This is a genomic window from Bacillus sp. TH19 (genome assembly GCF_016651075.1).
GTDB classification, from domain to species: domain Bacteria; phylum Bacillota; class Bacilli; order Bacillales; family Bacillaceae_G; genus Bacillus_A; species Bacillus_A mycoides.
Genome location: NZ_JAEKEO010000001.1, coordinates 1 through 115343 on the forward strand (window position 1 = coordinate 1; position 115343 = coordinate 115343).

A 115343-nucleotide genomic window follows, 5' to 3' on the forward strand; every position below is an offset into this window, starting at 1 on the left:
TTTCATTCACATAATTCGTATTATTTGAAGTTAATAAAGTATGTTACACTCTCTTCTTTAAGAACGTTTCCATAATATCCTTCTTAAATCTTTCATAATCAAACTGAAAAGCTACATTATGCGTTTTATAGCCTGGATTAGTAGCAAAACGAAAGTCTGCAATGCTTTGACCAAATCCCTCTCCTTGATCAGGAATAACTTTAATGGGTACTCTTAAAAGGCTAACAGCCTCTTGATTCAGCAAATACCACACTGTTACAAAATCATGCATAGGGCTTCCGCTTATACCAGGATTAGACTTGGAGTAGAAATTATAATAATAGTCTAACATAGGTTTGATGATGAGTCCTGCAAGATCCTGTGTATTCCGATGAAATGCATCGATTTGCTGAACCATTTCGGGTGTAACAATCGCATGTTGAGTTACATTTAACGGAATAATTGTTAAGTTCTTCGCATGCTGCAGAATTAAGTTTGCTGCATAAGGGTCAGCGTAAAAGTTAGCTTCAGCAACGGCAGTCACGTTACCTGGATAGAAAAAAGCTCCGCCCATGCAAATGCATTCTCTTACGTTTCGCATTGTTTCTAAATTCAATACAAAGGTCGTAGCTAGCGAAGAGAGTCTTCCCAAATTGATAATTGTAAGGTCGTCTAAATTTGAATGTATAATTTGATAAATATCATTTAAAGGATAAACTGGATAAGAAATTTCAGGGGGAATGATAGGTCCTAATCCGACTTTTCCATGTACCTCAGGGAAATACTGAAGCAATATACCCGTCAACGGTACAGAAGCACCAAGGAATACAGGTATCTCTTTTTTTCCCGCAATGTACTTCAAATAGTTAATATTTCTTATTACATTTTCTCTTGATACATTTCCATAATCGGCTACAATCCCTACAAGTTGAATATCTTTACGAAAAAAGGTGTACAGCATAGCAAACGCATCATCAATTCCCAAATCTGTAAACAGGAGAACCTTTTTTTCATATGTCTTCCTCCAAAAATTATAGAATCCTACTTTCACTAAGGATGTAGTGATTAGACTACGCATGTACATATATATTTTATGTATTCCTAAAGAGTAGATTCTATTCATATGTAGTTAAACTAAAGGGGGTACCATACATTTCCATCAACCTAAAGAATAAAAATCCCTCCATAATAAAATGTTTATTTCGAAAATAAGACGTTTTGAAAAAATATATTTTTGTAATGAATCTGTAGTAAAATATTTACATTCCAGATTTATAATAGGGGTAGGTGATACATTTCATTTTAACAACTGTTACATTCGAATAAATAAAATTAAGCATCTCAAGCAATGAATCGTGTAGAACACAAACATGACGACGATGCATACTAGACCTTATAGAAATCTTGATGCACTTCACAATCAAACAGAACAAAATACAATAATAAAGGAGAGAAACAATGACTTCCATTACATTTGATTCAAAAAAACGGATTATTACGGAAGAAGATGTTGAGATTTTAAAAATAATGGCACATCCCATTCGGCTTCAGATTGTGCAAGAATTAAGCAGCCAAAAGTCTTTCAACGTTTCTCAATTAACTGAGATTTTGGACATACCACAGTCCTCTGTTTCGCAGCACTTATCCAAAATGAAAGGGAAAATATTAAGATCTGAGCGAAAAGGACTAGAAATGGAATAATACATCTTAAGTTTATACAATTAGTTAAACGGTTACCTGAAAAATCAATTGTATGAGATACGTTCATTACAATTACCCTATTCACATATGCTCTACCTTACATTCGCGGCAAATAATAAAGATTCCTGTTGCATACTGTATACCCGTGAGGTTTATTTACAGAATTTGAATGTAATCTGCTATTCACCTTAAATAAAAAAGGAGAATTGGCTATACAGCTGCTTCTCCATTTTTACATTATCTTTAATTCATCATATGTTTTTTTCTACCCAGTCTTTATAATCCTTAGACTTTTCCCATACACCCTTCGAAATAGTCACTAAAAAGTGTCTAGCTCGAAGGGTATTTTTTGTGGGAGAACTATAAAAGAGAGTTTATAGTGACTTTTAGGTACTATATTTTGTGATTTCTTGATGAGTATAAAAAATTATCATTATCTTTTGGGGCAACAACAGTTTTAATGAAAAACAATGGATAGATAAGTAAATATCCGTTAAATACCCACCAAGTAATATCGAAATCATTGCTATAAGCCCAAAATGCAATGGCTTGTAAACCAGAACAAAATGTTAAAATCAGTGATATTAAAGCAAGGGAACTCCAAGAAGAACGTTTTTTGTTATATAGGTATATGCTGGTAAGTCCGGTAATGGAGATTAATATATCCAGCGGGAAAAACGACCAATTCCATGCCACGATGATTGGATTATCATAATCCTTAAATGCCCAACTTTCCGGTATAAGGTGGAAAATAGTAACTAGCCAATAAAGAATAAACCCAATATCAGTTACGAAAAAAATGGTTTTAAATATTTCATTTTTTCCTCCTATACAAATTTAGTATATAGTATGTCATGTCTAGGATGTACTTTATATTATTTTGTTTACCCTAGGAATACGGAGCAATAGAATACTTATCCCTAGTGATAAAACTAAGGTCAAACTTGTAACTGTAATCGTTTTTAAAATAACATTTAAATCAAACGAACTAAACATAAGTTGTAAGCCAACAATAATTGGTCCCTGAATTATATATATAGAATAACTAGAACGGCTAATTATACTAAGTAGGGGAGTAGTATAGTTTAATTTCTTCTTGAATAGGACTAATAGTTTTAAAATTATGCCTACAAATGTAAATGGCTCCCAAAAAGAATAGTATAGCGATTCAAGTGTAAACCCACCGAAAAAGTAATTTATGCGATCCTCGTCTAAAAGGAATACAATAGGCATCGTTATTATAGAAACTATTGAAATTCTAAAATAAATGGATGCAACTCTATCGTTTATTTGATTTAGCCAGTTATTTCTGTATGCAATGATTCCGATTATAAATAATGCAATGTACTGAGGGAAATATCCAAGTGTGAAGTCATGTATGTATAGTCGATCAGTTGGAAACAGTAATCGAACAATAAAGTTACAGATACCCATAAATATAATAAAGACGAATATTTTCATAATGCCTGGGAAACTAATCTGCGGTATTTTTATTGCCTTAGTTTTTCTGATTATGGCATACATTACAGTAAAGTAGAATAACGCCATAACAAACCATAAATTATAAAAGCCTAATGACGAGAGATAACTTTGTTTCTTTACAAGGTTGATACTCAAGGGGTTTAAAACAAAGAAATAAACAAAAGCAGGGATAAGAAGTTTAGGAACTCTATCTCTCAAAAAATTAGAAAAGCCTTTGTTGTCAAAAGACCTAGGTGAAAAATATGCTGCGATAAAAAAGAAAAGGCCCATAAAAAAGCTTTGGCATAGAGCGTTTATTAGAGTAAGGACAGATGTGGAAATGGTATCATCCGACGGTTCTATATAATACCATCCTCCAGCTCCCCCGTAGGCACTACTCGTATGAAATAAGACAACTAAAACAGCAAGAAATGCTTTTAAGTTGTTTATATAATGGAGTTTCTCATTGCCCATTTACTCGTCTTCCGCCTTTCATATACTACTACCTTTAGATGCCACCCCAGCAACAAATGTATGGCTTAATTTAAATTCATTGCCCTGTTGAATAAATAGATTTATTTGTTCTTTAATTTTATGTAATATTTCTTCTTCTCTATCTCTATCGAGTACATCTAAGAAGCCAGCTGCGGCACCAGAACGAAAAACCCATTCCATCGCATCTTCTGCATCTTTACAAGGCAGGATTTGTTCCCCTTCCCAGCGATCAATTGTATTTAAATTCCCTTTATTAAACCATTTTTGTAGGGTAAGAGAATTCGGTGGCAAGTTAATACTGATGTAACGTTTTAAATATGTAGGGTCATTACTAAGAACCCGTTCAAATGCTTTCATAAGAATTTCTTCTGAATCACATCTTGTTTCTATTATTCCAACTTGGCCATTAGATTTTAGAACACGATGGACCTCTTTGAGAAAAATAGCTGGATTTGTATAGCAAATAGCCCAACCGCACACCACCGTATCAATGCTTGAGCTAGGGATTTGTTTTAAAAATTCCACCATATCTCCTTGGTGCATATTGAATTTCAATCCAGAATATTTAGATATTTTATTCCGTGCAACGTCTAGCATACCAGCAGATTGATCGACAGTTGAAATAGTGCCTTCACCATTTAGACGATTGGCCACCTCCGCAGTAATAAAACCAGTTCCACAAGCTAGTTCTAATACGTGTTGTCCAGGTTGTATATTCATTTTATTTAGTAAACCTAGTGAATGTATTCCCATTGTACTAGAAAAGAAAGAATCATAATCATCACTAGCTTTATCGTAATCTTTGGAGCTATCTGCATATTGATTCGAAACTTTAAACCATGCAACTCGTGCTGCTAATTTGACTTTGTTTAACATGAATTTCCCTCCGTAAATAGTTAATTAGTGATTAAAACGGCTACCTACCAACAATACTAGAGTGACCTAATGAGATGTCATTTGTAAAAAAACGGAATTTGCAAACCCAGAATTCATGCTATCACTGAGAAAAAATTTCGTCAAGTTATATTTTATGTACATGATATACAAATTATATAAATAAAATTAAGCTTAGTTTCTCAGAATAAGATTGCAAAATTTACTAAGATGTTAATAGAAAGGGGCAATTAATTAGAATTAATCAGAATTATTTAGCACAAAATGACATAGAGTCATATCCTAACTTTTAGATAAAATAATTAGAAGTATTTGACAGACGATGCCATATTGTCATATCATAATTTTCAGACGAGTTAAAATCGTCAATTATTTCCAGAATCTCAACAGAAAGGAGGATAATACTGAGTGACAAGATTTCAAAGTCTGAAAAAAAATCCGCTAACTGGATTACTTGTAATTTCTATGGCCGTATTTATCGATATGTTGCTATATAGTTTAGTGGTTCCTATCGTCCCTTTATATGTTACGAAATTTGGAGCTTCTCAGACTACTGTTGGGATTTTAATAAGTTGCTATGCTTTTACTTTTATAGTTTTTACCCCGATTTTAGGTGTAGTATCTGACAAGTTCGGAAGACGTGGCTCAATGCTTTGGGGAATGGTAGTACTAATAGCAAGCACTTTAATGTTTGCTTTCGCAAGTAATATGTACATATTACTTCTAGCAAGGCTATTACAGGGGATTGCCGCCGCTGCCACATGGACCGCTGGCTTAGCCCTTATTACCGACCTATACCCAGCAAATAAAAGAGGTAAGGCTTTAGGGACCGTTATTACTTTCATGTCAGCTGGAACACTTCTAGGGGCACCTGTTGGTGGATTGTTATATGAATGGGGAGGATATCAACTACCTTTTCTACTGGCAGCCGGTATTGCGTTATTAGATGGTTTAGCAAGGATGTTTTTATTAGAAGATCCACCGAAAGATAAAGAAGCAAGTAGTGTAGACATCCTGAAAATATTTAAGGACTTTGAAGTGTTAAAAATCTTTGGAGTTGTTTTACTTGGGTCATCCGCAATAAGCATTCTAGAACCAACATTGCCTATTTATCTTATGGAACATCTAGGCGCAAATACTGTACATATAGGTTTTCTGTTCGGGATTACAACTCTTGCATATGGATTGGCAAGTCCAATTGCCGGTTGGTTATCAGATAAAAGTGGGACTTTTTCTATTATGATGATTGGTTTAATCATTCTGGCTGTATTCTTACCTTTAGTAACGATTCCAAATTCATTGGTATTAGAAGGAGTTATATTGTTCTTTTTAGGGGCAGCGGCTGGTTTGGTTTTGACACCTACACTTCCAGAACTAGCGAATTCTGTTGATCGCTTAGGAGGGGGAGCATATGCTACTGCATTTGCCGTTTTCAATGTTGCGTACTCTGTCGGAATGATGATTGGTCCAATATTCGGTGGCTTTTTTGCAGATATGTTTAATGTATCAACAGCTCTTTATATTCTAAGTGCCATTTTGGTATGTTACAGCATTGCATTAAGATTTTTGAAGGGCGAAACAAAAAAGACCGAACATAAAAATTATTTATAGAATAATAGCCTTATAACTTAGTTTTTATTGTGCTTAAGGAAATTGGAATTAGCAATTATAAAATAAATGATATCAGGGATATTTGGAGGAAAACAATGGACATATTTAAAAAGTGTTATGATTGGGATTTTGTTAAGGGATTACGAGAAAATAATATGTATCCTTATTTCAAAAAGATACAAAATAAATTCGGAACAGAGATAGTTGTGGATTCCAATAAAATGTTGATGGTCGGTTCTAATGATTATTTAGGTCTATCTAACGATGTACGTTTAATAGAAGCTTCTGCGGAAGCAGCCGCAAAGTTTGGAACTTCTTCATCTGGTTCAAGGTTTTTAAACGGAACTTTATCCATTCATGAAGAACTAGAGGAACGGTTAGCAAGGTTTTTACATAAAGATAGAGCATTGGTATTTTCAACAGGATTTCAGACAAATTTAGGTGCGATTTCCCCTCTATTAGGACGACATGATATCGCAATTATTGACCGAACAGTTCACGCTTCTATTGTAGATGGTATACGTCTAGGATACGGAAAAATGAAACGTTTCCGCCATAATGATATGGAAGACCTTGAAAAACAACTTAAAAGTTGCCCAGAAAACGTAGGGAAACTAATTATCGTTGACGGTGTTTTCAGTATGGAAGGCGATTTAGCAAAACTCAAGGAAATAGTAGAATTGAAAAAGAAATATGGTGCACGAGTGTTAGTTGATGATGCACATGGAATTGGGGTTCTTGGAAAAAATGGCCGTGGTACATGTGAGCATTTTGATGTCGAGTCTGATATTGACCTGATTACTGGTACGTTTAGTAAATCATTTGGTAGTTTAGGAGGATTTGTTGCTGGTGATGCCGATGTTATTGATTACATTCAGCACCAGGGAAGAAGCATGATTTTTAGCGCGAGTATGACTCCTTCAAGTGTAGCTGCCACAATAAAAGCATTGGATATCATAGAAAGTGAGCCAGAAAGACGCGATAGATTGTCTCAAACTACCCAAAAAGTGTGTGGTGAATTAACAACATTAGGTTTCAACATAGGTGAAACAGAAACACCAATTATACCGATCATTATAGGTGATACTACAAAAGCATTTTCATTTTGGCAGGGCTTAATGCAAAACGGTTTATTTACAAATCCAGTTATTTCTCCAGCAGTACCGGAAGGAAGCGAATTACTTCGCACATCATTTATGGCTACGCACACAGATGAGCAAATTGATGAAATACTAAATATTTTCGAGAAGGTTGGCCATGAGTTTAACATAATTAAAAATGAAGTAGGTGTATTATCTACTAACTAAGTTAATGTTAATCGTTCTGTTATTTATTGAGTTTATATTGCATTGAAAAATAGAGTGAGTTTACTGCCTCTATTTTTCTTTTTAAAAAAGCATTGCATAATATGTAAAATCTTGGTGATATATATATTAACTTGTCCTACTACTTACACAGTAGTAGAAAAAAACTAGAGAACTTTTCTCTAGTTTTTTTTGTGAAGATATTCTATATTTACTATTCATGAGTTGTGATAATGCAGAAATGACGCTACTTATGTAAAATCACATACTGGAAGTTATCCAGATGGAAACCCTTATAACAACATAAACCCTTATAAGGGGTAATGTCACACATCCATCAACTTAAGGATAGAAATTAAATATGTTTTTGTTCAAATAAACTAAATAAAGGAGTGTTCTTTATGTGTACTAGTTTGACATTACAGACAAAAAGCGGTCAGCATCTTTTTGCAAGAACGATGGATTTTACATTAGAATTCAATCAAGAAGTAATAATAGTTCCTCGAAGTTATCAATGGAACAATATAACTGGTGAAACCAGCGAGGCGAAGCAAGCTGTTGTCGGGATGGGGATTAACCATCAAGGAAGGATACTACTGGCGGACTGAGTAAATGAATCAGGTATGACATGTGCAAAACTCTATTTTCCAGGATTCGCTACTTATAGTAACAGTATATATGACAATAAAACGAATCTGGCTCCATTTGATTTTGTGGCATGGAGTCTCACACAATTCAATTCTGTCGAAGAGTTAAAGAAATCTGTAGATAGTATTTCCTTTTTGGATGTACCATTACCTGTTTTAGGAGTTACTCCACCGCTACATTGGATTTTAGCGGATAGATGGGGAGATTGTATTGTACTAGAGCCGACAACTGAAGGACTAAAAATATATGATAATCCTCTTGGGGTAATGACCAATAGTCCTGAGTTTAACTGGCATTTACAAAATTTAAGACAATTTATTGGTCTTAAATCGCAGCCATATGCGCCAACACAATGGAGTGATTTGCCATTAAGTGCTTTTGGACAAGGATCGGGTTCGATGGGACTACCTGGGGATTTCACCCCACCATCAAGGTTTGTGCGGGCAGCATTTGGGAAACAAAATATTCAAGGTATAGATAACGAAGAAGAGGGGGTATCGGCCATATTTCATATCTTATCAACTTGTGAGGTTCCAAAAGGTGGAGTGATAACGGACGAAGGTACATTAGACAATACCATATATACAAGTGCAATGTGTATGGAATCCGGTACATATTATTACCATACCTATGATTGTAGACAAATTATAGCTATTCATTTATTTCATGAAAATTTAGATACAGAAGAAATAAAAACATATCCGTTCCACAGGAAGCAGAAGATATTTTATGAAAACTAATTAGATTTGGAAGAACATTTAAAAAAGCAAACTTAATTAAGTTTGCTTTTTTATAATAGATGATACGACTCATACTATGACTTTAAACACTTACATTCATACTGATATTTTTTTATATGTAGTATTTTTTATGGTAGGGGGTAGAAATACAAAAGTGGTCCAATTGAATTCGATATGAGAAAGATAATAGTTCAATATATTTCTGATCATTTTAAGCGAAGGGTAAGTGATTGAGATGAATAATATATATAATGAAAGGACACATACATCGATTAAACAATTATTTAACAAATTTCCACCAAAAGCTCCTGGCTTTGCATATATCGCTGGTTTCGATAGCGGAGTAACTTATAAAGGTGCAGTTGGCTTAGCTTCTATAGAGAAAAATCTACCCATAACTACCAAAAACGTTTTTAATATTGCCTCAGTTTCTAAACAATTTACAGCGTTTTCTATATTACTCTTAGAACAAGAGGGGAAATTGAATTTAGATGATTCAATTGTAAAGTTTGTCCCTTCTATAGGAGCATATGCTGAACCTGTAACATTGAGACATCTAATTCATCACACGGGTGGACTAGTTGATTATATGGAATTGGCTGAAGCAGTAAATATTAAATATACGGATACATTAACAGTGGAAGAATCGCTAGAACACCTTAGAAATCATCAAATTGCAAGATTCCCGGTTGGAACAAAATTTGAGTATAGCAATACAGGATATTTTTTATTATCACAAGTGGTAGAGAAGGTAAGTGGCAAGTCTCTACGTCAGTTTACAAAGGAGCGTATTTTTGACCCTTTAAATATGAGAGACACAACAATTGTAGATTACTACCCAGCTACTATATCAATTACTAGTGGATATTCGAAGAATGAGCAAGGAACATATAAAATCTATGAAAGCCCTTGGGAACATACAGGGGATGGGGCAGTTCATGCAACAGTTGAAGACCTGGTAAAATGGGGAGAGAATTTAACTACAGGTACCGTTGGTGGAAATGACCTTGTTAAAAGGATGAGCGAAATAGGTCCAAAAATTTCTCCAACTGGAGAGACGATTATTGACAATGAAGATTATGCTTTTGGGCTAAGGCTTGCGGAAGGTTTTAACTGTAAATACTTGGAGCATTCAGGAAGCTGGGCAGGTTATCGTTCACACTTCATGCGGTTTCCAGAAGAATCTTTGTCTGTTGTGGTACTAGGTAACTATGATGAATATGACTCTAAAAAATATGCTAATGAAATAGCAGAAATTGTTTTAGAAAAGTAAAAAAAAATAGAGCGTAGAAGACAGTTTTTGGATTTGGTTTACCCCACTTTATTTTAGGTATAATTGATTTTGAAAACGGAAGGCAAGCATATATTAATGCCTGCCTTTTTTGGAAATAAAATTAATATTCATACAGTTAAAAACTTAATTAGACATTATTTGAACATAGATTGCTCAATGGAGTTAAATTTTATTATTTCCAAAAAGCAATTATGAAAAATAGAATAATATATAAAAAAATTTATATTTAAATATTATGATTGTCGAACTTAATTTTATTGAAAATTGAAATATTAAGTAATATTCCTATTGCTATTAAATTAACCATTAAAGAACTTCCACCAAAACTTACAAACGGAAATGGGGTACCCGTAAGAGGAAATATTCCCGTAATCCCCCCTAAATTAACAACCGATTGCATACCAATCATACACCCTATACCAATCGCTATAAAACTTCCGAATGGATCTACACATAGTTGTGCAATTTTTAAGGAGCGAAGTACTATAGTCAAAACTCCAGCCAATATAATAAATACACCAATAAATCCAAGTTCTTCAGAAATTATAGCCATTATAAAATCAGTATGTGGTTCTGGAAGATAACCTGTTTTTTGAATACTATTTCCGAATCCACGTCCAGTAATTCCTCCAGAGCCAATGGCAATAAAAGAATTTACAAGCTGATATCCTTTTCCTTGCGCATCAACAAAGGGATTGAGAATTGTAGTAATACGTGTCTTTTGAACTTCTGACAAGCTAAATTGAATTAAAAAGTATAAAAAAGGTAACCAAAAAATAGAACCAATTATAATTCTTTTAATTAATAGATTTACATTTATTCCAGAGCAAAGAAATATGCTAAAACCTATACCTAATATTAAAAGTGCAGATCCTAAGTTTGGCTGTTTATAGATTAGGAAAAAAATTGCAGCTAAAAAAAATAAAAGTTTTCCGCTACCACTCCAAATATTTTTAGCTTGTTCTTGTCGTAATGCAAAAAACGGGCTGTTACAAGTATTGTTCCTAATTTAAGAAATTCAGCTGGCTGTATTCCAAAGATCCATGATTGAGCATTATTTACCACTTTTCCTTTCCACAAAACCATAATTAATAAAAAAATTCCCCCAACCATAATACAGATAGAGACTATTCGTTTTTTCCATATTTCATAAGGGAGAATAGCACAAACTATTAACCCTATTGTTCCTAAAAATAGCTTTGTTAATTGAGAATCAACAAAATGCCTACTGTTATAACCGTAATGTTGAACAGCAACAATGGAGCTCGCGCTATACATCATGATAATACCTAAAGTACATGTTATGAATAGAGGGAGGAGCAATAGATAATCGAGTTTTAATATTTTTTTCATTTTAATATCCTCCTGATTTACATTAACACTTAATATCACATTTGCTAATGAGTAGAATCTTGTTCTCATCAACTACTAAATAGTATTTTTGTTTTGAAAGATTCTATAGCTTACACCCTGTTTTCTTACGCAAAAATCCCCCCTAGTTACATACTAGGGGGATTTAAATTGGCATGACTAAATAAAGCTTTCCTCCCCCTAGTAGAGCTTTGGCACTATACAACGTAAAGTAATGGAAATTGATTACTTAGCTATCTTAAGAAGAGCCTTAATCCGACAATTCCTGTTCTACCCATTGGCGTCTTTCGACATTTTTGGGCAATAGCCTGTGTTTGTATAGGAGCCTCACCTAACAGGTTTAGCAATATAAATTTTATGTATTTGTTTCGTGTAGCCAGCATAATTACTTTTTTTTTGCTTGTCAAGTATACGTATCGCTAATTTTATATTCTTTATTGCTTTATAATTCTTTGAGAAATGATGTGAGAAATTGTATTTAATCGTCTCATATAGATACATATTTTCGACTTGGGGTGTATATGATTAAGTAGTTTAACCATATAAATTTGATAAACAGTAAAGAAGATTTTAGTCATATAATAAGATTTTTTGAAGAATGTTCTTTTGAAGTACGGTATGACTAATGATTCCACTTCTGTTATAAAGTTAAAAATTCATCATAAACAATAAGCTTCATATACGAGATTTCATATGTTTTATAACGTTTCTTTTAATTAAATCTATTTGAATTCTATGTTTTTTAAGTGGAATTTTAAATTTGTAATAGAATATAATTTCATTTTTCTATAAAATAATTTTTTTATGAATCGAATTGAACGTTAGTTGACAAATATTAAAATCTGGTTTAAATTTTGAAGTAATTCAATAATCTTTGTTAGGTGAGGCTCCTGTATAGAGAAACGCTGCTGCCCAAAAATGTCGAGAGACGCCAATGGGTCAACAGGAACGGTCGGATTAAGGCCCTTTTTAATGTAGCTGGTTATAAAAACCTATGCTATACAGTGCTAAAACTCAACGAGGGAGTGGTATACGATTTGATAGAAAGACAACTCTGGGACTTTAACAGAGCTGTCTTAATAATCATTTATTTGTATTGTAAAAAACCTTTACTCCTTTTTGAGTAAAGGTTTTTTTGTTTAATGTTATTTATTTTTATCTTGTCTATATTCAAAAAGGAGGTAGTTCTAAATAATAAATTGATAGCAATGTAACTATTAATGCTCTAATAAAAATTTTAGACAGATAAAATAACACAAAACCACTCATGAAACTCTAGAGTCTCCCTTAGCAATATAAGGAGGAGTTAACATGAAGAAATTATTAAATGAATTACTTGTAACCCAAAATAATTTGGATGCAGAGAAAGTTTTACGTCATCCGTCGTATGATGTTGCGCAAGAAGTAAAACGGTTTTCAATTGAAGATCAAGTCATATTACTAGATAAGATTCCTGTATTAAAAAGCTCAAAAATTCTTCAACATTTGAGTACAGAAGAAAAATATAATATCTTAATTCACTTATCTGAAAACAAAGCTAAAAAGTTACTAGATTTACAACCGATTGATGAAACAGTAGATCTACTTCTAGCGGTTCATCCGGAAAAACAAGCTAAATTAATGGCGTATTTAAATAAAATTACAAAACATAATGTAAAAAAATTAATGGCTTTCAAACCTGAAACGGCAGGAAGTCTTGTCACAAGTGATTTTGTTGCAGTTAGAGGGAATTGGTCAGTAAAAATGACATTGAAGTACATTAGGGAGCATTCTGAAAATGTAGAATCAATATCTTATATCTATGTTCTTGATAGTCATGGTTATCTTAAGGGAATCGTTTCCATACATGAGTTATTACTAGCAGCAGATGAAGAAATATTATCTACTATCATGATTCAAGAGGTAATTTCAGTACACGCTGAAGTTGATCAGCAAGAAGTTGTAAAAAAGCTACTGAATTATAATTTAGCAGCATTACCCGTAACAACAGTAAATAATGAAATGATTGGTATTATAACATTTGATGACGTAATGAATGTTATGGAAGCAGAAGCTACAGAAGATATCCAAAAGTTAGGCGGAAGTGAACCGTTAAATCAATCTTACTTTGAATCTAGTATTTGGAGCATTTTCTTCAAACGTCTACCATGGTTATTGCTTCTTTTTGTTGCTGAAGCATATACAGGTACAGTACTAAAGTATTTTGAAGACGAAATTGAAACAGTAGTTGCCTTAGCTTTCTTTGTACCGTTATTAGTAGGTACTGGAGGAAATACAGGAACACAGGTTGTAGCAACAATTACTCGTGCAATCGGTATTGGAGAGGTGAAATTTAAAGACATTTTCCGTGTAATGAAAAAGGAATTTGCAATTGGTATGCTTCTCGGACTTGCACTTGGGGTAGCTGGGCTCACTCGTGCTTATATGTTAGGAGTTGGAACAGAAGTTGCACAAGTTGTAGCAATCACTTTATTATTTATTGTTATTTGGGCCTCTCTTGTTGCAGCTGTTTTACCTTTGATTCTGAGAAAATTAAAATTAGATCCTGCAGTCGTTTCTGGTCCATTTATTACAACATTTGTTGACGGAACAGGATTAGTAATTTATTTCATGGTTGCAAAAACGTTATTAAATTTGTAAATATACACTGAAATAAATACGAAATGTAGAATAAGTATTTTGCTTTGCTTGCCAAGACATAGTGGGGAACTCGGGAATGAGGGAAACAAACACTTTTGTCTTTAGGCAAATAATATCTTAAAGGATTCATTGAATGTAATTAATGCCGGAGGAGAAACCTATGAAACATCTAAGAAAAATCTTCAAACGAATTTTGCTTCTTTTTTCTATTTTCATGCTTATTGGCATAGGAATATTATTTGGTACTAACTATGGCCGAGATCTTCGTGTAACAATTGCTGGAAGTATACTAACTTCTCAGCATCCACAATATGCGAAATATACATTCCTATCCCAAAAGGAACTAGATAAACTGCAAGATAGAATTAATCATCCAAAATGGTCAAATAGTGATGAGGCTATTTATAAAAAAATAGCAGGAAAAAGATTAGAAGAATTAAAAAATCAGCCATTAGAAATTGATGTAGAAACAATTAAAAGTAATAAAGATAGTCGTTTTCTTTTCGAAGGAAAGTTAATTACCATTAGCAATCCCTTCAATGTTAAACTTGTTAGCCATCAAGGAACACAAGGAGCTAACAGGGGAGAAAAAATTAGTGTAATGGCAAAACGTAATCATGCACTTGTTGCTGTGAATGCAAGTGGATTTGCTGATGAGACAGGAAGAGGTGGAGGAAATGTTGCAACTGGAATAGTAATAGAAAATGGAAAAGCTATTGATACAAATATAGATAAAAATACCCCTACAATTATTACCGGTTTAACAAAGTTTGGACAAATGATAACAGGAAATTATTCTACCCAACAACTTTTGGATAAACAAGTCGTTTCAGCAGCAGGATTTATGCCACAGTTAATTGTAAATGGAGAAAAAATGATCACAGAAGGAGACGGTGGTTGGGGTTCTGCTCCACGAAGTATTATGGCTCAAAAAGAAGATGGCACAATAATGTTTCTAGTGATAGATGGTAGACAAACACATAGCATAGGAGCCACGTTAAAAGAGTGTCAAGATATTCTATATGAAAAAGGAGCAATAAATGCAATGGCAATGGATGGAGGTTCTTCTGCTACGCTATATTTAGGAGGAAAGGTTATAAATTCACCTTCTACATTATCACATGAAGATCGTTATTTACCAAATACTTGGGTGGTAACAGCAAACCAAAAACAAAAAATAAAGATGACAATAGATGGGAAAAAAATAGATACTAAAAAATCAGATGAATTTGATGCAAATATTTCAACTGATTTATGAATTCTTAAATAAATGAAGGATTAATTAAAGTTTAAAAACTAACATACAAAGAGTGTAATTAAAGAAAAGCGTAAAGAGATACTCAATCATATGGAAAATCTCCAAGAAGTTAAAAGAAGGATAAATAATGTATACAGTTTACACTCATATTCAATTATATGCTTTTAATCTTATAGTATTTGCTACAGCTATGTGAAATGGACAACCTGTAAAAATAATTGTTGTGATCAGATGAGTAAAGATTAATGCGCAGAATGAATTAGTAATCATACCTGAAAACATTTCATCAAACATCAAAGCAACACATTAGTCGCTTTGATGTTTGTAATGATAAAAGGGTGATAAAAAACATAAACAATAGGTGTATCAAGCAAAGGGATAATACACCCTAAAACTACATTGTTAAACAACATGCGTCGTCGTGTAGTATATCTTATTTATCTTTAATTATTTTAGGTTCAGTATTACATCTTATAGATCGTTTTTTCTATGATTTCCTAATTTCCAACTCTCGTCTTTTTATTCAATCATAATTACTATTTTAAGGATGTTAAAGTAACTCCAATACTAAACGTAAAAGGAATAATAAAAGCATGGCATTTTGTGTCACTCTTTTTACACTTCATAACAAATAAGGATAAAAGAACAAAGTAAGTTATGCTTTAAACCTTTACTGATGGGAGAAAATGTTTGTATAGACCCACACACTTATTATTGGGTAATGTATGAAAGAAATTAAAATGATGAGACATAGACTTATAACTACACAATTGAATTAAACAATAATATTTTGAAACAAGAGTAAAGTTAAGGTGGGGATAACTATGAATGCTAACCAAAAAACGTCCTTATTGGCAGCATGGATTAGTGTAATTAGCAATATATTTCTGACTCTCATCAAAATTATAGTCGGTTTACTTTTCAAAAGTCAGGTATTATTAGCCGACGGGATTCATAATGCTGCCGATGTTGTAGCATCCGTAGCCTCATTGGGATCAATGAAAATTTCAAACCAGCCAGCTGATGAAGATCATCCTTATGGACATGGTAAAGCAGAAGTTATATCATCAGGAATTGTAGCTGTGATTTTAATTTTAGCGGCTTTATTTATGGCTTATGAATCAATAAAGTCATTATTTGAACCAGCGACAGAACCCCATATAATTGCTTTTATAGCAGCGATTATTTCATTAATATGGAAGCAAATTTTATATGTATACACAATACGAATTGGTCGAAAAACAAGCAGCAAAGGGCTTATAGCAACTGCTTATGATCATCTTGCTGATGTTTATGCCTCAATTGCAGCTGTAATTGGAATTGGTATTGCTTTGATAAACAATATCTATTCCATTCCATATGCAGCATATGGGGATCCTTTAGCTGGTATTATCGTTTCCTTTTTCGTATTAAAGTTAGCAATTAGTATGGGGAAAGAATCAATATATATATTAATGGAAGGTGGTATTCATACCGAGAAATGTAGTGAATATAAGAGGATAATTCAGGCCCATCCTTTTGTAAAAAGAATTGATAGAATGCGCGCACGTGATCATGGTCACTATGTATTAATTGATATTAGAATTAGTGTTCCGGCACATTTAAGCATCCAGCAAGGACATGATATTTGTAGGGATATAAAAACTACTATTATAAATCAGAACCCAGAAATATATGAAGTACTAATTCATTTAAACCCATGGTATGAGGAGAAGTAGGTTTATTGAATTATAGATAGATATAAGTAAGTAGTTAAACCGTCCTTTTTAGATATTGGAGAATTGGTCGACTTGTATAATGTCCATAATTAAAAAACATTTATAGTTATGAGTACAATACATCTCAAATACATTATTTATAGAAGAAAAAACGTCCTATTAAAATATAGGACGTTTTTATCTATGATTTACTAATTTCCCAACCTTCGCGTATTTTCTCTAATTCAATTACAATTACCTTTGAATTTTTTTATACAAAGCATCAACATTGAGGGGAATGAATTAATATATGAGGGTTCATTTTCAATAATATTGCTGAACAAACAAACCTTCTTGCCTTAAACGCCTCAATTGAAGCTGCACGTGCTGGAGAAAATGGAAAAGGATTTGCGGTGGTGGCAGCAGAAGTGGGGGATTTAGCTGAGAAGTCTAAAAAATCCGCAAATGAAATCAATAATTTAATACAATTAATTCAAAGAGATACAAAAGATACAGTTGATGCAATGCAAAAAGGCCAACAAAAAGCTTCGGAAGGAAAAGAAACTGCTAATAAAGCAGATCAAGCATTCTCATCTATTATGGTGGCTATTAATAAAATCACTAGCCAAATTCAAGAAGTATCTGCAGCGACAGAAGAAGTAAATGCCTCTATGTCGAGTGTTTCTGAAACAGCAACACAAGTAGCTAAGGAAACAACTCAAACTGTACATTCAATCCAATCACAAGCAGCATCAATTGAGGAGATATCGAATCAATCTAACAAAATAAAAGAAAAAGTAGAAGCATTGTCAGCATTAGTTTCAAAATTTATTATTGAAGAGCAAAAAAACGAGAAATAAAATATATCAAATATGACAAAAAAGTACAGGTCCTTAATCAATTAAAGGCCTGTACTTTTTTATCATTTTAGCCAAGAAGACTCCTTCCTCAAGGAACGTGAAATTTGTTTTTGGATAAATTTTCATATAATAAATAGCTTTATGCTATGTCTTATATAAAAACATACCATAAAGAACTTGATTTTATTTTATTACACTTGATTATATATTTATTTAGTGTATCATTATGTTCAATGGTTAAATTTTCTATAAATGGGAGGTTATATACAATGTTGACTGATTTACAAAAAAATTTTTTCTCACGGCTACAGATAACTCCGAAAAAAGATGTAAGCTTTGAAAATTTACATGAAATTCTTCAGCAAATGGCATATGTAATACCTTATGAAAATTTAGACGTTATGGACAAAAATACCCGAAAAATTACTAGAAAAAATGTTCAAGAAAAATTACTCATAACTCAACGCGGAGGACTATGTTACGAGCTTAATACACTATTATATTATTTTTTACTTGATTGTGGATTTGATGTCTATCGCATATCTGGTACAGTCTACGATTTAGGTGGTGGTAAATGGAAACCTGACGATGGACATGTAATTATTATTTTAAATTATAATAATCAAAAATACATTGTAGATGGGGGACTTGCCTCACATCTTCCATTGCACCCAGTTCCATTTAGCGGTGAAGTGATCTCATCTCAAACGGGAAAATATCGTATTCGTAAACAGAATACTGAAAAAGGAACTTACCTACTTGAAATGAAAAAAGGAGAAAATGGGGAGAGTGCCCAATTCCTTAATTCTGAGCCTACTAATACATGGTGTACTGGGTTTGCGTTTTCATTAAATGAAATTGATTCCAACAAAGTAAATGCTATACAAAATATTATTGTAGAGCACCCCGAATCACCTTTTAACAAAGGATACATTGTCTGCAAATTAGTAGAAGATGGACATATTTCGCTTACTAAAAAAAGTATTACAGAAACAAGAAAAGGCCAAAAAAGTAAACGAACTATAAATGAAGAAGAATATCAGCAGATTCTTAAAGAAGTATTTAATATTTCTCTAGATAAATACCTCGATAAAATTTTAGAAAGAGGCTAGCTTAAACTAACTCATATAAAATTTCTTTGTCGTTTAAAAATAGATTTGTTTAAATAAAATTACATTTTTATACCTTTATATAATTTCAATTGAGATAGTTAGTATACTTTATTTACAATATGTTTTAAGAGTGGAAAAGCATAATTTTTTATGCAGTATTAGAAAAAGCACTCGAAAGAGTGCTTTTTCGTTCATAAAATTATAAATCAATATAGCTATAAAAGTAACTGATTTGTATTTTACTTTTAATAGAATAATATTGTATTTTAAGGAGTGTTAATCTTGAGAAGAACAACAGAATACAGATTAGGGCTTACTGGTGGAATTATGGGTATCTTATTTTCCATTTATGCTATATTTATTGATAATCTAAGTAAGACTCTTAAAGTAGAAGGTATAAATGTAATAATAGGCTTAAGTATCAATTGAGGAGATATCGAATCAATCTAACAAAATAAAAAGTAGAAGCTTTATCGAAATTAGTTTCAAAATTTATTATTGAGGAAAAAGGAAAAGAGAAATAATAAATATCAAATATGATGATATAAGATTTTAAAAAAAGACTATTGTAACTTTTATAAAATACAATGGTCTTTTTTATTTTCATTGAGCAGATGTGTCAAAAAATCCCACACTATTGTCTACAAAGATTTTGTTTTCATCAATTTATGCCTTATTTGATTCGCTAATAGAATAGCAGCTTTTTTCAATTAATTACTGTTAAATTGAAAAGAAACGAAATTGATTAATAGTAGTCAAATCGTTTTTAATATAGTGTATTTTTATGAAAATAAGGAGTTTGTACATGTAATTTTGCATATATAAGCACAAATTCTTAAAATCCTTATATCATGATAGATGGTTTAATTTAAAATAATTTAGGTAATTGGTTAATTATTTATCTAAAATTAATAAAGGATTGATATAAAATGTCAATAATTAGCATAACAAAGTCCCAAGATAGTATAATGATTGCATGGCAATCAGCAGAGATTACCATCCCTTTAAAAGATATAATTACTATATCTACGAATGACGTTCCTTATAATAAGCTCGATCATGTTGTTTATATTGGAACTCCATCTTCCTCGAAGAATAGAATACTAGTACATACTACAAACTTAAACTTCATTATATTTGTTGTTAATCCATCTATAATCTTAGAAGAAATTAATATTGAGTAATACAGTTCTAATAAGAAGTGTAGAACGGCATGTAAGTCTAAACTAAAATCTCATTAACAAACGTTGATAAATAGACAGTAAATAAATTTTGTACTTTCTTCTCGAAATAGCTTAGAGATTCATGTCGTTTGTAAAAAGTCATGAAAGTAGGAACTGATTTTAAAGTGTAAAATGCTGAATTATCTACAGATACATTTCATTTAGTACCCATTTTCTTGTCCATATATCGAGACAAGAAAATGGGTACTTTTTTAAACTAAGACACCAAAGTGGGTACTTTGTAAAAATAGCAAATACTAATTAAATGTGAAGTTAAAATTCAATTCTTCATAAATAACAAAAGATATAAATTAATCCTGAATATAAATACTTTATCTTTCTTGTCCATCTGTTTGATTGGCTTGGAATTCCATTTTTAGAGCAATACTATCTCCTTGGAACACGTTTTGATCTGTTCCGTTGTCTTCAAATATAAACTTAATCCAAAACCAATCCATTTTCCCAGGTTTTAATCCTCCTGTTTCAGTCCACTTAGAATGAAATACTTTTTTGGAGGCAATCTCTGGGCTTTGTGATTTTAGTTCTGCAAGGGTTGTCTCGTATGCAGGGCTTTTTGCAGGATCCCAATCCCAAAGAAATTGTACTTTAATATGTTTACCGAAATCTTCTGTAGTGTTATTTTGTTTTAAATCGTTTACAGTATAGTCTATTTTCATCATGATATCTTTAATATCTAATGTACCACCATTTTTTAAATTGAATTTCTTTAATATTTTGTCCCCTGGTTTTAAATTTTCTAAGTTAAGTGAAGTAGTTGGTTGCATAGCTAAATCCAATGTACCTGCAGCAAATGAATTATTTGTCACCACTTGATCGCTAAAATATGCATATGTTCCCCCACCAATTAAAGATAAACCAAGAGCGGCTGAAACCACTCCAACACCTAATTTCTTTTTCAATGACATTTTTTGTTCCTCCCATATCATTTTTATAATCTTTCTCCCTAATCAACCGAAAAGGTCCCCTTAATACAGATATACCATGAATTGCGAAAAAATTATATTTAAAGCAGAAAATTCCTTATTGAGAAAATTATGTTATTATCTATCTTCTGTAAATGAAACGTGCCAAAAATAGAAAAGTTGGATTTATAATTATCAAAACCTCTGCCAAAAACAAATTAATATTAACTGCCCTTTATGATTAGAATTATTTATTTCTTCAGGAGTATTCTAATACTTCAAAAGGTACGCCTTTTGAAGTGGTGGAATTTCTATAAAAATCAATGTGTCGAAAGGTTCGAGATAACATTTTGAAGGACTTCAAAAATACATAGACCTTTTGAATCATATATGAATTGTCGGGAAAAAAGCTTTCCCTCAAACTAATGTAACTCCCATAATCCACTTAAAATCATTATCTTTATATGAATAAATTAGTAAGCATGATGGTATAGGTTATTAGGTAAGAATGGGAGTTTTTCACTCAAGATTAAATGGGTATAGTTCTTTAAATCTATAAAAATTTAGTTTAGATTTTCTTGTCTAAATGGTATGGAGTTTCATGTACTTGTACAACCGCATTTTGTTGATAAGACCCCAATTAGTTTCACTCAAACTACCCACCATAAAAGCAACATAATATATACATAAAATAAAAAAAGATTTATGAAAGACTTTTGTAACATTTGTGAAAGAGAAATGAAAGATTTTTAAACTAAGATGAACTTACTGATATTGATGTTATATCAGTGGTTAATAAAAAGTACAAGTAGAGAGTGAGGAACAGCATTGTGTTAAAGCAATCTGAACTAAATTCTACTAAGAGAGGAAAACAAAAATGAAAAAAAACTTTAAAACAATTAGAATTGGTAAGAAATTAATTCCTGCCACAGCTGCATTAGGTATTCTTTTTTCTTTAGCCCCTGTTGCAGAGAACAAAGCTAGCGCAGGTTTAGCCACGGTGTTGGATGTGACTATTACTTCATTAGGTATTGTAGCTGATATTTATGAAAAGCTTGGGATATCTGTAGGGGAGCCTGACTTATCTAATTACACTGGCCCCTATGCAGAGAATGTGTCTTACAGAGCTCCTAACTTTAAATCTGGGGAATTTAATATTTCTATGCATCATACGAAAGGAGATTCCAATTTCACTAGAACGATTAAAGTACTTTATCCAGATGGAAAAAGTGAGATGAAAGACTTAAAATCGGGGCAACAGCTTAAGATTACAGAACCCGGTACAATTGTAGATTTGAAACCCTTTGCAGAATCTGTATCAGAGCACGATCTTCTTTACATTACAAAGGCGCAATTGGATGAAGGAAAAACCGGGGTTGCGCTTAATCAAGGTATCACCATATACGTAGAAAAAACATCCGGTGAAAATAAAGTACTTGTTGACGAATTTTATAAGAAGAAATTTGGAGCAGATTCTCTTGACGGTTTTAAAGGATTAGGGGTGGACCGCTTTTCTTACTTAACAGATGAACAAAAGAAGGTAGCAACATTGACTTCACATCCAGTAGGTAGAGAAGTTCTTTCTAATTATGTTACGAATAACCCTACAGCTCAAGCAGATTTTAATAACCGGTCAAGTAATGTATTCGCAGAGATCACCAATACCCTAGAGACACCTATTAAAGCAGCATATGGCTCACTAAATCACGGTGAATCCTATCAAATTATCCCCTATAAAAAAGGAAGCAATAAAGTATTGGTAAAAGCAGGTTCAAAATATCTTTCAGGGAAAGAAGGAAATGTTCTTCAATATTCCGATTCGATTGGTGACGATGAATTGTTTGAACTTGTCTCAGCCCCCGCTTTTCTTAATAAATGGCAGTTTGATTTGGTAAACAAGAATGGAGTACGTCTGACTAGTAATCCATACATTCAAGGCTTCCTGAAGGAAAACGATGGTGCTAATTCTTTCAGATCTGGAATTAGTTTCACTGCAAAAACGAATGATGAAGTTCACAACTGGTTAATAGACTGGTACCCTGGTAAAGAACATGATAGACAGAAGTATGATGGAAGAGTAGAGTTCAAAGCTAATGATAAAAGTGATGGCTCTATATGGACTGCATACGATTCTTCTGGAAAATTAATAACGAATAGTTGGATAGAACGAGATGGATCATATCATTATGCAGATGCTTCTGGAGTTCTTTTGAAGGGTTGGCAGGAAATTAAGGCTAATACGTATTATTTTGCTCCGCATTCTAACTCCCTGGTAATGTCGTCAAACTCATCTGATGCACAGATTGAGGGTAAGGTCTATCATTTCAAGGATTCTGGTGTTCTGCAGCGATCAGCCTGGAAAGATGAGCAATATTCTGATGCTTCTGGAGCGTTTGTTAAAGAGGGTCTGAAAGAAATAGAAGGTAAAATTTACTATTTTAAAGATTTCGCAGTTACAAAGAATGAAATGCGTCTAGAAGACCAACATGTCATTCTTCACTTTTCCAACAAAGGCGTGCTTGAGAGGGCTTCAGATCTGAATGGGAAAGCATTAGCTAGTACTACTACTGTTACTCTTAACGGGAAACACGTAGTCTTTGAGAAAGACGGTTCTGTTAGAAAGCCAGGACTCACTGGAAAGAGACCTTTCCTCCAATCAGATGGAACTGAAAAAGTCACAATGCACTATTATAGCTTAGAGGATGGAGCTTCCTATTCGGGTTGGAAGATAATTGATGGAAAGAATTATTATTTTAAAGATGGTAAGCACTACACTTTTGATGGTTATGAAAATATTGACGGAAAAAAATATTATTTTAATAATGACGGACAAGCTATGTTGACAGGGTTTAAAAAAGAAAATAGTAAAATATACCACTTCGATAATAAAGGCGTAATGCAAAAAGGGTGGCAAGAAATCGATGGTAAATGGTATTACTTCGATGATTCTGGAGCAGCTAAGATAGGATGGTTCTCTGTTGGTGGTGGATACCATTTCCCTTATTACGGGTACTTTACTTATTATGCCAAAGAAGATGGTTCAATTTATCAAAACACCACTGTTGAACTTGATAATGGGAAAGGTGTTTGGAAGACTTATAAATTTGACAGTCATGGACACAAAGGTTATTAATAATCCAAAAAGAGTCTGTTTTTTATAAATATGACTCTCTAAATGAGATCCCTCAACCTAACTGGATCATATAACTCTGAAAAACTAAAAACAAGGCTTCCAATCAGTGAATGAGAAAATGGGTTAAAGAGTGGGCGTTGATATTCTTTTAAGAATTTAATCATGTGAAGAAGTACATTTCTAATGTCCATGAAACAACAAGTCGAGAATGGCCGTAGGACCTTCGTCTTTGATAGTAATGGATATTACAAGGTGAAAAGTTAGTTAATAATGGGCTAGTACTGTTGCAAATAATGGTAGCGCCCCAGTTGTAGCTTCTAGTGAGTTTATTTTAAAACCTGAGAATACAACCTCACAGGTGATAACCACAAATGGGAGTTAGAAAGTATTAAGTAAAGAATGATGCTATATATGGTACCCCCTGTCCGTATGGAGAGGGGGTACCTATATAGATTTCTAATGTAGCAAGTCTTTCTATAAATTTGTTACCTCTATTCTATACGCCACAAACTAAATACTCCCCAGTATGTATTCTTTTCAGAATGGTACATAAACAGAACTTATCTAGTCATACAAGTAATCAAGTGTTAAAATTACCATCTGGATTATAGAATCACTTTTAATAATTTTTAGTGAATATAAGATCAAATTGTTGGATTCTAACCTAGCAATACTATCAGTTATAGCACCTGCATCTCCAAGTTCCATAGATTTATTAGATTAAAGCAGATAATAGAAACATTTCAATTGTGATTTATGCACAAGAAGCGAGGATTATATATGAAAAAAAGGATTTTAATCGTAGAAGATGAAGAAAACATTCGAGAAGTATGCAAACGGTATTTAGAAAGAGAAGGATACGAAGTATATACAGCTATGAATGGAATGGAAGGCTGGGATGTATTTCATCAATATCAACCAGATTTGATTATTTTAGATTTGATGATGCCCAAAAAAGATGGATGGGAATTATGCGAGGAAATTCGTCAACAATCAAATGTTCCTATTATTATGTTAACTGCTAAGGGAGAGGAAAGAAATCGAATTTTAGGCTTAACAATGGGCGCAGATGATTATGTAACAAAACCATTTTCACCTCGTGAATTAGTATTAAGGGTTCAAATTATATTAAGAAGAGGCAGCCAGGTAACGATACAAGCAAAAGAATATCTATCAGAAGTGATAGAATTTCCAGATTTAAAAATTTATCCAAAGACAAGGTGTGTACTCGTTTGTGAAAATAACGTGGAATTAACTGTGAAAGAATTCGAGGTACTTTATGTCATGGCACAGCATCCAAAACAAGTGTTTTCCCGTTCGCAACTTCTTGAACTTATTTGGGATTTTGAACATGAAGGGGGTACAAACACAGTAACCGTGTTAGTGAGTCGTTTACGTGACAAGCTGGAAAAGCATACGACAAAGAATCGTTGGATTCATACGGTTTGGGGAATAGGATATCGCTTTGAGCCAAATGGAGGAAATGAAACATGAGTTTACGTATTCAATTGTTATTGATGAATTTATTAAGTACCAGTATCTTGGTAATTGCTATATGGTATAGTGAAACGCAAATGTTACTTGAACCAGAACAAACACGGCTATTAACAGTAATTGCGGTTGTCGGACTGATTATTTCAACGTTTATTTACTGGTTAATGACACGCCCTATCATGAGGTCCATTCAAAATTTAATTGAACTAACGAAACAATTTAGCGATAGACAATTTGAAACGATGTACATAATTGGAAAAGAACCACGGGAGTTTAAAGAATTAACAACAGCCTTTCAACGGATGGCTAAAAATTTAGAAGAAGGGTTTACTAAGTTAGAAGAAGGGGAAAAGGCACGTAAGGAGCTGATTACGAATATTTCACACGACTTACGAACGCCTATGGCTAGCATACAATTGATGATAGAAGCATTACAAGATAACTTAATTGAAGATCCTGAAACGAGAAAGCAGTACTTAGAGACGACCTTAAAAGAAATAAATCGATTAAGTGGATTAATTAATGACTTATTTGACCTTTCAAAGTTAGAAATTGGACAAGTAGATTTTCATCCAAGTTTTACACATATGGACAAAATTCTTTTAGATGTACTAGAGTCACATTCTTTCTTATTAGCAAACAAACAGATCGATTTACAATTGCAGGTTCCTGATACATTACCTCGACTTTTAATTATGCCGTGTAAAATAGCACGGGTCATCAGTAATTTGTTAGATAATGCGATTCGGTATTCCCCTGTTTCTGGAACAATCGAATTGATTGTAGAGGAAAATAAAAAAAAGCAACAAGTCCAATTCATTTTGCGCGATGAAGGAGAAGGAATTACTCCAAATGACCAATTACGCATATTTGAGCGTTTTTTTAGAACGGATAAATCAAGAAGTTCACAATCTGGTGGATCCGGACTCGGATTAGCCATTGCAAAATCATTGATTGAAATGCATAAAGGAGAAATTGGTGTGAGAAATCGCTTAGATGGCAAACAGGGAAGTGAATTTTGGTTTACTCTTCCCATCACATCAGAAAAAAATAAGACCGCTGAAAGACTTTTGTAATACTTATATTATAGAAATGAAAGACTTCCTTGTTAACATACTACTATACAGTATGTTACAGGAGGTTTTTTATTTTATGAAAAGAAAACATGTATTGATTATAGGAGGTTTTATAATTGTCGGAGGAATTTTATGGTCTTTGTTCCGCCCCGAGAAATTATTTATTGATAAGCAAGTGAATGAAGCATTGCCACAAACAGAAATACAATCAAACGAAACAAAACAACAACAAGAACGAGTAATAAGTGAAGGGCAGTTTCAAAATGGTGTCCATGAAACAACTGGAAGAGCAACAATCCATCAATTAGCGGATGGAAAACGCGTTTTACGACTTTCCAATTTTTCAACATCTAACGGGCCAGATGTTCGAGTTGTATTAGTTCCTACAAACCATTTGAAAAATAATGAAGACGTGAAAAATCATCAGTATATTGAATTAGGAAAATTAAAGGGAAACAAAGGAGACCAAAACTATGGAATTCCTGAAGGAATAGATGTAGGTACATACGGTTCGGTTTCTATATGGTGTAAAAGGTTTAATGAAAACTTTGGTGCGGCTTATTTTGAAAAATAAGAAAGAGGGTTCTGTTGCAAAGTTTTTAAAGTAAGTTAAACTCTGTAACAAGCAAACGAGAAGTATAACGGATGAGATATTTTAAAGGAAAACAGTTCAAGAAAAATATTATCGTGGTAGCCGTTGTTTTTCTTTAAGCTATTGTGATGTGTCTGAAATTCTATAGGAACGTGGTATTTCTATAAAAATCAATGTGTCGAAAGGTTTGAGATAACATTTTGAAGGACTTCAAAAATACATAGACCTTTTGAATCATATATGAATTGTTGGGAAAAATCTTTCCTTCAAACTAATGTAGCTCCCATAATCGACTTAAACTCATTATCATTATATGAATAAATTAATTAATAAGACTGATGGTATAGGTTATTAGGTAAGAATGGGAGATTTTCACACACGATTAAATGGGTATAGTTCTGTAAATCTATAAAAATTTAGTTTAGAGTTTCTTGTCCCAACCAATATCTAAAAGTGAAAGTTTAGATATTCTTTTCTAAATAGTTTGGAGTTTCATGTCCTTGTACACCTGATGTAGAAAGACATGAAAGTAGGAACTAATTTTCTAGCGTAAAATGTTGAATTACCAACAAATGCAATTCATTTAGTACCCACTTTCTTGTCCGCATATCGTGACAAGAAAGTGGGTACTTCTTAATATGAAGACACCAAGGTGGAGATTTCCTGAATGGAAATGAACTATCCTTATGCTAAGCAATAGTTCAAAAAACATTAAGCATGATGTTGTGGCTATATTTTGTATTATAAAAAAGAAAAAAGGTTATCTTTCTTTATATCGCAAGAAAGATAATCCTCTTCTGTTTAAAGAATGAAATTGGGGTACAGCCGAGATACGTGTAAAAATAGGTTACAGACTTACTGTTATTTCTAATATAATTTAAAATCGGCTTTTTGTTTTTTGATAAAACTCCTTCATTCGTCTAAGAAGTACGGCGACGATTCGTATATTGACCCGCCATATCTATAAAAAATAGAATTTCGTAATCTTTTTTACTTTTATGAATTCAAAATACTCTATTTAAACTATTTTTTAACATCATATATATATTAAATTTATCTCCATATAACACATTATTTTTCAGTAAATGTTAAAAATATTACGTGCATGTAAATTTTTAACATTTTTTATTTTTCTCAATTGTATAACTTTATTTTTGAATTATACTTAATGCGTAATCCCAAAATTAGGAAAGGATCTTTGAGATAGGACATTTATCTTAAATTCTTACTTAGAGGAGTGATTTAAGAAATCAATGAAGGTAATGTGTTTCTAGATTAATTAGGAAAAGAATTTGAAGTGTTACTATGCTTTTTTTGTACTCATCCAAAAATATAATCAACATTGTTTAAAATAAGTGTGCATTTAATAAATCCACTTTTGGCATTAGTGAGAAAACTTATATTTCGTATGTAAGTAATAACGAATTTGAACGAAAGGACTGATTTATATGAACAGAAGAAAGAATGGTAGATTACAAAAAACAATAAAGGTGTTTGCGACATCCGCTATTTTAGCAACCACGTTATTTGCACCTATTATGACAAACAATTTAGATGTACATGCTGAAACTGCACAAACTGTAACTCAATTTGAACAAAGAGAGTTCGACCTTCCAGGTACAGGCAGTTTTTGGGATGAAGCAAAAAGGGAAAAAAGAGGTGAGCAAAAAAATTATATGCCAACAGGAATTTATGTAAAACCTAATGAACAGGTTACTATTACAGTATCAGGAACGCAAAAGATTAGAGCCATTATTGGGACACATCAATATGATAAAGAATGGGGAAAAGAAATTGATCTTTCTCCTGGCTCTAATGCCATCTCTTCTCCAAACGGCGGCGTATTAGGGTTTGATAATTATCAAGGCACAGGAACAGTTAAGGTGCAGGTAACACAAGGCGGTAGTCCTATTCCATTCTTTGAATTAGGGAAACACACGAAAGAAGACTGGATTGCCATGATGAACAAATATCCAGAGGCACATGCGGTACAATTGAAATCAGAACGAGCAGTACTAACTGTAACTCGTGATAGTGCCAATAAATATATTGTAAATCAAGATCCTGTTCCTCTATTAAATAAATATGATGAAATGATTCGGGCACAAGATAGGATATCGGGGTTATCTGAAACAGATCCTAATCCTTTACATCGTTCAACTCGTCGTATTTGGGCCTTTGTAGAAAACCCTAACGCACAAAGTTGGGGCATGTATGCAAGTTGGGATGGAGCCGTCTTTACGACTGCTGGTGAAGCAATCAAAAGTACTTTAAATGTCAATGAGTTTGGATGGGGACAAATGCATGAAGCGGGACATGCACGACAACAATATCCATGGACGTGGAATGATTTAAGAAGTATGGGTGAAGTAACTGTTAATCTATATTCTATAGCTGCAGTCAAGAAATTATATCCAAATAAACCAACACGTTTAGAATCAGAGGGAGATTATAATAGAGCTTTTGCGTATTTAAAACAAACGAATAAAGAATATAAAAATATTGACGACCTGTTTGTAAAACTTGTTATGCTTTGGCAGCTTCATTTGGCATATGGCGATGATTTTTATCCAAATCTTCACAAATTATATCGAGAGCTACCAGAGGATCAACTTCCAAAAACAGATGAAGATAAAATACAGGAATTTATTTACAATACATCAAAAATAGCAAAACAAAATTTACTTCCGTTTTTTGATCAGTGGGGATTGAAGGCAACTCAAGAAACGAGACAAAAAGTAGAAGCTTTAAATAATCCAACATTAATTGCACCTATATGGGAAGCGACGGATGCTAAACCTGTTAAACCACTTGCTGTATTGTCTAAAAAAATAATGAAGGCAAGTGCAAATAGTGAGGAATCAACGGGTTCAGCTGGTAAGGCGATAGATGGAAAAACAGATACATTTTGGCATAGTAGTTGGACACCAAATCAATATCCTTACAATTTGACACTAGAATTTGGTGATACACGCACCATTTCACAATTGGCATATCTTCCAAGGCAAGATGGGTCAGAAAATGGACGTATTTTAGCTTACAATATTTATACGAGTGTAGATGGCGTTAAGTATGACAAAATATCATCAGGAACATGGGAAAATAATAGTGATAAGAAAAACGCAACATTTGACCCTATTACTGCAAGATATGTAAAAGTAGAAGTAACGAATGGACAGAATGGATTTGCCTCTGCAGCTGAAGTAGATATTCTAACTGATTCTCCATCTGTTAAACCATACGTATTGCCTAAAAATACGATGAAAGCAAGTGCAAATAGTGAGGAATCCAGTGGTTCAGCGAGTAAGGCAATCGATGGAAAACCTGATACACTTTGGCATAGCAGTTGGACACCAAATCAATATCCATACAATTTAACATTGGAACTTGATAAAAATCAAACAATTTCAAAAGTGGACTATCTCCCAAGACAAGACGGGTCAGAGAACGGCCGCATTTTAGGCTACAATATTTATACGAGTGTAGATGGCGTTAAATATGACAAAGTATCATCAGGAACATGGGGAAATAATAGTGATAAGAAAACGGCAACATTTACCCCAGTTACTGCAAAGTATGTGAAAATGGAAGTAACGAATGGACAGAATGGATTTGCTTCAGTAGCTGAAGTAGACATTTGGGGATATTAATCGTTTACACAAATGGCTGGGGGATCTTCTAATGATTGAGAAGTATAGCACGTCGCTATCAAGCTAAAAAAGTGTATTCATAAAACAAAAAACGCTATTCTTTTTGTAGGGGTACCGCCACATGCCCATCAACTTAACATTTTGAAGTATCCCCAAAATGAAAAAATTGTACTGTTAAAGGTAAATATAGAATTAGAATGTAAATTATCAAGAATTAATAATTAGTAAAGTAGAAGATTTCAATAAAAATTGGTAAAATAATAACCAAGTATTGAAATTAGAAACAGGACTGTATTAAAAAAGGAGATTCTATACTATGGAACAAATTATTTCAAACAATAAGAACGGATCTACAGAGATATATTATAAATTATTCTCTATGTTATCTTTGCTAACTTTTCATAAAATCACATCCATTGAAAAGAAAAAGAAAAGTCTTAAGATTTCCCATGAAAACGAATTGGAAAATTTAACAAAAAATAATCCTTATAAATTATAATACGGCTCCCAAAGATTATACTCTACAAGAGAATTGATTTATAGGATTTTATTAAACCAATATAATCTCATATTAATTTGACCTTAAAAACGCTATTCTTTTTGTAGAAATATACAGAAAGGATGGCGTTTTGTATGAATCTATCGATTCGGGATGAGTTTCATTTGTTCGCTAAAGAACTACAGCGATTCTATTACTTGATTATGTAGTCAGCTTTATGCAAATACAGCTACACTTATGAGTTCAGAAGGACTTAATCAACATTTTAATCGATGTGCTGTTTTATTTCTACAGCGTGTATTACGTAGATATATAACTGAAGCAATTTCTTTATAAAAAAGTATCCACTTTCTTGTCTAAAAAATATCCATTTTCATGTCTTTCTACATTTAGTGGGGGAAGGGGGTTACTCCCATAACAACCCAACTGTTCGTTAAATTCCCATTTAACGTAAACAACAATTGTAGAAATCTAAAATTTTTATTTATATCTACTAAGAGAGAGTTTTTATATTCCAATTAATTTAGATTTCAAACTATATATTTTTTACATAATAAAATCAAATGCGAAACGAATAATACATATCATTTTAACCCTAGTATAGGGAAAATAATAAAAGTTCAGCAATGTAAAATTGCTGAACTTTTATTATTTATTCTTTCCTATTCTGCCTAAGCTATCTTTAATAGTTGTTTCTCCAAGCTGTGTGTATAATAAGGCCGTATCTTGGCTAGTATGCCCAAGTTGCTGCATCACTTGTAACGAGTCTTTTTCTTCCATATATAACTTATTTGCCAATGTATGTCTTAATTTATGAGGAGACATTCTTTTACCAAAGGCCTTAGTATATTTTTCTACTATATCTTGGATAGCCCTAACTGAAAGAGGCTGTGCAGTATGTTTATACTTCGATAAGAATACATTTTTTAATTCTTTCCCTGGAGCATATTTTTTATCTCTAATTTCCATATAATTTTCAAGATCATTCAATGCAATTGGGGTAATCCATACAGAATCTTCTTTGTTTCCTTTTCGTATTACATCAATTAGCCTTTCTTTTAAGTTTATATCTTCCATACGAAGATCGGCCAATTCACTTACACGAATACCACTACCAAGAAAGAGAGAAAGAATAGCTACATCACGATCTTTATCTCTTAGGAAATAGAACAACTGATGTTTTGTTAAAGATTTTTCATGTTCGTACTTAATGTAATTCAAAAACTCTTGATCGTCATCATTATGAAATATTTTAGATCTCATACGTTTTGCACGGGCATTTAATGTTTCCTTATCTTTATGTATTTCAATTTTAGCCATTACATTTCTATAAAAATAACATTCTCCATCATCATTCTCTGATAGGGAGGTAAGGTACTTAAATAAAGACTTTAAGGCTGAAATTTTTCTGTTAACAGAGGAATTCTGCATTTTTTGTTGTAGTTTTAAAAACCTCATAAAGTTCTCAACATCTTTTTTCTTTAAATTCTCCAAATCAGAGAAGGATATGTCTTTAATGGGCTTAAATTCAATAATTTGTTCAGATAATAGCCAATTAAAGAAAACTCTAAAATCATATACATAATTCAGTAGGGTGGAAGGAGAGGCATCATGCAATTCTTTGTACTCCACAAATTCTTCTATGTAAAAGGGCATTTCATTTAAATTCTCGTATAATTTCTTACGATGTACTGATTTTTGACGTTGCTTGCTGTAATCCATAAAAATCACCTCATATATACTATAACAGAAAAAATACACGAACACAAGTTCGCGTTAAATTCAATTTTTACACATACTTATTTACATAATTAAATTATGGATTACTAAAATGCGTGCAAAAATAAATAGGTGATATTGTAATTGTTCTAGTATTAATTATAGAGAACCACACTATAAATTTGTATTACGCTATAAAAACAGGTGAAAAATCTACATATAACTGTATATACAATGAAATTGATTATATATATACAGAGCACATTAAAAATTGTTTACAGAGCGTTATAAAATGTGAATTGCTTAAATTAATTATAGTTAATCAGGTCAACGTAAGATAAACTTGTGTAAATTAATATGTAATTGTTTATATAGATTCTTTATGTGTAGATCGGCATTTGATTATTATTATATAACTTCAAAGCAATACACTAAAATTCATGGATATAGGCTCGAAATCCCTAGATGCTATATTATATTTTTAAAAGACTCTCTTATTGTTCGTAAAATTGGTATTTCGTGCGAAGTTATAAAGTCTTTGTTTTTTTCCTTTTTTATAATACTCTTATGTTAATCCAATAAAATGCATCATTCCCTTTCATCAGTATTAATATCTTTTAGTTTCAGATACATTCACCTATACATATTATATTGATTACATGGTTGCTTATAGACTATAGCTAGCATGTAAATATACATTAAGAACACTTTAATAAAAACAGTTAACTTTAACCCCTTAAGACTAAATAGCTTGTGTTGTGCTCAAAACTTAATAGTGCGTGATGTCGATAGAGAGTATTTCCTTAAGTTCTTTTACATCCAAGGTTTTTTTTATTGTACTTGCTTTAGGTAAACATACAGTTTAGTTTGATTCAAGTGCAGATTTTAAAATATAGCTGCAAAATTTCCCTACCATCTCAATAAGATAAGTATTCTTTTCATTTTGAGATGAGTTTCTTAATTACAGAAATTCTACATTTTCAATCAATTATATCGGTACACGGTATGTTTGGTGCATGTTTTCCACGGATGGTCCGTGGGCATTATGTTGGATTCAAAAGCGCTGGTCACATCCTAAATAAAACATTTGGATCCATTAAAGGTTCCATTAATAATACAGCAATTCAGGATATTCAAATAAAAACTGGAGAAGTCGAACCTTATTTCATTAAACCAAAAGTTGGAAAATAAAAAAGCATGCATTTCAACCTTATTTTCTATACTTTTGGCTGGAGCGATTATTACCGTAAAATTCAATAAAGGATTTATAGGAGGGTATGAATTTGAGTTGCTATTAGCTGTATCTTTATTTTTTGTGGTAACTAACACCCAATCTATTTCCTTAGATAAATTACTACTGAATCGTAAAACTAAGCAACAGCAAAAACAAAAATAAAGCTTCTCCCCAACACTTCATTATTTGTGTTAAGGAGAAGCTTATTTATGCGAAACTTGTAATTAAATTAAAAACAAGCCAATTCGAAAAAGGGTATGATAACATATGCGAGACGTAAGTCAGGACACTCTATTTCCTAAATTAAAAGAACTTGAAGTACTTTTTTATTTGTATTTTAACCTAAGGCGACCTCTCCCTACTACAAAAGCTATAATTACATAAATACTTTCTTATTTTTTTAAACCTATCTGTATGCATTTTCTCAGTTGTTAGGACCACTTTCTGTGGAATCTTATATACTGGTAGTTTATCTTTACAGAACTCTCTCAATCGCTTTCTAAATCCACTTACAGTTTCATTCGTATTCAATTTAACAACAGCCTTAACCATTTGCCCCGTGATTACATTTTTTTCACCAACTACGGCGACCTCTTCTACTCCACTCATTAGCTGTATTACATTTTCAACTTCAGCTGGAAATACTTTTTCTCCGCCAATATTTATAAGCTCTGATTTTCTTCCTAAGATTTTAATATAATCTCCATCTACTTCCACCATATCTCCTGTCATAAGCCAGCCATCTATGGTAAATGGGCTTGGAGCATTAATATAACCAATCATTGTAGACATTGATTTAACCTGCAACATTCCATCCACAACTCTTGACTCAATATTCCCATCGCTTAGCTTAATCCACAAAGAATCATTCGATTTAGATTGTGAATATAAAACTCCCAATTCTGACAAGCCATACATTTGTATAATTTTAATGTGAGGGAATATTTCGTTTATTTTATTTAATGTAGTCTCAGGCATAACTTCTGATCCATAAGAAATAGTCTGCAAACTATTTAATTTATACTTTTTATAAACCTCACTCAGTATAAGTAAATTTATAAAAGTTGGTGATGCGGGTAAAGCTTGCACTTGATGTTTCTCAATCATATTACATACTCGATTAGGGGTACGATCATCAATAATTACCAAACACCCTAGGCTAGAAAGAATTTGGAAAAGCGTATTAACTCCCCCTATATGATCAAATAACATAAATGGTATAACCCGCTTTGCACTTCTTGCAACGCTGTACTTCTTTTGAAGTAATGTAAAATCATGTACAATTGCTTTACTGTGTCCTGTTGTGCCAGATGAAAACAATACTAATCCGGGATGTTTTAACTTTTTCAGTTGTAATAACAATTCATTTTGAATGTAATCTCTTTGCATATTGATTATTTCAAAATTTCCACTTTCAACTTTAATTACATTTTCTAATTCAACAATTTCATAGTATTCTTTCTTCTTGCTGTCAACCAAAGAATTTAAGATTGGTACTACTGTACACCCTAACTCAATAAGTGCTAAAAACATTGCTATGGAATATGGAGAATAGTCCGCTTCTAAAGAGACTATTTTATACTCCATCTTTCTATGTTCATTTAACTCCCCTGTATAAATCTTTGTTTGATTTAGTAACCACTCATACGTGTAAATTTTATCCTCCCAAATAATAGCTTCGTATTCTTTGTTCAGTTCAAACCTTTCTAATAGAAAATCAATATGCATACCCAACCTCCTTTTAATTTTTATCCTTTAATATTTTGCTATGTTAGTGATTTTAACGTTTCCTGGCACTCTATAATATACGCAACTAATGTTTCTATTGTTTTAAATGGACTATTATGTTGTGACATTGTATCTAAATTAACCAAATCAACGGATATACCCAATTCATCTTCTAAGCCTTGTTCAATACTTACCAGTAAAGATACCAGTCCCAACGAATCTAAATACCCTTCCCAATCATAAAGATGTGCTTTCAAGCCTTTTTTAAGATCAATTTTATTTTCAAGACTTTCATTCACTTCTTCAACACAGCACCATACGATTTGAATAATTTTTTCTTTATTAGTATTTTCCAAGTAAATGCACTCCTTTTTATGAATCATTTTTTACTATGAATATTTCCTTCCAACACCTGTAGAAGTGTTTAACATGAATACTAAATAGTAGTTCCCTTACTTTACTTCTCAATTATCGCTTCTCTATCAAGATTGGAGACTATAATTATGTTGCAGAAGAAATAAAATATTCTCATGTAATACACTCTCTCTAGTAATAACATCCATCATTATCAAATTAAAAGATTCAAGATCACTTAAGTTACTATCTTTTTTTAATAATTTAATATGTGCAATCTTATACAGTCTTTCCCATGATTGCTTTATATCCATTAAATCACTAGCAAGATGCATAAATTTATCTTTAAATAAATCATTCATATCTATAAGTAAGTCATATAAAAAATATCTACTCCATCTCATATCAAATAAACATTTTAAATACAAAGGAAACATGTTTATTTGCTTATGAAAAATCGGTATTTATATTTTCTTTAAGTTCAAGTGCTGCAATCTTGCCAAAATAATATATCTTATTGTTTTTTCTCATAACTAAACCTTTAATATACTCACTTGATATCTTTTGTAATGTTTTCAAAAAAATATCTCTAATATTTTCTAGGTTTATTTTTTCCTCTATAATCACATTCATTGAGGAGTAAGATGAGATTCTTTCTATTCCTTTTGCCTGAACCAATTCAGGTATACCTCTTCCGCCTTTCCAAAAAGAATGAAACTCCTCAAGTGATATCTCTCCCATATATTTATTAGGGACAGGATCTTGAACAAATACACTATCTTCTGTAATTTTGTTAATTGCTAAGTAGTGGTCGGTAACATACTTATCCGTATGGATATCTATATGACTCTTTATAAATTTTGGATTCAAATAATCATTACTATAAGGTAGAAAAAATGTACTTCCTAAGGCAATAAAAACTTCTTGACGATTCAGACATTCCTTTATAAATTGAAGACCATTTCCAAAATTAGAATACACATTTTTCTCCATGCGAAATGTTTGATTATATTCCAACAACTGTGTATATCTAGCTACAGAAGGTAAAGATGTGGTAGTATCCACACGGTAAGATGGTATACTATATAATTCTTCATTTGCTATTAAGCTCATATAACTAATACTACCCATACTTTTTAATTTATCGTGAAGAATTGGTATATAACATGAATAATAATAAGGAACATCAAAGGTTGGTTTTAATTCCTTTATTTTCACTACAGCACTCACCCCACACTTTTAATTTTTATAGTCCTATCCAGTTCTCGACAGTATAATTTAACTGTAAGTCCTTAGTAGCTTTAAATTTCCTATTTTGAATAGGTTGTCCAAATTTATCCACTTCAAAGAGCCTAAAGCCTCTTGAAAACTTAAACTTGCATGCAAGATCCCTTGGCACTGTAAAATTCCCAGCAAAACGATTTTTTTCTATTCTATCTAGTATCATACCTACACTCATATAAATTCGTTCACCAGCTGGTGTATTTTCAGGTACTTCGACTGTTACGGAAACATCTACAAATTCTGATAATGTTTCTATTACCTTATATTTTTTTGGTATTCCCTTTACACCTTGTGTTACAAAGGTGACTTCGGCTTCTCCTATTTTTTTTGGTATAATCGTTCCATCATTCATAACCTCTAATACATCTGGGTTATTGACTAAAAACACACCATCTAAATCACTCATTTTAAAGCCACTATCGTACGTCACAATTGGATTAATTTTTACCTTCATTCCAGTTAATCCAACTTCATCTCGCCCATCCAAGGTAACATTAACTATATTCCCTATATCTCCAAAGAAATATATTAATGGCAGATGCATACGATCTCCCCAGTCTTTTTCAAAATGAGCACCATATGGATCCTGATAAAAAATTAAATTATCTCTATATTTGTAACCATTTTTTAATAAAGTTTCTGCAATATCTCTTACATGTTTCACCAAGAAAAAGCCTTCTGCACTACCTATATCCATCCAAACTTTCAAGTCTTTTTTCCCTTTATACATCTCATATAATTTTAATTCCGAATGGTCATCTTCGACTTTCACAAAGAATGGAGATATCATCCCTATTTTCCCAAACACTTTAGGGTTACGGAAACCGATATTATAAGTTGATAAACCTCCTGCTGAAGATCCTATTAAAGCGGTATTTTCAGCGTCAGACATTGTTCTAAAATTATCATCGATATAAGGTTTCACCTCATTGATTATAAATTTTTCATATAATAAACCTGAGCATTTTATATGTTTATCTGGTGAAATAAAATGACAAAACTCATTGTTCTCTATAATTCTTTTATGTGCTATACCTACAATTATTATTTTTTGAATTTTCCCTTCAAAAATTAGCTCATCAGCTGTCTTATGGACATTCCATGATTCATCATTTTTTATTAAAGGCTCAAATAGACGTTGCCCGGCATGCATATATAATACAGGATACCTTTGCTGTGAATGCTTTTCGTAACCAGGTGGTAAATATACAAATAATTTCCTACTATTCTCTAGTGTTTCAGAGTAAAAATTTTCAATAGTAACCACTTTAGAAGCTTGTACCATAGCAACCTCCAATATTGTATTTTTCACTTCTCTTTATACAGTTTCAACACGAATTCTTTTAACTCCAAAGCTATACTCTAGAAATCTTTAATATAAAATTTTTTATTTAACCCTCAAAACGAAATAGCTCAGGATTTAAATTAATATTTTTAATAGCAAGTAGATTCATATCATTAAATCTCAACCAAAATTGATTTTTCTGCGGTTTGCCATTTTACAACAACCTCACCCGTTCCAAACCTCGGTGTCTGGTATCTATGATTCTCTCCCCCTTCAATAAGTAGTGTTTTATTTACCCTTCTAATAAATTTAAATTCCAGCAAGGTATCAGCTGGAACACTTATATCAAAATAACCAGTGGGAAATTGATACATGATTTGGTTAAAAAATGGCCCCACTGCTTTGCAAGGGTTCATATCCCCTAATGAATAAGTATTCCCCATTATAAAAACTTCACTCTCGGGTATTTCATATCCGTCTTCAATCACAAATCGAATACATACTTGTTTTTTATTTAAGACCTCCACATGTTTATAGATATTACTTTTCGTTCCTTTATCTGTTACAACAGTAATTCCATATTTACCGTCCTTCACCACTGGAACTTTTACTTTAATACTAGTATGTGACCATGAAATCACTTCCGCCTCTTCTTCCTCAAAAAATACAGATCCTTTTTTAGAAGTAAAACCACACCCATCAATACAAATAATTTGACCAACTGTAGTCATTTTATGTCCCACAGTTCCTATTAAAGGTAAACTATTTACTCCTTTATGGTGCCAAACATGTACGGAACCTGGTCCGATCCATAATGAATCTATACTATTATTCTCAACCGTAATTACCTCACCATCTAAAAGGCCCTCTAATATATCTTTATACTTTCTAGAAGGAAGTGCTGTTTTAACATCTTTTATTTCATAACCTTCTGTTAAATTTCGATTCAAAGCTATTAATACCACATCACTGCCAAAGCATCTTTCATATACATAGATATCATCTGTTATATACCTTTCTTTGGTAGTTCCATATGGAAGTGCATTATTTAATCTACGTAGCGAGGATAAAGCTTGTATTATCTTAAAATTGTCTGTATTTACATTAAAAGATTCCATTTGACCACGATTATTCGGATCTCCATTCCCGACCATATACTGTTCTGTACCGTAGTATATAGAAGGGATTCCCCTTGAAGTTAATAAAAATACTAATGATTGTTCTACTCCACGTTTACTTTTTCCCTTCATGTGAAAACGATCCATATCATGATTGTCAATAAAAGTAATAAGATTGTTCGCGTCATTATAAGTTTGATATGTTTCTTCAATCATTTTGTGTAAACCATAAATGGAATCAATTCCATCTCGAAAAACTTCACGTACTTTATGAGCAAAACTAAAATCTAACAAACTCATACCACTATTATTTGCAAAATGAAAATTTCTTTGATCATACTCATTCGGATTGATATACCATTCACCAAATATAAATACTGGCCTATGATTATAGATTGAATTTAGCCAACTTTTTTGCCAACCGTATGACATGTGTTTCACTGCATCAACCCGTATGCCATCTATTCCTTGATCTAACCATAGTTTAATAGCTTCTTTAAAATACAAATCAATAACGATATTTTGATGATTTAGATCTGCAAGATCAAATAAATTACGATAAACTCCATCTTCATATTCTTCAAAATCCGTCCCGCCATTATGATGAAAATAATGATTGTAATCATTATCGTATCCACCAAGTAATAATCCATCATCATATAATCTACCATTTTCAGCATAGGTCGCATCATCATGTAATGCAGGTGAGGTATGATTTGGTGCAAAATCCATGATAACTTTTATGTCTTTTGCATGAGCAGTTTTGATTAATGTTTGAAAGTCTTCAAATGTCCCAAAAAAAGGATTTGTTCTTTTAAAATCACGAGCCCAATACCCATGATATGAAGTACTTCCTACCAAATCATTTATTGGTGTAAAGATATTTTCTACCGGTTGAGATATCCATAGAGACGTCACACCTAGTTCAGTAAAATAATTTGCATTTAATTTTTCAATAATCCCTATCCAATCCCCACCAAAGTATTTCTTTTTATTTCTCCTAGATTCATCGTATAACTCTCCTTTTGGGTTATATGATGGACATCCATTAAGAAATCTGTCAGTTACAATTTGATATATTATATCTTTAGAAAAATTCACACTACTCCTACTAAATTTAAGCCTATCTTTTTCTTTCAAATGACAACCTCCATCCTACAGAAGTATTAATCAGCTATTTTCAAACATTCAGCACTCTACCCTTAAGTACCATTTGAAAAATAGTTAGAATATATTTTCCCTCCTAACTAGTAACTAATGTTTTTTTAATTTTTATACAAAATAACGTCTACAAGTAGGTTCTATATTTGTCCTGTAAACTGTACCATTTGATTTATGTCGAAGTAAGGGAAAAATTGTCATTATATAGGGAGGATAAATATAGAAAATATTTTCATTTAATCAGCTTACAAAATAGAGAACTAATAAAATATATAGACAAAGCATTTTTAATTTGGTAATATTCACCTGAAAATATTTGGTAAAATTTTCTGAAGAGAGGAGTATTTATAATAAATGCTAGATTTTTAATAAAATCACCATTTATACTACTAATTTCAATCTTATATGACTAAATTAACCATAAAATACAAATATAGTTTCTGTCCTTACAAATATTAAAAAACTAGGAAAAAGTTGTAAGGAAATTTCAGAATAATCTGGAGAAATATTTTATTTTTAAAAATCTTATATAAAAGTTTAAACATTATTGTACAGTTAAAATGTTCTCCCTTAAATATTCATTAACAATTTCTCTATAAATTATAGACTTGCTTCTACCAATGTAATAATGCTCTTAGTTGCTATTTTCATGTAATTTGATTTCATAATAATTTTAAAAATAATATATCCTAAAATTTTTACGATTTAAAAATAATGTATAGGGATTATTTTTGTTATTTATGTACTCAAATCTATCTCATCCCTACCTTTATTACCTCAGAATAACAATATTTTATATTAATATAACTCTAATGCAGCAAGATTCTATTTCATTAGCCTTCTAATTAACTTGATTACTGAAATTCACCACTTTTAGTTTGTAAGCAAATTTTCAAAATTAAATACTTAAATTTGTGAGGTGGCCATACTATGCAACAACAAGTCGAATTAGATCCTTCTCTTGCTGTTTCTTCTAAAAAGACAATATGGAAAAATCGTACATTTACATTTGTATTTACAGGTTATACTTTGTCAATGTTTGGGAATTCATTTCACAGTATTGCTTTAAATCTCTGGGTACTGCAAGCAACCGGGAGTGCTAAATTAATGTCTACCATTGCCATAACTCATATGGTTATGAGCATGCTGTTTTCTTCCATCGCAGGTACTGTTGCTGATAGGGTCGATCGCAGGAAATTAATGTGGATAACAGATATGATACGAAGTCTCTTGATACTAGGTATTGCGCTTTGTATTGCACTTCCTGGCACACCATTTATTCTCATTATTATCTTAACTGCCCTCACTTCTTGCGCAGGGCTATTTCAATCTCCCGCCTTCCATGCTTCCTTAATCGATATTGTAGGAAAAGAAAAAGTTCAACAAGCAACTGGTGTATTAAATGTCGCAGATAACGTTTCCCGAATATCAGGGCTAGCTATAGGAGGAATTGTCGTTGCAGCCTTTGGTGGCAGCATCGCTATTTCAGTCGATGCATTTACTTTTATGCTATCTGCCATTCTAGTGTTGTTAAGTGGAAAATTTCCTAATTCTATTAAAAAATCCGATGTGAAAAACTCATTTCATGAAGACCTTATTGCAGGCTTTAAGTATATATGGAAGAATCCATTTGCTAAGTCTGTTATTATTCTCTCACCAACTTTAATTACATTTTTCACCGCTTCTTTAATGCTTATCCAGGTAATGTCTGTAAAAGTATGGAAAGCAAATCCTATTGAATTTGGAATAATAGAATCCAGTATTCCAATAGGTTACATGTTAGGTGCAGGGATTATCATCTTTTTTGATAAAAAATTACATCGTCGTGGTTGGTGGATAATTCTTAGTATGGTTTTATTAGCTCCAATCTTTGTAGGAATATCCTTTGCACCATCAGTACTGTATGCAGTGCCTTTAATTCTACTCTTGGGAATACTTTTTTCGTTCTGCACACTGTTAGTCAATGTCATTATTAAGGTTGAAGTATCACCAGAATTGCAAGGTAGAACCTTTGGAACACTTGGTTCCCTTACGAGTATAGCATCACCAGTCGCTCTAGCTATTTCCTCATTTTTTGCTGACATATATGGTCCGCCATTAATCTTATTAATAAATGGAGTCTTATTATTTATTTCAGGGCTAATTGTGCTGTTCTTTCTTAAATCAATTAGATCATATAAATAATATTCTTTCGATATACCAAAAACACAGTAAGTATCTAAACATGAAAAATGCAGAAAGTGTTAGGGATACCCACTCTTTCTGCATTTTTTCTATACTACTTAAGGAGAGATTCATATGACAAAAAAAATACTTCTACTAGGAACCTTTCTGTTAGCAGCTAGCCTATTAGGTTGCAAAGATACAGAACACAAGGATACTCTAAATAAAATGGAAACATCTCAAAAAAAGCCTGAAGGTGCAAAAGAAAAAATTTCATTTAATAATATGACAACAGAAGAATATTTGAAGAACTATAATAATATAAAGAGTACATTATCTACTCAGGGTATCAAAATTCTCCCATTTAATCTTGAGCTAGAAAAAAAATCTAATACATATAGATTTTATTATCCAAAAACAGGAGATTATTCAGATAGAAATGCGAAATGGGTAAGTGTCATGTTAGGGGAAAGTGGAAAAATGATTGATGGAATTATGTATAATGGCCATGTAGATAAACCTACGATTAAAGCGATGATACAAGCTACTAACGTTACATGGACTAATGAATTAGATCAATTAATTGAGTCAATTGGAAATGAAGATTTTTCAAAAACAGTACAACTTGAAAAGATAAAACTATCAGTTAAAGGTAATTCGAAAAATATTACAGTTATGATAGATTCAATTAAGTTAAACCCACCTGAATCTCTTTAAAATAAATTATGTTCCGAATTTCTATTAAATATTTGACGCTCCTTTGATTTTACACTCAAAAGAAATTTATACAACTTTAAACACTTAAGTATAACTATGAGACTATACAAAAAAATCGTCAGTGCTTTTAAACAGCAACTGACGATTTTTTATTCTCCTACACCTTTGTGACAAAAAAGATATCTGCAATATGCTCCACCTTCTTATTTAATCTTAACCCCAAATCCAAATCATTATTCAATGATTTCAAAAAGGTTATTACCATTATTACCACTTGGTAAAATGAATTTTACATGTTGATCTGCTGGAATAGTTATATAATGATATTGATCGGGTTTTGTTAATTTAGTAGTACTTTTCCAAGTTCCTGAAGTCCAATAAGTTACTTGTGAAAAAAATGCTAGTGGCGGGAATTTCTCTGGATCAGATGGCTTATCATTTTCTGAAATAATTTCAGGTTTAATTCTAATTTTCTTTCCTGCCGCATTTTTAAATTGAAAGTCGTAAACAATTCCATAATTCCCTTCAAGAGTTGGGTTAGAATTTTCTAGATACCATATAGGTGCTTCGTATTCATTAATACCAACACGGGATTGAGGATAGGCTTTACTTGTTTTTGAACCTACATAAAAGCTACTTGTTGTTGCATTATCAATAACAGCATACCTTTCATCGTAATTATAATTAGCAGTTGAAGTATTTTTACTATAATTTTTAACCTGTGGTGTTTTTATAGAATCAAAGATCTCTGAAGGGCTAGGGAACTGTCCATCTGGTTTTTTCTTTGAAACAAATTGACGTAGGGTTAATTTTGTATTCGGAATGAATTTAATTTTTCCATTAACTGCAAAAGTGTCTTCTACATCTTTCTCTAATATAAATACATGTCCACCTGCTGGAATAGTAATAGCTTGATCATTGCTACTATTTCCATATTTAACTATAGTACTAGATGTAATCCCCATTATATCCCAAGAACCGTCAGGATTAACCGGATATGCGGCATTTACAGCACTATTTTTAATTCTTATAGTTTGTGGTAGACGATCTTCATTGTGTACAGCATATCCAAATTTCAACTTAGCCCCTGTATAATTTCGATTAAAAAATTCAGCACTATATTCTTGATTTGCTTCTAATTTTCTTTCGTTTGTGTAGTAAGCATACTTACCAGCGTCAAAGTTCGATCTCATATTTGGATTATCGTATACAACTTCAGGTGCATTTGTATATATGTACTTTGCCCCGCCTTGGTTATATTTTACTTGTGTAATAGTAGAAGCATCTACCCCTCCTGAATCATTTACTCCTAAAAACAAAAGTGACGATAGCAAAACTGATGAAAAAACTTTTCTTTTCAAAAATACAGCTCCCTTCCATTTATTACAACTAAATCTAGCATACGCCTCACATACAATAAATGTAAATAAAATATACAGCCGTTGCTATTGAGAAATACTGATTCATTTAAAGATATCCCCCCTTGTTCATTATGTATGTATCAATAACAATTTATAATGGTTCTATAGTTTTTCTACTCTAAGTTCACAAATTCACTAGTTTATCCAAATGAAAATCTAATGTTATTAATTCATTCTAAAATATTTCTTTAAATAAAATAAGCATCTCCCACTTTTAGTTCAATACCTAGAAATGGGAGATGCAATTTCTAGTTCTTCTTAACTAGATTGCTTTTTTACAGCCTAACTGTATACTATCTGCATTATAAGACTTAATAATTTCATAATATCTTGTTTCTTTAGTTGCAGGATTGAAAAATGAGTCTCCTACATCACGTGTAAGCGGTTCTGGTGCAAAAATAAAGTAAAAGAGAATAAAGCATATATATGCCTAACGGAATCGTATCTTATGCTACAAGTCCAAACAATTGATGGACGAATTCTTTCTGATTTTGGATAGACTGGTTCCATAAATTAATCTGTTCTTTTTTAATCATATGCATGGCTTCTACTCCAGAAAGAATGGATATAGCTGTGTCAAAAGATTTGAGCCCTAGCATAGAACGGATACGCTTCTTTATAAAGCGATGATCTTGTTCTACTATATTATTCAAGTACTTTTGTTGTCTAAGTTGCATACCATCAGGTATGCTTTTTTCTTTTTTTGAAGCGAACCTACACGCAATAAAAAAAAGAAATCTTTTATAGATTCCTTTTTTGTCTTACACTCTTTTTCAAATAGTGCATCTTTGCACCTATATTTATCATACCTTATAATTCTTATAAGGTAAATAAGATTAATCAACTTTGGTAACATCTTTTTATAAAAGGAACATTTACTACTAGGATTAATCCAGCATTTTATAAAATCGATAGCTTCACTATCAATACTACACTTTAAATTCCTGCCAAATACATTATTATTGTGCTAATAATGTATTTGGCGCAGTGTAAACTGTGTCAGTTTTCCCATCAGCATGTGTTACTTCAATTTTCATGCGATATGTTCCTGCCTCATTCAAATTACCTGCGCTGTTACCGTCAAAAGTCCAAACATTGAAATCTTCATTTGTTCCAGCTGGCAACATTGATTGATAATTAAAGTCAGTTTCAACATAACCCCAGCCAGTAGCATATTGTTTTTCTACAGTTGCTTTGTATGTTACATCATATACGTTATCATTTGTTGCGCGTAGGATAATATTTTGTCCCATTCTGTATTCCGTATCTGAAAGTTGAATTGTAAAATTGTTCAATGTTTCTTTAGGACCACAAATATATCGGCAAAATTCGCTCGCTCCCTCTGCTTGAGCTTTAGGTGTTTCCACGTTCATTACTGTTAATCCACCAAAAGCTAAAGTCCCTGTTAACAATATTTTTCCAAATGTTTTCATTTAAAATTCCTCCTATTAATCATTAAATATTCGCCGTTAATTTTTAAAACATTTTCATAATTTTTTTTGTGTAATTAGTGGTAAATATTCACTTCCACATACTACTTTGGTTTGTAGTGTTTTGTATCGTGATAATAAAACTTGAATTACTCTCGACTTAACGTTCTGTCGGAGAAAGATAAAAAATCTTTACTTGTGTTACTTTCAGATTTAAGTAATTTATCGAGCAGTTTACTGACATGTTCAGGTCATAGATCTTTTTTTATGTATATAAAGATTGTCATACAGGGTTGAATTCTACTTATTCTTAAGGTAGTAGTAAGAAGTCAAATAGACATTAGTGTGCTTGCCCCTTTAGGGATGGGATTATCAACATGCGCTTGACAAACAATACTTTTTTCAAAACTAAGAAAAAGGTCCCTTACACCTTCAGTAATGATACAACTTTAGACTTCTTAAAAATTAATAAGTGGGATCTATTCACTTGCCCTTTTATTATCAAGCCCTGTATCAAATGAATCTTCTTCCAAATCTATAAAATTTCTGTTTCTAGCAATATTAAAAATCCTAACTAACATACTGGCTGAAAATTAATTTTCTACACAGTTTAAAAATAAAAATGTATCTTTATTTTTAGAATAATTCCTTTGCTCTCATGTAATAACATTTAATTTATTCCATTTTATCACATTTTATGGAATATCCAGTTTGTTATTGTAAAATCCTAAATATTAATACTATAATGTAAGTTTTTTGCCAAAATATGATATTTTGGCAAAAAACTTACATTATAAATGTTGATATTGATACTATTTAGCATTTTAAAATACCTTCCACTCAATATCTTAAAGAGCTACTTAAAACAAGAAATTTCACTATTAAAGGATAATATAGTTCATAAGAAAAAGGCACCTAAAAGGCGCCTTCTTCTTATGAGATAAAAATTATTTAGCTAGTTATGAAATAATTATTCTCTCAAATAGACGATATCATCAACTTATTGAAATTGGTTTCCATAAGGATAACGAGAATATCCAATTCGAATCTCCATTTCCCTGGTAACTTTGAACAGCTTCATAGATTTTCCCTTGATACTCTACTCTATCCCCTTTTGTATATGCTTTCCTCGGATCCCATTTTTCATAAGAGGTATTTTTCTCTTTTGTTTTTATACTAAGAACACTACTTTGAATAGACTGATTTCCAGCTGCATCTATAGCCTTCACAGTATATTTGTATTCCATGTTAGCAGTCAGTTTACTATCAGTAAATGTGGTTCCCTGTACTGTTTGAATGAATCTTCCGTCACGTAATACTTGATATTCTTTCACACCTACGTTATCTGTTGATGAATTCCATTTTAACTCTACGCTATTTGTAGTAATGTTGGCTGCTTGTAATCCTTCAGGCCGTGTAGGAGCTTCCGTATCTGGGCTAGGGTTAATAATTTGATCAACTTTCTTAAGACCATTAACTGTAACTTGATACACTATCTTCTTACCAAAGCTCTCCTGTATATTTTTATCCACATTTATAAGAGTCGCCCGGTTTCCACCCTCTAAATGTGTAAACTCAATATAGTCTCCGACTTTCATCGAAATTTTTTGTGTTTCAGCATTTTGTTGCCTGTTTCCATAAATATCTTTATTATATACCACTTTTCCAGATGAATTTTGGACTTTCACACTCGCATATGTACTATCAAAGTAATGATGTGGTACACCTGCTTTTAATTGAATTTGCATTTCTTCTTTTGTCTTATTAAAATCCAATTTTGCAAACTCAAAATCTCCTATTCCTTTCATTGACCATACAAATTGGTTTCCCTCTAAAACATTATTTGATATATCTGGACTATATCCCAAATTTGACAGGATTGACTTTAAATCTGGCAAAACACCGATTTTATCTGTTAACGGATTTTGGGATTTGGTACCTGTATTTTGATTACTTAGTATATTTCTTAATTCAGCTGGTTTATATGGACGACCTAAATGTTCTTTAGCCACACCTTGTATTGAAGTCGCTGCTCCAGCAATAATTGGAGAAGCACTAGATGTACCACTAAAGCCTGTTGTATAGAGATTTTTAGTAATCCTATTAGGCTCAGCACGAGTTGTATCTACGTTTTCTCCCCAACCATAAACATCAATTCTACTACCATAATTTGAAAACCATAAACGTTTATGAGGAACAGTTGACGATGCGGCTCCAATCATTATAGCTCCTGAATCTTTAAAGTCCGGACTATTGCGATTTAATACCTGTTTTCCATTCCGATCTCTAAATTGATCAAGGTCATTAGAACCATTTGCCCCGGCTTCTATCACAATAATTCCTTTATCCGTTCCAGCTCGTATTGCATCAAAGATATCTGGCTGTACTTCAACAGGTAAATATTTATCTCCATATCCATCATATGAAGCTTGTGCCTCTAATAATAAAATATCCCCAGCTTGTAAATTATGTACAGCATTTATTATCGCATCAGCCGTATTATACGACCCATCACCTCTTATTTGGGATACTACTTTGACCTTAGCCTTTGGTGCAATTCCTATATTACCAACCTTATTATCTTCAGCAGAAACAATCCCGAGAACAGATGTTCCATGACCAACGTGTTGATCTATATTTCTACCAGATATAAGCTCAACTTTTTGATTTACTAAATCTTCATGGTCTAATAGCCACCCATACTCCATATCTACAAAAGTAGTTCCTTTTCCATCTCCACCTTTAATGCTCCATGCATAAGATGCATTAATCCCATATGGTGCTTCCTTAAGATATCCCTGGTTTAAAAATCTTGGATCGTCGTAAGGGTTAAGCGATACAGTAGGTAATTGTACTTCTGGTAAAAGAGTTGGTTTTTCTTGCATATATACTTCTTCAACAAGATAAGATTTCTTAAACTTGTCCATCAATGTTTCAGCTGTTACTTTATTAGGCACTTCTACAATATAATAATCTAGCAAATTAGAAGATGAATTATTTTCAGTTTCCCTCGTATGTTTATCGATGTTTTCAATCTCTTTCGGATTTACAGATGTAAATAAACGCTTTAATGTTAGTTGCGGAAATTCAGAGAAGATTTTTACTAATTCTGAATCGCTACCTTCATCTTTTATTTGATTTTCGAGCCCATCCTTATACGGGAAATTCACTTCACTTTTGAACTTTACAATAATTTGATCTTCTTCTTTAATATCTGCCTCAGATTGACTTATATTTTTTACAGGACCTTTCGAATCTGCATACACTACATTGGGATTTTCATGAAATTTAATTAGCTCTAATCCTGTAAAGGCCGTAAGTGCAATCGTAGAAACGAATATCCCTTTTATAAATTTCATAATGAATACCTCTATTCTTATTTCTTTATATAACAATTTATAGATTGTTAAAGGTTCTACTTTGAATAAATAACTCAACATCACTTGTGTGTATTCATAAATTATTTTAAAAAATCTTTTATTATACACTCAACAGGTTGTTTATTTTTTATATACAAATGAACTGTTAACACCTATACCCTTCCCTTCAAACAACACAACAATTGTCCTCATGATATGAAATATAAGTGAAAGCCCTTTGAAAAACGCCAAAAATATTAAAAATTCACTTATAAACAACCGGATAATTTTATTTTTATATTACTTTATAAATAATTCTTTCTAATTGCTAATATTTCCATAGTAGATGGCGGCACGTTTTTCTAACCATATTAATCTTATTGGACAAAAAAATGATGAATGTGATGTTAAAACTAAGACAAGCTACCTATAATGGTAGTTGTGCAGTTTGTGAGATAGAAGAATGTAATTTGTATGCTACGATCTGACATAATTCTAATGGTATGGAATGTATATTTCTCCGTAAAAGTAACTTGCTTTTATCTTTTTTAAACAATTTATTGTATTATTTTCATCTAATTAGGCACAGAAACAATTTAAAAATTCTTACTACTTTTTAGGAAAAACGTTTTTAGGGTACATTTTAAAATAGCTCTTTTCTTTAAAATGTTTCTGTGCTTAATATTTAAAATATCTTATGTCAAAATTTCCCGCAACTAATATGTTAAATGATTTATAATTATATATAATATGGAATATTATAGTTAAATATTCCATATTATACTCTATTAAATATAGCGTATTTAACTTATTATGAATTAATCTGTTAGTCTAAGTATGAATTATTAAGTATGTTTTGTTTATAATTGTCACAATATAATTTTATCTTCGACGTTTTAATTACTTATAGAACATTTACATATGTTATAACTGTTATTTATGAGATAAAGAATCTCTCTACATATAAGATTTACTTAATTTAGATTTTTTCTCTCTCAATCATTTTGTCGAAAAAAGTCGAATCTTCATATTTTTTCTTTATCTTTTTGTTGTAAACGTTTTATTTTCGTGTTACCATCTTAATCAAACAATAGATGGTAACAAACTTAAAATATTTCTTTCCATTAGACACATATAAACGTTCGGTAACAACATGAAATTATGGTCAAAGAAATATGAATTACCTGATAAAATATTCAACGGGATTTTTAACACCTAAATTTTCTGTTAATTCAGAATGTAGAACTTTAACATTTTGTCCCTAAGCAAAATTTACATTTTAGCGTGGTAAACCCAAAAAGCTAAATCACCCACCCAAATCAATACATGATATATCCTATTATATCTAGCGATCAGTCATGAGAAAAAGATTTCTTCCTAAGAAAACTTAGCCAATTAATAAAAAGTGTCTAAATTACTATCTTTATTACCATCTATTGTTGATAACATATTTACCAACTATAAAAAAGAACCTATTGAAGGTTCTTTTTTATTATAATCATTAGCATTTCAATTATTGATAATCATTGGTGTTGAATCTTTATTCCCTCAGCTGCAATTAAGCATATGCATCCTTTTATATAACAAGTTGTTTCATGCGATCCTATTTATTCTTAACATGCCTCTTTAACCTTTCAAAAGTTTCTTTACCCATTTGAATTTAGTTATCCATCTTACAAAAACGATATCTGTTCTTACTCTGGCTTCATTCCTCTTGAAAAATATTTTAACGTTTAACTAACATCTGATAGAGATAAGGAACTAATTTCTGGATTTTTGTTAACTCGGTTTATATAGGTTTCTTTTATTTACACTTGCGTACTTATATAGATACGGTGATAATTTTACTTTTTGTTTTTTTATTTTTATAAGACTATGTTCCGAATGATGGATCATCCACATTTTTATATCTAATATAGAAAGAATTATGTCTGTTTCAAGTGACATTTTGCTTACCTCCTTCTTTCTTAAGTGTTATGTATACATAATATCTCTTAAATCTAGAGCTGATTTGAAATATATATAGTTTTCCTGTGAAGTCTTTATATTGTTTTCTAGTAATTCTCCATACAAACTCCAGATAGTAAAGTTATAATGGCTACTAGAGGTGATATAATGATCAACCATCATATTCTTGTAATAGAAGACGACCAAGAAATTCAGGAATTAATTAAACAATTTTTATTGACACAACAGTATACAGTTGAAGTTGCATCAGATGGATTAGAAGGAATGATACAATTTAATAAGCAATCCTTTGATTTGATTCTTTTGGATGTGATGATGCCAAACCTTAACGGATTTGAAGTTGCGAAAATGATTCGAAGTCAATCAAATGTGCCAGTTATTATGCTGACTGCGTTAGAAGAAGAACAAGATCAAATGAAAGGATTTGATCTTGGAATCGATGATTATATTACAAAACCATTCTCTTTTCATGTTTTGATTAGACGAGTCGAAGCAGTACTAAGAAGAAGCAATGATAAAAGCTTAGATAATCATTTCGTATTTAAAGAATTGCGTGTCGATGTCGACGCCTATAAAGTATATGTAAATGAAGTTGAAATCTCCTTAACAACGAAAGAATTCGAAATTCTGCAACTACTACTTCAAAATGAGAAAAGAGTACTCCCAAGAGAAAGCATCGTAGAAAAAGTTTGGGGATACGATTATATTGGAGAATCACGAATAATTGATACACATATGAAAAACATACGAAAAAAATTAGATATCCCATACATTAAAACAATAAAAGGCATTGGTTATAAAATCGATGAATAGAATCGTAAAAATCATGAAAATGAAGCGAATTACTTATAAACTTTTTATGACTACATCCCTCATTTTGTTAGCCTTTGCAGTCATGATTTATTTAACTTTATACTTTTTTCTTCCTACATTTTATGAACAATATAAAACAGAGCAACTTGAAAACGGAATGGAAGAAATAATTGATAAATCTAAGAATCTTACTTTTCAAAATGCACAACCGCTTTTTGAGGAGTATATGCAAAAAAATAATGCAATACTCAGATTTCCAGATTACGAAAGAGTAAACGTTTATTCTACTCCTTATACATTTATTCAAGGAAGTGTTACTCAAGCAGCACGAATAGGGAGTTCAAATAGCCTGAACAAATCATATGATATTCCATTTCAGGATGGTAACCAAACCGTCATAGTATACGCAACATTTCAACCTATTGATGAAGCTTCCAAAGTTTTGGTACGTTTCCTTCCCTATATCAGTATTATTGTAGTTGTTATTGGGATAGGAAGTGCTTATTTATTTTCAAGGTTCATTACAAAGCCTCTCATTTATATTAATCGAGGGGCACAAAAAATGGCGGATTTAGACTTTTCTGAAAAAATCGAGATTCGTTCTATGGATGAATTAGGAGAACTATCTAATAGCTTGAATGATATGTCCATTAATTTACAACAAACTATGTTTGATTTACAAAAAGCAAATCAGCAATTAAAAAGTGATATTGAAAAAGAAAGAGAAATAGAAACCAAACGCAGAGAATTTTTTGCAACTGTATCACATGAATTAAAAACCCCTCTCACTATTATGAAAGGATACTTAGAGGGGATGATATATAATATTGGTCCTTATCAAGATCGTGACCAATACTTAAAGAAAAACCACCAAATTATCGAAAAGATGGAAGATCTAGTTCGTGAGATTTTAAGTATGTCTAAATTAGAACAACATACATTTAAACTACAATTAAAAGAAATAAATCTCTCCGAGTTAATGGATATAATCACAAAAGATCTCAGTTTTTTTGCTTCTCAAAAAGACATTCAAATCATAAAACAGATTGATTCTAACCTTTCTGTCTATACAGATCGGGCTCTTTTAGAAAAAGCCTGTAAAAATATTATTCATAATGCAATTATGTATTCTCCGAATAGCGAGAATGTATATATACAGCTAACTCAGGACTCAAAACAAAAATGTATCTTAATTCAAATTATCAATACAGGTGTACAAATTAAAGAAAATGATATACAACATGTCTTCGAACCATTTTATCGAATTGAAAAGTCAAGAAATCGAAATACTGGTGGGAGTGGCTTAGGATTATATATTGTAAAACAAATTTTTGAAGCACTAGGTATAGAGTACTGTATTAATAATGTAGAACAAGGTGTACAATTTGTTGTTAGTATTCCAATATCTGAACAATAAACAACCTCCCCTACCAATTGGGGAGGTTGTTTATTATTGCTTTTTAAAATACCCTTATACAATACTTACCCAGTATTAGATGTATTCAACCTACAAACCAAGCTAAGAGTTTTGACTTTACCAGTTCCAGATGAGCCTAAAATAGTTTGAACTAGAATTGAATTCGTATGTATATGATCAAAAAAAGTTAAATCAATTTACAGGAGTGATCTGTTCAAAATCAGACTACTTTTGCTCTGTTAATTTCACCATTTTTGTTATTTTTTCACCATTGCGATAAACTGTCACTTTAATTGTATCCCCCGATTTTTTCTTTTCATATAAATACTTGCGGAATTGAACAACGTTTTCTATTTTTTGTTCATCCAATGCAATCACAACATCATGCTGCTGTAATCCTCCTTTTTCTGCTGGTGATTGATTCGATATGCTCCCCAACACGACACCATTTATTATCTCTTTTGGCAGTTTTAATTGATCACGTGCAGAATTCGTAATTTCCTCCACATTAAATAACTGTACACCTATCATTGGACGTTTAACCACGCCATCTTTTTCCAATGATTCTAGAACTGTTTTAGCTATATTAATTGGAATTGCGAATCCGATTCCTTCAACTGCTTGTTGTGCAATTTTACTTGAATTAATTCCAATGACCTCACCTTGCTCATTAAATAAAGCCCCTCCGCTATTCCCAGGATTAATAGCTGCATCTGTTTGAATCACCTGTGCCTGCCAATCCACTTGTTGATTTCCAAGTGTGCTAACAGGTATTACTCGATCCTTACTACTAATAATCCCCTTTGTTACACTTCCTTCTAACCCTAATGGATTCCCAATAGCAATTACAGATTCTCCTGTACGAATTTTTTCCGAATCTCCTAGAGTTGCTACTTTTTTCACATCTGTTCCGTCAATTTCTAATATAGCTAGATCTAATAATGGGTCTGTCCCTACTACTTTAGCAGTAAGCTTTTTACCATTATTCAATTTTACTTCTATTTTATTTGCACCGTCTATCACATGATTATTTGTGACAATGAAAACCTTATTTCCTGTTTTTTTATATATGACACCTGATCCTGAACCGGCTTCTTCTGATTGTTCTTGTACTGCAAATGGATCTGCATTTTTTTGATAGTTAATGACACCTACTACAACTTCTTTTGCATCTTCAATCATATTTTGAAGACTATTCACACCTTCTGGTTTGTGCGAGACAGGAGTAACCTGATTCACCTCGTTATTTTTAGCGGATTGACCTGTACCTCCTTTGATCTCATCTATATATGGAGTGGTCAAGCCAATAGTAATTGACCCGATCATTGCACCAATTATTCCGATAAAAAAATAACCAGTTTTTTTACCGTCTCTACTTATGTTCTTTCCTGTTTGTTTTGTATCATAGTGTCCCATTATGAACACTCCTTTCTCCTTTTATGTCACCTGGATATTCCCAACTTAATATTTTCACTATAAGCCCTAAATCTGGAGTGTACATGGAGATAATCAGTAGTTTATCAAGAGTTGTAAATCTGGTTCTGGTGCAAAAGCTTCAAAATATCTAAAAAAAGTCTTTCAGACTTGGACATACTGATACTATTATTCTAAAAAAGGATCTGATTGGTATGGAAAAGCTAAATCTATTCTTTCAGGAATAGAAGCGATGCATATCATTAAAAAAGGCCAACTTATTTTACGGGGCAAGTCTGTCCAAAATGAAGTGAAGTTTATTCATCAACTATTCGGAATGGCTGCATAAGAATAGATTCCATTAGGAATCTATATACCTCTTCAAATAAATACAATCTTTGCACCAGAACCCTCTAATAAACATACAAAAAGTTCCCTGCTTTATAACAGGGAACTTTTTTGCATATTATTAACCTACAAATCTAAAATCCCTACAATCTGACGAGCTTTAGAATTATCAATATAATAATGCATCTCTAATCCTCTTCTTTCCGCACGGAGTACGGTTCCTCTCAATTTTGATAAATACTGTGAAACAGTGGATTGCGGAAGTCTTAATATTTCTGCTAACAGTGTAACATTACGCATTTTATGATGCATTAACTCATTTACAATTTGTAATCGTACTGGATGTGCCATTACCTTTAATAAATCTACATCCTCTTCTGGAATTCCTATTACATCTCGATCACTTTTTAATGCTATCATTTTATATTCTCCTTTATTATTTATTTCTATTATCCTTATAAATAGTACTCATATATAAATACCTTTTGTCCTGTTGAGAAAATAAATTCACTATCCGCTCTTTAGATTAAATAAAGGAAAAGAACTACATATTTATTAAGTTATACGTTCTTCCACCAAAGAAGTAATCTCTTCAATTTTTATATATAGGGATAGCACCACATCGCTATCAAGATAAGAAAAGCAAATACCCCCAAACGAGAAAATTGACATGTCCAGATGAAAATGTACAATTTTTTATTTTAGGGGCGTTATAAAGTTTTTTAGTTAATGTGGTGATACCCATCAACTTAAGAATGGAAACAAAGTGTACTTTCATTTTGTGGGGTAAAGCATTCCTAAAATAGAAGCATACTCTTAATAATACGCATACCAAATAAACCCTATCGTTTTATTAAAAGTCAAGGAAATAGTAATGAAATCCTATATTTATGCGATTGAATATAATGTCACACATTTTATAAGGTAAAAAGGAAAGGATAGATGAACAGGAGAGTATACCTGTTTACATCTATCCTTTTTTACAACAATATGACCACATTTACTACTACAACAAATTTTCATATAGTTACTGAACTATTTTTTGAATAACCAAATTAACCTCTTCGTTAACTTTAATTACGAATAAATGGTCCCCTTCACCTTCAATTGGATCAACTACATCTTCATTAAAAGATTCAGCGTGTTGTCTACCATATCTATTAAACTAGCGGTTTTTATTTTCCCTGATTCCTTTCCATACCTAAGGTACCCAAAAGTCCACTGGATTCCCGAGGCTACCATCCACATTTGTGTCTCTGAAAAGACATTTTGTGCCACTAGACGTAACTGTAGATTTCTGAACAAGCAAAATCACGAAAATACACACAAAGTTAGATTATCATCCATTACATTACTGTTTTGCTTCGTTCGAATAGAAAAACTCGGAAGAACGCCACTTGTTCGATATCTCCTCAATGTGATAAGGTGTCGTTCTGCAGCATCCACCTATTAAACGTGCACCTGCTTGGTACCATTCTTCAGATTGAATATCCAACGCGTTACATTGTTCATGACCATGCCATGTTTTTGTTTCTGGATTATAAGTTTCACCAGAGTTTGGATAAACAATAATCGGTTTTTTGGTGTTTGCCCTCAACTCTTGGATTGCACCAGTCACAACGGTTACTGGCGCACAATTGATGCCTATCGCTACAATTTGTTCACTTTTCTCAAAAACTCGTGCACACTCCACGAGTTTCATACCTTCACTAACCTCTTTCTCATTTTTTAGCGAAAAGGAAAGCCACGCATATGTTGCTGGAAATTCACGCAATAATGTATCTAATACTCTTGCTTCTTGCAGGGAAGGGATCGTTTCAAATGCCAATAGATCTGCACCTGCTTCGATTAACGCAGACATTCTCGAACGGTGAAAGTCTGCTAATGTTTTATCTGTCACACCATAGTTGCCTACATACTCTGAACCATCTGCAAGGTAAGCCCCGTACGGTCCAACTGATGCAACAACCAATGGTTTAGGCCTATTCGTTCGCGTATTTTCCTTCCAAAAATCATCTCTTGCCCTTCTTGCGAGTAACACCGTTTTCTTAATTAATTCCAAAGCTTCCTGTTCTTGTATTCCACGCGCGGAAAAACCACTAATAGTAGCTTGATAGCTTGCTGTTATGGCACAGTCCGCTCCAGCACGAAAATAGTCCGAATGAACCTGATAGATTAGTTCCGGATTTTCTAGTAACACACGTGCCGACCAAAGGGGATCGTCCAAATTACATCCATGCGCCTCCAATTCAGTAGCTAATGCTCCGTCAAGAAGCATAATGGAATGTTGGGATAAAATAGCATCAATTGGGTTGATTTTGTTCGACATAATCTACGCCCCTCTTTTTTAGATTTTTTGTTAGATAATAACTTCCATAGCAAAATAAAATAAACGGTATGCCGCAATATAAGGCAATTCTCTGTGTTGGATCGAATGCAATTCCAATACACGATGCCAGACAAAGGATAAAAGAAGCAATTGGTACTAATGGATATAGTGGTGTGCGATAAATCAAGTCCTTTTCAGAATTTCCTTCTTTCAAAAATTGTCTGCGAAATAGGAACTGGGAAGCACTAATACTCATCCAAACTATAACTACTGCTAGACCGGAAATGGAAACAAGTACGATATAGACAGTATCTGGTGCCACAATACTTGAGAGCAAAGCCAACGCTCCACCCACCATGCTGAAAATGACGGCGTTGATTGGAACACCTTGCTTCGTCATTTTCCCAAAAATCGGGGATATCGTTTTCTTATTAGCAAGCGACCAAAGCATTCTAGAAGAGGCATAAAGGCCTGAGTTTGCCGCAGATAAAATGGCTGTTAAGATAACGAAATTCATTATGTCAGCTGAATATGGCACCCCAATTCGTTCTAGAACTGCAACAAAAGGGCTCTCTAATACCCCTGCATCGGAAATAGGCAATAACGCAGATAAAACAACAATCGTTCCTACAAAAAAGATGATTAATCTCCACAGAGTAATTCGAATGGCCTTCGGTATCATTTTTTCCGGGTTCGCTGTTTCTCCAGCTGCAATGCCTATTAATTCTGTTCCCGAAAAAGCAAAATTAACCGCAAGCATGGTCATCATAATGGCCGTAGCACCATGAGGAAATAAACCTCCACTTGTAAAATTAGAAAAGAATGGTGCTGCTTTTGAATGAGTCATCGGAAGAAACCCTAGCATTGCCGCTACTCCTAAAACAATAAAAAACACAATAGCTATAACCTTTATCGATGAAAACCAAAATTCGGATTCGGCGAAAAATTTAACAGTCAGGACATTTAATACAAAGATCAAAATGGCAAAAAGAGCACTCCATACCCAAACATTAACCGATGGAAACCATCGCTTCATAAGTAATCCTGCGGCTGTAAATTCAGAACCTAAAGCAACAGTCCAAGTTAACCAATACAACCAGGCTACTGTATACCCTGTACCCGGTCCAATGTATTTAACTGCATAACTATGAAATGCGCCCGTTTCAGGCATATGTACGGAAAGCTCTCCTAAACATAGCATAACTAGATAAACCACTAGCGCACCAATCAGATAGGATAGAATTGTTCCAAACGGGCCAGCTTGTTGAATAGTGTAACCCGAGCTTAAGAATAAGCCAGTTCCAATCACCCCACCAAGTGATAGCATGACTAAATGACGTGCTTGCATTTTCCTTTGAAATTCTCGCCCATTTTTGTTCTCCATTTCTACTCTCCTTTAGTTACTATCCAGAAAAAAATAAAAGCGCACTCTAAAAAAGAGGGCGCTACTGACAAATAAAAACGGAAGCTCTCATCTATCAGGATTATCACCCGCTGGAATTAGCACAGTGTCTACTTAAGCAGACCTGTTGCTGAGGTTTCATAAGGCCAGTCCCTCCACCTCTCTGGATAAGAAATATTTTTTTATAACCTTATCAATCCATTCAATAACTGTCAAGATAATTCTGTTTTTTAAAAAAATTATCTATTATAGAAATACAAAAAATAGAGTATTACTATAACTGCAACCCACTCCTTCTTGGGTATTATTTAAAAATCGAACATACAAAACCTCATTTATTTATGATACGGTTCACAAGCACTTCCTCAAAATTTAATGCACTTCTAAATATCTTCTTACTTCTTTGGCTATGGGGTCACCATACATAACCATCAACTCAGGAGATTTTAATACCCTCCAATATCAAAAAACGTTATCCTTTCTAAACAAGCTAAATTAGAAAGGATGATGTTTTCTTATGAATCTCTCGATTCAAGATGAATTATTACCATTTGCAGAAGAATTACAACGATATGTTACACCTGTATTCTTAGAAGAACTTGCAAGAGAAATAGGATTTATAAAGCGAAAACGTAAGTTTTCTGGATCAGAATTAGCTGCTATTTGCATTTGGATTAGACAAACTAGTTTCTTATCTAGCAGATTTCATTTTTGTTTTTTATAGAAGATTGATTATTTAGATACCGTATTCTCATTTTTGTTCAATATCATGTTTAGCGTTGCAGCCGCTTTAGGCCATCCAACGTAAAAGGCCATATGTGTTATCAAAGCAATAATTTCCGTTTCGTTAATTCCATTCTTTTCAGCTAATTGTAGATGAAATGGTAGTTGCTCAGTATTACCGATACTAATTAGAGCAGATAGTGTACATAAACTTCTTTCTCTGGATGTTAAAATAGGATCTCTCCATACTTTTTCGAATAATATGTTTTCACTATAATCAACAAAATCGGGAGCCATATCTCTCATTTTCTTTCGTATATTGGACTCGATACGATCATTCACTATTTTTTCACTCCCTTATATTAACCATTTGTGCTATACCTTGACCAAATGACCAGTTTTCAACAGATGTCTCGTTTAATGTAATAAAAATATCTGTTGTAGAGATGTTTAAATGATTAGAAATAGTTTTTGATATGGATTGATACAAACTCTTTTTCTGATTTATTGTTCTTCCTGGCCCACATGTAATAGAAACATGCATTATTTTTTCTGTTCTCTTTTCCTCTCCTTCTAAGAGATAATGTGGATCGTAAAAAAATTGATTAGGGGGGTAAGGTAAAAACATTTGAAAGTAATCATTTTCTGGGATTTTAAAATGTTCAATCAATGAATGATGAATACTATTACTTACCGTTTTTAGCTCTTCTTTATTCAATTGACCATCTGGATAATAAACATTAACAAACGGCATATTTTCACTCCCTTTCTTATGACCTTATTTTACTTCCATTACCTCGATTTGTATAATTGAAAATACATCGTATAATTATCAATAAAACCGATGAAGATGGGGTGTGAAGATGGAAATAAAAGAGTTAAATACATTTAAGATGATTGTCGAAGAAGGTACTTTTTCACTGGCAGCAAAAAAATTAAACTATGCTCAATCAACTGTAACAACACATATAAAAAAGCTGGAGAATGAACTTGGCTTCCTTCTATTTGATCGGGGGTGGGATGCGCGATTAACAGAGGAAGGTACTTTATTTGCAAAGGAGGTAGATAACTTATTAATGCATTGGGATTATTCAATATCTCAAGCACAGCGCATAAGTAATGAGGAAAAAGGGAGAATAAGAATAGGGCTAACAGAATCTGTTGCAAAAAAGTTAATGCCATCTATATTAAACTATTTAGACAATGAGAAACCATATATACATTGTGATTTTGTTGTAGGGAATACAGCACTTTTATCACAACTATTAGAACAAAATAAAATTGATTTTGCTGTTTGCGGAAACAACAAAAATAGTTCCAATATGAACTTCACTCCACTTTACAATGAACAAATTGAATTTATTGTCAATAACCCTCACCATCCAATATTACACAAAGAGTCAATTGAAGTATTCGATATCATTAATTATCCTATTTTAATTGGAGAGAATAGTTGTTATTATTATCAATCTGTGAATGCCTTTTTATCAGAAAATAATTTATCTTTTAAAAGAGTTTACAATTGTAGTGCATTACACCTTATTCCACAAATGGTTTTTGGAAATGCAATAGGTATTATTCCTAAGGGAACTATTTTAAACAAAGGTAATATATCATTTAAGGTTAAAGGATTTGATCCCCAGATGCCTATAGGATTATTAATTTCTTCTAAAAACAGCAATTATTTGAGCCAGACAAAACAACGACTTATGAAATTAATTGAATCGTTATTGTGATAAATAATGATTTCTCTTAATAATTATCTATATTTGTTTGATTAATTTTTCAAAACAGCTTTTAAAGCCGGAAAATAATTAAAACAGCAATTAAATAATAGATACACAACAAAAAAGGATCTGCTACTTACTGCAGATCCTTTTTTGAATCGGTGTACATTTGTTAACTCTTACAAGCGTTTAATGTGTTACATTTTTTACGTGCTTTAATTTCAGCCGGCTGAGCACCAAGCCAATAAGTTGGAAATGCAGTCCCCTCGGTGACACCGCCATCACGATGCATGTAATAACGTTCATCATAATCATTTTTAAAGTTCCCTTCAAGTGCAAGTTCTACCCATTCTGCACCAAAACGGAAAATTTCTGCAGCTACTCCACCAAGCGGATGGAATTCATTCTCGTAGACGCGCAGCTCCTTTGGTGCTTCTACAAGCTCATAAAGACTTAATGCTTCTTCCAAACGGGTTAGTTCATCAAATTCTCCTATACCCATGAAGACTGGACAAGTAATCTTTGGAGCCAATTTCCATAGGTTCATCTGGCTACTCAGCTCGTTTTCAAAGGCAACCTCATCAGTGTAGCCAGACATGTACATAAAGTTTGCTTTGAAACTCGGCTGTGCTCGGTTGAAGATGGTATCAAATTCGCCATATACACCTTCAAAGGTTGCTATAGCGTTTATACGATTATCACTCGCAGCAGCGCGCATCCCCCAATACCCACTCATACTGATACCAAAAAATCCAATCCGATTTGAATCAACCTCAGGTCGTTTGGATAGAAAATCGATATAACAACTAACGGCGCGTTCGTAATTAGTCAAATCAACTTTTAGACCTCCTGATACAGATTCACCTTGACCTGGTCCTTCAATTGATAGAGCTACGATACCACGAGACGTATAATAGCGTTGCGCAATCTGTATATAGTCTTCCTTAATCATATCCATACCTGGGCCTAATATTACTGCTGGTGCATTACGAATTTCACCTGAAGGTAAATGAAATAGTGCATATATCTGTTTGCCTTCAAATTCTAATACTATACGTTGTACCGTTCCCCCTCCAAGTGACGAAATAGCTGCCACACATTCGTTACAACGCTCTCGAAACGCTAACTTTCGTGGATCATCATTAAAATATGAATATTGTGCACGTCCCCACATAACAGCAGCTCGCTGATACAAATCACGGGCAGTAACTGTAAATCCTTTTTGTTCATAATGTTTTGCTCGTTCTTGAGCTTGAGCAGCAACCGTGGCCCATGCTTTTGGTATCATTGCTCCACTCTTTACTTGAGAAAATACTTTATCAAAATCAGTGTGGTCGTGTCCTAACTGTTCCATAGTTGCCTTTGCTTCAGGGTGCAAAGCATCAAACCCACCAAGTGCAAGAGCTATATCTAAAGCCCATCCTTGAGATTGTGAACGTTGAGTCATAATAATCATCCTTTACAATATAATTAAGTACTTAATGATTAAGTACTTAATTAATATGATGAAGTATACTATCTACTTTTGTCAAGTCTATAAACTAAGTCGTTTTATTTAGGATTCAAAATAAGTAGATATACTATTGCTTGGAAAAGAACAGCAAATCTATACTTAATTTGACTCTACTCTTTTCCATATGTTATTGTTAACTCCATATAATTAAGTACTTAGTTAATAAGAAAATGGTGATATTATGACAAATTCTATAAATAAGATAAATGCAATAGACGAACTTAGTCATGCTATATATAGTCTGACTGCAGCCGATGGACGTTTAAGAGGGCGAGCTACTCGTACATTAGGAGCAGTTTCAATGGTCCATGCTCGAACTCTTAAAGTATTAGCTGAAGAAGGCGAATTATCAGTCAAAGAATTAGCTGATCGAGCAGAAACTACCGCCGCTGGTATTACTCAATTAATCAATGGATTACAACAAGCAGGCTACGTTGAGCGTGTTCGTTCAAATAACGACCGGAGAGTTGTCAAAGTCCGGCTTACGCCTAGTGGTTTAAATTGTCATTTAGAAAGGGAGGAAAAACTAAAACATATTCTTAATGCGAACCTTTCAGATTTTGATGCAGAACAAATCGAGAAATCTTCTGAAATAATTAGGTGCCTAGTTCATGTGCTTGATCAACTATAATAGTATTCTAAAGCTTTCTTAGGTTCTTAGAACTAACTCCATCGCCATTAAGTTAAGCAATATATCACCAGCAAAATTGAAAAATGGGCTGAATACTCAAATATAACTGTAAGATTTTGAACTACTCCCACTTAACGACTTTGCGGCCTTTTTGAAGTGGGAGATTTCTGTGAACATCGGTGTATCCACCAGTTATGTTAGCAGGATCCGTCCGTAGTTCCTATGGTGGGAACTGAAGTGTCTTTTACGTTGCCTCACCACGCTTCCTACTTTAGCTTGATTTTCGCAATTTCGGCAAGCGCGGGACGATAGGACGTTGAAAATTTTACGATTGCAACGAATTTTCTGCAACCAACCTCATATCTTCAGTTTTCAAAGATCAATCTGTACAAGTATATGGTAAAAAACATTTTGGCTTACACCAACCGACATGCATCCCCCACTTAAAATTGACGTTTTACACCTTCACATTTTTAAGAAAGGAGTCTTTTGTTAGAAATCGATAAAATCGCTCCAATTCCTATTCATTTGAACTCCCCCCACTTATACGATTCTTCCCTTACAGTTTACCATTGCCCCAGTACTATCTTTCTTCCCTTTTTCGAAGGATGCTTTGTTGCTTAAAGAACCTGAAAATTGAATTTAAGAGCGCAAAAAGTTTGTTTTTTAATTAATCAATTTATATAACTAGATAATCAATTTGTAATTTAAATATGGTAAGGTTTTGGTAAAGTGCTAGGTATTGATGTAAAAACATAGAAGAAAAATTACTAATTATATTGCAATTAGCAAAGGTTTGTATTCCATTGAGTGAAATTATTGAGGTAACCGAAGATAATACGTATGCTGGTGTTGAAAAAGCAGAAGTATTCCGAATTGGAACAGCATACGGGACAACTGATCGTAGTTTAATTAAAATCATAAAGTATACTTATCTATGTTCTGTTGCACAGTGTTTAAAACTAAGCTAAACTTTTGCAACAGAACCCATTTACTTTCCCTCTTCAAAAAATCGTAACTTTATTTCAAATCCACATTTAACCCTTAAAACAAAAAGAACTTGTAGGAATCTCTACAAGTTCTTTTTAGTTTCAGGTGAATATACGGGACAAACAAACTATCTTACAGATTCATCATAGAAACTACAGGGGTAATGCTTTGACAAATATATTATATAACAAATATTAACATCCATAGATTTTAATTTTGAAAATTATGTGAATTAAGAACGAAAGTAGCTTTTTTCTTAGCTATTATTAATTTCGTTTACTACTAACTTCTTTTTACTTAAATACACTGCTCGATCCGATTTTTTTGCAACTTCTTGTGAATGCGTAACAACAATTACACATTTATTCTCTTGATGAGCAAGCTCTTGAAACAACTCAATAATCTCTTTTGCTGTTTCTCCATCAAGGTTTCCTGTTGGTTCATCAGCAATCAATAAATCGACATTGCAAGATAGTGCCCTAGCAATTGCTACACGCTGTTGTTGCCCGCCACTTAGTTGCAAGACATTTCGTTTCGCTTCTACTTCTGTGAGTCCTACCTTCTCTAATAATTCTAATGCTCTTGCTTTTTTATTTTGTACCTTCACACCTGTAATTTCCATTGCCGTTAGTACATTCTGAAGAGCGGTCATATAGGTAATCAAATTATACGATTGGAAAATTACAGATACATTTTGATTACGGTATCGATCCAAACCAATTTTTCGAATATCCTTGCCATTATATAGTACATAACCGTTTTTAGGTATGTCCAGCCCACAACCTAAGCTAAGAGTTGTGGTTTTTCCAGATCCAGAGGGCCCTAAAATCGTGTAAAAATGCCCTTTTTGAAAAGAAAAATTAACATTATCTAGTATCGTTACTTTTTTCCCATTACTTTCATAATAATAATCTAAGTTTTTAAATTGTAAAATCGTCTCCATATCGAGCCTCCTTATTCATCTTTTAAAAGAATTTGTTTTGGATTTAAGCGTAGAATAGATAATGCTGGAAGAAGCGTTGCTAATATAGCAATAGCTAGTCCAATTCCCCCCATTTTCCCTACATCCTCTCCCGTTACACTTACATCAATTTTATCAATTGGCTCCTTTTTTTGGTCTTGTAGACTACCACCAGGTCCAGCCACCATTACAGTACTATTTTGTGAGGTGTCTGTTTCTTCACTTGCTGTAGCAATTTCACTCGAAAGTAAGTTATTTCCTACGAATTGAGAAACTTTAGCTCCTGTTGTTATGGATAATCCAAATGCTAAAATAGCAATACATACTACTTCTACTACGAACTGCGCCATCAGTTTCCATTTTTTCTCTCCAATGGACAATAAAATCCCCATTTCCTTACGACGTGCTTTAATCGATAACATAATGATTAATCCTAAGATAATCGCACCTGCAATAGATACCATATAGATAATCATTTGAGACGTAGAAGCGATATTTTCGATAGGACCAATCATTTGTTTGTACAATGAATCATGTGCATCTAACTTAAAATAATTAAAATCAATATCAGATTTTTTTGCTTCTTTTTTAAATGCATCAATGTATTGTGGGTCGTTCAATAAGTACACAACTTGAATACTACTCATACCTTCATCTACTTCTAATTTTTTTAAAGTAGAGTAAGGCATATATAGTTTATTAGCTGGATTCATCATAGGAGGGGGATTTTGACCCATTGGTTGCTCATTCGTTTCGTAAATACCAATAATTTCAATTTCAAGAGTTTCCTTTTTATCCCCTGATTGAACTTTAACTTTATCTCCTACTTTCAAATTGTTTTGTTCCGCTAATCGTTTTTCCATTAAAGCTACATTCTGATCTTGCATCTGTTCTGTAATTGGTTTTCCATCAACGATTTTATTTTTTCCATTTTCAAAGCTTTCTTGTAATAAAGTCTTGCGAACTCCTTCTATCATAAGAGAAGAATTCATATCTATTTCTGTACCTGAACCTGATCCTCCCGCCGTTGCCACTCTAGCATTTCCTTTTCCTTCTCCTTCGCCTTCTGAAACTCCTACTAATTTAAATCCATCTGCAATTCCGAAATTATGGGTTATATAATTATAGTCTTTTACATGCTTGGACTTCGCTAATTGATCTGTTTCTTTTGTATTGAGCTGCGGCGGATTAGGCGCTTCTCCAGTTTCCCTTGCTTGTTTTCCTAATTTATCAAAATCAAGACCTAAAGTAACATCAGCACCCAGTTTTTTTCTTGCTGCATCAGCAGCTTTTTTTGATGCATTTTGGATTGTGAATCCTGCCAGCACTAAATTTGTAACAATCAGGAAGACTGCCATCAAAATTAATGATGTTCCTATTCTTTTTCTCATACTGAGAATTGCGCGTTTTATAAAATTCATTTTTCCTAACCTCCTTGATAGTTGTTATTGTATATACGCTATCTGGAGTTTGTATGGAGCTATTCCATAGTTTATCTGGAGATATAAGGAGTTTATGTGTATTTATCATTTTAGCCAAGAAGACTCCTTCCTCCAGGAATGCGAAGTGAGTAGGTGGGAGATGAATTTGCTTCGGACAAGGGATGGCAGGAAGCCATCTTAATTGTTCGACATACATAAACTGTTACTTCACTACCTATCGAATATACGTTTGTTGTATAATAGACACATATCGAAATGGGGGGTGAAACGAATGATAATCAATAAAGCATATAAATTTCGTATCTATCCAAATAAAGCACAAGCGAACCTAATCAATAAAACAATTGGCTGTTCTCGTTTTGTATTCAATCATTTCCTATCTCTATGGGATAATGCATACAAAGAAACAGGAAAAGGTTTGACATATGGTACATGGTCTGCCAAACTTCCTGCCATGAAGAAATAGTTTGTTTGGCTAAAAGAAGTGGATAGTATTGCGATTCAGTCGTCTGTTCGCAACCTTGCGGATGCTTATACACGCTTTTTCAAAAAACAAAACAGTGCCCCGCATTTCAAATCTAAGAAAAACAACGTACAATCTTACACCACAAAACAAACAAATGAAAACATTGCCGTTGTAGGAAACAAAATGAAATTGCCAAAACTCGGTCTTGTTCGATTTGCCAAAAGTCGTGAAGTAAAGGGACGTATTTTAAATGCTACAGTTAGACGAAACCCTTCTGGCAAATACTTTGTGTCATTGTTAGTTGAAACAGAAGTGCAAGAACTTCCGAAAACAAATTCTTACATTGGAATGGATGTGGGACTAAAAGATTTCGCCATTTTGTCAGATGGAACAATCTATAAAAATCCAAAGTTTTTTCGATCGTTAGAAGAGAAGTTGGTAAAAGCACAGCGTGTTCTTTCTAGAAGAATGAATGGATCTTCTCGCTGGAATAAACAACGAGTAAAGGTAGCTAGAATTCATGAATACATGGCAAATGCCAGAAAAGATTACTTGGACAAAATCTCAACTGAAATCATCAAAAACCACGATGTTATCGGTATAGAAGATTTGCAAGTATCGAATATGTTAAAGAATCATAAGTTAGCAAAAGCGATTAGTGAGGTATCATGGTCACAGTTTCGAACCATGTTGGAATATAAAGCGAAATGGTACGGCAAACAAATCATTGTCGTATCGAAAACATTTGCTTCAAGCCAATTATGTTCTTGTTGTGGATATCAAAACAAAGACGTTAAAAATCTAAACCTACGCAAATGGGGTTGCCCTTCTTGTCATACACATCATGATAGGGATATTAACGCAAGTATCCATCTAAAGAATGAAGCGATAAGGCTTCTAACCGCAAGGACTGTGGAGCTAGCCTAATAAATTAGAGTTCGATAGAACTCTTTACTTAGGAATCCCCCTCTTCTAAACGAAGTAAAAATGGGGGTAGTTCAATGTTGATAACTGACGGTATCATAATATTTAATTCTACAGCTTATTTAGAAGAGTCATGTACATTTCGAAGACGTTCTTGAATAAGTTTTATTTTTTCATTCACCTTTGATGCATATGTGAAATCACCATAACAATATGGATACCTAAAATTATTTTGATTTCCACCACAAGTGTACATCTCTGGATTTTGATCAACTTTCATCTTAGAAAACTTTTTAGCCGAATCTTCCGAGTGTTGTTTATCTTCTTGGCTGGCAATAAAATCAATATACCCTGGTCCCATATTATAGCTTTGAATAATTGTATCCATGCTAACATCTTTTTCCGTTCCATATTTGTACATTTGAGCAAAGTGTTTTACCCCTTGTTTAATACTCAGGCTTATCTCTTGAAGTTCATTTGGCCTTAATCCAAGTGACTCAGAAGACTGCATAGGGTCGTTGCCCTCACCTCTACTCTCTTGGTACATAATTCCTAACAAAACTGCAGTTTTCCCTCCTAAATCATATTTTTCTAATTCTTTTTTCAAGGTAGGCTCATATTGCAATAAACGTTTTTCGGTAGCAAGCACTTTATTTTTATGAACATTGGTTTTATGATTAAAATATAGTATTCCAAGCATTGTTCCTAAACCTAAAATACTAATAAATAATAATATAATAATTCGTATTTTACTCGTATTCTTCATATATTCCTCCTCGTATAAGAAATTCTATTTTTCAATGGCAATTGGTTATTTATAAAATATGTAGTGACCATCTATCCCCCGCTCCTTTTTAGACTGAAACATCAATTCTTTAAGGTTTAAAGTTTAATATAAAAATTTAAAGATAAGGTAAAGATAAGATAAAGTTAAGATAAAGGGCATTTTTTAGCGTACTTTAAAAAGGTATTGGTACAAACAAATATGTGGGACAACTTGTTGATATGAATGGATATAGTGATAAGCGAGAGGTTATCGTACAAGTTATTAGTTTTGGAGATATCATTTTAGAAGAAGATTTACCCTATCTTTTTAACGAATTCCTCGAAAGAATTCTCCTTCCTCAAGCGCATGAAGGGCGTAGCCCAGCGGTAGGTGGGAGATGAATTTCGGTTTGGCGTAGCCAAAAGGCTTTGCTTTTTATTTTGCCTCTGATATAATCAGTCTTATAAAGCGCAAAGGTTGGTATATCAATGAAATTAGACAGCAATAACCATTCAGTATTCTTGTTGTATTACCATCTTGTGTTGGTCGTAAAATTCAGAAGAAATGTGTTTGATGATGATATGTCAAACTATGCAAAAGACATGTTTGTCAGGTTATCCGAGAATTACAACATAACACTGGTAGAGTGGAATCATGATGTAGACCATGTTCATATTTTGTTCAAGGCACATCCGAATACAGAAATGACAAAATTTATTAATGCTTATAAAAGTGCAAGTTCTCGAGTAATCAAGAGAGACTTTCCACAAGTGAAAAAGAAACTTTGGAAAGAGATGTTTTGGTCAAAAAGTTTTTGCTTACTAACTACTGGTGGTTCGCCAATAGACGTAGTAAATGAATATATTGAAAATCAAGGTGAAAAGTGAGGTGAAATGATATGACAAAGCATAATAAAGCCTATAAATTCCGTTTGTATCCAACAGAAGAACAAGCATATCTTATGCGTAAAACCTTCGGTTGTGTACGTTTCGTGTATAACAGAATGTTAGCTGAACGAAAAGAAGCGTACGAAAAATACAAAGATGATAAGGAACAACTAAAGAAACAAAAGCTTCCAACTCCTGCGAAATACAAAGCAGAATTTGAGTGGTTAAAAGAAGTTGATTCATTAGCTTTGGCAAATGCTCAACTAAACTTGCAAACTGCCTATAAGAATTTCTTTAGTGGTCAAAATGACTTTCCGACATTCAAAAGTAAAAAAGACAGAAAGTCTTATACAACGAATGTAGTAAACGGAAATATTATGTTGCTTAATGGTCATATCAAATTGCCAAAACTGAAAATGGTACGTTTCAAACAGCATAGAGAAATACCACAAGACCATATGATCAAGTCATGTACGATTTCTATGACACCTACTGGTAAATACTATGTGTCCATCTTGACTGAATACGAAAAAGAGAATGTACAAAAAGAAGTAGAAACAGTTGTTGGATTAGACTTTGCGATGGATGGATTATACGTTAGTTCTGAGGATGAGAAAGCCAATTATCCTAAGTTCTATCGTGAAATGTTAGACCAATTAGCAAAGGCACAACGAGTATTAGCAAGACGCAATAAAGGGTCTGGGCGTTGGAATAAACAACGTATTCGTGTAGCTAAGTTACATGAGAAAGTAGCTAACCAACGTAAGAATTTCCTTCATCATAAGTCTAAAAATTTAGCTGCTAATTTTGATGTTGTAGCTATTGAAGACCTAAACATGAAAGGAATGTCGCAAGCACTTCATTTTGGAAAAAGTGTCGCTGATAATGGGTGGGGTATATTCATTTCTTTCTTAGCTTATAAACTAAACGAACAAGGAAAACAACTTGTGAAAATAGACAAATGGTTTCCTTCCACAAAAACATGTAGCAGTTGTGGAAATGTAAAAAATATGTCATTGTCTGAACGAGTCTATTCTTGCATATGCGGTGTAAATCTCGATAGAGATTATAACGCAGCTATCAATATCAAAAATGAAGCAATACGCCTATTAGCGTTAGCATAAATAACAATAAAATAACCTTTGGAACAAGGGAGTTAGCTCGGCTGTCTTAGGACGAATTCGTTAGCTATCAAAAGTAACGACTAACCGAGAAGCCCCCACTTCAAACAGTCCGTTAGGACGTTAAGTGGCGGGTAGTTCACTATACTTTATATAGAAAATTAAGAGATAAAATATAATAAAAAACGGCTAACCCTCCACGTAAGAGAATCAGCCATCACAAATAACTAATTATTTCATACTTGAGATATTATCACCCTTAGCGCTATACAATGAGATATTCGTTTAACCATTAAAAATTATTTAAAGGATTACTTTCTTCATTTTTTTACTATTTCATAACTTGCTTCAAATTTACTCATCGCATTTATTGCCGTCTAACAATCATCATCACACATGACTTAATACATTATTGAAAAGAAACAGTTCTACACTATGCAGGCTTTCTTTATGATTTTACCGCTAAATTTTTTATAAAACTCTCTATAGAATTCGCCTGGAATACACGGAAATAAGAAGATTGAACGTCGTAATGTTTGTCAGTAATGATAAGGATTGAAGGAAAGAATTTAGAAGTTTTCGGTTGCCAAGATTCATTATGCCATTCTTGGCTATGAAAGTATAACTCATATCTCTTTATCTTTTCTTGCATTATCTTTTTACTATACACTGACTTTTGAACTTCAATAAAGAATGGCGATCTACGCCATATAGTAAAAGCATCCGGCTCCATATATTCTTTCCCATACTTTGGTTCAACTTTGAATATTTTAGGATTTTCATAATGAACGAGTTGTTTGTATACGTCCACAATACCAAGGAAATGAGGGGTTTTTTGACTTGTCTTTCTGATAGAACTCGGTTGCGGAAAATAAATGTATGGGTGCTGCCAAACATTCGCATCAACATAGCCATCTCTTCTTAATCGTTTCATAACCGTATTACAGCAAGTTACCGCATTCTTTAAGCCTTGAAAATGCAAGTCAATAATATCGTCACGGGACATGCATCTAAATCGCTTCAAATCATTCAAAATTCCTTTATCTCTACTCTTCATCATCTAACACCCCAAATAACGGAATTTCTTCTTGCGATGAATTCTGAAGTATTTTCTCCTCTTTAGACGTGCAATATGGTTTAACAATTTGTTTCGCCTTACTTAATTCCAAATAAGGAGCTTGCACTTTCTTTAATCCATTTCGTTTTAAAATCATTTGGCCAGATTGCTCTAAGTGCTCTGAACCAGGAGTACCCATGATATTACTATTAATTGCACTATCACATTTAAAGCCGATTCTAACGGTCATATTTAGTTTTAACTTACCATCTAACACTTTCGCATCTGGCCGCTGCATACTAAGCATAAGAAAAACTCCAAGTGATCGACCGACTGCTGAAATCTTTTCAATTGTAGTCATACACTCTTTTTCATCTTTAAGCATAGCCACTTCATCGATAGCAAGTAGAATATATGGTTTTTGATGATCTGGATTTAATTTGTTGTAGGCATCAATATGATCAACCTCATATTCTTCCATAAGTTTTCTTCGTTCTCTAATTTCCTTCCACACCTTTTGAAGCATTATTTTCATTTCAATTTCTTCCATACAAACTTCTTTTACATGCTTCACTCTTCGCAAGAAATGAAATTCAGAGTTTTTTAAATCTCCAAGATACAAATGCAACGTATCAGGAGACATATATTGAATGAGTGTGGATAGTACAACACGTACCATACTACTTTTCCCGCTTCCCGTTTCCCCTGCAATTAATAAGTGCGGTGAATCGGAGTCAATCATATCGTACGCAATCATTTTTCCGAATTGGTCCCTGCCAACCACAACAGGTAAACGGTAACCTTTTAATAGTGGCTGCCACTCTTTATAATAATAATTGTACGATTTTAGCCCAGCATTTGAACGGAATACATGTAGGACAAATCTTTTCACATCACCTTCAATCGTAATATTCCGTCCTAATATTTGCTGAAAACAAAACCACTTCTTTTCAATCTTCTGTGGATCTAATCCGTTTGGTATGGTAAAAACATACCTCACGCTTTCTGCTGAAGAAGAAACATTATGTACCTTTGGATAAATAGGCACTTTTCCCCCGCGTGTTTGATGTTCCGTATATAAACCTGCTTTTCCGAACACCTCCATAAGCTGATTCCTTAACCTTTGCGTACGAAGCCACTCCTTTATAATCCCCATTACTCCCTTCCCTCCTTAAAACATGATTACGATACGAACAAATACATATCCAATCAAGCAAACTCCACCAATTCGCGTTCCGTGATAAATACCTTCACTTACAAATTTAGCTGCCGATATATAGTCATGTCGCACCAAGTATTTTTCTAACATGACTGCTCCGATTAAAATCGTTCCCATAACTCCTAATGCAATGTAAGTATGTAATACCTGATCCGACATATGAAGGAATGCGAAAGGACTTAATGAATTGTATTTACGTATTTTCTTTTCTTTATCTTTGTATGACCGATCCATAAACTCGCGAAAAGGAATTGTTTCTTTCCTAGCACGCATTTAAATGCCCCCTTTATAAACAGAATTTAGAATATAGATATTACATAGCTTCATCTACTTAATACCGTGGTAGTTTTACCTTGGTAGAAATCTTGATAAATAATGTGGTAATCATTCGCAACTTACTTTGGTAACCTCTTATTCTTCTACCTTAATAAATACCGTGGTAGCTGCTTTGATACATCATATTGTGGACAGCTTGTACATTATGTAAAAAACTTTTTCCGTCTATGCGAATAGTTTTTTACATTTATGTCCACAATGTTGAAAATAGGTTCAGGAGGGATTTAAGTGTTTTGGAAATTCGCAGGTAAAAACCGAACGAAATTAGGTAATTTTTTAGATCGGAATGGCTTCACCCAAAATGATTTAGAAAAGAACGCGAAATTAAGTCGCCCTACAGTTTCAAAGGCGTGCAATGATAAAGAATACATACCTAGTCCAACTGTAATGAAAAAAATTTTAAAAGTTATTAGGCAAATAAAACCCAACGTTAAATCCACCGATTTTTGGGATATGTAAAAACTGGCTAACTAGAGTCAGTTTTATTTTTTTTAAAAAAACCTTTATAACAGAACGCATATTCGTATATAATAAGAACAGACGTTCTTATTTAAGGAGGCATAACGGTGTATGACTACTCAATTTTGCCAAATCGAATTGTTTTATGTGTAGATCTTCGCAGCTTTTATGCAAGCGTGTCCTGTATCAAGATGGGCTTAGACCCACTGCATACTAAATTAGCTGTAGTAGGAGATGTGAACAGGAGTGGCTCCATTGTTTTGGCTGCAACACCACCATTAAAGGCATTAGGTGTTAAGAAAATGGCAAGGTTGTACGAAATACCACGGCGTAAAGACATTCTTGTAGTAAACCCAATCATGGGAACTTATATAAAATGCTCAAATTACATAACAAAATTAGCTTTACAATACGTTCCGATTGAGGATTTCCACCAATACAGCATCGATGAATTCTTTATGGATATTACAAATAGTATCCATCTGTTTGCGAATGAGCCATATGAATTTGCGTTGAAATTCAAACGTGAAATATATGAGAAAACAAGAATTGAATGCACAATTGGGATTGGGCCTAATCCTTTAATGAGTAAGATTGCTTTAGATGTGGAAGCGAAGAAGACAAAAGACTGCATCGCATATTGGAAGTACGAAGATGTACCCATAAAATTATGGCCGATACGACCACTTAGTAAGTTTTGGGGGATTTCGAGTAAAACAGAAGTAAAGTTAAATCGAAAAGGAATACATTCAATTGGAGACTTAGCGCAATACCCGCTCAAATACTTAAAACAAAGCTTTGGGGTTATTGGCGAAGAATTACACTTACATAGCAACGGCATTGATTTTAGCCGTATTGCAGAAAAATACATACCAACAACAACTTCAATGGGTAAGAGCCAAATACTCATGCGTGATTACACAATAGAAGAATTTCCAATTATCCTTCTGGAACATATCGAAGAAGTTTGTTATCGGATGAGAAGACAAAACAAACTAGCTCAAACAATCCATTTTTCCATTGGTTACAGTAAAAATTACGCTGGTGGTTTCAGAAAAACTCACACTATGAACCGACCAACTAATTTAACAATGGATATCTATCATATTTGTACATATTTTTTACATAAGTTTTATACCGGGGAACCAATTAGATCTATCAATGTTTCTTTAACCAACTTAATCAATGAAGGTGAAGAACAAATATCTCTTTTTGACAATGTAATACAACGAGAAAAAGAAATGAAATTAACGAAGGTAATGGATGAAATACGCACTAAGTTTGGTAAGAACAGCATATTAAGAGGAATTTCTTATACAAATAGTGCTACAGCAAGATACAGAAACACATTGTTAGGAGGACACAAATCATGAACAACACTAATATGCCAAAGGGACGAGGAATGGTGAAATGGACGCCATTTGCTGCAATGACAGAACAATTTGACGGTATACGTGAGATTATTAAGGAAAAGAATAAAGTAGCACGTCCAATCTTAACTTCTGAAGAAAAAGAACTTATCGAGAACATGTTATTATGCTCATTACTATCTGAAGAAGAGGTGTTGATTACATATTACGAAGATGGCTATTTGCTTACTAACTATATGACCGTAACTGATATTGATCCATTGAATTGTTCTATACTATGTACAGATGCTTTTTATAACAGGATTACTCTTAAATTTATGGATGTTGTTGATGCAAAATAAAAGCATTCAATGCAAAGTATAAATACTAAATGTGATGATTGCGCTCCCCCTTGAAATAAATGAATTCGAAGCTAAGGATATGAGACTATATTTTAAAGATATAATAATTGAAACATAAGTCAAAAATATCTTATAACAAAAGTGACTCTTGTTTTGTTAGCTTGATAGCGATGTGGCGATACCCCATGCCCATCAACTTAAGAGAACAAATCCACCCCAAAACGAAAAAATGAGCTTTTTTATTACCAATTAGCACAAAATCTCGTTCTGGGGGTAGTTGTATTTTCTTAGGTTGATAGCGATGTGGTGCTACCCCATATCCATCAAGCTAAGATTTTAAACACTTAAGGAATTTGTAAGTATCAAGTAAGAAAAACGAGAGCTTTGTTTCTTAATTTTAAAACTGTTGGTGGACGAAAAAAGGCATATAGAGTGTTTGGTTACAAAGATGGGGAAAAAAAATCTTTTCCGATTACATTTAAAACATTGAAACATGTAAGAACGTTTACCTACAAACATGCTCTCGAAAATCCTGGATGGTTAAATGCCAATGGTGATATTAGTGAATATAATGTTAAAGTGGATAGAGATGAATATAAAAATGTCTGGCAAGATAATGTTATAGAAAATGTATATAAAAATTACACTGATTTTAATAATTGGTAGCAGTAATTCTTAAACTGCAATGATTCCAGACTTATTTTTCACAAAAAGTTATGAATAAATGTAAAAGTATAAGGCAATTCACTCATATAGAGCAACAAGAAATCAAAAATGAAATTGATAAATAGATGACTGAAAATGTTTCAGAAATGAAACTAATTGAGGCATCTATTTTTTATTATGTAGGGAATATTGTTGTTCGAAGCAACGAATGTACGACTACGAATTGAATTTATTAGACATTAATTTTTATACCTTTGAAATTTTAATGAGTCCTAACCGTTTGTAAAGGTAATGCAAACAATATTATAAACGTTTATATTTTCATATCACCTTTACAAACATAAATGGTACAATTATGGTAGCAAATGTAAGGAGATAATTTCATATGGCAAATATTTATGGATACTTACGTGTAAGTACAAAAGATCAAAATGAACAGCGCCAGTTACATAAAATGATGGAACGCGGTGTGGAAGCTCGGAGAATTTTTGTTGATAAAGCAAGTGGACGAAATTTTGATCGCCCGCAATACCAATTGCTAAGAAAAATATTGAGTCAAGGTGATATTGTCTATATAGATGCTTTGGATCGTATGGGGCGAAATTATGATGAAGTCATTTCAGAGTGGAAATACATAACAAGAGAATTACAGGCTGATATTGTTGTTTTAGAAAATGAAACATTGTTTGATAGCCGGAAGTTTCGTGAGATGGGGGATATGGGCAGATTAATGGAGGATCAATTTTTATCTTTACTTTCTTATGTTGCAGATCAAGAGCGTAAAAAAATTCGTCAGCGACAAGCTGAGGGGATTGCTGTAGCTAAATCTCAAGGAAAACATTTAGGCCGTCCTCAAGTGAACCTTTCAACCTTAAGCAAACAACAAATACATATAATAGAAGAAACTCATTCAAAATGGAAGAGTGGAGAAATAACAGCTGTTATGTTTATGGAAATGGTAGAACTAAAGAAAAATACTTTTTATAAAATAATGAAAGAATATGATGAAGCAAATTAGCATCTTGCCTATTAGAAATTCTACTTTTCCCCCAGTTGTAGGAACGCTGGTACTACCTCTAATAAATATAACAATATAAGAAACAAAAAAATTAGTTATTTGTAAATTGTTTTGTGTTCTAGACAAAATAAGTTTAAGTAATAATATTTCAAATGAATATACTGATCATAAAGCGTGTATATATTTATATGAACTTGGAAATACAAGTGGGGATGTAACTATTTTATTTAGGATGGTGTACTTGAAATGGATCTACAAGCTGGAAAATTATACTGGAACACAACTTTTCCCAATCCACCTTCTTATCCTTGTTTGGAAAAAGACATAATTTGTGATGTTCTAATAATAGGTGCTGGAAGCTCAGGTGCTCAATCAGCCTACTATTTATGTGATTCGAATTTAAATGTGGTTGTAGTTGATAAACGAAAGGTTGGACATGGCAGCAACCTAACTAATACAGCGCTCATACAATATTTGGGTGATAAAATGTTTTTTGAACTTGTTAATACATTTGGGGAAGAGTATGCAGTAAAACATATGAAATTATGTGAAGAAGCAATTAATGATATTGAATTTGCAAATCAAAAATTACCTTCTCAGTCTGATTTTATACGTCGTGATAGTTTATATTATGCAAGCTATGAAGAGGATATTAAGAAATTAGAAAAAGAGCTTTATTACTTACAAAAGCATGGTTTTAAAGCAGATTGGTTATCAGAAAAACAAATTGGACAGAAATATCCTTTTAAAAAATATGCCGCCCTATATACGTATAACGATGGCGAAATAAATCCCTATAAGTTTACACATAATTTATTACAACAAGCTTCCAATCAAGGAGTACAGATTTATGAAGATACTGAGATTGTTGGTAAAAAATTAGAAAAAGACTTTGCTACTTTTTATACAAAAAGTGGTAGTAATATTACTACCAAGAAAGTAATTGTAGCTGCGGGTTATGAAGGGTTAGAATTAAAAAAGGAAAAGAACGCTACTTTAATTAGCTCGTATGCAGTTGTCACTACCCCAGTTGAAGATTTTTCTTCTTGGCATAAACGTACTCTTATTTGGGAAACTGCTAGACCTTATATATACATGAGAACCACAGTAGATAATCGAATTATTATAGGTGGTCTAGATGAAGATACAAACATTGCTGAAGAAAGAGATTCAAAATTAATCCATAATAAAGAAAAGCTATTATATGAATTCAATAAGCTCTTTCCTAATATTACAGTTAAACCTGAATTTTATTTAAGTGCCTTTTATGGTGGTACTCATGATGGTTTACCTATAATTGGAATGTATGAAGATTTTCCTAATTGTTATTTTATCTATGCGTATGGAGATAATGGATTAGTGTATAGTATGGTACTTTCTAAAATTATCCGAGATGTAATTATAAAAGGTTCTAGTCCTAATTTTAATTTATACTTGCAGTCCAGACCTAATTTAAATAAATAGACTGTATACGTTAATAAAAAATTAGAGATTTAGGAATTAATGTACTTAATGATATAGAAACTATATATTTATAGTTATAGGTATTGTAATGAAAATCAAGCTAAGGTTTTCATATACCCCCTAAATGAAAAATTTCTTTCTGTACAGATAGTTACTCTGAGAAGTCAGCTCATTTTTTCGTTTTGGGGGCATGTATTTTTCTTAAGTTGATGGGCATGTATGGCGAGGCCTATTATGTGAAATATTCTAATTTTGCATTTGGGAAAAACTTCTTCATATAAGAATAAAGATAATTTTTTATATCCTCTTCTTCTTCTTTTTGATAAATATATTTTCCAATTCCATATTTGCCCCATTTATATCTTCTCTTCTCTTCATTTAATTCCAATTTTGTCATAGGGTAGTTTTTTTCAATCACCCTCTTAGCAGGCTTTGTAAAACGATGCTGAATAAATTCAAATGTAATATCATCCCGTACATCCAGGGGTAATTCAGCATCAAGGCGTTCAAACATATGATAGTACCCATCCTGCCATCCTTCATGAAGATAAATAGGAGCCACAATGAATCCGAGTGGATAACCTGCTCTGGCTACTTTTCCTGCTGCCTCAATTCGTTTAACTAACGGAGAAGTACCAGGCTCAAAATTTTTAATAACATAATCAGCATTTACACTAAACCGAAATCTTGTTTTTCCATTATGTTTTGCGTCCAGCAAATGATCCACATGATGAAATTTCGTAACAAATCTCAATTTTCCATATTTTGATTCTCCAAAATGCTCAATTGCACGTTTAAGCGTATGTGTTAAGTGATCAATTCCTACAATATCTGATGTACAGGAAGCTTCAAATCTTGTTAATTCTGGCTCACGAGCCTCCATGTATTTGTCAGCGGCTTCTAAGATTTCATCAACATTTACATAAGTACGGATATATGGCTTACTTCCCATTGTTGTCTGTAAATAGCAATAATGGCAATGTCCCATACATCCTGTTGCAAAGGGAATAGCATACTCTGCTGAAGGCTTTGACGTATCAAATTTCAGTGTTTTTCTAACACCAACGACAAGAGTAGATTTTGCTACCCGATACTTTTGAAAATCATTTTCACCTGGGAGATCTCTAACTTGATTATGGGAAGTAGTATGTCGAATTTCAACATCCATCTTTGCAAATTTTTCATGAAGTTCTCTCCCTAATGGATAATCTAATGCTTTGGGTTCAAAGTATACAAGCTTAGGCATAAATGGATAATTCATTCTAACATCCCCTCTGAAGCATCCCCATAATAGTAGTTGTAGGCCTGATTGGCCTCTGCTTCTGTAGAATAAACAGCCATCTCATTTGATAGTGGATAATAGGTTTCATAAAGAAACAAAGCTAATTTATTTGGACTCTCAGGGTGATTTACAACTGCTGCAGCTTGTATATTTGCTACATCCTGAGTGTGGGGGTTTCGGTAAAAAATATAGACAATATCTCCAGGATGATAAGTTTTAATTTCATTAGAAAATTCCATTCAATCACCTTTTCTTTTTATAAAATTCAATGTGCAAAATTATACATTATAAATTTTCTCCTATATTGCATAAAAATATGTCTTCTTTTTTGAAGGAAAATCTAGGTTCTAATAATTACACTATAATTTGAGATGGACCGAATAGAAAAAATATTTATTTTGGATTACATTTATGATTCATCCTATGGCGGGGGTAACATCAAATGCTCATCGACTTAATAATATAAACAAAATAAACTTTCATTCATTAGGACTAAAATACTCTTAAAGTAATGGTAAAATCTTAATTTTCTTTTTCCATACTGAGCCTGAGCACACACCTTTTTAAAGTATCAGTACCAATATGGCCAAGTGTGAAAGAACATTTTCAAATAGTTTGAATTTGCTACAACAGAACCAAATTAATTGAGAGTGATGGTGGTTGACATTGTTAAAATAAAAATTTTTACATAGAAAATAAGAAATTGCACAAATTAAGTATGATTCTATTACTTAATAGTGAGGTGATTAATTATGTCAGTACTAGACAATTTTGATCAATGGAAAAGCTTTTTAGGAGAGCGCTTAGAACAAGCCCAAGGAAAAGGAATTGCTGGTGAGGCAGTTTCAGATATGGCATTCCGTGTAGGTGATTATTTAGCAAATGAAGTAGAGGCGCGAAATGATCAAGAAAAACTATTAGCTGAGCTTTGGAAAGTTGCTAACGAGCAGGAACAACATACAATTGCTAATTTAATGGTAAAGTTTGTACAACATAAATAAACAATTATGATTTTTTTAGTCACACTTCTATATGAAAAAGGTGTGACTATTTATTTTTCAAATCTTCCATGCTCATTACATAGATAGATTTTTTAGTACGTGACTTGATATTTTTCATACGAAAACTTGAATTACATTGCGTATGCCATATATCTAATGATTTTGTTGTGAGCTCATTTTAACTAATAATTTTGTACCCCCCACCTAAAATTCGATATACCTCTTCCACAAACCAGTAGTGATCCAAATCTTCACTTCTTTTATTTTGCTCCTTGTATATGTTTTGATCTTGAGAGCCCGCCAAACTTACCACCAGCAGAAGCAATTTTCCCATCTATAGGGCCACCTTGAGGAAATCCTTTTGGTGCTTCTAGGCTTTGTGGTTCATACATAATATCTCCACAGTTTACATTAAGTGCACTATAGTCTGGGCTACATAAAGCTGCTCGACTTCCAGGTTTTTCAACAAACCCATGTGTATATGCATTTTGAGGAATTAACGTTGTGCTTAGAATGCCAGTAGCTAGTATAGCAACACTTAATCCTTTTTTCCTTTTACTAATTGTTTTAAAACAATTTAAAATTTGATTGTTCATATAAATATCCCCTTTATGTTAATCTTTGTACAAAGTTGAGGGCTTTGATGCAAAAGAATAACAATAAACGCATTATTTAAGGGTTACACGTATGAAAAACAAAAAAATAACTAACTAGTTAGTTATTTTTTTTGTTTATGCAATCTTATTAATATATAATGACATACTTACAACTTTAAATAATACAGAAGTTTTGAAGAAATTTTGTATATTGTAGAAACTCAATAAAATCAAATCTAATTATTATATTTACTCTATCCTCTCACATATTTTCTAGAATAAATGACATACTACGTATGTGCTATGAAATAAGTAGCTCAATTTATTGTTCATTCAATTGGCAGATAATATATGTTTTTATCTGCCAAACTCCATTCATTCTTTTTTACTTTTTGAAATTTTATATCTTTGGAGGTTATATAAATGACGTTTCCGAATTCTAAAGAAGAAAAGACTAGCTATTCTAAAAATTCCACAACGAATACAATTAACTCTAAACTTAAACCAGAAGAACAAGCCATGAATGGATTGTACGGAATGCCAGAAACTGATATTGAAAATAAAAATCATCAAAAAAAAGAAATTTGAAAAATACTTAGCATTTCAATATCACCTTTATTGTCCATACATATTTCAATTTTGATAAAAACAAGGGAAATCAAAGTTCCCTTGTTTTTTATATTATCAAGCATCTAATTTTTTTGTTTCTTTCTTCTTCCAAAGCTTTCCTGGCCAAAATGCAAATCGTCCTAGAACCACTGTAATGGCAGGGACAAGAAGTGGCCTTACAATAAACGTATCTAATAGTACACCTATTGCTGTAACAAGACCAAATTGAACAAGTACTTGGATTGGTAAAGTAGCTAATACTGCAAATGTACCTGCTAAGATTAAACCAGAAGACGTAATAACACTTCCTGTTTGAACTACTCCATTTTTTACTGCTTCAAGATGTGTTTGGGTTCTTTTATTCTTCCATATTTCAGAAACCATAAATGTATTATAGTCTTCTCCTAAGGCGACTAGGAATACAAAAGCATACAAAGGAATTGCCCCTTGAATTGCGGGAGCATCCATACCATAGTGAAGTAATAACCAGCCCCTAATGCAGAGAAGAAAGATAATACAACTGTTAAAATTAAATAAATCATCGCAACAATAGAACGAAGATAAACAAGCAATAATAATGCGATAATACCAATCATGACAGGGATAATTACATCTTGATCACGCTCGGTAGTTTGTTTTGTATCATATAATGAAGCTGTTTCTCCCCTAATCCATATATGGTTCTCAGCATCATTTATTTCAGATTTTTTCATTATTTGTTTCAAACTTTTTCTTAACTCAGGGATTTTATTCATGCCCTCAATTGAATATGGATTTTCTCGTAAGGAAACTTCATACATTTGTAATTTACTATTCTGTTTCCCTTTTATAGGTTCCGTTACTTGATCTACGAAAGAAAGTTTTTTCAACTCTGTTGTTACAGGTATGTCTTTCCCTTTTGTATCAACAACAAGTTGTACGGGCGCTAACTCTCCAGGTGAAAAATGATCTGATATTAAATCCCTCACGTGATGGCATATCTTTAGGAAATGATTCTAATAAATCGTACGTAAAATGAATTCGTGGAACAAATGATGCCAAGCCACCCAATAGCAATAGTGTCAGCAGGATAATGGCCCAAGGTTTACGTATCACAAGGTCTCCAAGTTTTTTGCTCAGAAGTCCTTTCGATTCCTTTACCTTAATCGCTTTCTTTTTTTCCTAGCACGTTCTTCATTCATCTCATTTGTTCTTGGTATGAACGGGAAAAATGCTACTCTCCCCAAAATAAGCTAGTAATGCTGGTAAAAGCGTCAACCATAAGGAACACAGCTACACTAAATGGCACTGCAAATCTATGGAAAGAACCAATATGAGCAAGTAAAAGGGTACCTAATCCAACTACCACTGTAAGAGCACTCATAATAATTGCGCCACCCGATTCTTTAATAGCAAGTTGCAGAGCTTTAAATTTATTTTGTTCTACTTTTATTTTTTGGCAAAATAAAAAAGCCTAAGAGAAAAACTGAAATAATCAGTATCTCCAAAGCTTTGATTCTTCCGTGAAACAGTAGCGCTGGGAGTCTTCTCTCAGACCTGACGAAAATAATAATTATATAATGAACATATATTATACACTTTTTTAAAACTCATACAATATTAATAAATACAAATTATCGACTTCTAAACCTAATCCCTTAGATTAAGATTGACTTAATTGGTCTAATAAAAATGAATAAATTCTGAAACGATGCATACATAATACATAACTTTAAAGAAAATATCTTATTCCTCTTTATCCCATGTATTTTGTTTGTGCTTATACGCACCCCTCGAATTTTTTGTTAGATCTACTATATCTGTTTCCTTACCAAATTCAGTACTATAATTAGGTTTTCCGTAATCTTTACGATTCATCTCTTGATTCGCATCCTTCATCGGTTGAAACAACTGCGTTAAGCACATTAATCCACTTAGTCCAACAAGAGCAAAGATTACTCTTGCTATGGAAGAGTGAAGAAATAACAGCTGTTATCTTTATGGAAAAGTTAGAACTAAAGAAAAACACACTTTATAAAATAATGAAAGAACATGGAGAAGCAACGTAACGTCTATCTTATAAGAATTGCTACTTTACTCCTATTAGTAAGTAAGCAGGTACTCCCATGAATTATCCAAAATAAAAAAGTCAAAGCCATGTGGTATACATGGCTTTGACTTTTTTATTGTATTAATCTTCATCTTCATCTAATGTATTATGGTTATTCTTATAAACGTCCGTAGAAGTTCTGTTTAAATTTGTTATATGTGTTTCCTCACCAAATTCTGTACTATAATTAGGTTTTCCATATTCTTTACGATTCATTTCTTGATTCGCATCTTTCATCGGTTGAAACAACTGTGTTAAGCACATTAATCCACTTAGTCCAACAAGAGCAAAGATTACTCTTGCCAAAAAGGCGTTCTGTCCACCAAATATTGCCCCTACGAAATCAAACTTAAAGAAACCAATTAGCCCCCAATTAATAGCACCAATAATAACTAAAGCTAAGGCAATTCGCTGTATAGTTCTCATTGATATAACACCTCCTTCTGTCTCAACTTTTAAAACTATGTACAGGAATACTATGTATTATTCCTGCTTGAATCGTTAGCTTTAATTTTCATTTAAAGTGATAGCCCATAATTCAACATAAGTACATTCAAATGCCATAATATAAACTTTGACTAATATTTTAATGTTTTTATTATTTAGTACTGCCATAAGACTAGATGATATTACGGTTATCTGTACTGCAATAATTAACCCTATGGGTATTTTTCGCATCATATTAGCTATCATGTTAGTTGCTAGGATTCAATCTTATCATTAGAAATTAACTATGGTTTCATACACAAAATATCTAATACATACGGAATTTATTATTTTTATTTCTACAAGGCTTCTTTATATTACAGAAATTAACCTTTCCTAAAACGGCTTGCTTCTTCTATTTTGCATAATATACAGCAGTACGTTCATACTAGATATGAGCCGTTAAAAAGCTCATATAAATGGCTAACGTTTCATAACAAGTGGGCAAAGCAGACAGTTTATTGAACTGACTGCTTTGTTTATTTTTTATATTTTATCTGCCTTTTTTCTTGGTTGGAAACCAGTTTGCCTTAGAGACTCATTCCAACTGCCAAAATACCTTACATATGTGGATAAGGCAGGCATATTAGGATCTTTTAATATTTCTTTGGCAGTCGGTAATTTTTGATAGGCATGAGCCCATTTCTTTAGCCTGGATAACAAAATCCTTCTTGTATACATATTGAGCATGTAACCGCCTTTTCATAGTTCTTAATTTATGAATTACTTTAATAAATCAAAATAATAATACATACTGAAGATATTAAAAAGGCAAGCATCAAAATGTGCTTGCCTTTTCTTCTAACGACGATGTTCCACAAGATCAATTACACCTAAAACAACGTGAGCTAAACCAAATCCAAATACTGTATTTGCAATCATCTTATTGGATCCACGAGTTTGCTTCAAAGCATAGCCCGCAGCTGTAACTGCTGTACCTAATGTAGTTGGAATTAATCCTTCACGAATATTCATAGTAACGTCCTCCTAGTATCGCAGTTAGTAATCCTGGTTTAATACTTTGAAATTAAAGTACTAAAACAAGTATTAGTATTTTCCTGTCTTGTGAAAATATGTGGAGTTATTTTAAATATCTTTTTTTCATTATGATACAGCGTAACTAAAAATGTTAATGCGTAAGTTGTTTTAATACATTTACATGTTCCCTATCTTTATTTAAAATATCATGTATTAACATATGACTTTCTGGATCCAAATCACCATGTACAATTTCTTCTGATATTTGAATGCCATAATAACCTTCCCCCTTTAACGCGCTGCTTACAATTCCTTCTGTTGTATCTGGTACTGTAAATTGACTTATCAAGCCTTGAACAGACCCAACGATTCCTTCATTATCAACCGGTACTCCTCCAAGATTTTGTATTCTTTCTGCTACTTTCAAGGCATGTTGTTTGTGATCTTGTTGTATTTTTTGAAATTCCTTTTTTATTTCTGGATCTTTTAGCTTCTCTATATAATGCTCATAGGCATGAATACCCATGTACTGCCCTTTTAGAAAGGCATTTAATGTATTGACTACACTCTGTTTTTCCATATCATCACTTCCTTTTTACGTTATCCTTTTACAGAAGTCGATCGATTATCCATACGTGTGTGCAATACTATTAGTTAATTTTTTGTTATATCGTGCCTCTAAATCCTTTCTCCTCTTTCACTCACTTTGAAATAAATATCATTTATGTTTAATCACTTCCCATTAGGTTCATACTAACTTTTGTTTAAAAAATATGAGAAATGGAGTTGGATTAAATATGGAATTTGAAGGTAGAAATTCTACTGAATCTTCACTTCTTCATTATAAATATGGTCTGGGTTTATTTACTGAGAAGATGCCTAAACTAGCTGAACAATTTAATTCCTTTACAGAGGAATGCTTTAAAGAAGGCACCTTATCCAAAAAACAAAAACAGTTAATTGCTTTAGGTATTAGCCTTTATTCTCAGGATGAATATTGTATCATTTATCACATTAAAGGATGTCTAGATCAAGGAGCTTCAGAACAGGAGATCTTTGAGACGGTGGGAGTGACAGCTGCATTTGGTGGTGGTGCTACTATGAGTCAGGCAGTAACGCTTGTACAAGAGTGTATACAAGAGTTAAAGCAGTAATAGAACTATCATCATGAATTGAGGAATATATTTATCGAGCTCATGTGTTGCTATCTTTACACAATAAATAAAAACAAAAAACTTGAGTGTGTGCGAAGTATACTCAAGTTTTTTGTTTTTATGCTTAATTCATACTATAAATTGCCCAAGATAAATATGTAGCAAAGGTAGTCCATAACAGATAAGGGATTAGAAGCCATCCAGCTACTTTAGATAAGCGGAATGAATAAATGATAAGAAGAAATGCAGTAACAGCCACTAACAGACAATCTATCGTTGCTAAGAATGGTGGAACTGAAAAAAGCTAAAAGGGGTCACCATACATGCCCATCAACTTAAGAACGAAAATAAAATGAGCTTTCGTTCAAATCAACTAAAAAACTCGTAACATACTTTTGATTTTTAAAAATACGCATACCAAATAAACTCTAACAAGTTTCATTTTTAAAATTATGCAGCTTTCTTTTGTTTTTTCAATCCATTATACTCATAGACAACACCCATAATATCAAAGATAGTTTTCTTCTCATATCGGTGAGATTTCCGTCCATTCTTCTGTAGGAGGGCGAAAAGACGGATCAAAATCTTTGTTATGTCTTGGGTGTTTTTCTTTAACGTTTGGTATAACAGCGATACATGATCTTGAATCATCCCAATGGCTTTATATTCACTTAGTTCTCTTTTGTTCTTTTGTAACAGAAGTTGACGCATTTTAAACATTGTAGAAGAACATATAAAAATGGCAATGAGTCTTCCGTATACATGACACTCTAATTATTATCTTTGCTTTTATCATTCTTACATGGATATGATTTGCATAATTAAAAAGAGTAACCATGCGCCACCCAGATCAAGGCAGTACCTACTATAATTGCTATTGGTTTAATTATTTAATCATGTCTTTATTCAATAATTCAATGATGTCTTTAGATTCAGGAACTTGTATCAACGCACCTAAATTAGCAATTGCATCTCCTAATTCTTCAAATGATTTCGTACAACCTTCAGTGGCTTTCTTTAATCGTTCGAGTCTTAATTCTGCTTCGTCAGTATCAACAGTAGTTCCAATTTCTAATGTACTTCTAGGTTCTTTTACTTCTTCCATCATTCATCCTCCTAATCAAATGTCCATTTTGTTCAATAAAAAAAGAGCACTATAAAGTGCCCTAAGCTTCTGAGTATAAAATATACGACAATGCCTTGCCCGTTCTAATGGCGCAACATAAAAGAGCTTTATAGCGGAATATATATAGCTCTCGGAAAAGGAATAAGTTGGTTGGCATTGACTCGATATTGTATGTTTGGGAATTCCTTATGTGCAATAAAAAAAGAGCCCTATAAGGTGCTCGTCCGATACGATTATAAAGAATGAATACGTCGTGTTCAGTTATTAGTATAGCTTGTCTCATTCAAAGTTTTACTGGTTTAATGTGTAATTTCTATATAACAAAGAAAAAAGCACCCTCATTGGATGCTTTTCATAATTACGCACTTAAGATATCTTTAATTTCTTGTAATGTTAGTCTATCTGGATTTTCTGTCCCTCTCCAGATCACTAACATTCGTCTATATTTATTTAACATAAGACGATGAGTGTTGTAAGTTTCATAATCGTTTTCTGCTCTTAAGTCTTCATACAGATTTAATTCATGCATATAGTACTTTGCATAATCAGCATATTTAGCTTCTAAATCATCATTTAAATCATAACCAGAAAATTTAAGGTCATCTTTTTCTACATTTTCTTTAGCTTCTAAATCATCATAAGACCAATTAAGTTCCCTATGCATCCTTAATACTTCAATAGCTTCTTCGCACTGAGCTTCTGTCATTTCATTTTCAATAAATCTGATATTCTCTGAATAGTGTCTTGTATATCCTTTTTCTAAAGCTATTCGCATCTTTTTATAATACTCTTCATCATCCGGATAAAGTTTCTCCAAAATTAAATATTGATTCACTAATGCTAATCTTTCTTTTTTTGTTAGTTGCATTCTTCCTCTCCCCTTTCTTTTCTATACCTATTATTCAACAAGAATCATCATAATCCTTTCATTCGAATAAACAAAAAGCCATCACCGAAGTGACAGCTCTAAAGTGGATGGGAGAAGAATAAGAATCTTCTCGTTTATACTCCGTGGAGTCGGCTACTTAATGTCATTTTCACCATTTACGTTTGCACAATGTGATTATATCCAGACGCATATGTTTCTTCCTACGCCTTGTTTGAACCAACACACAAGACTGAGGGGAATGTTCAGCTGTATTGGCTCAAACAAAGAGCGGAAGCTCTCTGCATAGCGAAAATTCGTGAGTGATCGCTATAAGTGTAATGCCCTGTCAAAATTGATGAAGAAGCCCTTTATTCTTGTTTTTCTTTTTAAAAACGCGATGTTCATTCGATCAGAACGACCACCCCATTTCCATTTTCAAGAAACGACGTTAACAAAGAATAGAACGTTATTATGTTCACCATCAACCCAGAGGACATGGCGGTCTCTGAGCTGAGCACTAAACATAATAGAAACAGTATGACGAATGCAAGTATATCACACCCGCCACACTGGAGTATGTCATTGTTATAACTTCATTGGTCTTTTCGTCTGATAGAGGACTCTTACCTCCTTGCCCCGCAACAGGAAATCCACCGCAAACTAAGTGCGTCATGTCATCCGCTTACTTACCTTTCAGCGCAATAACACTTTACGGAAATCCTCGAGAGCATTCGTCCGTGGAATGCTAGCACCGGAAGGGATTGTGTTCCCCTTCTGATACTAACTTTACCGTTTATTCAATTGTTAAAAGGTACCCGATATGGTAGCCCGAAAGTGCCATTTTATATCATCCCTAATGCATCTGCGAAGTTGATTACAGCTGACTTTTTCTTTCTGTAGAATGTTCTTCTTTTGATACCAATAACCGTATAAATGTAATCGTCATTCAACACTTTTGTATTCATGTATTTCATTTCAAGGATTTTTCTTTCGTTCTCATCAAGTGCCTCTTCCAACGCTCTTTTTATTTGAATGTATCTGATGTACTTTTTCCCTTGATCATCCGGCTTTGGTTTTAATTCGGGAAACAATAACTCTGCACCGAATGCTGTTCTTTCTTGTTGATTATGAAATCGAACTTTAAGTACACGATACTTTTGTAATTCCTCAATAACCATTTCTCTAATATCATCTTCAGTAACTAATTGTTTTTGTCCCAAGTCATAATCCCCCTATTTCGAATTTGTGTTTTTAACATCACATAAGGTACGTGAAATTTTACTATCTCATTATTGAATAAGGGAACGATGACTACAATACAGCCCCCACCACACTGTTAGTCATGGTTCCACTATCCATTTACTCTCCTTCTAATCCCCAACAACTTAAATACCATTTGTACACTTTACCATCCACACTACCTACGCTGCTATTGAATTTAACATCACTTCCATACTCTTCGTTAAGATCTGATATAACTTTTTTAACTGTTGAGATATCTCCTGAATGTGCTAAGTAAATGTAAAAGTGACCACAACCCGCAATCCTAACCCTTACCTTATTTTCACAAACTTCTTTTAACTTTTCTCGTAATGTAGCAATATACATTCTTCTCATCCTCCTTAAGCTATTATTCTCTGTAAAGCCGCTTTCTTCTTATCCTCATCATGAATTCTCCAACCATCATTAAAATGGTCTATTAACTCCTGATACTTAAATACATCGAATATCGTAACGTACTGATTATCTCCAAACCCTGGTTCTTTTCGGAATAACATATATTCTCGTGTACCTTCGTATCTTCTAATGACACTCACCCCTTTATGATCTTATCCATTCACCTAACTTCTTGTCCCATATCACAACGATTAACTCCTGTTTATTTAAGTACTCCCATAACTTCTTGCGTAACGGAAATCCCTCATTGATTGCTCGTTTACTGCCTTTAACATCACAGACCTCTACACGCCCATCTAAGTACGTTACTTTAAAGTCCGGTGTAAACTTCATAGCTGCCTTTTTCGACTTCCCACTCTTTGTTATGCTGCTTTTAATCGTGAATGTTGGAATTAGTTCATATTCGGGATGAACATCTATTCGCAAGACGTCATCCCTTGTTTTTAGGTACTTATAATAGTCACATTCTGTTTTGCTATCGAATTTTATATCATCATATATAACTTCTTTACTTCTAATCTTCGGTTTCGCTGCTTTCTTTCGTTTCTGCTGTTTTCTTTTCTTAATCAACTAGTAACCTCACTTTCTATTCCATTCGCTCTTTGCACTCTTCGAGAAAATCAATAACTTCCTGAACATGCTCCCTTGTTGTCATACTCTCCATCACGTATCCTTCGTCGTTATAAACATTGACCTTATTTCCTGCGAACTCCATTCCACACATTCCATCTGCACCTAATAGCTTTACGTTAGCTTCCATTCTTTTAACCTCACTTTCTATTCAAAAAATTATTTTATTCAAAACTAATGTTGCAATAGAAGCACAATATATGAATTCCTAACGTTCTTTCTGGAGCGTAATAACCTAACATAACGCCCCATGCATCCTTTTCTATACCAAGTCTAATTTTCATCATTCTTTTCCTCCACCCCGATTCCTACTACAACTCCATCTAATATATCCGCCAAGTTATTAACTTCTTCTATGTTTGATGTATGGAACCTAATTACCTTACCGTCAGGAAAATTCATTGAAACTCCTTGAGATTTTTCTGATTCGAACGTACTGCAATAAACTCCTGTTTTGCACCATAAACACTTATCTTTATCTATGTGACATGTACATGCACTACTCATTTTCCTCTACCTCCCTAAATAAAACTCAATATTCCGTCAATACTGTAGACAACCCATTTCTTAACCTGAGCAGTTAGCAAAAGCTAGCTGCTCTTTTTATTTCACTGTCACCCATTAGATAAACGTTCATATATTATTTTGTGTCTTCCTTTCTACTAGGGGATCTCGTCATTGTATTTCCGCATAACCTTCATGAAAGAGCACTTTTCGAAGGTGCTCTTTTTTATTCATCCGAATAATCATTACAATTCTGTACATACTATCTGTAAGCTGCTTTCTTAACAGTGATTGCAGCCTGAAGCCTTTTTTGGTAATGGAGCAGTTAGCTTTTACTAGCTGCTCTTTTTGCCGTACAAGTTCCTATTTGCTTTAAAATGAGTAAACTATCTTGAACCTTACTTTTCAGTCATTCACTGGTTCATGACTTACAAACATAACCCCAATACATGGAATGTTTTTATGCGAGCACTCTGGAACAAGTGCTCGTTTTACTTTGGTGTTTTTCTACAAAATGAAATTTTTATTAAGAAGACTTATTTATACCTTTCAGTTGATCGTTTTCTAATTCAAGTTCACTTATTCTTCTTTGTAACTTTTGTATCGTGCTTATGGCCATATACACTGTATCCTTAGCTTCTTTTTTGAACTCTTCGCAGGTTATTGGGCCATCTGTATTTCCCCTAAGGTGCTACAATTCTGATAAGGTTTTATCAACTCTCACTCAATCCACCTTGCTTTCTATTAAAATGAAGTTTTTACCATAAAAGTAATTGTTAAATATCTAATGCATATGCATTATAATTGGATAGGTATTGTGTATTGGCATTAAGAGGAGCACCCTGTTCAAGTGCTTCTCTTTTTTTATAGTTGCGATAGTTAAAACTTTGAAGTTATCTCCATCTTTTCCCCCGCTTAGCACTGTACGTGCGACTTTCATCGCATACAGCGCCCCATCTTATTCTTCTATACTAAAGCAACCAGATTACAAACAATGTTGTACTCACCAACGTATTAATTCCCCTTTCTTACGAAAGGTCACATCATCTTACTCGATCCTGTGAGTTACATCTAATTGATTTAGTTTTCAAAGAATAAGACTAAGGACTATCCCTCCACATTTATTACATGCTTCGTCGGCACTATGTCCCCACCTTCACAAGAATGAAGCAATTTTGGTTCATTAGAACCTTATATGCATCTGTCCGCTAGTAGGCGTTGGTGACAGTTTCTTGCTTACCACGTTCCGATTGACTTAGCTATACATATATCCTTAGGCGCTTGCTTTAAGCCTGTTATCTTTACACCCTCATCGTTGGATGTTCCGAATTTCATACTATTTACTCTTACTTTTCGGTAGATAACGTCGTCGTTGACGACATACACATTTCTGATGTATTAAACGTTTAGACCCGTACATTCACAAGTTGGCCAGTCCTTTGTCGGACATTCTCACCATAGATATTTTGTAGCATCCCGACTTATCCATCACCATATGATTTCTCACTTAGGTTTTGTTCAGCCGACTTCACCTAGCTTCATACAATTTGTGACTACTATCATGCCTTGCATGTAGGAGTATCAGATAAGTAGTTTCAGCTCAACCTGACGGCTTTCATTCCTACTTTCAGTCAATCAGTTGTTGTTATCGAATTGATAACCCTCCTATTTCGTGTTTGCACACTTATAAGGAAACGTGTCGCGCAAATAGCGTTTTTATTAAGATCTAAAGCCTTCTACACAAATATCACTTTTAACATGTACTCCATATTTATCTTCAATCGCTTTTTTAATTAGCTCATTTGATTCCTTTATGCTAATATCTTGCGGATGTATACTTTTCACATTAATATCCACGCTATAGATAACTATTGCTGTTCCATAAACTTTCATTCTCAATCTCCCTTTCTCCCAAATAAAGATTTCGTTCACTTTTTTGTTACATTTTTGAAACATTCATGTGTTATCTTCATTAAGTCCTTTTAAAAACAGAAAGATTTATTATGTAAAAGGCCCTAGTCCCCTCTAGGGCTTTTTACATTCAAATAACGATTTTGTTAACTTTTTGTTACATTTTCGAAATATTCATACGTTACATTTAGAATGTCTTTTTAAAACAGATAGATTTAAATTTAAATCTAAATATCTAAATTGCCGACCAGATTGGTGATATGTTGCAATATTATAGATGTTCCTTAGGGAGTTATCATGTAATTAAACAAGAGTTTAAGAGTTCTCGAATCTCAGCCCCTTGGAGCGCACCCCAAGGGGCTGAACCATTTTAAATAAAAATCTTATTATTTATTAATATCTTTATTGCTACGTAAAACATTTGTAAATATTACTGTTTTCCTTACTTTCTTCCTTAAAAACGTTATATACTACATTTGAAATGAGCGATCAAATTCGCTTATTATCTTATTTCCCATGCGACATAACCTTTTATTGAGTGCTAGGAGAAATCCTAGCCTTTTTTTATACAATAAAGATTTTGTTTTAAAACTACACAAAGCGAAAGAAATAGGCATACAATGTCGTGTATTCTTTTTCAATGTAAGTTTGGGTAGAAGAGCGCCTTGGAAAGCGCTCTTTAATTTTAAAATAAGGATTATGTTTGATTTTTATTAACCTTTTTTATTGCTTTGAATACTTTATTGCCAATCCAAGGAATACACAGGTTTCTCTGGACCAGTTACCTTGTATTCCTTGGATTCCTTGTACGCAGAACCCATTATAACTATCGGGTTCTGTTTATTTTTATCTATACAATAACTATTTTGTAAAAAACTTTTCACCTTTTAACTGGACAAGCATATATTATTGTATGGAGACTCTCCATTCATAGGAATCTACCTTTCATCTCTCAGAGCACACTTATATTTATGTGCTTTTTTTATTTGTTGGCATTTCTCTCCCTAAAAAGATATATACTGTATTAAGAACTGAATCCACCGGTTCTATTCATCCTCATAAGGCTCGTATTACATATTGAACACTGTTAAACAGTGTTCTTTTTTATGACTAAATAACGCTTTTGTTAAAAAATTAATCATCATAATCTGTATCATCTACTGCAATAAAATCTCTTTTACAATCAGGACATGTAGCTACATAATTCGGATGATAGTCCTCATCATAAAATCGGAACTGATTTCCTTCTCCGCAATTAGTACATTCCCAATATCCTTGCATAAACCCACTAGTTGTCTCTGGTTTATCACAACCAACCGAATAAACTAGATACGGTTCGGCTGACTCACTATAATGTGGTTTATACATAAAAGGTGTTAAACTTGGCATTTCTCATTCCCCATTTCTTAATAAAATTCAAATTTGGTCTTACTTCACGCCTGTAGATCCAAACCCGTTTTTACCCCTTTGACTAACCGATAGCTCGTCTACCTCAACAAAATTAGCTGTTTCCACTGGCGCTATGACGCCTTGAGCGATTCTTTCGCCTTTGCTAATTTTTATTACCTCGTATTTAGTCACTTTCGTAACATTGAAGTCGTTATCCCCAACAAACGCTCCCTTTAATAACCTTGTCTGTGATGCATATTCAACCATTGAAACGTTATCCGCAATCACACCAACTTCTCCTCTATATCCACTATCGATAGTTCCTAAGACTACTCGTAACTTTGTTTTACGAGACATACCGCTACGTGGTCTTATTTGCATTTCAAATCCTGGTGGTATTTCAAACGCAAGACCTGTAGGTATTACCTTTGTTTCCCCTGGCTTTATAACCACATCCTCCGCTGCAACTAGATCAAAACCACTATCGCCCGGTTTAGCGTATTTAGGCAATTCCACATCTTTCAATCTCTTAATCTTCACTCGTAAATTCATTCCGCCCCGCTCCTTATAAGTAACTGTTTAATTTCTCTTTTCTATCCTGCAATTCTTCCAGTGTCCGCTTTGTCTTCCGCTTCTCACTATCCAATCCCACCAAGTGACATTTCATCTTGCGCTTCACTTGGTAAGTCCACTTCTGAACCGTCATATCCTTCTGGATACATTTGCTTTAGTAAGTTTGTAGAAGCATCGCTCCCGTCAAACATCGGTGGCGCAAGCTTCTCAACATGGTTTTGCCAAAAGTCTTTTTCAATATCGATTAAGTACTGAATAACTTCTTCATCACGTTCAATCTTTTTATAGATGAATTTATTCCCACCGATTAACACTGCAATCCACCATGCTTCATAACCCGTTACGGCCATATAGTGTTGACACTGGATAAGATAAGACGTTGGGATTTCTTCGCCTTCCCATTCTTTCTTTAAGTATTCAGATGCTGTTTTACATTCAAGACCTACTTTTTCGCCAATAATGAGTCTGTCCACATTAGCTAGCATCCAAGGGTAATCAGGATGTTGTAGGATCGCATTCCGTTTACGTACTTTCAATCCTGTTCGTGAACTAAATTCTTGTGCTACGACTTCCTCAAGAACATTTCCGAAGTGAGCCGCTTCACTTTGAATATCCTCTTCTGGTGATTCACCAACTTTATCCATATAAACCGAAATTGGTGATTTCCATTTGTTTAGCCCTGCAATAGCGGATGCATCAGAACCGCCAATACCAGCCTTTCTTGCTGCTAACCATTGCTCATGAGCCATTTCTTTTGTAATTACTAAAACATCTGCTTTCATATTTAACTCCTCCTTGTTTTTAGGAGAAAACATTTGGTATAATGCAATTAGAGTCATTACATGTGTTTTCTCCAAACCGTCTTAGGGGTAAGGCGGTTTTTTATTTTGTTATAGAAACTAACTAATAATTCCGTTAAAATATAGTTACCGATATGTGTAACAACCAGCCTGTGCTTCTGTACGGGCTTTTTATTATGCTAGTTTTTAACTAGCGGATACATTGTTATCACTCCTTTCTGATGCTATGAGCATCATCATGACCAGAAACGAGGTGGAGGGGAAAAGGTGTCCGCTCCTGATCATGATGACAAGCACAGGCTTGTCCATTGTTCATAATTCCGTAACACATATACATGAGTTCCTATGTTAGACTAAGGTCATTCGAAGAAGTCATTCGTTATTAATAGAATCAACAATTCTTAATACCCCATCCCCTGCCCTAGCTCCCCTGCTAGGGCTTTTTGTTTTCTCTCGACTCTTTTTGGATTTCTAAAAGAGCATGGAACGTATTTCTTTTAATTGTTTCCAACAATCGAAAAGCTTCGTGAGCTGTATAACCTTCTTCTTCAACTAATCTTGTAAGACCAGTAATTATTAGTTGTTGGCCAAAACTATCTAGATTTAATTCGTCTTTACTAATTTTTCATTCCCCTTTGTTCATATTTTCGTAACATCTATATATAAAGTTCTTATAAATTATGTGTTACACTTTGTACATTCCAAGAAGTCCTTATGGAATCGACAACTCAATACCCTTAGTAATACCCTGCATCCCCTGTAGGGTTTTTTCTTATTTAGCTAGAGTTATATACTTGGGTTCTGGTGCAAAAACTTTGAAGTATATGAAAATGGTCTATCAAACTTGGAAATAATGATAGTACTACTCTATAAAAGGTGTGTGATCAGTATGGAAAAGGAGAATTTATTTAAGTGGAAACATTATCAACCAGACATCATCTTATTAACTGTACGTTGGTACCTACGGTACAACCTAAGTTTTCGCGATTTGGTGGAAATGATGGAGGAACGGGGTTTATCCATTTCTCATACAACGATTATGCGTTGGGTTCATCAGTATGGTCCTGAATTGGACAAGCGGATCCGACGTTACCTCAAACAAATAAATGGCTCTTGGAGAGTCGATGAAACATATATCAAAGTAAAAGGTCAATGGATGTACCTGTATCGTGCTGTTGATTCGAACGGAAACACAATCGATTTTTGCCTAAGCAAAACAAGAGATCATAAGGCTGCAAAGCGCTTTTTCAAGAAAGCTTTGCGGTCTTTTCATGTTTCAAAGCCACGTGTGATAACAGTTGATAAGAATCCAGCTTATCCTATAGCAATTGAACAGTTGAAAAAAGAAAAAAGCATACCTAACGGTATGCGACTTAGACAACAAAAGTACTTGAATAACATAGTAGAACAAGATCATCGTTTTATAAAGAAGCGAATCCGTTCTATGCTAGGTCTTAAATCTTTCGCCACAGCTACATCCATTCTTTCTGGAGTAGAAGCCATGCATATGATTAAAAAAGAACAGATTGCTTTACGGGACCAGTCTGTCCAAAATCAGAAAGAATTCATCCATCAATTGTTTGGACTTGCAGCATAAGATACGATTCCGTTAGGAATATATGCGCTGTATTCTCTTTTATTTTTGCACCAGAACCGAAAAAATCGTGCATATAAAGAGAAAAAGAAGAGGATAACTTTTAGCGATAGAATTAAAAAATTGCAAGGAATCAATGTGTATGTGACCAATATTCCATCGGAATATGTTTCAAAAGAAGCAATTCATGAATTTTACTCCCTTCGTTGGCAAATCGAAATCATTTTTAAAACATGGAAATCGATTTTTCGTATTCATCACAATACAAATATAAAAAAGGAGCGCCTAGAGTGCCATATCTATGGAAAATTAATTGCGCTCTTATTATCTTCCACAGTGATGTTCCAGATGCGACAATTATTACTGGTTAAAAAACAAAAAGAACTAAGTAAATGGAAAGCCATGTATATGATTCATGATTACTTTCGAGTACTATATCAATAAATACAAGATCAATCGAATCAGTTAGCAAAAAGTTTTCTTCGCGTATTTCATTTACTTGATAAAAATGGACAGAAGTCACATCGATATCGAAAGAAAACGGTGTTTGATATCTTAGGTATTGCATACGTACAACATCTATCAAAATAAAAATGAAATAGTTTAAAAAAACTTAGCCCGTAAGGGTTATTTAGCATGCCATTTTTTCTATATATCTCTTTTTCTTGAAGTGTTACAAAGAAAATTTTACATATTTCTGTATTATGTTTTCCTTAGCTTGATGGCGATGTTTCCGTACCCCTAACAGGAGTTCTCTCATCTTAAACATTGTCGAAGAAGGGTTTTTTGCCCATCCCCTCGAAGGGATGGACAAAGAAATCCAACTTTAAAATATGCATTTTAAATCTTCTACAATCGTATTGACATATGTTAGATGTAGATAAATTGTATTTTTGAAAGGAATTAGTTATAAGGGAAAATTATTGCGCTAAGAACAAATCTTGTTTACAATTTTTTTTAAACTGACCCAACTTTACTAGTTGCCGATTTTCTAGTCCAGGGATCTTATTTGAAGAATCTGAGACATCCACAATAATGGTATTAGTTAATACATTAACTACCGAACCAATTAGTATTACTGACGAATCATGACGATAACGGAATTGTACAGAATCACCAATTTTTACATTTACAGATTTTTTATTCATCAAATAGTTCCTCCTCAATTATATAGGTTGAAAGATATTAGAATTAAAACCCAAAATATATTCCAGAGATTATATATGTAGCTACAACCATAAAAATAGATATTTCAAATGTACCGAAGAAGCAAATTTGTGAGGTAATACAATTATCTATAAACCATTTACAAGTGACATTATATCGCTTATTTAAATTGGTTTTTATAATAATTTTCTTTTTTAGTTAAATATGATAAAATATTCTTGCTGTGATGAGTTTTTAGGTATATATTTATCTTCTAGAATCAGCCTTTCTTTTATAATGTATCTGGAAAAGCCCTTACTTACTTGGCGGTGGTGGGGGCTTTTTCGTGTCTATTTTTAATGGGTATTTCTTGTGGTTTATAGATCCCTAATTCTACGTAATTTTTTAATTTACCGCGTACACAAGACGATCTCACGGTACCTTTTTCCAATCACCACTTCTGTTCGGCTTCACTTGCTGTAAAAACATTGAAAAGTGGGGAGTTTAAAAAACTTTTTCTACAGAATTCTTCTTATCTGTCATTATATTCCCCCTCTTCAATCACGAAAACGTGATTTTCTGTATTTCTATACTATCAAGTTTTCGTGATTAATCAATAATATTTCTGAAAATTATTTCTGTTAATTTCGACAAAAAAGCACATAACCTAAATAGATTATGTGCGTAATAAAAATTTTCTTTTTAAGAAATGCTTATATACTTGGAATTGGTTAATTAGTTCATTTATTACTGAGTTCTGTAATTATCTGTTTCAGGTACATATATTGTATACAGCGTACAGAAAAAGGATAAATTCGTGTCTAAACCATATTTTAAAACTATATTATTTTCTTAACTTATTTTCCCTTGAGCAATAAGGACAGCCATTTCCTTTATGTCGGTTGGAGATGTTTCTCATTCATGCCCTTTCTCACAATTCCTTTTTATCGGAACTATATGTAACATCAAAAGGAGTTAATTTCCCATTTTTAGTTTCATGCCATTGTTTAGGCTTTCTTATTGCTAAGCTGTTATCCATATAGTGTTATCTCCTTTTTTTATATGCTAGTAGGGCTATAGATCATATAATTTGTTTACGCATTATAGCTATTTGATATACCTATTGGAGGTCACCATACCATGCTCCAAAAAGAAAAATGCACATTTAGACATAAAATTGACACATTTCGATTCTCTGTACATTAAGGAATTAGTTTGTATATTTGAGGAGATGTACGAGACAGGTGTGAATTTAGGGGAATCCAATATTTTCTATTCATATATGATAGAATGGAAATATATCCAAAAGGAGGAACAACAAATGAACTCAAACACAAAACAATTTATTTATGATATCCAGCAAAGAAAGAACAATTATATGGAAAATGTATTAATAGCCATACAACACCCTAAAAAAGAGCAATCTGAACAGGTCATTCAAAATATAGTAGAGAAGATGGATATGATGATTAGTTTAGTTACTACTTACATGGCTATTGAATCAGGATCTATGGAAGAATTAAAAGAACTTCAGGAAGAAATTATTCATGCTCAAGCATATATTCAAAAACGAAAATTTGAAGAAACACAGAGATAAAACCCTGTGTTTTTATTTGGTCGTCTATGACGCCAATCTGTTATAAATTAAATTAGATGTAATTTGATTATTGTTTTGGCATAATCCATACAATTTGTTGAATGCGTACAATATATGGCACCGTATCTTCAATGAGCAAATGATCTGGTTTCACATCTTTTAACTTTCCTCTTACATTACCTCTTACAGTTTCAATAACCACATGTTTACCAATTACTGATTGTAATGTCTGATATACGTAGGGATTGGGTGTACTTACCATATGTTGTTCATTCAAGTCATTTCCTTCCGAATAACTCATTCTATAAGACTCCTTTCTAACTTGCATTCTTTCTCCTAATATATGATATAAATCTTATAAATATGCTAGAAGGATAATTCATTATAGGAACGAAACTAACATTTTAATAAGGTTCCTTTTGCTAGTTAATAGGTGATGATATAGGGATATTTTGAATGTACATTCAGGTTGTTCTTTTCAAAATATGTATTATTTTAAATATGCCCTTTATTAGCATACTGCTCATACTTTTTTTGAGATTCTTTCGTAATACGTGCGTTAAGTAAAATCGCTACCAACAAAAACACTCCATATTCCCCCCTGTAGCTCCTATGATAATCACACTACTACAAACAAGTACAATTAATAGGAGAAACGAAACTAAAGAAATACGTTCATAGTTCTTTGACATCTTCTCGTATTTTATGCGTTGTTTCCTTGCATACATCTAAATTCCTCCTTAAAATTATCAATTTTCCTATAAAATAAATCTCGCCCTTAAAAAGAAAACAATCTATCGGTTCAAATAATTAATTTTTTTAAGCAACTAATTTATATAACGTAAAAAGAAATACTACCAATATTAAGCTTTCCGCTATGATAATCCAGACCCTCTCCTTTCTTTTAATCCCATCGCATCCGATGATATGTATATCCTATTATTATCAACAGAAAACAAAAAGGATTATCCCTTTTCGTAAAGGATCATCCTTTTCTTCATTCAACAATTTTTAGGTATTCTTGATTAATTAAAATAACAGCCGGTCCATCTACAACAATTCTACCAACTTCAATTTTTTCATAAGACTCAATCTTAATAGAAGTAATCCCTTTCCGCTTCTTTAACTCGTTACTTAATTCTTGCGTTGGCATGCGTTTCATATCTTCACTCCTTCTTATTGTTTCATTTCATCTTATTATGTTAAATAAATTGTAACAATGGGTTCTAGTTCTAGAAATCCCATCAATTTGTATCGTTGACCATATATTTAGATGTTACCAACTCGCGCATCTCTTTTATGAAAAGAAGATAAACAATTACTATTCACTGTCTCAGTAAATGTAGAAAATTCTTAAAGATAGAGATGAGATTGATTATTTTTTCTTCTAGAAATAATGACTTAGATATATATACCTAAAACAATGAAAGCCCTACCTCTCTTTCATCCTTACGGCTCCTTGTCCGTGCCAGTGTGAATCAGGATTGCAAAAATCAAGTGACTATTTGATCGAGTTATTTGATGAAACTTCGAACGTTCGTAAAAGAAATGTAAAAATAAAAATGGATTAGATTGAAGTAATAACAAAAGAGGTTCCTACTCTAAAAGTGAGTTGAAGAAGTTGAATGTCTTTGAAATGATTTACTTTTAATAATCATCATATTCCCGAAAAATTCAGGATATTTTCGGGGGATGTAATACATTATCTATAATGAACCTTAACAGAAACTTTTTAATTGATTTTCAGTGATCCCTTTAATTAATCCCAGTTCACTAATCAAAAATTCATGTGCGTTATCCAACATTTTTTTTTCGCTTGTATTCAGTGCTTTTTCTTTTTTCATACGCATTAGATCACGTACAACTTCAGCACCTTCTTGTATTTCACCCGTTTTTATTTTGTCCGTGTTCACTTTATACCTTTGTTTCCACGGCAGTAATTCATCTGATTCTCCATGCTGAAAAATGTGTATAATGTGTTTTAATGCAAGTATATCAGTAACTGGGCGTATACTCGAACTTAATATTTTACCCATAGGAATCATGACTTGCATATTACTGATTGACATTTTTATAACAAAATACTGTTGTTTTTTCCCTGAGAATTCTTTTTCTTCTATGGCTTCAATTATACCTGCTCCGTGCATTGGATAAACAATGTTATCGCCAATTTGAAACATATAATCCACCTCCATATATGGTAACCTTCTTAACCTTAACATATATGTGATTTTTTATCAAATATTTTATAATATCATAAAATTATTTTTAGTGTCAACTACTTTTTTCTTTAAAAATTAAATCAAATAAAAACACCCCCAAAACAATAGGGAGTGTGTCAGATTTCCCATAAAGGGAAGGGGAATTTCCCCGCTTATATTCTGAAATCTCTACTCATTAACGTAGATCAGTTTTCCCTTGAAAACGACCAAATCGATCCCGTATTTTTTTCAATCTTGTGTGGTATTCCAAAATCTCAATTCTTGCTTTTTCAGCTAGAGGTGCAATGGGTCGTAAGTCTTTTAACCCCCAATAATCAACCACTACATCAAGTACTTGATCAAAATATTGTAGTGGTCCATAATTCGCTTCTTTTGCAATTACAGCCATTCTATTTTCAAAATCAGGCATGACGGCACTTAAGCAAATTAAACATACCTTTACTGGCACTCGCTGGTTTATCGAAGGTGACATAAAGGGATTCTTTGATATTATTGACCATCACACTCTTATCAACATCTTGAGTAGAGGAATCGAGGATGAAAAATTTATCAACTTGATTTGGAAATTTCTACGTGCTGGTTATGTGGAAGACTGGGTATTTCATAAAACATTCAGTGGAACTCCACAAGGTGGTATTATTAGCCCAACTCTCTCTAATATTTACCTTAATGAATTGGATAAATACATTGAAGAATATACATCGATATTCAATAAAGGTGATAAACGCAGACATAATCTAACCTACCATAATCTAGCATCGAAAATAACTTATCATAAACATAAGAATAAACGTGAATGGTCAAATTTAAACAAAGAAACTAGAGCTGTAAGAGCCAATGAATTGAAAGAACTCTACAAAAAGTTAATCAAACATGACAGTAAGGATCTGTTTGATCCGAATTATCGTAGAATGAAATATGTGAGATATGCAGATGATTTTCTTATTGGTGTTATAGCAAGCAAAGAAGAGGTAGAAGAAATCAAGAAGGATTTAACGATTTTTCTAGCTGATAAACTAAAACTTGAACTAAGTGCGGAAAAGACGCTGATTACACATAGCAAAAAGAATGCGAGATTTCTTGGGTATGACATAAGAGTAGCTAGGGATTGGCAAACAATGAAAATGCCTAACGGCACACAAAAAAGGAAATTTAATTTTCAAGCCAAACTCTTTGTTCCTCACGAAAAATACATCAAAAAACTCATTGACCTTAGTGCATTAAGCCTCGGGAAAAATAATCAATGGAAACCGATTCATAGACCGTATTTACTCCATAATGATGACATAGAAATCATAAGACAATACAATGCCGAAATAAGAGGACTGTACAATTATTATCGACTAGCTAGTAATGTGCATGTTCTGCAATCTTTCCGTCAAACCATGAAATACAGCATGATAAAAACTTATGCTAATAAATATAAAAGTACCGTTAGCAAGAAAATCAATAAATTTTCTATAAACGGAAACTTTGGTATTCGCTACAAGACGAAAGATGGGCAACGTATTGCATACTTCATAGAACAAAAAATGGAGAATAATACAAAGACTAATTATGAAGAGGTTGATATAGAACCGATTACAGTTCAATTTGGTGGCAAAACAAGTCTCATTGAACGCCTTTTAGCTGAAAAATGTGAATGGTGTGGTATAGATAATGTTCCATTAGAAATGCACCATGACTTACACAATGGGAAGTTAGATTGATAAATGGAAAGCCGTATACTCTGAGAGGAGTACGTACGGTTTGGAGGGGCGTTCTTGGAAACCTGCTTAAGAAACTAAGTAAATGTGATGAAATATTTTGGTGGCTCATTTTCTGAAACAATGCCATCCTAGACCTAGGTGTCAATATACGTTCTCCATCGATACCCGCTGTGCGCTTCCCACGGTTTATTTGTGTAACTCTTTTAATTGATAACAATAGATTCGCTTTGCTTCGAAGTATAAGGCGTTGTAATTTTCTCACTCTTCTACTTTGATTTTGGTGTTTGGCACGAAAAATTCGTTGTCGTAACTTCCTTACATACCTTTCGATTTCTTTCCACTGGATTGTAAAACAATCTGTAAGTGAAGGAATAGCCGACGCCTTGTGAGCTGTATCCATAACTAGATTCCTTCCTTTCCGCAAAAGTTTCTTTCCGCTTTTTTTCGTGTTGAAGACCTGTTGGAAGTCTGCACCCTTTCGGGTTGCATCATTAAGGTTTTTTTCCTTGAATGCTATTCGCACAGTTATGAGTTCCTGTTATCTTTCGACTTTGCGACTTTCGCTTTTTCCAACATCCCATACCCTCTATAACGTCATTCTGCCTTACGACATCCTTACTGTACAACGTACAGATTATATAGGGCTTACCAAGTTCCACTTCTAATAGATACGATGAGGGAAGGTATCTTCTACTACTCCGGCGGATATGTAGGTTGTCCCTCAGCGGCATACAAAGTCCACTTTTCTCATCCGCAATCCCAATGTATCAACGTCTTTCATTAGGTTCATAGTAACGAAGCTTAAGAAAATTCACTGTCGTTTACCTTTCTCATCTTTCCCTAGAACGGATTGAATGTACGTTCATCGCTTCCTTATGCACCCCCTCATGCAACCAACCCTGCCATTACTAGCAACGCTGTTTCGGGTGGAAATATTCTTGACAACTAGAATAGCGTATCCCTATGGATACGCACTATTATGAAGCGACTTCTTGTCGCGCCTGTATCTCTATATTCACTTGCGTTCCATTGTCCAATGTTGCTAATAAGTCTAATATGGATAACTTATCATCTCCATAAGATTTATGAAGATGTGGATCTTCTAGTTGTAGAGATACAATAGGAGCATTTAAAGATTCTTCTAGGATAGGGTTTAGAAATCCATTTATTCGTTTCCCTTCGTTCTAAATAACTGTTTAAAAGCGAAATCAATCCGTAAATTTACTAATTTTGTGGTCATGGGTTTCCTCTTCCTGTCTTCAGTTATTCTTATTATTTTATACTGTAATTCTTTATATAAGCAAATACTACTTTTACCATTATAGCTCCAATTCATTACAGTATACATCTAACTCCGTAAAACAATTTTGTAAATCCGCTTCAAAATCGATTTTATGAATTATGCTATCTACCTTTTTTTCTAAATCTGAAATTTTGTTGTAAGGAACATAAAATATATATTCTCCTGAACGTTGTTCCATATTGTATTGTCATGTGAAAAGGATTCGATATTCTTTCGAGCTTTCCCCTTTCTTTGTACAAATTTATTGTTGTTTTCCACACGTAACGATATATGAATAGTGGCTGTTTGTTCTTTAATTTATTCGCTTTTTTCGGTTTGCTTATTTTTTCGTACATATAAAACTGCCTGTTAGCTAAATAAAGAACAATGAATGCTGTATACATGTTGACCATAATTTATATAATATATATTTGAAAATGTGAAATAGGGCTTAACTGTATGATTCTACTTTGGTTTTCATAGGTGCTTTTCTTATACTTACATTTGGAAAGCTCATATACTGTAGTGTAATTATTTAGAAAAGTTGTTTTTTATATAAGGTAGGTGAGAACCATGAGCAAATTTAAAAAGAATAGTTGTATACCGTTTCAATGTTGTTTCCCTTTACCTGAAATCGGTCCATCAGGCTCGACAGGTCCAACGGGAGCAACAGGTTCAACGGGAGCAACAGGTCCATCAGGCGCGACAGGCCCATCAGGTGGTCCACCAGGTCCAACGGGAGCAACAGGTCCATCAGGCGCGACAGGCCCATCAGGCGGTCCACCAGGTCCAACGGGAGTAACAGGTCCATCAGGCGCGACAGGCCCATCAGGTGGTCCACCAGGTCCAACGGGAGCAACAGGTCCATCAGGCGCGACAGGCCCATCAGGTGGTCCAGGAGCAACAGGTCCATCAGGCGCGACAGGCCCATCAGGTGGTCCACCAGGTCCAACGGGAGCAACAGGTCCATCAGGCGCGACAGGCCCATCAGGTGGTCCACCAGGTCCAACGGGAGCAACAGGTCCATCAGGCGCGACAGGCCCATCAGGTGGTCCACCAGGTCCAACGGGAGCAACAGGTCCATCAGGCGCGACAGGTGGAGTATTAGATTTTGCGGATTTTTATGCATTGATGCCCCCTGATAATGCTGCAACAGTTGCAGTCGGTGGTGACGTTGATTTTCCAAGAGACGGACCTTTTAGTGGAGCGGGGATTACACGTACTGGTGCTGACACATTTAATTTGGCTGCAATCGGTAGTTATCAGGTCTTATTTCAGGTGAGTGTGACCGAATCGGGTCAACTAGTTTTAACTCTTAATTCCGGAGCAGGAGCTGTTGAATTAGCTTATACGGTAGCTGGTCGAGCAACTGGTACTTCTCAGATAGTAGGAATGGCCCTTGTGCAAACATCAGTCATCAATTCAATACTTACTGTACGAAATCCTGCTAGCGAATTCACAGCACTAACCATTACTCCTTTGGCTGGAGGAACACAGTCTGTTTCAGCACATCTTATTATTACGCGACTTAGATAAAAGCGAAGAATAGAATAGGTTGTAGGCTATAGCCATCAATTTAAGGAAAAAAATATAAAAGTCCCTTTAATTTTTTTGAAGGGATTTTTGTATTTTTTTAGATATAGTAATTTCTGCTAACGGAAACTATGTAAAAAACTAAATCTATGCTAGTTTTTTGTTAATGGATGTTCTAATCTCTTTATTTATAATGTTTGGAATGTATACTTTTAATAGTGATTTTGAGAAAACGGGTGAATGGATATAATTTCAATAAAACCAAGAAAAGGAAATAAAAGTAAAATAATAATTATAAATTCACTTTCATATTCCACTATATCTCCTGTCATAAGCCAGCCATCTATGGTAAATGAACTTGGAGCATTAATATAGCCAATCATTGTAGACATTGATTAAATTTGTAACATTCCCTTCACAACTCTTGACTCCATATTTTTTATCGCTTAGTTTAATCTACAAAGAATCATTCGATTTAAATTGTGAATATAAACCTCCTAATTCTGACAACCCATACATTTGTATAATTTTAACACAAGGGAATATTTCGTTTATTTTACCTAGCGTAGTCTCAAGCATAACTTCTGATCCATAAGAAATAGTCTGCGAACTATTTAAATTATATTTTTTATAAACCTTACTCAGTATAAGTAAATTTATAAAGGTTGGAGATGCAGGTAATGCTTGTACTTGATGTTTCTCAATCATATTACATACTCGATTAGGGGTACGATCATCAATAATTACCAAACACCCTAGGCTAGAAAGAATTTGGAAAAGCGTATTAACTCCCCCAATATGATCAAATAACATAAATGGTATAACCCGTTTTGCACTTCTTGCAACGCTGTACTTCTTTTGAAGTAATGTAAAATCATGTACAATTGCTTTACTGTGTCCTGTTGTGCCAGATGAAAACAATACTAATCCGGGATGTTTTAACTTTTTCAGTTGTAATAACAATTCATTTTGAATGTAATCTCTTTGCATATTGATTATTTCAAAATTTCCACTTTCAACTTTAATTACATTTTCTAATTCAACAATTTCATAGTATTCTTTCTTCTTGCTGTCAACCAAAGAATTTAAGATTGGTACTACTGTACAACCTAACTCAATAAGTGCTAAAAACATTGCTATGGAGTATGGAGAATAGTCCGCTTCTAAAGAGATAATTTTATACTACATCTTTCCATGTTCCTTTAATTCACTTATATAAATCATTGTTTGATTTAGTAACCAATCATATGTGTATGTTTTATCCTCCAAAACAATAGCATCACATTCTTTGTTTAGTTCAAACCTTTCTAACGAAAAATCAATATGCATACTAGACTGTCCCCTTTGTAAAGGACATTTTTAAAAAAAGTTAGGCAACATCAAGAAAATGATTTTTGTATCCAACAGGTGTCATCTTCTTTAAATTCTATTGATATCTATAGTGTTTATAGTACGTCATATAGCTCTTAATCTCTTGTTTCAACTCAGTAAAAGACTCGCAAGGTTTTATATGTGCTTCACCTTTCAGATGACCAAAAAATGATTCTTGTGGAGCGTTATCCCAACACTTTCCTCATCTTGACATAGATTGTCCGAGGTTTAATGTTATCTGTTCTGAAACATGGCAAGCTAAAATTTCATTGGCTGAGCCATCTGAAATTGTAGATAAATAAGCTCTTTTATTCTTACCGTAAACTAAATAAGTGATATCTGTAAGAAGCGTTTTTCCTGAGGTGTTTTGTTAAAATTCTCGATCTAATTGATTCATCATTACTCGATGTTCTTTTGTTTCTTTCAGCATTCTTTTATAAGGATTTGCTATCCACATCAGACAGACAATCTCATATTTCTTCATGATTATACGGATACGCTTTAAATTGTGGACAACTTGAAAATGACCCGCCAATGTCATTTTTATTTGACGAGCCTCTTTCTTTCGATTTCTAAATCGAAGTGCTTTTAATATAATTTGTTTCACGATTTCATCTTGATCTTTCTTTTGTTTCCGTTGTTCTTGAGGTGAAATGAAAAAATAATTATAGTATTCCGAACTGGATTCAGCAGCTACTTTACACAAGTAACTCACCATATTTCGTAAGTTATATTTTATGATGAAAGAACGAAACAGGATATATTTCTAACTAGGTGGCAACGTTATTTCCTTCCCATCCTCCCTTCCATTTGTTTGATCTTTTTTAACAATTCACTTTCTGCCTTTAGTACGTTCCGTTCGGCTTGAGCATACTTCTCTTCTAACGTAAGCACACTCTCAAGAGTTCTTACGGCGTTTTGGTTGCGTGTATCTCGCAAATTGAGACGAATATTTATGGATAAAGATACTCGTCATGTTGTAAATCTTAGTGATTGTAAAAAGGTGCATGCCCATAAAGAATCGTTTTATAATAAAGATTGATAAACAATTAATCTTTCATACGTTTTCACTACTTTTTAATTTTGTTATTGAGAGAAAAAACTTAAAAGATGAATGGTATGTTATACAGACTAACAACGTATTTAGATGTAAGATCTAAGATGTTAGATTAAGTACTTGAAAAAAATATATAGTTGATGAGATAGCCGTAAACGACAATCCCCAACAAGATTACTGTACATTAGCTATGATGGGTTAGACCTTATTTTTGGAAACAGTATACAGCCCCAAGGGAAGAGGCGATAAACATGCAGTCAACGGAAGCGCATATGAAGGAAAAACAACGTAGAGAAAAAATAGAAATAATATTCAGCCACACGGTAAAAGGAGAGAGTTATTTTCACGGTTCTTCTTATAAATGGAAAAACATTGTATATCAAAATTATAATAGAATATAACAAAAAGAGTTGGAAATTGAACAAATTATTTCGAAAATGGAATAAGAAGGGGTTCGTTTTGCGCAGCACCGTTCACTCATACACTATCCCGTCATTGATTTTATTAAATATATAGCTAAGGTTTATAAGGAAACCATTGAAATACAATAACCATGATTATATTTTTAAAATAAATAATTATATTCAAAGAAAACCTTTACAAAAAGTTTATTTTTGAACATTGTTAACAAAAAGCTCAAAAACTCATTCAAATATTTTTTATTCAAAATACTATTCGTTTTTGTTATAATAACAACCATAACGTATTCTAGTCGTTTGTATATCTTCAGATTTTGTAAAATTTATTACACAAAAAGACAACTCTTAATTAGAGTTGTCTTTTATTTTTTCTCGATATACATAATACTGTTCTGGTGCAAAAACTCCAAGATTCTTACACCTGGAGAAAAAGTAGGACCTCTCATATTCCTTCATTATTTTATAAAACGCATTTTTCTTTCGCTCTAACATTTCCATAAATATAATAGCTGTTATTTCCCCACTTTTCCATTTAGAATAAGTTTCTTCTATATTAATTATGATAATAGATGGTTTTAATGCTACTGTTGGTTCAACCTTACTTATTTTGCGGTCTATGACAACTACCCTGTCACTACCCCATTTAGTAAGAAAGAAGATTTAGAGAAAGCTAAAAAGTACTATGATGAGTTAGGAAACTCAGCTCCAATACTATGCTTCATATATAGGCTAAAGGAGATTTCCTTTCACAGATAAATGGTGATATAAAAAATAAAGAGTTTAATAAATATAAAGAAGTTATGGATAAAACCATTAAGTAGGTTAATGAATTCGCTTTCATTTTTCGGGAAATATGATAAAATTGTATTTGGATAGAAGTCCAATACATATTATTAAAAGTAAAGTGGTTTAAGTCGGAGGAAGGCACCTTAAGGTGTCTTTTCTTTATGAAAAAATCCCCACACAAGGTGCAGGGATTTTTATGCTACGAATATATAAAACTGACTATTTAATATATAGTGAAGTACGCCACGTATCTCTTGGATAGTTTATTGAAGTCTTTTGATATTCAAAAGTCCCTTCTTGATGATTTGATGCATCCCATTTATATTCCCAACCTACAATAGGATTACCACCAATTATTTGTGAACCAATACTTTTCACATCAAATCCATTCATTTTCGCAAAAGGAAACTGGCCATACCCTATTTCTTTTGTGTAAACATATAAGTAACTTCCCCCATGATCTTTAGTTGTACTAAAACTATTAGGATTAATGTATTCAACTCCACCCAATTGTGACTCTACTTTTACTACACTTAAAGAAGTTAGAGGTGCCGCTGGCCCTGCAGATGCCTCCGATGCCATTCCTAAACCAACTACCGCTGCCATTGCTAATGATGATATCCCTAATATAACTTTTTTAAATATATAAACATCCCCTTCTTTTATATAGGTACAAGTTTGATATTAACAGAATTTTATAAGGATAATCATTATTTTGAAAATGTTAACAAATTATACTTTTTTAGATATGTAATTTAGCATATTGATTGACATGTATGAAAATATATTCGTTGCTTTCAAGATAAAAAACTCCTTAATAGGATAACGTCCCATCGCCATCAAGCTAAGGTTTTGAAGTACCCCCAAAATGAAAATTCTCTTTCTCTACAGTTAGTTATCTTGAGAAATTAGCTCATTTTTTTGTTTTTGGGTGTAACTTTGGAAAAAAGTTTGATTAAAATTAATCGAACCGAACCCTCGATAATCCGATTTTTTATTTCCGCCAAAAAGTTGAACAGGCTGCCTTATCCAAAATATTAAATTCGATTATTTTCTCAAGTAATGAGAAATCAATCGGACTATCTCACTGGATACGTACCAACTGCTTGGTGTGATCATAGCCAGCCTGCACAATCCCCTCAGAAAATTGATTAATCCCTGCCTTTTCAGGTGCAAAAGCCAAATGATGTTTGGCTACGCTAAAACCAATAATGAATGTACCGTGATCGGTAAACATAGGCTGATTCCACGCAATTTTCGGCATTGAATTTGGAAATTTCTTGGTTACCCAAACCAAAACTTCTCCCGTTCGGTCCCGATGTTGCGGGTTATCAATATGCGCTAAATATTTTGTGAAAACTTCCATGTCATTTTCTCCTAAAATAAAAATTATTTTTGAACGATGTAATTTTTCATGCCTCCATTCACAACTTCATCCGTATCTATGACAGGATACTTAAACACCTCAAAAATCGACTTTTATTCAGCCATAGTTTTTTTCTTCTTCTTCAATTTCGACAAAGTCCGCAGACTCTTTTTTAAGTTTAACTTTTTCTATATGCACAATTGTTTTATAATCTAACCTCATTGTGTGTATATATAATAACGCTGTTTAATTTTGTTCTTAAAGATGCAGCAACTACAAACTGATAAGATGCACTAACTTCGAGAAGAAAACCCGCTACATAAGCATCAAATCCACGGGAGAAAATATCTATTGTAAGAATTGGAACTTTTTCATGTTACTGCTCCCCGTTTTTAAAAGTCAACTATTGATACAAATTTGTTCTTTCTCTTTATGTTGTTTTTTATCTATTGCAAACGAATAATAAGATAATGCCAATGCTATTATAACCATCACTCCACCAATCCAGCTTAGATTTAAAGTTGATGTGTATTTAATTACCATTCCTCCTATACCAGCTGCTATGGACATACCAATATTCATCACCGTTATATTAAAGCTCAACAAAATTTCTGAGGTCTGTGGTTTCAATGAAATCATATAAACATGCATTGCAGGTGTTGTTGTCCAAGTAGCTAACGCCCAAATTATAATGATAAGCAAAATAGCAATTGTTGAGTTTAAAAATGGCCTCATTAAAAATAAAGATATGGCATTAACGATTAAACTACAGGTAATGACTTTAACCGATCCCCAATTGTCTGCCATTACTCCACCAACTTGAGTACCTATAAAAGCAAAAATACCCAATGAAAATAATGATATACTAATCAACTCAATTGTAAAATTTGCCCCCTGACTCAAGATTGGCGAAATATATGCAAAGACCAAGGTATATCCCAATATCCAAAATACAGTTGTTAAAAGTCCTGCTATAACCTTCTTGTCTTTTATTACCAATAATTGTTTTTTCAGTGGAATTGAGTTTTCTGCTTCTAATTTGGGAACTAACCTGTTTAACAAGAGCAAATTTATAAGCGTTAATCCTCCAATAATGAGATAAATATAATGCCAGTCTATATACGCAGCAGTTAGAGTCCCAATAGGTACCCCAAATGCTAGTGATATAGTAAAACCTGTAGTAACTGTG

Annotated in this window: 97 protein-coding genes, 30 pseudogenes and 3 riboswitches (1 of these 130 running past the window's edge); of the genes and pseudogenes, 52 read left to right on the top strand and 75 right to left on the bottom strand. The window is 33.1% G+C overall.

The features are described from left to right. Window positions 1-43 precede the first annotated feature (43 nt). Window positions 44-1030 carry a nucleoside hydrolase gene (locus JFU54_RS00005; protein WP_201063639.1) on the bottom strand — a complete coding sequence of 329 codons (987 nt, stop codon included), beginning with the start codon at window positions 1028-1030 and terminating at the stop codon, window positions 44-46. A 407-nt stretch (window positions 1031-1437) separates the two neighbouring features. Between JFU54_RS00005 and JFU54_RS00010 the strand changes: the two genes are divergently transcribed. Beyond that, window positions 1438-1680 carry an ArsR/SmtB family transcription factor gene (locus JFU54_RS00010; protein WP_201063413.1) on the top strand — a complete coding sequence of 81 codons (243 nt, stop codon included), beginning with the start codon at window positions 1438-1440 and terminating at the stop codon, window positions 1678-1680. A gap of 393 nt (window positions 1681-2073) precedes the next feature. On the opposite strand, the pseudogene JFU54_RS00015 reads toward JFU54_RS00010, so the two are convergent. The 3 genes and pseudogenes from JFU54_RS00015 to JFU54_RS00025 all read right to left on the bottom strand — a co-directional run bounded on the left by JFU54_RS00015 (window position 2074) and on the right by JFU54_RS00025 (window position 4512). Continuing rightward, window positions 2074-2498: pseudogene (locus JFU54_RS00015) on the bottom strand (YvaD family protein). Window positions 2499-2550: 52 nt separating this feature from the next. Continuing rightward, window positions 2551-3615 carry an acyltransferase family protein gene (locus tag JFU54_RS00020; RefSeq protein WP_201063415.1) on the bottom strand — a complete coding sequence of 355 codons (1065 nt, stop codon included), beginning with the start codon at window positions 3613-3615 and terminating at the stop codon, window positions 2551-2553. Window positions 3616-3633: 18 nt separating this feature from the next. After that, window positions 3634-4512, bottom strand: coding sequence for a class I SAM-dependent methyltransferase (locus tag JFU54_RS00025; RefSeq protein ID WP_076539111.1), 879 nt, complete (start codon window positions 4510-4512; stop codon window positions 3634-3636). 426 nt (window positions 4513-4938) lie between these two features. Between JFU54_RS00025 and JFU54_RS00030 the strand changes: the two genes are divergently transcribed. The 4 genes and pseudogenes from JFU54_RS00030 to JFU54_RS00045 all read left to right on the top strand — a co-directional run bounded on the left by JFU54_RS00030 (window position 4939) and on the right by JFU54_RS00045 (window position 10106). Next, entirely contained in the window at window positions 4939-6141 is a 1203-nt protein-coding gene (locus JFU54_RS00030; protein WP_201063417.1) for an MFS transporter, read from the top strand. Window positions 6142-6236: 95 nt separating this feature from the next. Continuing rightward, a complete protein-coding gene (locus tag JFU54_RS00035; RefSeq protein WP_201063419.1) occupies window positions 6237-7448 on the top strand; it encodes an aminotransferase class I/II-fold pyridoxal phosphate-dependent enzyme in 1212 nt (403 codons plus the stop codon). A gap of 398 nt (window positions 7449-7846) precedes the next feature. Next, window positions 7847-8833 (top strand): annotated as a pseudogene (locus tag JFU54_RS00040) (choloylglycine hydrolase family protein). 235 nt (window positions 8834-9068) lie between these two features. Then, on the top strand, window positions 9069-10106 hold the full coding sequence (locus tag JFU54_RS00045; protein WP_201063421.1) for a serine hydrolase domain-containing protein: 1038 nt from the start codon (window positions 9069-9071) through the stop codon (window positions 10104-10106). 247 nt (window positions 10107-10353) lie between these two features. On the opposite strand, the pseudogene JFU54_RS00050 reads toward JFU54_RS00045, so the two are convergent. Next, window positions 10354-11549: pseudogene (locus JFU54_RS00050) on the bottom strand (FtsW/RodA/SpoVE family cell cycle protein). Window positions 11550-11667: 118 nt separating this feature from the next. Then, window positions 11668-11844: riboswitch (M-box (ykoK) riboswitch) on the bottom strand. A 520-nt stretch (window positions 11845-12364) separates the two neighbouring features. Further along, a riboswitch (M-box (ykoK) riboswitch) is annotated at window positions 12365-12532 on the top strand. 277 nt (window positions 12533-12809) lie between these two features. Between JFU54_RS00050 and mgtE the strand changes: the two are divergent. The 7 genes and pseudogenes from mgtE to JFU54_RS30160 all read left to right on the top strand — a co-directional run bounded on the left by mgtE (window position 12810) and on the right by JFU54_RS30160 (window position 20249). Beyond that, entirely contained in the window at window positions 12810-14138 is a 1329-nt protein-coding gene (gene mgtE / locus JFU54_RS00055) for a magnesium transporter (protein ID WP_201063423.1), read from the top strand. Window positions 14139-14298: 160 nt separating this feature from the next. Continuing rightward, window positions 14299-15396, top strand: a complete 1098-nt coding sequence (locus tag JFU54_RS00060; RefSeq protein ID WP_078205576.1) for a phosphodiester glycosidase family protein — start codon at window positions 14299-14301, stop codon at window positions 15394-15396. A gap of 824 nt (window positions 15397-16220) precedes the next feature. Further along, window positions 16221-17114, top strand: a complete 894-nt coding sequence (locus JFU54_RS00065) for a cation diffusion facilitator family transporter (protein ID WP_002187237.1) — start codon at window positions 16221-16223, stop codon at window positions 17112-17114. 299 nt (window positions 17115-17413) lie between these two features. Continuing rightward, window positions 17414-17953 (top strand): annotated as a pseudogene (locus JFU54_RS00070) (methyl-accepting chemotaxis protein); the annotation flags it as partial. 269 nt (window positions 17954-18222) lie between these two features. Further along, on the top strand, window positions 18223-19065 hold the full coding sequence (locus JFU54_RS00075; protein ID WP_151304090.1) for an arylamine N-acetyltransferase family protein: 843 nt from the start codon (window positions 18223-18225) through the stop codon (window positions 19063-19065). 282 nt (window positions 19066-19347) lie between these two features. After that, window positions 19348-19494 (top strand): hypothetical protein, encoded by a 147-nt coding sequence (locus JFU54_RS00080; RefSeq protein ID WP_176127015.1) that lies wholly within the window; start codon window positions 19348-19350, stop codon window positions 19492-19494. 500 nt (window positions 19495-19994) lie between these two features. Beyond that, a complete protein-coding gene (locus JFU54_RS30160; protein WP_033728921.1) occupies window positions 19995-20249 on the top strand; it encodes a SunI/YnzG family protein in 255 nt (84 codons plus the stop codon). Window positions 20250-20620: 371 nt separating this feature from the next. Here JFU54_RS30160 and JFU54_RS00085 read toward each other — a convergent pair whose 3' ends face one another. Further along, entirely contained in the window at window positions 20621-21214 is a 594-nt protein-coding gene (locus JFU54_RS00085; protein ID WP_151304091.1) for a TasA family protein, read from the bottom strand. Between the two features lie 874 nt (window positions 21215-22088). On the opposite strand from JFU54_RS00085, the gene JFU54_RS00090 reads away from it, so the two are divergent. The 8 genes and pseudogenes from JFU54_RS00090 to JFU54_RS00120 form a co-directional block, all read left to right on the top strand. After that, the gene (locus tag JFU54_RS00090; protein ID WP_078204012.1) at window positions 22089-24344 is read left to right on the top strand and encodes an N-acetylmuramoyl-L-alanine amidase family protein; all 2256 of its coding nucleotides are present in this window, start codon (window positions 22089-22091) and stop codon (window positions 24342-24344) included. Between the two features lie 780 nt (window positions 24345-25124). After that, window positions 25125-25838 carry a response regulator transcription factor gene (locus tag JFU54_RS00095; RefSeq protein ID WP_061675673.1) on the top strand — a complete coding sequence of 238 codons (714 nt, stop codon included), beginning with the start codon at window positions 25125-25127 and terminating at the stop codon, window positions 25836-25838. Further along, entirely contained in the window at window positions 25835-26914 is a 1080-nt protein-coding gene (locus tag JFU54_RS00100) for a sensor histidine kinase (protein WP_078204010.1), read from the top strand. Before JFU54_RS00095 ends, JFU54_RS00100 begins: the two co-directional genes overlap by 4 nt. A gap of 76 nt (window positions 26915-26990) precedes the next feature. After that, entirely contained in the window at window positions 26991-27488 is a 498-nt protein-coding gene (locus JFU54_RS00105) for a DM13 domain-containing protein (protein WP_078205327.1), read from the top strand. 71 nt (window positions 27489-27559) lie between these two features. Next, a pseudogene (locus tag JFU54_RS29525) lies at window positions 27560-27651 on the top strand (IS6 family transposase); the annotation flags it as partial. Between the two features lie 1303 nt (window positions 27652-28954). After that, entirely contained in the window at window positions 28955-31156 is a 2202-nt protein-coding gene (locus tag JFU54_RS00110; protein WP_201063425.1) for a M60 family metallopeptidase, read from the top strand. A 316-nt stretch (window positions 31157-31472) separates the two neighbouring features. Next, a complete protein-coding gene (locus JFU54_RS00115) occupies window positions 31473-31655 on the top strand; it encodes a hypothetical protein (RefSeq protein WP_002139654.1) in 183 nt (60 codons plus the stop codon). 134 nt (window positions 31656-31789) lie between these two features. Further along, a pseudogene (locus tag JFU54_RS00120) lies at window positions 31790-31982 on the top strand (IS4 family transposase); the annotation flags it as partial. 321 nt (window positions 31983-32303) lie between these two features. On the opposite strand, the gene xerS reads toward JFU54_RS00120, so the two are convergent. Further along, entirely contained in the window at window positions 32304-33377 is a 1074-nt protein-coding gene (gene xerS / locus JFU54_RS00125; protein ID WP_078205333.1) for a tyrosine recombinase XerS, read from the bottom strand. A 945-nt stretch (window positions 33378-34322) separates the two neighbouring features. Here xerS and JFU54_RS29340 point away from each other — a divergent pair. Then, entirely contained in the window at window positions 34323-34565 is a 243-nt protein-coding gene (locus tag JFU54_RS29340) for a hypothetical protein (RefSeq protein WP_242488115.1), read from the top strand. Next, window positions 34555-34770, top strand: a complete 216-nt coding sequence (locus JFU54_RS29345; RefSeq protein ID WP_242488116.1) for a hypothetical protein — start codon at window positions 34555-34557, stop codon at window positions 34768-34770. The genes JFU54_RS29340 and JFU54_RS29345 overlap by 11 nt, the downstream gene beginning before the upstream one ends. Window positions 34771-34950: 180 nt before the next feature. Here the strand turns inward: JFU54_RS29345 and JFU54_RS00130 are convergent, their stop codons facing one another. The 6 genes from JFU54_RS00130 to JFU54_RS00150 form a co-directional block, all read right to left on the bottom strand. Continuing rightward, window positions 34951-36336, bottom strand: coding sequence for an ANL family adenylate-forming protein (locus JFU54_RS00130; protein ID WP_201039979.1), 1386 nt, complete (start codon window positions 36334-36336; stop codon window positions 34951-34953). A 38-nt stretch (window positions 36337-36374) separates the two neighbouring features. Then, a complete protein-coding gene (locus JFU54_RS00135) occupies window positions 36375-36692 on the bottom strand; it encodes an acyl carrier protein (protein WP_078205337.1) in 318 nt (105 codons plus the stop codon). A gap of 126 nt (window positions 36693-36818) precedes the next feature. Further along, window positions 36819-37094 (bottom strand): hypothetical protein, encoded by a 276-nt coding sequence (locus JFU54_RS29530; RefSeq protein ID WP_242489395.1) that lies wholly within the window; start codon window positions 37092-37094, stop codon window positions 36819-36821. Window positions 37095-37137: 43 nt separating this feature from the next. After that, the gene (locus JFU54_RS00140) at window positions 37138-37920 is read right to left on the bottom strand and encodes a hypothetical protein (RefSeq protein WP_242489396.1); all 783 of its coding nucleotides are present in this window, start codon (window positions 37918-37920) and stop codon (window positions 37138-37140) included. Window positions 37921-37936: 16 nt separating this feature from the next. Continuing rightward, a complete protein-coding gene (locus JFU54_RS00145) occupies window positions 37937-39259 on the bottom strand; it encodes an alpha/beta hydrolase (RefSeq protein ID WP_078205339.1) in 1323 nt (440 codons plus the stop codon). Window positions 39260-39432: 173 nt separating this feature from the next. After that, window positions 39433-41517 (bottom strand): alpha-amylase family glycosyl hydrolase, encoded by a 2085-nt coding sequence (locus JFU54_RS00150; protein ID WP_201063427.1) that lies wholly within the window; start codon window positions 41515-41517, stop codon window positions 39433-39435. A 951-nt stretch (window positions 41518-42468) separates the two neighbouring features. Between JFU54_RS00150 and JFU54_RS00155 the strand changes: the two genes are divergently transcribed. Beyond that, window positions 42469-43722, top strand: a complete 1254-nt coding sequence (locus JFU54_RS00155; protein WP_016096703.1) for an MFS transporter — start codon at window positions 42469-42471, stop codon at window positions 43720-43722. A gap of 114 nt (window positions 43723-43836) precedes the next feature. After that, complete coding sequence (locus JFU54_RS00160; protein ID WP_201038168.1) at window positions 43837-44418, top strand: hypothetical protein; 582 nt, start codon at window positions 43837-43839, stop codon at window positions 44416-44418. Window positions 44419-44651: 233 nt separating this feature from the next. Here the strand turns inward: JFU54_RS00160 and JFU54_RS00165 are convergent, their stop codons facing one another. From JFU54_RS00165 to JFU54_RS00185, 6 genes and pseudogenes are all read right to left on the bottom strand, one after another. Beyond that, window positions 44652-45779 carry a copper amine oxidase gene (locus JFU54_RS00165; protein ID WP_201063429.1) on the bottom strand — a complete coding sequence of 376 codons (1128 nt, stop codon included), beginning with the start codon at window positions 45777-45779 and terminating at the stop codon, window positions 44652-44654. 322 nt (window positions 45780-46101) lie between these two features. Further along, window positions 46102-46221: pseudogene (locus tag JFU54_RS30450) on the bottom strand (SdrD B-like domain-containing protein); the annotation flags it as partial. Window positions 46222-46285: 64 nt separating this feature from the next. Further along, window positions 46286-46543 (bottom strand): annotated as a pseudogene (locus JFU54_RS00170) (DDE-type integrase/transposase/recombinase); the annotation flags it as partial. A gap of 255 nt (window positions 46544-46798) precedes the next feature. Further along, window positions 46799-47272: a hypothetical protein gene (locus JFU54_RS00175; RefSeq protein WP_151304099.1), complete on the bottom strand. Its 474-nt coding sequence runs from the start codon at window positions 47270-47272 to the stop codon at window positions 46799-46801. Window positions 47273-48264: 992 nt separating this feature from the next. Beyond that, window positions 48265-50628: a putative mucin/carbohydrate-binding domain-containing protein gene (locus JFU54_RS00180; protein ID WP_201038170.1), complete on the bottom strand. Its 2364-nt coding sequence runs from the start codon at window positions 50626-50628 to the stop codon at window positions 48265-48267. A 1779-nt stretch (window positions 50629-52407) separates the two neighbouring features. Next, window positions 52408-52575, bottom strand: coding sequence for a hypothetical protein (locus JFU54_RS00185; protein ID WP_176126999.1), 168 nt, complete (start codon window positions 52573-52575; stop codon window positions 52408-52410). Window positions 52576-52743: 168 nt separating this feature from the next. Between JFU54_RS00185 and JFU54_RS00190 the strand changes: the two genes are divergently transcribed. Both JFU54_RS00190 and JFU54_RS00195 read left to right on the top strand, forming a co-directional pair. Continuing rightward, window positions 52744-53409, top strand: coding sequence for a response regulator transcription factor (locus tag JFU54_RS00190; protein WP_002090432.1), 666 nt, complete (start codon window positions 52744-52746; stop codon window positions 53407-53409). Next, window positions 53402-54826: a sensor histidine kinase gene (locus JFU54_RS00195; RefSeq protein ID WP_151304101.1), complete on the top strand. Its 1425-nt coding sequence runs from the start codon at window positions 53402-53404 to the stop codon at window positions 54824-54826. Before JFU54_RS00190 ends, JFU54_RS00195 begins: the two co-directional genes overlap by 8 nt. 225 nt (window positions 54827-55051) lie before the next feature. Here the strand turns inward: JFU54_RS00195 and JFU54_RS00200 are convergent, their stop codons facing one another. Then, window positions 55052-56251, bottom strand: coding sequence for a S1C family serine protease (locus JFU54_RS00200; protein ID WP_176127000.1), 1200 nt, complete (start codon window positions 56249-56251; stop codon window positions 55052-55054). A 211-nt stretch (window positions 56252-56462) separates the two neighbouring features. Between JFU54_RS00200 and JFU54_RS00205 the strand changes: the two are divergent. Then, window positions 56463-56588: pseudogene (locus JFU54_RS00205) on the top strand (IS6 family transposase); the annotation flags it as partial. Between the two features lie 125 nt (window positions 56589-56713). On the opposite strand, the gene JFU54_RS00210 reads toward JFU54_RS00205, so the two are convergent. From JFU54_RS00210 to mmuP, 3 genes are all read right to left on the bottom strand, one after another. After that, window positions 56714-57007 (bottom strand): ArsR/SmtB family transcription factor, encoded by a 294-nt coding sequence (locus tag JFU54_RS00210; RefSeq protein ID WP_078205348.1) that lies wholly within the window; start codon window positions 57005-57007, stop codon window positions 56714-56716. Window positions 57008-57938: 931 nt separating this feature from the next. Beyond that, entirely contained in the window at window positions 57939-58916 is a 978-nt protein-coding gene (gene mmuM / locus JFU54_RS00215; RefSeq protein WP_078205349.1) for a homocysteine S-methyltransferase, read from the bottom strand. After that, complete coding sequence (gene mmuP / locus JFU54_RS00220) at window positions 58891-60300, bottom strand: S-methylmethionine permease (RefSeq protein WP_078205350.1); 1410 nt, start codon at window positions 60298-60300, stop codon at window positions 58891-58893. Before mmuP ends, mmuM begins: the two co-directional genes overlap by 26 nt. An 84-nt stretch (window positions 60301-60384) precedes the next feature. Beyond that, a riboswitch (SAM riboswitch) is annotated at window positions 60385-60492 on the bottom strand. A gap of 343 nt (window positions 60493-60835) precedes the next feature. Here mmuP and JFU54_RS00225 point away from each other — a divergent pair. Beyond that, window positions 60836-61000 (top strand): annotated as a pseudogene (locus tag JFU54_RS00225) (IS4 family transposase); the annotation flags it as partial. A gap of 50 nt (window positions 61001-61050) precedes the next feature. Here JFU54_RS00225 and JFU54_RS00230 read toward each other — a convergent pair. Next, entirely contained in the window at window positions 61051-61383 is a 333-nt protein-coding gene (locus JFU54_RS00230; RefSeq protein ID WP_012259796.1) for a carboxymuconolactone decarboxylase family protein, read from the bottom strand. 7 nt (window positions 61384-61390) lie between these two features. Further along, a complete protein-coding gene (locus JFU54_RS00235) occupies window positions 61391-61795 on the bottom strand; it encodes a tautomerase family protein (protein ID WP_002136375.1) in 405 nt (134 codons plus the stop codon). A 109-nt stretch (window positions 61796-61904) separates the two neighbouring features. On the opposite strand from JFU54_RS00235, the gene JFU54_RS00240 reads away from it, so the two are divergent. Next, window positions 61905-62777: a LysR family transcriptional regulator gene (locus JFU54_RS00240; protein WP_078205352.1), complete on the top strand. Its 873-nt coding sequence runs from the start codon at window positions 61905-61907 to the stop codon at window positions 62775-62777. A 163-nt stretch (window positions 62778-62940) separates the two neighbouring features. Here the strand turns inward: JFU54_RS00240 and JFU54_RS00245 are convergent, their stop codons facing one another. Then, complete coding sequence (locus JFU54_RS00245; protein ID WP_201063431.1) at window positions 62941-64215, bottom strand: alpha/beta hydrolase; 1275 nt, start codon at window positions 64213-64215, stop codon at window positions 62941-62943. A 247-nt stretch (window positions 64216-64462) separates the two neighbouring features. Here JFU54_RS00245 and JFU54_RS00250 point away from each other — a divergent pair, with 247 nt between their 5' ends. Beyond that, the gene (locus JFU54_RS00250; protein WP_078205354.1) at window positions 64463-64912 is read left to right on the top strand and encodes a MarR family winged helix-turn-helix transcriptional regulator; all 450 of its coding nucleotides are present in this window, start codon (window positions 64463-64465) and stop codon (window positions 64910-64912) included. Between the two features lie 732 nt (window positions 64913-65644). Then, window positions 65645-65883 (top strand): annotated as a pseudogene (locus JFU54_RS00255) (SunI/YnzG family protein). Between the two features lie 275 nt (window positions 65884-66158). Here the strand turns inward: JFU54_RS00255 and JFU54_RS00260 are convergent. Together JFU54_RS00260 and JFU54_RS00265 are read right to left on the bottom strand one after the other, a co-directional pair. Then, window positions 66159-66845 (bottom strand): ABC transporter ATP-binding protein, encoded by a 687-nt coding sequence (locus JFU54_RS00260; RefSeq protein ID WP_060751035.1) that lies wholly within the window; start codon window positions 66843-66845, stop codon window positions 66159-66161. An 11-nt stretch (window positions 66846-66856) separates the two neighbouring features. Next, window positions 66857-68284, bottom strand: coding sequence for an ABC transporter permease (locus JFU54_RS00265; protein ID WP_201038171.1), 1428 nt, complete (start codon window positions 68282-68284; stop codon window positions 66857-66859). 292 nt (window positions 68285-68576) lie between these two features. Here JFU54_RS00265 and tnpB point away from each other — a divergent pair. Further along, window positions 68577-69698: pseudogene (gene tnpB, locus JFU54_RS00270) on the top strand (IS200/IS605 family element RNA-guided endonuclease TnpB). A 115-nt stretch (window positions 69699-69813) separates the two neighbouring features. Here the strand turns inward: tnpB and JFU54_RS00275 are convergent. Beyond that, entirely contained in the window at window positions 69814-70461 is a 648-nt protein-coding gene (locus JFU54_RS00275; RefSeq protein ID WP_078205998.1) for a lysozyme family protein, read from the bottom strand. A 218-nt stretch (window positions 70462-70679) separates the two neighbouring features. On the opposite strand from JFU54_RS00275, the pseudogene JFU54_RS00280 reads away from it, so the two are divergent. From JFU54_RS00280 to JFU54_RS00290, 3 genes and pseudogenes are all read left to right on the top strand, one after another. Continuing rightward, window positions 70680-70799: pseudogene (locus JFU54_RS00280) on the top strand (vancomycin resistance histidine kinase VanS); the annotation flags it as partial. Window positions 70800-70949: 150 nt separating this feature from the next. Continuing rightward, window positions 70950-71348 carry an IS200/IS605 family transposase gene (gene tnpA / locus JFU54_RS00285; protein WP_201038172.1) on the top strand — a complete coding sequence of 133 codons (399 nt, stop codon included), beginning with the start codon at window positions 70950-70952 and terminating at the stop codon, window positions 71346-71348. 11 nt (window positions 71349-71359) lie between these two features. Next, window positions 71360-72472, top strand: coding sequence for an RNA-guided endonuclease TnpB family protein (locus JFU54_RS00290; protein WP_201063433.1), 1113 nt, complete (start codon window positions 71360-71362; stop codon window positions 72470-72472). A 445-nt stretch (window positions 72473-72917) separates the two neighbouring features. Here JFU54_RS00290 and JFU54_RS00295 read toward each other — a convergent pair whose 3' ends face one another. From JFU54_RS00295 to JFU54_RS00305, 3 genes are read right to left on the bottom strand one after another with little or no spacing between them, the layout of a single operon-like run. Then, window positions 72918-73493, bottom strand: coding sequence for a replication-relaxation family protein (locus JFU54_RS00295; RefSeq protein WP_078205614.1), 576 nt, complete (start codon window positions 73491-73493; stop codon window positions 72918-72920). 22 nt (window positions 73494-73515) lie between these two features. Beyond that, window positions 73516-74682 carry an FtsK/SpoIIIE domain-containing protein gene (locus JFU54_RS00300; RefSeq protein ID WP_151304109.1) on the bottom strand — a complete coding sequence of 389 codons (1167 nt, stop codon included), beginning with the start codon at window positions 74680-74682 and terminating at the stop codon, window positions 73516-73518. A gap of 15 nt (window positions 74683-74697) precedes the next feature. After that, on the bottom strand, window positions 74698-75018 hold the full coding sequence (locus JFU54_RS00305; protein ID WP_002069793.1) for a hypothetical protein: 321 nt from the start codon (window positions 75016-75018) through the stop codon (window positions 74698-74700). A gap of 291 nt (window positions 75019-75309) precedes the next feature. On the opposite strand from JFU54_RS00305, the gene JFU54_RS00310 reads away from it, so the two are divergent. From JFU54_RS00310 to JFU54_RS00335, 6 genes are all read left to right on the top strand, one after another. Continuing rightward, entirely contained in the window at window positions 75310-75540 is a 231-nt protein-coding gene (locus tag JFU54_RS00310; RefSeq protein ID WP_201038173.1) for a helix-turn-helix domain-containing protein, read from the top strand. Between the two features lie 107 nt (window positions 75541-75647). Beyond that, the gene (locus JFU54_RS00315; protein ID WP_002069795.1) at window positions 75648-76913 is read left to right on the top strand and encodes a Y-family DNA polymerase; all 1266 of its coding nucleotides are present in this window, start codon (window positions 75648-75650) and stop codon (window positions 76911-76913) included. Next, window positions 76910-77251 carry a YolD-like family protein gene (locus JFU54_RS00320; RefSeq protein WP_151304111.1) on the top strand — a complete coding sequence of 114 codons (342 nt, stop codon included), beginning with the start codon at window positions 76910-76912 and terminating at the stop codon, window positions 77249-77251. Before JFU54_RS00315 ends, JFU54_RS00320 begins: the two co-directional genes overlap by 4 nt. Before the next feature lie 432 nt (window positions 77252-77683). Further along, window positions 77684-77917, top strand: coding sequence for a hypothetical protein (locus tag JFU54_RS29535; RefSeq protein ID WP_201038278.1), 234 nt, complete (start codon window positions 77684-77686; stop codon window positions 77915-77917). Window positions 77918-78302: 385 nt separating this feature from the next. Further along, window positions 78303-78935 carry a recombinase family protein gene (locus tag JFU54_RS00330; protein WP_151304112.1) on the top strand — a complete coding sequence of 211 codons (633 nt, stop codon included), beginning with the start codon at window positions 78303-78305 and terminating at the stop codon, window positions 78933-78935. A 246-nt stretch (window positions 78936-79181) separates the two neighbouring features. Further along, on the top strand, window positions 79182-80399 hold the full coding sequence (locus JFU54_RS00335; RefSeq protein ID WP_151304113.1) for an NAD(P)/FAD-dependent oxidoreductase: 1218 nt from the start codon (window positions 79182-79184) through the stop codon (window positions 80397-80399). Between the two features lie 232 nt (window positions 80400-80631). Here the strand turns inward: JFU54_RS00335 and splB are convergent, their stop codons facing one another. Next, window positions 80632-81660 (bottom strand): spore photoproduct lyase, encoded by a 1029-nt coding sequence (splB, locus tag JFU54_RS00340; protein WP_001108843.1) that lies wholly within the window; start codon window positions 81658-81660, stop codon window positions 80632-80634. Further along, window positions 81657-81920, bottom strand: a complete 264-nt coding sequence (locus JFU54_RS00345; protein ID WP_151304114.1) for a transcriptional regulator SplA domain-containing protein — start codon at window positions 81918-81920, stop codon at window positions 81657-81659. Before JFU54_RS00345 ends, splB begins: the two co-directional genes overlap by 4 nt. A gap of 513 nt (window positions 81921-82433) precedes the next feature. On the opposite strand from JFU54_RS00345, the gene JFU54_RS00350 reads away from it, so the two are divergent. Then, complete coding sequence (locus JFU54_RS00350) at window positions 82434-82682, top strand: DUF3243 domain-containing protein (protein ID WP_078205606.1); 249 nt, start codon at window positions 82434-82436, stop codon at window positions 82680-82682. 293 nt (window positions 82683-82975) lie between these two features. Here JFU54_RS00350 and JFU54_RS00355 read toward each other — a convergent pair. Then, window positions 82976-83278 (bottom strand): annotated as a pseudogene (locus JFU54_RS00355) (lytic polysaccharide monooxygenase); the annotation flags it as partial. A gap of 423 nt (window positions 83279-83701) precedes the next feature. Here JFU54_RS00355 and JFU54_RS00360 point away from each other — a divergent pair. Further along, entirely contained in the window at window positions 83702-83866 is a 165-nt protein-coding gene (locus JFU54_RS00360; protein WP_201038175.1) for a DUF4021 domain-containing protein, read from the top strand. Between the two features lie 96 nt (window positions 83867-83962). Here the strand turns inward: JFU54_RS00360 and JFU54_RS00365 are convergent. Beyond that, window positions 83963-85310, bottom strand: a pseudogene (locus JFU54_RS00365) (MMPL family transporter); the annotation flags it as partial. A gap of 302 nt (window positions 85311-85612) precedes the next feature. Continuing rightward, the gene (locus JFU54_RS00370; protein WP_242488118.1) at window positions 85613-85792 is read right to left on the bottom strand and encodes a hypothetical protein; all 180 of its coding nucleotides are present in this window, start codon (window positions 85790-85792) and stop codon (window positions 85613-85615) included. A gap of 41 nt (window positions 85793-85833) precedes the next feature. On the opposite strand from JFU54_RS00370, the pseudogene JFU54_RS29540 reads away from it, so the two are divergent. Further along, window positions 85834-85935: pseudogene (locus JFU54_RS29540) on the top strand (recombinase family protein); the annotation flags it as partial. 122 nt (window positions 85936-86057) lie between these two features. On the opposite strand, the gene JFU54_RS00375 reads toward JFU54_RS29540, so the two are convergent. The 4 genes from JFU54_RS00375 to JFU54_RS00385 all read right to left on the bottom strand — a co-directional run bounded on the left by JFU54_RS00375 (window position 86058) and on the right by JFU54_RS00385 (window position 88020). Further along, a complete protein-coding gene (locus JFU54_RS00375) occupies window positions 86058-86402 on the bottom strand; it encodes a DUF378 domain-containing protein (RefSeq protein ID WP_078205603.1) in 345 nt (114 codons plus the stop codon). Between the two features lie 546 nt (window positions 86403-86948). Further along, window positions 86949-87152: a homing endonuclease associated repeat-containing protein gene (locus tag JFU54_RS29545; protein ID WP_078205601.1), complete on the bottom strand. Its 204-nt coding sequence runs from the start codon at window positions 87150-87152 to the stop codon at window positions 86949-86951. A 111-nt stretch (window positions 87153-87263) separates the two neighbouring features. Beyond that, window positions 87264-87437 carry a hypothetical protein gene (locus JFU54_RS00380; protein ID WP_001025956.1) on the bottom strand — a complete coding sequence of 58 codons (174 nt, stop codon included), beginning with the start codon at window positions 87435-87437 and terminating at the stop codon, window positions 87264-87266. Window positions 87438-87591: 154 nt separating this feature from the next. Next, complete coding sequence (locus JFU54_RS00385; RefSeq protein ID WP_078205600.1) at window positions 87592-88020, bottom strand: ferritin-like domain-containing protein; 429 nt, start codon at window positions 88018-88020, stop codon at window positions 87592-87594. Between the two features lie 217 nt (window positions 88021-88237). Here JFU54_RS00385 and JFU54_RS00390 point away from each other — a divergent pair, with 217 nt between their 5' ends. Then, window positions 88238-88594 (top strand): carboxymuconolactone decarboxylase family protein, encoded by a 357-nt coding sequence (locus JFU54_RS00390; protein ID WP_078205599.1) that lies wholly within the window; start codon window positions 88238-88240, stop codon window positions 88592-88594. A 124-nt stretch (window positions 88595-88718) separates the two neighbouring features. On the opposite strand, the pseudogene JFU54_RS00395 reads toward JFU54_RS00390, so the two are convergent. The 16 genes and pseudogenes from JFU54_RS00395 to JFU54_RS29550 all read right to left on the bottom strand — a co-directional run. Next, a pseudogene (locus JFU54_RS00395) lies at window positions 88719-88880 on the bottom strand (tryptophan-rich sensory protein); the annotation flags it as partial. 164 nt (window positions 88881-89044) lie between these two features. Next, window positions 89045-89368: pseudogene (locus JFU54_RS00400) on the bottom strand (IS4 family transposase); the annotation flags it as partial. Between the two features lie 112 nt (window positions 89369-89480). Next, on the bottom strand, window positions 89481-89699 hold the full coding sequence (locus tag JFU54_RS00405; RefSeq protein ID WP_201038176.1) for a hypothetical protein: 219 nt from the start codon (window positions 89697-89699) through the stop codon (window positions 89481-89483). Window positions 89700-90078: 379 nt separating this feature from the next. Continuing rightward, window positions 90079-90588 carry a YfbU family protein gene (locus tag JFU54_RS00410; protein WP_201038177.1) on the bottom strand — a complete coding sequence of 170 codons (510 nt, stop codon included), beginning with the start codon at window positions 90586-90588 and terminating at the stop codon, window positions 90079-90081. An 842-nt stretch (window positions 90589-91430) separates the two neighbouring features. After that, a complete protein-coding gene (locus JFU54_RS00415; protein WP_078205596.1) occupies window positions 91431-91808 on the bottom strand; it encodes an ArpU family phage packaging/lysis transcriptional regulator in 378 nt (125 codons plus the stop codon). Between the two features lie 139 nt (window positions 91809-91947). Further along, entirely contained in the window at window positions 91948-92196 is a 249-nt protein-coding gene (locus JFU54_RS00420) for a hypothetical protein (protein WP_078205595.1), read from the bottom strand. A 14-nt stretch (window positions 92197-92210) separates the two neighbouring features. Then, window positions 92211-92405: a hypothetical protein gene (locus tag JFU54_RS00425; RefSeq protein WP_085313208.1), complete on the bottom strand. Its 195-nt coding sequence runs from the start codon at window positions 92403-92405 to the stop codon at window positions 92211-92213. Between the two features lie 4 nt (window positions 92406-92409). Then, a complete protein-coding gene (locus JFU54_RS00430) occupies window positions 92410-92835 on the bottom strand; it encodes a DUF1064 domain-containing protein (protein WP_085313209.1) in 426 nt (141 codons plus the stop codon). 16 nt (window positions 92836-92851) lie between these two features. Further along, window positions 92852-93025: a hypothetical protein gene (locus JFU54_RS00435; RefSeq protein ID WP_201038178.1), complete on the bottom strand. Its 174-nt coding sequence runs from the start codon at window positions 93023-93025 to the stop codon at window positions 92852-92854. Between the two features lie 34 nt (window positions 93026-93059). Further along, window positions 93060-93182, bottom strand: a complete 123-nt coding sequence (locus tag JFU54_RS30000; RefSeq protein ID WP_265324191.1) for a hypothetical protein — start codon at window positions 93180-93182, stop codon at window positions 93060-93062. Continuing rightward, window positions 93169-93402 carry a hypothetical protein gene (locus JFU54_RS00440; RefSeq protein ID WP_078205593.1) on the bottom strand — a complete coding sequence of 78 codons (234 nt, stop codon included), beginning with the start codon at window positions 93400-93402 and terminating at the stop codon, window positions 93169-93171. The genes JFU54_RS30000 and JFU54_RS00440 overlap by 14 nt, the downstream gene beginning before the upstream one ends. 1716 nt (window positions 93403-95118) lie before the next feature. Beyond that, the gene (locus tag JFU54_RS00445) at window positions 95119-95292 is read right to left on the bottom strand and encodes a hypothetical protein (RefSeq protein WP_157404947.1); all 174 of its coding nucleotides are present in this window, start codon (window positions 95290-95292) and stop codon (window positions 95119-95121) included. Between the two features lie 1152 nt (window positions 95293-96444). Beyond that, entirely contained in the window at window positions 96445-96699 is a 255-nt protein-coding gene (locus JFU54_RS00450; RefSeq protein ID WP_078205592.1) for a hypothetical protein, read from the bottom strand. A 39-nt stretch (window positions 96700-96738) separates the two neighbouring features. Further along, the gene (locus JFU54_RS00455) at window positions 96739-97251 is read right to left on the bottom strand and encodes a dUTP diphosphatase (protein WP_085313211.1); all 513 of its coding nucleotides are present in this window, start codon (window positions 97249-97251) and stop codon (window positions 96739-96741) included. A 116-nt stretch (window positions 97252-97367) separates the two neighbouring features. Continuing rightward, window positions 97368-98054: pseudogene (locus JFU54_RS00460) on the bottom strand (YqaJ viral recombinase family nuclease); the annotation flags it as partial. A gap of 451 nt (window positions 98055-98505) precedes the next feature. Beyond that, the gene (locus tag JFU54_RS29550; RefSeq protein ID WP_078205591.1) at window positions 98506-98694 is read right to left on the bottom strand and encodes a hypothetical protein; all 189 of its coding nucleotides are present in this window, start codon (window positions 98692-98694) and stop codon (window positions 98506-98508) included. 267 nt (window positions 98695-98961) lie between these two features. Between JFU54_RS29550 and JFU54_RS00465 the strand changes: the two genes are divergently transcribed. Together JFU54_RS00465 and JFU54_RS00470 are read left to right on the top strand one after the other, a co-directional pair. After that, window positions 98962-99669 (top strand): IS6 family transposase, encoded by a 708-nt coding sequence (locus tag JFU54_RS00465; protein ID WP_002192093.1) that lies wholly within the window; start codon window positions 98962-98964, stop codon window positions 99667-99669. A gap of 60 nt (window positions 99670-99729) precedes the next feature. Beyond that, window positions 99730-100257 (top strand): annotated as a pseudogene (locus tag JFU54_RS00470) (transposase); the annotation flags it as partial. Between the two features lie 329 nt (window positions 100258-100586). Here the strand turns inward: JFU54_RS00470 and JFU54_RS00475 are convergent. Together JFU54_RS00475 and JFU54_RS30455 are read right to left on the bottom strand one after the other, a co-directional pair. After that, complete coding sequence (locus JFU54_RS00475) at window positions 100587-100814, bottom strand: methyltransferase (RefSeq protein WP_078205942.1); 228 nt, start codon at window positions 100812-100814, stop codon at window positions 100587-100589. Between the two features lie 929 nt (window positions 100815-101743). Beyond that, window positions 101744-101851, bottom strand: coding sequence for a zinc-ribbon domain-containing protein (locus JFU54_RS30455; RefSeq protein WP_176127039.1), 108 nt, complete (start codon window positions 101849-101851; stop codon window positions 101744-101746). Between the two features lie 282 nt (window positions 101852-102133). Between JFU54_RS30455 and JFU54_RS00485 the strand changes: the two genes are divergently transcribed. Next, complete coding sequence (locus tag JFU54_RS00485; protein ID WP_002187306.1) at window positions 102134-102409, top strand: hypothetical protein; 276 nt, start codon at window positions 102134-102136, stop codon at window positions 102407-102409. Between the two features lie 67 nt (window positions 102410-102476). On the opposite strand, the gene JFU54_RS00490 is transcribed toward JFU54_RS00485, so the two are convergent. The 5 genes and pseudogenes from JFU54_RS00490 to JFU54_RS00510 form a co-directional block, all read right to left on the bottom strand. After that, a complete protein-coding gene (locus JFU54_RS00490; protein WP_078205944.1) occupies window positions 102477-102710 on the bottom strand; it encodes a YuzF family protein in 234 nt (77 codons plus the stop codon). 194 nt (window positions 102711-102904) lie between these two features. Further along, window positions 102905-103137, bottom strand: a pseudogene (locus JFU54_RS00495) (hypothetical protein). A gap of 269 nt (window positions 103138-103406) precedes the next feature. Continuing rightward, on the bottom strand, window positions 103407-103571 hold the full coding sequence (locus tag JFU54_RS00500) for a BC1881 family protein (protein ID WP_201038179.1): 165 nt from the start codon (window positions 103569-103571) through the stop codon (window positions 103407-103409). A gap of 556 nt (window positions 103572-104127) precedes the next feature. Continuing rightward, on the bottom strand, window positions 104128-104589 hold the full coding sequence (locus JFU54_RS00505; RefSeq protein ID WP_002169666.1) for a CarD family transcriptional regulator: 462 nt from the start codon (window positions 104587-104589) through the stop codon (window positions 104128-104130). A 217-nt stretch (window positions 104590-104806) separates the two neighbouring features. Further along, window positions 104807-105046: pseudogene (locus JFU54_RS00510) on the bottom strand (acyl-ACP desaturase); the annotation flags it as partial. On the opposite strand from JFU54_RS00510, the gene JFU54_RS00515 reads away from it, so the two are divergent. After that, window positions 105039-106340 (top strand): reverse transcriptase/maturase family protein, encoded by a 1302-nt coding sequence (locus tag JFU54_RS00515; RefSeq protein ID WP_201063435.1) that lies wholly within the window; start codon window positions 105039-105041, stop codon window positions 106338-106340. The pseudogene JFU54_RS00510 and the gene JFU54_RS00515 overlap by 8 nt on opposite strands. Window positions 106341-106422: 82 nt before the next feature. Here JFU54_RS00515 and JFU54_RS30165 read toward each other — a convergent pair. The 3 pseudogenes from JFU54_RS30165 to JFU54_RS30170 form a co-directional block, all read right to left on the bottom strand. Next, window positions 106423-106740: pseudogene (locus JFU54_RS30165) on the bottom strand (reverse transcriptase N-terminal domain-containing protein); the annotation flags it as partial. Window positions 106741-107335: 595 nt separating this feature from the next. Next, window positions 107336-107580: pseudogene (locus JFU54_RS00525) on the bottom strand (PD-(D/E)XK nuclease family transposase); the annotation flags it as partial. Window positions 107581-107659: 79 nt separating this feature from the next. Continuing rightward, a pseudogene (locus JFU54_RS30170) lies at window positions 107660-107979 on the bottom strand (recombinase family protein); the annotation flags it as partial. Between the two features lie 216 nt (window positions 107980-108195). Between JFU54_RS30170 and JFU54_RS00530 the strand changes: the two are divergent. Beyond that, a complete protein-coding gene (locus JFU54_RS00530) occupies window positions 108196-109158 on the top strand; it encodes a collagen-like protein (RefSeq protein WP_201063437.1) in 963 nt (320 codons plus the stop codon). A 209-nt stretch (window positions 109159-109367) separates the two neighbouring features. On the opposite strand, the gene JFU54_RS29565 is transcribed toward JFU54_RS00530, so the two are convergent. The 4 genes and pseudogenes from JFU54_RS29565 to JFU54_RS00540 form a co-directional block, all read right to left on the bottom strand. Continuing rightward, window positions 109368-109538: a hypothetical protein gene (locus JFU54_RS29565; RefSeq protein WP_242489397.1), complete on the bottom strand. Its 171-nt coding sequence runs from the start codon at window positions 109536-109538 to the stop codon at window positions 109368-109370. A gap of 73 nt (window positions 109539-109611) precedes the next feature. Beyond that, on the bottom strand, window positions 109612-110289 hold the full coding sequence (locus tag JFU54_RS00535) for an AMP-binding protein (RefSeq protein ID WP_242488121.1): 678 nt from the start codon (window positions 110287-110289) through the stop codon (window positions 109612-109614). Between the two features lie 48 nt (window positions 110290-110337). Beyond that, the gene (locus JFU54_RS29570; RefSeq protein WP_242488122.1) at window positions 110338-110484 is read right to left on the bottom strand and encodes a hypothetical protein; all 147 of its coding nucleotides are present in this window, start codon (window positions 110482-110484) and stop codon (window positions 110338-110340) included. A gap of 97 nt (window positions 110485-110581) precedes the next feature. Then, a pseudogene (locus tag JFU54_RS00540) lies at window positions 110582-111471 on the bottom strand (IS3 family transposase); the annotation flags it as partial. A gap of 363 nt (window positions 111472-111834) precedes the next feature. On the opposite strand from JFU54_RS00540, the pseudogene JFU54_RS00545 reads away from it, so the two are divergent. Then, a pseudogene (locus JFU54_RS00545) lies at window positions 111835-112134 on the top strand (hypothetical protein). Window positions 112135-112437: 303 nt separating this feature from the next. Here the strand turns inward: JFU54_RS00545 and JFU54_RS29575 are convergent. Continuing rightward, a pseudogene (locus JFU54_RS29575) lies at window positions 112438-112554 on the bottom strand (recombinase family protein); the annotation flags it as partial. Window positions 112555-112644: 90 nt separating this feature from the next. Here JFU54_RS29575 and JFU54_RS29580 point away from each other — a divergent pair. Beyond that, window positions 112645-112823, top strand: a pseudogene (locus JFU54_RS29580) (stress protein); the annotation flags it as partial. Window positions 112824-113007: 184 nt separating this feature from the next. On the opposite strand, the gene JFU54_RS00550 reads toward JFU54_RS29580, so the two are convergent. From JFU54_RS00550 to JFU54_RS00560, 3 genes and pseudogenes are all read right to left on the bottom strand, one after another. Continuing rightward, complete coding sequence (locus tag JFU54_RS00550; RefSeq protein WP_151304133.1) at window positions 113008-113433, bottom strand: DUF4879 domain-containing protein; 426 nt, start codon at window positions 113431-113433, stop codon at window positions 113008-113010. Between the two features lie 349 nt (window positions 113434-113782). After that, window positions 113783-114154 (bottom strand): annotated as a pseudogene (locus JFU54_RS00555) (iron chaperone). Between the two features lie 399 nt (window positions 114155-114553). After that, window positions 114554-115343 carry the 3' portion of an MFS transporter gene (locus tag JFU54_RS00560; protein WP_078205158.1) on the bottom strand. Its footprint extends 392 nt past the window's final position, so only the last 790 of its 1182 coding nucleotides appear in the window; its start codon lies off the right edge, out of view; its stop codon occupies window positions 114554-114556.

Bases quoted from the DNA above. Each gene is read 5' to 3' on its own strand.
- JFU54_RS00010 (WP_201063413.1), top strand. From the start codon at position 1,438: ATGACTTCCATTACATTTGATTCAAAAAAACGGATTATTACGGAAGAA.
- JFU54_RS00020 (WP_201063415.1), bottom strand. From the start codon at position 3,615: ATGGGCAATGAGAAACTCCATTATATAAACAACTTAAAAGCATTTCTT.
- JFU54_RS00025 (WP_076539111.1), bottom strand. From the start codon at position 4,512: ATGTTAAACAAAGTCAAATTAGCAGCACGAGTTGCATGGTTTAAAGTT.
- JFU54_RS00035 (WP_201063419.1), top strand. From the start codon at position 6,237: ATGGACATATTTAAAAAGTGTTATGATTGGGATTTTGTTAAGGGATTA.
- JFU54_RS00045 (WP_201063421.1), top strand. From the start codon at position 9,069: ATGAATAATATATATAATGAAAGGACACATACATCGATTAAACAATTA.
- mgtE (WP_201063423.1), top strand. From the start codon at position 12,810: ATGAAGAAATTATTAAATGAATTACTTGTAACCCAAAATAATTTGGAT.
- JFU54_RS00060 (WP_078205576.1), top strand. From the start codon at position 14,299: ATGAAACATCTAAGAAAAATCTTCAAACGAATTTTGCTTCTTTTTTCT.
- JFU54_RS00065 (WP_002187237.1), top strand. From the start codon at position 16,221: ATGAATGCTAACCAAAAAACGTCCTTATTGGCAGCATGGATTAGTGTA.
- JFU54_RS00075 (WP_151304090.1), top strand. From the start codon at position 18,223: ATGTTGACTGATTTACAAAAAAATTTTTTCTCACGGCTACAGATAACT.
- JFU54_RS30160 (WP_033728921.1), top strand. From the start codon at position 19,995: ATGTCAATAATTAGCATAACAAAGTCCCAAGATAGTATAATGATTGCA.
- JFU54_RS00085 (WP_151304091.1), bottom strand. From the start codon at position 21,214: ATGTCATTGAAAAAGAAATTAGGTGTTGGAGTGGTTTCAGCCGCTCTT.
- JFU54_RS00090 (WP_078204012.1), top strand. From the start codon at position 22,089: ATGAAAAAAAACTTTAAAACAATTAGAATTGGTAAGAAATTAATTCCT.
- JFU54_RS00095 (WP_061675673.1), top strand. From the start codon at position 25,125: ATGAAAAAAAGGATTTTAATCGTAGAAGATGAAGAAAACATTCGAGAA.
- JFU54_RS00100 (WP_078204010.1), top strand. From the start codon at position 25,835: ATGAGTTTACGTATTCAATTGTTATTGATGAATTTATTAAGTACCAGT.
- JFU54_RS00105 (WP_078205327.1), top strand. From the start codon at position 26,991: ATGAAAAGAAAACATGTATTGATTATAGGAGGTTTTATAATTGTCGGA.
- JFU54_RS00110 (WP_201063425.1), top strand. From the start codon at position 28,955: ATGAACAGAAGAAAGAATGGTAGATTACAAAAAACAATAAAGGTGTTT.
- JFU54_RS00115 (WP_002139654.1), top strand. From the start codon at position 31,473: ATGGAACAAATTATTTCAAACAATAAGAACGGATCTACAGAGATATAT.
- xerS (WP_078205333.1), bottom strand. From the start codon at position 33,377: ATGGATTACAGCAAGCAACGTCAAAAATCAGTACATCGTAAGAAATTA.
- JFU54_RS29340 (WP_242488115.1), top strand. From the start codon at position 34,323: ATGAGTTTCTTAATTACAGAAATTCTACATTTTCAATCAATTATATCG.
- JFU54_RS00130 (WP_201039979.1), bottom strand. From the start codon at position 36,336: ATGCATATTGATTTTCTATTAGAAAGGTTTGAACTGAACAAAGAATAC.
- JFU54_RS29530 (WP_242489395.1), bottom strand. From the start codon at position 37,094: ATGAGATGGAGTAGATATTTTTTATATGACTTACTTATAGATATGAAT.
- JFU54_RS00145 (WP_078205339.1), bottom strand. From the start codon at position 39,259: ATGGTACAAGCTTCTAAAGTGGTTACTATTGAAAATTTTTACTCTGAA.
- JFU54_RS00155 (WP_016096703.1), top strand. From the start codon at position 42,469: ATGCAACAACAAGTCGAATTAGATCCTTCTCTTGCTGTTTCTTCTAAA.
- JFU54_RS00160 (WP_201038168.1), top strand. From the start codon at position 43,837: ATGACAAAAAAAATACTTCTACTAGGAACCTTTCTGTTAGCAGCTAGC.
- JFU54_RS00175 (WP_151304099.1), bottom strand. From the start codon at position 47,272: ATGAAAACATTTGGAAAAATATTGTTAACAGGGACTTTAGCTTTTGGT.
- JFU54_RS00180 (WP_201038170.1), bottom strand. From the start codon at position 50,628: ATGAAATTTATAAAAGGGATATTCGTTTCTACGATTGCACTTACGGCC.
- JFU54_RS00185 (WP_176126999.1), bottom strand. From the start codon at position 52,575: ATGTCACTTGAAACAGACATAATTCTTTCTATATTAGATATAAAAATG.
- JFU54_RS00190 (WP_002090432.1), top strand. From the start codon at position 52,744: ATGATCAACCATCATATTCTTGTAATAGAAGACGACCAAGAAATTCAG.
- JFU54_RS00195 (WP_151304101.1), top strand. From the start codon at position 53,402: ATGAATAGAATCGTAAAAATCATGAAAATGAAGCGAATTACTTATAAA.
- JFU54_RS00210 (WP_078205348.1), bottom strand. From the start codon at position 57,007: ATGATAGCATTAAAAAGTGATCGAGATGTAATAGGAATTCCAGAAGAG.
- mmuM (WP_078205349.1), bottom strand. From the start codon at position 58,916: ATGTCGAACAAAATCAACCCAATTGATGCTATTTTATCCCAACATTCC.
- mmuP (WP_078205350.1), bottom strand. From the start codon at position 60,300: ATGGAGAACAAAAATGGGCGAGAATTTCAAAGGAAAATGCAAGCACGT.
- JFU54_RS00235 (WP_002136375.1), bottom strand. From the start codon at position 61,795: ATGCCGTTTGTTAATGTTTATTATCCAGATGGTCAATTGAATAAAGAA.
- JFU54_RS00240 (WP_078205352.1), top strand. From the start codon at position 61,905: ATGGAAATAAAAGAGTTAAATACATTTAAGATGATTGTCGAAGAAGGT.
- JFU54_RS00245 (WP_201063431.1), bottom strand. From the start codon at position 64,215: ATGACTCAACGTTCACAATCTCAAGGATGGGCTTTAGATATAGCTCTT.
- JFU54_RS00250 (WP_078205354.1), top strand. From the start codon at position 64,463: ATGACAAATTCTATAAATAAGATAAATGCAATAGACGAACTTAGTCAT.
- JFU54_RS00260 (WP_060751035.1), bottom strand. From the start codon at position 66,845: ATGGAGACGATTTTACAATTTAAAAACTTAGATTATTATTATGAAAGT.
- JFU54_RS00265 (WP_201038171.1), bottom strand. From the start codon at position 68,284: ATGAATTTTATAAAACGCGCAATTCTCAGTATGAGAAAAAGAATAGGA.
- JFU54_RS00275 (WP_078205998.1), bottom strand. From the start codon at position 70,461: ATGAAGAATACGAGTAAAATACGAATTATTATATTATTATTTATTAGT.
- tnpA (WP_201038172.1), top strand. From the start codon at position 70,950: ATGAAATTAGACAGCAATAACCATTCAGTATTCTTGTTGTATTACCAT.
- JFU54_RS00290 (WP_201063433.1), top strand. From the start codon at position 71,360: ATGACAAAGCATAATAAAGCCTATAAATTCCGTTTGTATCCAACAGAA.
- JFU54_RS00300 (WP_151304109.1), bottom strand. From the start codon at position 74,682: ATGGGGATTATAAAGGAGTGGCTTCGTACGCAAAGGTTAAGGAATCAG.
- JFU54_RS00305 (WP_002069793.1), bottom strand. From the start codon at position 75,018: ATGCGTGCTAGGAAAGAAACAATTCCTTTTCGCGAGTTTATGGATCGG.
- JFU54_RS00320 (WP_151304111.1), top strand. From the start codon at position 76,910: ATGAACAACACTAATATGCCAAAGGGACGAGGAATGGTGAAATGGACG.
- JFU54_RS00330 (WP_151304112.1), top strand. From the start codon at position 78,303: ATGGCAAATATTTATGGATACTTACGTGTAAGTACAAAAGATCAAAAT.
- JFU54_RS00335 (WP_151304113.1), top strand. From the start codon at position 79,182: ATGGATCTACAAGCTGGAAAATTATACTGGAACACAACTTTTCCCAAT.
- splB (WP_001108843.1), bottom strand. From the start codon at position 81,660: ATGAATTATCCATTTATGCCTAAGCTTGTATACTTTGAACCCAAAGCA.
- JFU54_RS00345 (WP_151304114.1), bottom strand. From the start codon at position 81,920: ATGGAATTTTCTAATGAAATTAAAACTTATCATCCTGGAGATATTGTC.
- JFU54_RS00350 (WP_078205606.1), top strand. From the start codon at position 82,434: ATGTCAGTACTAGACAATTTTGATCAATGGAAAAGCTTTTTAGGAGAG.
- JFU54_RS00360 (WP_201038175.1), top strand. From the start codon at position 83,702: ATGACGTTTCCGAATTCTAAAGAAGAAAAGACTAGCTATTCTAAAAAT.
- JFU54_RS00370 (WP_242488118.1), bottom strand. From the start codon at position 85,792: ATGTGCTTAACGCAGTTGTTTCAACCGATGAAGGATGCGAATCAAGAG.
- JFU54_RS00375 (WP_078205603.1), bottom strand. From the start codon at position 86,402: ATGAGAACTATACAGCGAATTGCCTTAGCTTTAGTTATTATTGGTGCT.
- JFU54_RS29545 (WP_078205601.1), bottom strand. From the start codon at position 87,152: ATGCTCAATATGTATACAAGAAGGATTTTGTTATCCAGGCTAAAGAAA.
- JFU54_RS00380 (WP_001025956.1), bottom strand. From the start codon at position 87,437: ATGAATATTCGTGAAGGATTAATTCCAACTACATTAGGTACAGCAGTT.
- JFU54_RS00385 (WP_078205600.1), bottom strand. From the start codon at position 88,020: ATGGAAAAACAGAGTGTAGTCAATACATTAAATGCCTTTCTAAAAGGG.
- JFU54_RS00390 (WP_078205599.1), top strand. From the start codon at position 88,238: ATGGAATTTGAAGGTAGAAATTCTACTGAATCTTCACTTCTTCATTAT.
- JFU54_RS00405 (WP_201038176.1), bottom strand. From the start codon at position 89,699: ATGGAAGAAGTAAAAGAACCTAGAAGTACATTAGAAATTGGAACTACT.
- JFU54_RS00410 (WP_201038177.1), bottom strand. From the start codon at position 90,588: ATGCAACTAACAAAAAAAGAAAGATTAGCATTAGTGAATCAATATTTA.
- JFU54_RS00420 (WP_078205595.1), bottom strand. From the start codon at position 92,196: ATGTATATTGCTACATTACGAGAAAAGTTAAAAGAAGTTTGTGAAAAT.
- JFU54_RS00435 (WP_201038178.1), bottom strand. From the start codon at position 93,025: ATGGAAGCTAACGTAAAGCTATTAGGTGCAGATGGAATGTGTGGAATG.
- JFU54_RS30000 (WP_265324191.1), bottom strand. From the start codon at position 93,182: ATGATGAAAATTAGACTTGGTATAGAAAAGGATGCATGGGGCGTTATG.
- JFU54_RS00440 (WP_078205593.1), bottom strand. From the start codon at position 93,402: ATGAGTAGTGCATGTACATGTCACATAGATAAAGATAAGTGTTTATGG.
- JFU54_RS00445 (WP_157404947.1), bottom strand. From the start codon at position 95,292: ATGAAAGTTTATGGAACAGCAATAGTTATCTATAGCGTGGATATTAAT.
- JFU54_RS00450 (WP_078205592.1), bottom strand. From the start codon at position 96,699: ATGCCAAGTTTAACACCTTTTATGTATAAACCACATTATAGTGAGTCA.
- JFU54_RS00455 (WP_085313211.1), bottom strand. From the start codon at position 97,251: ATGAATTTACGAGTGAAGATTAAGAGATTGAAAGATGTGGAATTGCCT.
- JFU54_RS00465 (WP_002192093.1), top strand. From the start codon at position 98,962: ATGGAAAAGGAGAATTTATTTAAGTGGAAACATTATCAACCAGACATC.
- JFU54_RS00475 (WP_078205942.1), bottom strand. From the start codon at position 100,814: ATGAATAAAAAATCTGTAAATGTAAAAATTGGTGATTCTGTACAATTC.
- JFU54_RS30455 (WP_176127039.1), bottom strand. From the start codon at position 101,851: ATGGATAACAGCTTAGCAATAAGAAAGCCTAAACAATGGCATGAAACT.
- JFU54_RS00485 (WP_002187306.1), top strand. From the start codon at position 102,134: ATGAACTCAAACACAAAACAATTTATTTATGATATCCAGCAAAGAAAG.
- JFU54_RS00490 (WP_078205944.1), bottom strand. From the start codon at position 102,710: ATGAGTTATTCGGAAGGAAATGACTTGAATGAACAACATATGGTAAGT.
- JFU54_RS00500 (WP_201038179.1), bottom strand. From the start codon at position 103,571: ATGAAACGCATGCCAACGCAAGAATTAAGTAACGAGTTAAAGAAGCGG.
- JFU54_RS00505 (WP_002169666.1), bottom strand. From the start codon at position 104,589: ATGTTTCAAATTGGCGATAACATTGTTTATCCAATGCACGGAGCAGGT.
- JFU54_RS00515 (WP_201063435.1), top strand. From the start codon at position 105,039: ATGACGGCACTTAAGCAAATTAAACATACCTTTACTGGCACTCGCTGG.
- JFU54_RS00530 (WP_201063437.1), top strand. From the start codon at position 108,196: ATGAGCAAATTTAAAAAGAATAGTTGTATACCGTTTCAATGTTGTTTC.
- JFU54_RS29565 (WP_242489397.1), bottom strand. From the start codon at position 109,538: ATGATTGGCTATATTAATGCTCCAAGTTCATTTACCATAGATGGCTGG.
- JFU54_RS00535 (WP_242488121.1), bottom strand. From the start codon at position 110,289: ATGTTTTTAGCACTTATTGAGTTAGGTTGTACAGTAGTACCAATCTTA.
- JFU54_RS29570 (WP_242488122.1), bottom strand. From the start codon at position 110,484: ATGCATATTGATTTTTCGTTAGAAAGGTTTGAACTAAACAAAGAATGT.